The following is a 115343-nucleotide window of genomic DNA, read 5'->3' on the forward strand; positions in this document are numbered from 1 at the left end:
ACCTAAGCGGAGAAGAGCCGAAAAAGTAGGTCAATTAATGACAAGAAAAATTAGTCCTGAGTCATAGGCTAGAACGTTTTGGGGCAGATATGAGCTAGAGCTGCTGTATTAATAACCTGAAGCCATGGTCGTTTGTTGTATGCCTATTTCAAATGCTGGCGAATCCTTTTGGCAAACATCCCTTTGAATTTAAGTAAGTTATCGATATGCCACAATTTAATTTCAGAGAGAGCACTTCCGTCTAAAATTGAACCCTCACGATAAACAGCCACTCTAGTAGCTCTCTTACCATCGATTGGTTCCCATGAAAGTTCACTTCCAAATTCATCCTCAATTTCTGCTTTGCTCTCGATCAAATAGTTCAAGCACGACTCGTTTTGATCAGCATTACCCAAGTCGATATAAAGCTCTGTTCGAACTTTATTGCCTTGGCAAAAATTTGCACCATAGTTTATACCAGTGATTCCTGAAGCAAATGAGTACCAATTCTGAGGTTGACCTGCCTTGGCTGACGTAAATTTATGCTCGCATCGAAGCTCATCAATTAACCCTTGGAAATACTCACGGTACTTTTCGGATTTGACACTCATTTTTTGAACAGACTTGCTGGCAGACTTACTCTTTTGCCATTCGTTTGGAAATACTACAGGTTTTAGATTAAAAGCGGGCTTTGAGTCATCAATTTGAATTACTTCAACAACAACCGCAAAAAATTGAGTCTGACTGTCTGTTCGGTGATTCAACCAATCTAAGGCTTGACGGTGCTCTTCACGAATTGTTTCAGCAACCCAAATGACGAATGAAGCATCGAAGCCAGCCGCATATGTCAGTAGCTTACCTAGGTGATCATGGTCAGTTTGAGAAAACTGGTTTTCTATAATGACGTTTTCAGCTGACCCGAGATCCTTAGCTAAGATATCAAGAGAAAAATTCCCGACACTTGCTTCTTCTTGAACTAGCTCAAGCTCCAAACCAACAGCGTTTCCCAATTCTTCGATGTTTTCCGCTAGCCAAGGAGTAAAATCTTGCGCTTCATGTGCCCAGATATTCCGTAAAGGGACTTTCTTCAACTCACCAAACATACGTAACTTCCTATTTTCTCCGACTGGCATATAACAGTATCTTTAAACTAGACATATTCCATATGAATGCAGATAAAAAACGCCAGATAAAGTCACTTATCATATTGTTTTATTTAATTAAAGATAAAACACAAAATTTAAAATAAAAATGGTTTCAGTATAACTCTTCATACAAAACTGATTGCATTTTTGGTCATTAGAAATAATAGGTTAAATGATGACAAAAGAAATGTGTACAAAATATTTTACTAAGAAACTTTGGGGCATTTCTGTGTTTTATGCCCCATCAGCAAGCCTCTGGACAAAAGCACGTTAGAACATGGATTCTAACGTGCTAATTTTAAATTATTAAGCAGACTCTATTTAAGCCGCAGTAGTGTAGATAGCAATTCTTTGGTATCAATAACGCCAGCAATATCATTTAATGCCCCTAGCCGTAACTCATATGCTCCTTGAATTTGTGGCACTTCATAAACCAACCTAAACTCTTTTTGCCATTTATAGTTAGAAAATTTGTGAAATGGAGTCAACTTAAAATGACTCTCCCCACGTTCAACATACTGAATTAAACCTGCACTTTTTAAGGAGCTATCAATAGCATAGATGGTCTCATCGTTTGCGACTCTGGCTATCAACCGCTCAAAAAAGTGCGCTAGATGTCGACCTTCGATTATCACAGCTTTATCTCCGAAATTTTTAAAACTTTGATCTAAAAAGAACGGAAATGCTAAGTCGTCAAAAGTTATAGCTGTCATGCAGTAAAGCTTAAATTCATCAACGTGGATTTCTCTACTATCAACTTTGCCAATAATTCCATCTAGCTTACGTCCATCTTTGATAATATCAACATCTCCTGCCCGAAGACTTGCTGATAACCCTTCATGTTCATCAGCCCTAAGAGCTAAGTTTTCATCTTCGTAAGTACGGAAATAGCCGAGAGTGTTCATGTAGAGTAACCCTTCATCGACAAAGCTAGACACATATTTGGAATCAATAAACTTTATTAAGCAAGCTACATTTGATAATTCAAGGCTCATTTATACTCCATACTTAGCTCTACTAAGGCGTGAAGCTCGCTACCATAAGATTTGATTAGATCACCATAAAAACGGAACTAGACTCAAACCATAGATGCCATGCGTGCAGAATCACTCTTAAATATTTGTTATACAACGTTTACGTGTTTGTCTATGATATTTCTAACTTCTTCAAGGCGATAATAACTCTTTTGCGAAAAATAGGCAGAAATGTCATTAGCCATAGGCCTAGCCAGCTCAAGAAGTTTTGCCTTTTTCATATCTTTTTCTATGCGCTGAAGTATACCCTCAGTTGATTTAGCTGCTGTAAGCCTCGAAAGAAATAGCTCGTAAGCGTAATCAGTTATTGGATTGCCATTAGGTGTGTGACCATGAACCTCTTCATCATCGTCTTCAAGAACCAGTTTTAAAGTTTGAAACTTAAAGTTGACTATAAATCAAAGTGACAATCCCAATAAGAAGCAAACAACTAGTGAATATTCTTAGATAACTTCTTCGCTTACTACTTGTAACTGTTTGTTCAAGAATGTCTATTCGTGTTTCTAGCCTATTTAGTGACGACACAACGTCAGACATATCATTCGATGACAAAGAGGCATACACGAGGTTTGTACCCACACCACCAAACAAAAAAGTAACCGATACACTCAAAAATGCAATTATTACCACAACATCTTGAATCTGATCTCTTAGATTATTGGTTGTCATATCTTCATTTGCTACGTCAATCAACATTGTTGAAGCGTAGCCTATCCCAGCGACAAGTAATGAGGCATATATAATGAGACAAATGCCGCCACAAAACTTTGCAAATTTAGTTATAAAATCGCGTGTGATAAAAAGGATAAAAAAGCCCGCGACACAATATAAAGCAAACATAAGCAATATCTTTTTCAAACTTAAATCCATAGTACTCCCTCTATATAAATCATAAGCAACAGAGCGTGCATCATACTATGGTGTTTGTGAATGGCTAGGCTATATCGCAGATGCGCTTCATAGTTTATGAAAGGAACATGTGTTGTTTTTATGGAACAACCCCCATTGTTTTACTATTTCTTCAGCAGGGCAGCGATGAGTTTATTGTAATGGGACAGGTCTTGCTTCTTGTCACCCATTAGTTTTTCTGTATCAAATATAACCGATGACCTTTATTCAAACTCCGGCTCGTAACCCCAAAAGGGGCATTAGTTAGTCATGGATGTGGGCTAAACCTTATGCTCCCTTACCTCAATTTGTTTGAGCATTGCTTCGAGTTCGACTGGTGAGGATAAGCCAACGCCGGTTTGTGATACGGCGAGTGCGCCCATGGCGGTTGCGTTGGCGAGTTGTTTCTTGGGCTGGCTAAACTGGCTGGCCCAGCAAAATGCGGCGACCACGGAATCGCCCGCGCCTACTGTGCTAACAGGCTTTAGGACTGGAGAGGTTGATAGGAGCACCTGCTTCCGGTTTACCCAAATTAGGCCTTTCTCGCCCATCGAAAGTAACACATTATCGACTCCTCGGTTTACCAGTTCCATGGCAGCCTCAGCGCCCTCGGAGATGGTAACAATAGGTTTGCCAAGTAACTCAGATATTTCTGCTTCGTTGGGTTTGATCAACCATGGCTTTGCGGCAGTCCCTTGGCGTAACATCTCCTTGCTGCTGTCCAAAACAATTTTTTTGCCAAGACGTTTTAGCTCTTTAATCCAGCTGACGACAATATGCGGGTCGAGATTACTCGGTAAACTACCGGAGAAAATAAAACCTTGATGAGTATTGGCAAGTTTAAGTAACCGCTTATGCAAGAGGTCAATATCAACTTGAGTGACGGCAAAACCATTAAAGTTGATATCGGTGGTATCGCCAGACCTATCATGGATTTTGATATTGGTTCGATTGGTTCCAGCAACCATAACAAAGTTGTTGTTTAAACCACGTTGCTTAAACATAGCTTCAAACAATTCGCTATTATTTTGCCCCAAAAAGCCGGTTAATGTGACTTGTGCGCCCAGATCAGATAACACTCGACCTACATTAATGCCTTTACCGGCAGCGTCACGCTGCTCCTCTTTCACTGTATTGACTTGGTTAACCGCAAATCCGTTAGCCGTCGCAGACAGGTCAATTGCAGGGTTGAGCGTAACTGTGACCCATTTAGTTTGTTTCACAATATTTCCTTTAGTTCATGCATAGCGTTTGTGAGAAACAGCGCTTAATCAAAAAGTCCATCCCTGACTGGCAAGATATTGAGTTAGGGTATCCACCACTAGTTGATGATCCTCATATTGAGGCAAGCCAGACACTGAAATAGCCCCAACCACACCGGTGCCTTTAACTATGAGTGGAAAGCTTCCGCCGTAAGGAGCAAACTGCTTCTCATCAACAAAAGAAGCTTGCCCTATCGTCTTTCCTTTGGTTTTGTAATATTGCCCCATATACCAAGAGCTATGCTGGAAGCGCTCAACCACATTGCGTTTTCGCTCAATCCAAGCTTGATTGTCTGGGGTTGTATTTTGCATAGCAAAGCTAAAAAGACAGTGGCAGTTTTTCACTATTTCTATCGCGACGGCAACTGAACGCTGCTCTGCATTTTCTCTTAATAAGCACCCTAACTCCCAAGCCGTTTGATGGCCAAAGGATTGAAATTGCAACTTAGCTTCTTGGGCAAGTAGTTGATTTAAGTCAGTGATCATAAACGCTCCTTCACACGAATAATACGCGGCTTATACTAGCTCAAGATCTTGTTTTAAAAGCGCTTCAATTTGTTCAGCTGTACTTGCCGTCATTAGCCTATCTCTAAAATCAGCGTGCATGATTTTACGAGCCAACTTAGAGAAAATTTTCATGTGTTGATCGCCTGCGGCATGTTTGTTTAGGGTTAACATAATAATGAATTGAGCTTGCTCATCGCCCCATTCAATTGGCTTAGCCAAACGGCACACACTAATGGCGGATTGTTCAATATGCTCACTCTTGGTATGAGGGATGGCAAAACCAAACCCTAAACCGGTTGAGAAAACATCTTCACGCGCCCAGAGATCATCTGCCAATTTATTGGGATAACGGCAGCGGCCAGTCACAAACAAGTTATCCGCCAAGGTTTTTATCACTTCTTCTTTGCTGCGAAGGTCGCGATCTAGGCTAATGCAGTCTTTCGATACCATAGGCGCCTGGGTTTGGTTCATTCGAAACTGCGCCAAAATGTGTTCTACTTCATGTATGGTGCGACAATCCATCGCTCGATTAAGCAGTTGGCGACATTCACGGCTATCGAGCTTTGCAATGCGCTCTTTGGTCGCGGCAATACTCGGAGCACTCATACTGATCTCATCAAGGCCTAAGCCAACCAATAGTGGTAATACGGAACCTTTAGCGCCTAGCTCGCCGCATAAGCCAATCCATTTACCATGCCTATGTACCTCGCGCACAACATGGTCTAAGGTACGTAAAAATGCAGGGTTCAAACTGTTGTAGTGTTTCGCCACTTTGTCATTGTCACGGTCGACCGCCATTAGATATTGAGTTAAGTCGTTGGAGCCAATTGAGAAAAAATCAATTTCTTCACAGCACTGATCGATGATAAACGCCACCGAGGGGACTTCAAGCATAATGCCAAGCGGTACTCGCTCTGCAAAAGGGGCTTCTTCTTTACGCAGTGCTTGACGCACTTCCGACAAGACATCTTTCACCCATAAAATCTCTTCCATGGAAGAAATCATCGGGATCATAATTTTTAAATTGCCGTGGGCCGACGCTCGCAAGATAGCGCGCAGCTGGGTTTTGAATAGGTCAATAAACTCAGAGTAGATGCGCACCGCGCGATAGCCCAAAAAGGGGTTATTTTCTACGGGGATGTTTAAGTAGCCAACCGGTTTATCACCACCGATATCTATGGTTCTGACGATAATGGGTTTGCCGTCAGCCGATTCAATCGCCTGACAAAAAATATTATAAAGTTCGTTTTCATCCGGCGCACATGAGCGATCCATATAAAGCATTTCAGTGCGAAACAAACCCACGGATTCAGCGCCATGTTCGAACGCTTGGGGCGCTTCCACTGAATGGGCAATATTGGCTGCAACTTCAATCGCTTTACCATCATGAGTCTTCGCTGCTAAGTCTCGATATTTCGCCTGCCGAGTGGCTACGATATCTGTTACTTTTTGCTCTTGAGAGTAATAACGCTCCACCGAGTCCGTAATTTCGGTCACAACCGCGCCCAGATGACCATCAACTATGACGGGCCGACCGATGCTTTCGTTAAGTTGTCCGGCGTCCAACCCAATAATGGTTGGGATCGCAAAAGAGCGAGCAAGAATTACAGTGTGAGATGTGCTGCCGCCACTAGTAAGAATCAGCCCTTTGAGTAAGGATTTATCGAGTTCTAAAAACTGACTGGGCGTCAAATCTTCCGCTAAGCACACCGTTGGCTCTGAAAGTTGAGTTTGGCTGGCAAAACGTTCATCACCATAAATACTCTGGAGCAATTGATAGCAAACATCTCGAATATCAAGCTCACGTTCATTCATGTAATGGCTTGTGGATTTTTTGACCATATTGGCAAAGTGCTGTGCTGTCATAATGATGGCATCAGCGCAACTTTGACCTTCAATCAGATGGCTTGTTAACGTCTGTTGAAACTCAACATCATTAGCAATCGATACATGCGCTTTCAACACTTCACTTTCCGTGCATTGCGCAGATTCCAACTGGATTGAAATTGACTTGATCACCGATTCCAAACCATTTTTCATTTGCAACTCTTCATCGCTTAGGGCGAGCATGGGTGGCAAATCATTGAGGTTGTCAAAGCTTACTGCCCCCATCATGCATAGTGTTCCACGGCCTATTCCATGACTGACTGAACGGCCTTGATGGTGTTTAACTTCAAGATTGGCAAAATTTCGTGGTAAAGGGAGCAGGTCGATCTGATGTCCATCTTCGGCGCTTTGTAACGGTGCATCACAATGAGAAAATTCATTGCTTAAAAATCGCTGTAGCTGCTCCATCGCCATATCTTCATCTTGGCCTTTGATGGTAATTAAGCACTCATCGCCAAGTAATGTGTCTGTTCCAATAAGAGACAATACACTTTTCGCATTGCCGCTCATTCCTGTGCGCTGATTTTGCCAAGTAATATCTGAGGAAAATTGGTTACATAGCGCTTCAACATGGCTAGCTGGGCGAGCATGGACCCCATTGGATAATTCACAAGAAAAAGAGAGGGTTTTCATTTCGTACTGTCCTTTTACTTCAACGCCACACATGGAGAGGATTTCAAAACAATACCAAATCACCCCATTTCAGCAATTGGACAAAAACACTAATTACTGGATTTTTGTTATATAGGGGCCTAAGTGTGAAGGAAATCAAATTTACTATCTGTGTTAATTCGTCTAGGTGTGAAATGGCAATGCGACAGTGAAAATTACAACTATTCACTTGATTTAAAAGCATATTTCTAAATATAACAGTTAAAGATGATTCTGGACAAGAATGTAGATAGAGATCAAACTTTTCCTAAACCCTAACAAATATCCAGTAAATAGCACAAAAATCCTCTAACGAGACAGCACAAATACTCACAATATTAGGTTCAAAGCTCAACTCGCCGATCCCGTTAAAACCGATCCAATAATGACACTTTGGCCACAAGGACAGGTCTATGAATGATTTAATCACCATTGTAAAGGACACCAGAAGGCACCTAATGACAGGCGTCTCCCATATGATCCCATTCGTTGTAGCAGGTGGAATTCTGCTCGCAACCTCTGTGATGCTCTACGGTGAAGGTGCTGTGCCGAAGGAAGGGACAGGGTTACACGACCTCTTTTCCATAGGAGTCGCTGGCTTTCAACTTATGATACCTATCCTAGCCGCTTACATCGGTTATTCCATTGCAGATCGCTCAGCACTGGCACCATCTGCAATCGCCGCATTTATCGGCGCTGATATGTATAACACAGGCTTCTTTGGTGCAATTTTTGCAGGTCTGCTTGGTGGCATTGTCGTGTTTTATTTGAAAAAAATAAAAGTCCCGACTTTTGCACGCTCTATCATGCCCATTTTTGTGATACCCATTGTAGGAACCTTTATTACTGCTGGAGCCATTGTATGGGGGATCGGCGAACCGATTGGTAATGCAACCGCTGCATTAACCGACTTCTTAAAGAGTATGCAAAACGAAAGCATCATTCTGCTGGCAATCATTATGGGCGGTATGATCGCATTTGATATGGGTGGCCCAGTAAATAAAGTTGCTTTTGCATTCGTCATTTTGTGTGTTGGTGAAGGTATTTACAATGTTGCAGGTATATCATCTGTGGCGATCGCCATTCCTCCAATTGGTATGGGTCTTGCGACGTTTTTAAACAAAAAGCTTTATGATGCTAGCGAACAAGAAGCTGGTCGTGCGTCTATCCTCATGGGAACTATGGGTATCACAGAAGGTGCCATTCCTTTCGCAGCAGGTGACCCTATTCGCGTTATTCCTTCCATTATGATTGGTACTGCTACTGGTGCAGTAACCGCGGCTCTCATTGGTGTAGAAAGCTATGCCGCATGGGGCGGTCTGATTGTTTTGCCTGTCGTCGATGGTCGCATAGGATTCATCCTATCTTTGGCTGTAGGCTCATTTGTAACCGCATTGATGGTCAACTTCTTAAAAGCTCGTCGACCAGTCATTAAAGAGGCTGAAGAGGAGTCCGACGATATCGACCTAGACATCGAAATAGGCTGATCTTATTCAATGGAAACTGGCCTGTAGCGCCATTAACTTCTGGCTATAAAAATAAAAGATAAGGAACAAGATTATGACTCATATTGTGGCAGTAACAGCGTGCCCGTCAGGCGTTGCACATACCTACATGGCAGCAGAAGCTATTGAAGCTGCAGCTAAAGTAAAAGGTTGGAAATGTAGAGTGGAGACCCAAGGCTCAATTGGTATAGAAAATCAACTCACGGAAGAGGACATTAAGGCAGCAAATATCGTCATTCTAACCAAAGACATTGATATTAAAAACAGTCAACGATTTGAAGGTAAAACCATTGTGCGTATTGGTGTAAGCGATGCAGTAAAACGCGCCGACACAGTCTTGAATAAAATAGAAGCTCATTTATCCAAATCGACCGCTTAAAGGGTATTAAGACTGCATTATTAATCTGGTTGGGGCTAGGCACTTTTCGCTATCACGTAGGCCCCTATTGAATTTACATTCGTCTACATAGCTTGAATCTTATCATCCAAGCTATCAAGTCACTGCAGGAGAATCATTGTGACTAAAAAAATACTCATTACAGGCGCAAGGGGCTTTTTCGGCACTCGTTTTATCAATCGATATAAGACGGAATTCAATATACTCGGTTTAGGCTCTGACCAACTTAATATCACAGATAATGACTCTGTAGCCAAAGCATTGGCTAAATTTAAGCCTGACTATGTGATTCACGCTGCGGCTATTGCCACTACTGATTTTTGTAATCAACACCCTGACCTTGCCTACAAGGTAAATGTACAAGGTGCAGTCAACGTTGCAAATGCATGTAAGGCACATGACTCTAAACTTGTTTTTATTTCTACAGAGCAAGTATTTAATGGTAACCCTGAAGCGGGTCCATACAGCGAAACGGATCAGCCAATTCCAGATACAGTCTACGGGCATAACAAACTCGAGGCAGAACAAAAGCTGCTCGCTATTCATGAGGAAACATGGGTTCTTCGTTTCACATGGTTATTTGGCTTACCAGAGCGTCATACCAGCATTAATCCCAACGTTATATGGAATGCTCTACAAGCGCTCCTCAATGGCCAAGTGATGAAAGAGCGCAGCAACGAGTTTCGTGGACTCACTTATATTCATGAACTTATTGAGCAATTCCCAAGGATATTTAATATCCCGTATGGTATCTATCACACTGGAGCTCATAACTCAGCCAGCAGGTATGAAATAGCACAACACATCCTCACTGAGCTTGGTCAAAAAGCACGTTTACCAGACATACTAGAAGTTAATGATGCGCCAAAAACACGTGATGTACGCTTGAATACGACCAAGCTCGCCCACCACGGTCTGCAATTTACTGAAAGCAAAAATGCCATCAGTCAGTGCTTAAAAGAATTCCAGTTTAGATAAATATATGCAATAGGGAGGGTGATGTTTTCGTTTTCGCAGCTTCATATAGTAAGTTCGGTCTCCCTAATTTGATCAGCGTAAAATCTACAATTAAGCGATCTTTGTTCCATTTATATAAACATTAATTAACAACCTGAACACAAACCATGCCGGGTCAGGTCAAATAGCAGTGCAATCATTGGGCATCACCACACAACCAAAACAAGGAACGCCAATTTGAAAATCGTGGGAGTTACCGCATGTATTAGTGGCGTAGCACATACCTATATGGCCGCCGAAGTACTTGAAAAAACATGCAAGAAAGCGGGCTACAACATCTCGGTTGAAACCCAAGGCGCACTTGGCAGTGAAAATCACCTTGAAGAAAACGTGATAAGTGACGCAGATGTGGCCGTTATTATCGCAGATATCAATATCGAGGGGGTTGAACGATTTAGTCATACACGCATAGTCCGTTGCTCCATCGCGCATTTTTTAAAAAACAGTAGTCATGTGTTACAGGCTATTGAAAAAATACGTAATGCTCCACCCAATGCCGAATTGATCCTTTAACTCCCTACTTTGATGCTAGAGCTTAGATACTGCGTGCGATACTCAGATGGAGATCGTGCGGTTTGATTTCTAAAGACTCGACAAAAATAATTACTGTCCTTAAATCCACAGCGATGCGCCACTTCCTTAACCTTCATATCGTACGCAATGAGTAAGTACTTTGCCCGTTCAAGTCGAACATGATTCAGGTATTCGTTAAATTTAAGTTGGCCTTCTTTTTGAAACAATTGCGATAAGTAATTAGGAGAGACATAGAAGTGCTGGGCTACAGATTCGCGTGTCAGTGGTTCATGATAATGCTGCTCTAAATGCTCCCTCACCGCTTCAAAAAGTGCGTGACTTTTCGAGATGTTTTCAACTGGCCTTTCAATAAGATCAAGGATATGGCTAAGCAAGCTGCTGATCAACAAACGTTTCGTCTCTTGACTTTCAGGCTGCTTAATAGCTTCTTCTATCGCATTGAGAATGCAAGCCCCAATTCTTGGGCCGCGACGAAAAACACTTTCTTTAATCGCCGAGTCAAACTGAACACCATCCCAGCTTAGTAAACTCATACCAAAGCTTTGTTTACCCGCCATAACTGTCAGGGTTACAACAGGCTTGTCCCACAGAGGTTTATTCCAGCTTTCTGCGGGCAAATACAACACGCCCCCTTGCTTTAAGGTACAGCGAGTGTCGACCCCTTGACTGTTACCTACCTCCATATCTAACTCACCTATCAATACCATTTCTACACGTGGAAAATGAACCTGATAGGCTAACTGAGGTGGTTTAGGTAAGCTGCCTGCAAAATAAACATTACTAATATTTTCGGTATGCTTCGCATAGTGATTTAGAGCTTCATGTAAATATTTTTTATCTAGCATAATCGATAATTATGTCTTGTGTATGAGGTAGCAACCTTCTCTATTTTAACGCTTGAAGCGTTGCTCTGTTTGCCTTTGAATACGATAATCGAACCGATAAAAATAGCATACGTTTTAAATCACACTTTCCATTAAAGCCAACAAAAATCCAGCTTTTCGAACAATTACCCTGCTTAAATACTTTGCTCAGTCTATTAACTTGGTTATCGAAGTCAGAACCCAATAACTTGAGAAGGTACCCATTATGACACAAACCGCTCAACAATATTTAAGCGCACTAGGTGCTGACCTAGAACTTCCTGAAAAGTTGAAACAAGAACTCGACACTCTTGGGTTCACTATCATCGAGAATGTAGTGGATGCAGACTGGCTCGAAGAAATGCGTCGCACCATTGACATGTTAGTTGATCGCGAAGGTGAAAACCTCGCCATTGAGCATCATCAAGAAGAAGGGGTGACCAGAGTTGCCAACCTTATCAATAAAGGAACGGTGTGGGAAAAAGTCTGGGCGCACCCACTAGCACTTGCAGCATGTAAGCACATTTTTGCCGGTGGCTTCAAAATCTCAAGTCTTAATGCTCGAGAGGCACATCCAGACTGCGGCCATCAACCACTCCATGCCGATTGGAAAAAACCACGACCGGACTTTCCCAAAGTCCACCTAGTCAATTCAATTTGGGCAATAGACGACTTAACACGTGAAAATGGTGCACCACGAATTATACCTAGTACCCACCTACGTAAAGAGTTGCCGGAAGATGTGCTAGACAACGTTGACGGCGAGCACCCAGATCAAGTCTATCTAGAGTGTCCAGCTGGCAGTGTAATGATATTTAACGCACACACGTGGCATAGCGGAACAATCAACTATTCAGGGGCGCGCCGTCGAGTATTACATGGTTTGTATATTGACCGTGATGATGTGCCTCAGCAAGACCAAAAAAAATGGCTCTCTGAATACACGGCAAGCCGATTAACCCCCGCACAGAAGTGGCTTTTAGATGTCGATTAATAGTCGCTTTTATTCATTCGTAGTTGGTAAGAATTGAGGAATAACTTCCATGTCTGTCTATAAGCTCAATAATGTCATTCAAACCTATTCGTGGGGAAGTATAAGGTCGTTGCATGAGATGTTTAATATCGAAAACCCTGACCATATGCCGCAAGCCGAAATGTGGATGGGAGCTCACCCGCTTGGGTGCTCTCGTATTTCGGAACAAGGCATTAGTCTCACCGATTTGCTGACTAAAAACTCAACCACTATGCTCGGAAGCTATACCGCAATGCGCTACGGAGAACTTCCCTATTTGCTTAAGGTTATCGCGGCAGATTCACCGCTATCTATCCAAGTGCACCCAAATAAACAACAAGCCGAGACAGGTTTCCAACGGGAAAATGAGCTTAGCATCCCCATTAACGCCAATCATCGCAACTACAAAGACGCCAACCATAAACCTGAGCTCGTCTATGCTTTAACGTTTTTTTCTGCTTTAAATGGTTTTAGGCCTATTGATGAAATCATTCACCTGTTTGAAGAAGCAAATATTGATACTTTAAGGCCATTTCTTCAAATGCTAATAAACCACCCTAATGAAACTAGCCTTCGTTCTTTTTTTAAAGAGATAATGACCCTAACAAATCACGAGAAACAAAACGCGCTGTCTGAAATTAAACGTGCGATTGAAACACCTCCCAAAAGTCGTTTGGCAAGAGAAGCATGGCAGACGACAAAAATAGTAATGACTCACTATCAGAACGATATGGGACTATTTGCACCTTTATTGCTAAACATTGTTGAATTAGCGCCCGGAGAAGCCATGTTTCTTCATGCTCAAACACCTCATGCCTATCTATCAGGAACCGCTTTAGAAATCATGGCCAACTCAGACAACGTACTAAGAGCAGGCCTTACTACAAAACACATTGATATCAAAGAGCTTATCAATAACCTGTCTGTAAAGCCGACTCAAGCTTCGCGCTTAATTATGTCGCCAATAGAAAAACCTTTTCGGCTCACTTATCCTATCCCTGTTGATGATTTTTGTTTTGATATTGTGTTATCAACAACCGAGCAGCAAGTCTTCTATATAAGAAGCGCAGAAGTACTGTTCTGCATCGAAGGGCAAATACTGATTGAGGCAGAACAGCATTCATTGAGGTTAGAAAAGGGAGAGTCTGCATTTGTCACCTGTGATTGTCACTCATATTACATCAGTGGTGTTGGTAAACTTGCACGGGCATACAACTAGAACATTTAAAAAGATCTAGCAATTGCACTATTTGAGAGAAATAATATTTTCTACAAATACAACAAACCCCAGCATTTCTACTGGGGTTTAAAATGTGGCGGTGAGTGAGAGATTCGAACTCTCGATACGTTGCCGTATACACACTTTCCAGGCGTGCTCCTTCAGCCACTCGGACAACTCACCAAATCGAATTTTGGTTGGTTTCGCTTACCAACGAGGCGCTAATTTAATGATTCTATTGGAGTAGGTCAAGCCTATTAGTTAAAAAAAGTCTTACTCAATGATTGTTTGATTATTTAATAACTGATTAGAGCGGATTTTATCCGCTCTAATGTATAAGGTATATGATTAAAAGCTAATCTTGGTGAGTATTAAGTGAGACGGTAAGTACGTCCAAATCTGATTGGGTAGGTACTTCTCCGTGGGACAATTTTTCCTGTACAGCATTAAGCGTTTGCACAAGTAAAACATCTTTTAGGTCAGCCAGTTCAGTTCTTAACCTCTGAAAATACTCTTCAGCAAGGGGAATATCTTTGTCTTCTAATGCCATGAATAGGTTAACTAGCAAAGGTTCCATCTGCTGTGGTTTCGCGTCTTTTCTTGCCAGTAGACCAGGCTTATATTGATAAAGCCTGTCAGAGAAACGATATAACGCATCATCGAGCTCAGTTTCATCAATAGGTTTTGAAATGACGTAATCTACCCCAGAACCAACCATGCGTTCACGCGTCTCTTTAAATACATCAGCGGTACAACCAAGTATAACGATTTTGGTTTTAGAGCTAGTGAGCGCTCGAATGGCAATCGTTGCTTCAACACCATCCATAATCGGCATGTGGTTATCCATAAGGATAAGATCGTAATTATGGTTCACTATTTTTTCGACGCAAATCTCCCCATTCTCAGCGACCTCACACTCAAACCCTTTGCTGGTCATAAAGGTATTCATAATTATCGCATTGGTTCGATTGTCTTCGACAATCAGTGCTTTAAGACCTTGGTAATTGAGGTTTTCATGTTCTTTGATATCCAGTAAACGAGGCTCACACTGCTCCATCTCAAGTGTCACTCTAAAACTGGTACCAATACCCACTTCACTAGTGACCGTTATCTCCCCATTCATGAGTTCACATATTTGTTTTACTATCGCGAGACCAAGACCAGTTCCACCAAAGCGTCTTGTCGTCGACGATTCAGCTTGTTCAAAAGGGTTGAAAATTTTGTTATGAGCATCTTTAGCTATACCTATTCCGGTGTCTCGGACTTTAATTTCTAGGAAATTACGTCCCTCTTGCTTAATTTCCCGAAAATAGACTTCTACGTAGCCACGTGAAGTAAATTTCACCGCATTATTGAGCAGGTTAAACAGCACTTGGCGCAAACGTGCTTTGTCAGATAAATACCACCGCCCTTTAAAGACCTCGGAGTACACTTTAAACTGCAGACCTTTTTCAGAACACAATGTAAAGTATACGCTGTTCACACTGCCTAAAATAGATTCAAGCGGAAATGGATGTTTTTCAAGCTCTAAATACCCTTGCTCGATTTTTGAAAAGTCCAAAATCTCATTCAGTAACGTCATCATATGATCGCCCGAGTCATACAGGGTTTTCATATGTTTAAGCTGTTCTTGGCTCAAGTCTGTTTTCATCAGTATTTGCGCCGTGCCAAGTACACCATTCATAGGAGTTCGTATTTCATGCGATAGCGTCGCTAAAAAAGCACTCTTTGCCTTGGTCGATATTTGAGCTTTTTGTTTTTCTTGCTCTAGGAATTTTGTCTTTTGATTGAAAGTGTCTATTAGTTGGCGTATTTCATCTTGGCTATTATAGCGAATATGGATTGAGCCTCCGGCACGAGAGTTATTTACTTTTTCAGCAATGAGTACAATCGGAGAGATCAAAAAGCGGTTAATAAGCACATAGCCCATCATGACGCATGCCAGCATAATAGGAATAATACCTGCTTCAACCTTGGTTACCACATTGAAGGCTTCTTCATCAACGAATCGATTGGAGTTGACGACATCAATATACCATTGAAAATCACCAAACTCCGTACTGCCCATATAGATATCTTTGACAACTTGGAAGTTGTAGTCTGTTATCACATCACCGTATGAATCTTTAAGTACAACTCCTAATTCATATTCTTGAGCATGTTTATTAATGAACTCGATAAGGCTTTCCAACGAGATATCAATGGTCGCCACTCCTCCCGGAGCACCATCGATAAAATATGACGACGACGCCGTAATCATTTGAACATGAGTAAACGGATCAATATAAACTTGTGACCAAATCACCGTCCCCGCAGGCTGATCAACCACAGAGGTATACCAAGATTCTTTATCGTAGCCACCAGACTCAGGATTATCCCAAGAGAAAACCTGATCCACCTGACCATCTCGAGCTCGGTTAAAGAATAAGCTCTTGTAAGCTTTATTTGGGTTAATGGAATACGGAATTGGCCATAGCCCACCACTCACAACGACGCCATCAAGCACTGAAAATAACTCAAATAACATTTCTGCTTGATGCTCCTGAGAGTCAGCGGTATTTCCAATGCCGACAACGCTCTGCAATATGCCAACAGAGCTATTAAGCGGCTCTTCAATCTCAGCTGCTATCAGTTCTGTTCGTAAGTCGAGATTCTTTTCCAACTGATCTCGAATTGGAGGCTCAACAACTAGATAACTCACTGATCCTATGATGGCAATCACTATGACTAAATAGACTGTGAGAGCTAAAAAACTTTTTCTTTTTAGCGAAGAACGTATTTCCATAAGCCTTTGAATTTTTACTGTTTCGATTAAATTATAGCGAATATACGCAAGCTGTGGCCTTTTTATGTCTAGTTTGGGCTGTTATTATTACCCCAAATTGATATGACCGTTTGGTATTTATTTTGACTTTAAACGAAATACTCGCCCAACCAGAGCTAAAAGATAAGCTAATCAACGAACCTAAAACCCAAGGTTTTGTTACTGCGATGGCCGCCGCACCTAACATTCTTCCTCCTCAAGAATGGATTCCACTTTTATGGGGAGGTGACGAAGTTGCCCCGTTCACCGATGGTGAACAACTCGAAAGTTACATTGAATTAATTATCGCAATGTGGAATCAATGTCGCCCAGATTTGCTTGAAGATCAATGGGTATGGCCACAAGAATGTAAACTGGATGACGCTGATATTGTTAATCAAGAAGCGCGTGATTTTTGTGAAGGCTTGCTGCAAGGCTGGCAACTAACCAAAGATGACTGGCAATCGATAATGCCTGAAGACAGTGAGGATAACGCATTACTTGGTGGCGTGCTGTTATCTATTAGTATGTTGTATGATCCTGAGACCTGTTTAGCCACGCTCGCTGAACAAGGGGTTGAAGGGCTAGAGCAATTTGAAGAAATCTTCAATGCTATTCCAGCCATGCTATGTGGGCTCACAGGTCGCGGTGCCCTTCTCATTGAACGATGATATATAATCAATAAAGCTGGCGCTTTGAATGCGCCAGCTTTTTATTTTCATCCATGAACAACAGCTAAAAACTTAAGATTATGCCTTGTCGCGCTTTCTAGCCCTAAGAGCGAAGCCAAACATTGCTAATAGCATCATACCAAGAGTGGTTGAACCACCTCCTTTACCACCATTATTTAACGTTTGAGCATTTCTATCTTCATAGGAATATACGATTGAAATTGGTAATTCACTCGAAATTTGGTGATCGGTCATTATTCTAACTATTGCTTTATCTGAGTTAGTATAAACGGTTGACGCATCTATTTTGATGTCTATCGTACAAACGTCACCCTTCTCCAGGAACGCAGTACAATTATTAGCCATCAAAGTAACACCTGATGGAACTTGGACCGATGTAACACTAAAAGTAGGATCATTAGGGTCATTAGGGTCAATCAAGTTTTTAACTTCCAGTGTGCGAGAATGCTCACCACTTTTAGCCTTCAATAAAATGTCAGGCGAATGACTCACGCCTGAAGTGTTTTTCTCAATCCAGCCATTGGTATTGAAGTAACCAACATTGGAATATACGCCGTAGGCATTAGCCTGCGCGCAGCCCTTTCCCCAACTAACAATTCCGACCTGTTTGACTCCTGCACCATCTTCTATTATTAACGGTCCACCACTATCTCCTTGACAAGTGTCTTTTCCTCCATGTTCTTGACCTGCACAAATCGCATCAGAACCAATATTAGCATAATCATCATCAATAATTTGGCAGGTTCCTCTGTCTACATAGGATAAATTCACTTGCCGAAGAATGTCTGAAGGGTATCCACCAAATGAAGTATCCCCCCAGCCCGCCGCCGTCAATATGCTTTTTGTATCTAAGGCACTAACTTCTACTTCAGTAGCAAGTACGACTTGGGGTGTGGTAACTGTATTTTCTAATTCAATAATCGCAATGTCATTAGCAAAGGTGGTAGCATTGTAGTCACTGTGGATATAATAGGAACGAACAGACTCAGGTGTAGCAAAAAGCCTCTCCAATGTGGTCTTAGGCCCCACATATACTTTCAAATCAGTAGGGCTCTTTTCCCTAACGCAATGTGCTGCGGTTAAAACATACCTATCACCGATAAGGCTACCGCCACAAAATTTATTACCAATGTCGACATAAGTTATAAAAGGCCACTCCGACGTAGTTGCTGGTTTACCACCAACAATTCTTGCACTAGCCATTCTTTCTGTATTTGCATGATCTTGAGCTAATGCGGTCAAAGAAGTGACTAAGCCTACCACCGCCGTCAGTACTATTTTTTGCATATAGTTATTATTCCATTCATTCATAATTAGAAAAAAGAACGAAGAATAATAAATCAAATAAATAAAGCAATATTAAAAATGTTAATTGCATAGTTTTTGCAATATAGGTCCCACTCCTGAGGCATGGAAAAGCTATGTGAATACACCTCTTCAAAAATGGTTTACTCATACAAAATAACGAGATAGATCAATAAAAAGAGGCGCTCATAAAGCGCCTCTTCATTTATTTGGTGATAGCTTCACCAATAGGATTGTTGATCGTAATGTTTTTGTTAGCCATACCACGCTCTAATGGAAGCTCGAAGCTTTGATAGGCGAACATTTTCTGCAATGATCTGCTTTTAACCGAATGATAGAAATTTTGGCGGTTTTTTCTGTCTTACTATCAACTCTAATCGCAAAGTCTTGGTTATGACTGCATCCGCTGGCAAGTGCTTCAAACACAATTGAGTCAGCGTTAATATTGTAACTAAACAGAGGAACTGCAACAGTTTCATCTAATTGCATTTCGCTCTTTGTATGGCATGCAGAGATAACCAAACCACATATTGCAACAAATAAGCTAAACCAAAGCTTACGCATTACGCTGCTCTCTTGCTCTTAGACCGAAGCCAAATAATGCTAGAAACGCCATAGCCAAAGAAATAGAACCACCTTTACCACCACCGGAACCTTGTGATTGAGATTTTGGTTCTGCAAATACAATATTCATCGACAAATCACCAGCAATCCGATGATCTGTGCTCACTTCTATTGTGGTACGATCGGAGTTTCCAAGCGCGACGGAAGCATCAACCTTAACATCAATGGAGCAATCATCACTAGTATTTAAAGTTGCTGTACAATTATTAGTGACCAAAGTAACACCAGCAGGTACGGTAATATTTGTCACATTAAAGGCTTCAGTACTAAAGTTTCTAATTGGCAAATTAATATCATACTCACCACTTCGAGTTTCAAATATCGTATTTTGCGTATAACTCACGCCAATAGTATTTCTTTCAATCCAGCCATTGGTTTTAAAGTAACCTACATTAGCATAAACACCTGGCGAATTAGGCTCTCCACAGCCTTCGCCCCAACTCACGACACCCACTTGCTTATAACTAGTGCCATCTTTAACTACTAGAGGGCCACCACTGTCTCCTTGACAAGAGTCTTTGCCTCCCGCTAGGTCACCTGCGCAGATAGCATCATCACCAATAGAGGAATAACTTCCCCCTAAATTTTGACATGTACCTCTGTCAACATAAGGCAGATCAACTTTATAAAGAGTATTAGGGAAAGACCCGAAAAAACTTGAAGTATCTTGGTTACCCCAGCCGGTAACGGTAAGCGTATCACCTGAATTCAGGTTATTCACCTCAGTTTCTGATGCTAAACCAACTCGAGGTGCTACGATTTCGCGCTCCAACTCAACGATCGCAATATCATTATCATCATTAAAGTCTTGATGCATATAATAGGAGCGAACTCCAACGCGTTGTCCTTCAGTGGAAATATGGGTGAGATCATGTGTACCCACAGCTACATCAAAATCACTCGATTTTTCACCCTCAACACAGTGAGCTGCCGTTAGAACATATCTTCCACCAATAAAGCTTGCCCCACAAAACTGTCCACTGTGTGAATCAGTGGTTGACTTAGTCACCAAAGCAGCCATAAAAGGCCAGTCGTTTTTTCCAGTAGTCGTCCCTCCGATAATTCTTGAGGTAGGACCATTTTCAGGTTTTTTCAACTCATCAGCCGCAGATATAAGCGGTAAGCATGAACTTACAGCTAGGACCATTAGCTTTTTGTGCATTTTACTTCCTATTCATTCAGTAGTTTAAAGAATTAACTATTAAATTCTCGGAAGGATTTTGCTGTGGATAGGGTTTCTGTGGTATCAGGTCAACACCTGATTTAGAGTTAAAATTCTAATATATTTGATGAATAAATGATTATTTAAAAGCTATGTATTGGAGATCAAATGTCGTTTTTTTCATCAAAAAATTGAATGGTTAAAGGCTATAAAGGGCTACAATTAGCCCTTTATAGTAATAATATGGGTATATAATTTACTATTATTTGCTTAATAACGTCCAATTAAAAGCTTCAATACGCTCGTCAGCAATATAAAATAAACGACTTCCCGCGGATACTGGGGAACTCAACTTAGGGTTAAGCTTTATACCTGAGCCAGTATCAACCGCAATTAGTGTCGCTTGGTACTCTTTTTTAATAAACGTAAACAAAGATTCTACCTTAGTGTCATTAGCATCTTGTGGGTACAATGTTGAATATTGAGTCATACCCCGAGTAGAGGCTAGTAGCTCTTGATGAAGTGCACTTGAACCCGGATCAACGGCAGCTTTGGCAAGCATTTCAGCACCCACAGCTGGAATACATTCTGCTTTAGGACAGTGCTGACTGAGAAGATGGCCTAATGCTTCATCTTTGAAGTATGCCAAAAGGTGGGCATTGGGGTTAACGCTAGAACAATAAAGCGCGGCTGAAAGGGTAATATCATCTTCTAGATTGTCAACGATGATACAACTTGCTTGTGTGACATTCGATAGCGCCATCTCCTGTGTATCGGTGTAACTGGTTACTTTTACAAAACCAATTTCCCCCGGCAATGGGTTTTCGATTTCTGAACGACAGCACAAGACGATTGGCCTCTTTCCTTCTTCTTCATGTTGCAGCATACGAATCAGATGTATTGTCCGTTGGCCGTTCCAACCTAAAAGTAATATATGATTTTCCATCCTAACTCTCCGCTTGCCCAATATTCCCGCTCGCCAATACTCAATTGCCCCCGATGCAGCTCTACCCAAAACAGCAGCAAATAAACTTAAACCACCAGGAATAACAAATAATGCGACTACCCATTTTCCCATATCTGATGCTGGTGATAGATCGCCATAACCAACCGTTGAGGCTGTCACCATCAAGTAATAAATAAACTGTGCTCGGTTTTCTATCAGTTCCTCCTCACCAGCAAACAAGAGTAACCACCAAGAAAGCACAACATATAAAACACTTAATATAAGGATGTTTTTATTACTGATATGAAAGACATGTGACTTAAACCATTTTTTAACAACTAACCATATGCCCATGAGCGCACCATAGATTCAATAAGGTGAACGAATATAAAGCACACTATGATTAATCAAAGCTAAACGACAGCACCAAAGCTATAAATGTGACTTATATCTAGATATTAGGATTGTTAACCAAGGTTCCCACTACATACACATCACCACGCACAAATGAGGCAAGGAAACCTAGTTATTGATGGCCAATTTATGATGTTATAGATTTTCAAAAGTACCAATACAAAGTTACACATTATGCCAATTATTCGAAGAGAAACCAATGAAGCTTAGAACATTCAATACCAATGATTACAACCTGCTTATTCGCTGGATTGATTCAGAGAAACTCAATTATCAATGGGGAGGCCCTAGTTTTGACTTTCCTCTCGATATCATTCAAATAGATAAGCACTGCGCTCAAGCCGCTGTTATCCCATTTATATTTGTTGTAGAGGATAGCGAAGCCGGTTACGTTGAATTAGTTAAGGTTTCAGATGAAAGCTTTCGTATATGCCGTGTGTTTTTATCAAACCATGTTCGTGGTCAAGGTATCGCTAAGATAATGTTAAAACAACTAATGGCACTCGCAAAGGAACAACTTCAAGCTAAAGTTCTATCTTTGGCAGTATTCAAAACAAATACCGTTGCCAAATGCTGTTATGAATCATTGGGCTTTGTCGTGACGTCTCACGAAATCGTAACGCCATCATGGGATGGTGAAAAGTGGGACCTGCTCATTATGGAAAAGTCGATATAAAATGAAGCTGAGTGTGTCATCGATAGAACTTAGAACATCAAATATTTTATCGTCCATTTAATAACACTATTATTTTATAAATAGCCGTTATTTTCAACAAAAACTTGTTGTAAATTAGTTAAATAGTATAAGGTCTTCACATACCACCACCTCAAATCTTTGGTTAGAAATACAAAGTGGCAGTTTTGCTGTACATCAAGAAAGCATATCACCCCATATACATTTGGGTACGATGTCGCACAAAATCGGCAGAGTGCACTAGAATGAAACTTGTTGCATTAACCTCTTTGTCAATTTGCCTTGTTGAAGGCTAAAGAAAAATTTAAGGAATAAGGCCATGCCACTACCGACAAACGTCAACTACCCAATGCCAAGTAAGACCTCTTTTTTAAATAAAACTGACTGGCAACTTGATCCCGATAGAACTGTCCTGCTGATCCATGACATGCAGCGCTATTTTGTCGATATTTATAGCTCAGACTCAGTTTTACTGCCCACACTCTTAGGAAATATAGCCAAGATTAAAGAGTGGGCAAAGCAAAAAAACATACCCATTATTTATACTCAAATAACGTTCAATGCAATCAGTAATACGCATGCTTTAATTGAGGACTTTTGGGGGTTTGAAGAAATACCACCCTGCTCAAAAATGATTGCTCCCTTTGTCGCCCCTGAAGAGGGAGATATAGTCATTAACAAATCTCATTACAGCGCTATGCAATCTGATGATCTTGCTCAACACTTACATCAGTTAGGGCGAGATCAACTTCTAATCACGGGCCTATATGCCAATTTAGGTTGCAGAATTACCGTTACAGATGCACTTAAGAAAAACATCCAAGCTTTTCTAGTCAGCGATGCGATCGCAGATCTATCTTACCAAGATCACCTTAATGCGCTCAGTTATGTAGCAAACTACACAGGGTATGTAATTAATACACAAACTGTGTTGGAGCCTAAGTCGGTAGTAAGCTATCAATGGCTGTATGAAAAGGTAGAAGCGCTGCTTGAAGAACCAACGGGGTTAGACCCAGAAAAAAACCTTCTGATGTATGGTTTAGACTCACAGCGTATGATGCGTATTGCTTCAGAACTTAATCAACTTGGAATAAATATCAATTTTGAAGAACTAAGCCATGAACCAAGTATTATTAACTGGTGGTCTCTATTAGAAGAAAAGAAAAAAACCATATTAATCGGATAATATTAAATAGCATAAAATAATTTCCGCGCACGCAACATTTGCGTGCGCTTTAAGTCCATTTCGACCACGAATCACAGGCAACGTAATGAAACTATCTAATGAAAATCTCAATAGACTTAATGAGTTTTTGTCGATATTGTTAAGAAAACCAACGTGGTGCTGATTCTCAAATTTCAGCCAGTAAAGGCATTTATCAAACGCTAGGGCATAAATGATCACAGTTACTTAGTGGAGACAAGCAAACAGTAGCGATTGCCCGAGGCCAATACATATAGCCTATGTTTTGCGCTACCGAGTAAAAGTAGACACGGCCAAACACCAAATTGTTGGCAACAAATTTTTAGTAAGGGTTTCTTATGATGTCATTAATACTTCTCATGCTCTTTATTGCAATGCTTTGTGCATTCACTGGTAAGAAGTCTTTGGGCTATGGGGTATTTACCGTCTCATTAGTATTAAGTTTATTCTGGTTTCACCATCATGCAAATGATGCGCTTTCGATATTATTATGAGGATAGGTGCAATGAATCGTAATCACATAAGCTTATTCAATACCTTAGGTCTATTTGGTATGACCTTAGTACTCCTGATTGGGTTTATTCTCCAGTTTGCACTTCACGAGTTGCCATGTCCACTATGCCTGCTCCAACGGATCGGATTTATCATGGTGATGTTCGGTTTTCTGCTCAACGTAAAATATGGTCCTGAGCAGAGACATTATGGTGTAGTGCTGATCGGTGCGTTATTTGGCGCAGCAACTTCACTGCGCCAAATATCCCTACATGTGATACCTGGAACTCCAGGTTACGGTAGTCCTGTATTAGGTATGCACTACTATACTTGGGCGTTTATTTTGTTTGCTGCAACCATTTTAGCTGTTGCAATACTTTTGATGATGTGGAATCAAGAATGGAACTCAGAATCATATACTATCAGTATGCTTGGACGCTGGGTTTGTCTCATTGCTTTGGCTGTTGTGGCACTCAACATACTGTCCACCTTTGCTGAGTGTGGACCGTACCAATGCCCTGATAATCCCATAAACTATTGGATGTTTAGTTAACCTTAACTTAATTCGGAAACTTAAGAAGCCAGCTATATTAGAGCTGGCTTTTAATGACACTATTATGCATTACCTTTTACTTTAATATTAAGTTGCTCAGCAAAATCGAGCATGCGATTAAGTGGGATCAACGATTTGACACGTATTGCCTCATCAACAAATATTTCGTGTTTCTCCCCACCATAACTCAAAGCCTCCTCTATTGCCTGTAATCCATTCATCGCCATCCAAGGACAATGTGCACAGCTACGACAGGTCGCTCCTGCACCCGCTGTTGGCGCTTCGACTAATTCTTTTTCAGGTACCAACTGTTGCATCTTAAAGAAGATACCTTTATCAGTTGCAACAATCAACTTTTGGTTTGGCAACTCTTTTGCCGCTTTTATTAGCTGACTTGTCGAACCGACGGAATCAGCTAAAGCAACTACACTTGCAGGTGATTCAGGGTGCACTAAAACAGCAGCATCAGGGAAAACACCTTTCATTTTACGCAAGGCGTCGGCAGAGAACTCATCATGAACAACACACTCACCATTCCATAGCAACATGTCCGCACCAGTCTTATTGGCAATATAGGATCCTAAATGGCGGTCTGGTCCCCAAATAATTTGCTTTCCTTCAGAATCAAGGTGCTCAACGATGTCCAATGCAATACTTGATGTCACTACCCAATCAGCACGAGCTTTAACCGCCGCCGAAGTATTGGCATAAACAACCACAGTATGATCTGGATGGTCATCACAAAACGCTGAGAACTGATCCGCTGGGCAGCCTAAGTCAAGGGAACATTCTGCTTCAAGTGTTGGCATAAGAATATTTTTTTCTGGTGTTAGAATCTTTGCAGATTCACCCATAAAGCGTACACCACCAATGACTAAAGTACTCGCAGGGTGACGATTACCAAACTTAGCCATCTCTAATGAATCGCCAACAAAACCACCCGTTTCTTCAGCTAATGCTTGGATTTCCGGGTCAGTATAATAGTGAGCAATCAGTACTGCGTCTCTTTCTTTCAGCAGCAATTTGATATTTTTTATATGTGTCTGTTTTTTTTCATCAGACAATTGGATTGGCTTCGGAGGAAATGGATATACAGTTTCAATAGTTTCTAAAACGTGACTCATTGCTCTTGCTCTGGGCAACTTTTAATAATCCGCGTATTTTAACCTTAAGCGAGTTCGAAATACCAGTATCGAACTTAATTACTTGTCAGATTCATAGTAAAAAGGAGCGACTCACGCTCCTTTATTATTATTTGATTCTTTCTTCGGCAAGCTTAGCTGAAGCGCTATTTTTGTATTCATCAATAACTTGCTGGTAGTATTTAGTCGCTTGCAGACTATTATCATTGCGTTTGGATATATCCCCGAGTTTGACTAATGCATCAGCACGTTTATTGGACTTAGGGTAAGCAACCACAGCGGCAAAGCTTTTAACTGCCTCTTTATCTTGCTTCTTGGCAAAATAGAGCTGTCCAAGCCAGTAATGCGCATTGGGAGCAAAAGTAGAATTGGGGTAGTCTTGTTGGAACTGTTGAAACGCCTTAATAGCACCGGCATAATCACGCTTCTTTAAGATAAGATCGACCGCGTTCTGGTACGCTGTTTGCTCATCTATATTGGAGCTGAACTTACCTTTAGCTGTGGACGTTTCTTTAGTTACTTCAGCAACAGGTTTAGCTGCTACTTGGCCACGAAGTTTATCAAGTTCAACAAAAAGTTCACGCTGGCGTTCAAGCATCTGCTGCATATCGTAGCTATTTTTTTCAAGCTGACCACGAAGTTCGTTAATCTCCAGTGACATATCATCAAGCTGCTGCTGCATTTGTAGCTGCACGCGATTACGATTTTCGAGAAGTCGCTCAAGGCGTTGAACCTCTGTTTCATTTTCGAAACTGGCAGAGGACGATACTGAACTGCTATTGCCACTAACATCTGATACTGGAGCTGGTACAGCGAACACTGAGTTCGCTGCACTTGCCAGTAACATAAGCATAATGACGTGCTTAAGGTTACTGAACATAAGACCTACCTTTGATTAGTATACTAAAACCGCACGACGATTCTTTGCATACACATCTTCAGACTGACCCATAAGAAGAGGTTTCTCTTCACCGTAGCTTACAATTGAAATTTGATCGGCTTGAACACCAAGTGCTTGTAGGTATTTAGCAACAGCATTTGCACGGCGCTCTCCAAGAGCGATGTTATATTCTGGCGTGCCGCGCTCATCAGCGTGACCTTCAACCGTTACCTTAAGTGATGGGTTTTTACTTAGGTAAGAAGCGTGAGCCGCTAATATTTCTTCGTAGTCGCTAGCAATAGTAGAGTTATCAAATGCAAAATAGATAGTTTGAGACTCACGAAGCGCCTGTTCCTTTAGCTCTTCTTCAGAAAGCTGACCATTTTCACCAATTGGTGAAACGACTGTGGTATCAACTCCATTTGCTGAGCCAGAAGTTGATTGGTTCGTTTCAGAGCCAGTGGAGTTTGCTGCGTCATCGCTTGAACTACATGCTGTAACAGCAAGAACCGGCAGCGCAATTAATAGCCCTTTAAGAACTTTGTTTAGTTGCATTTTTATATTTTCCTTAGTTTTGATACATATTACTGGCTACAAATAGGGTGACCATGCCGGAGCACGGACACGGCCATTTGTCGCGGGTAATCGAGCTTTAAAGCGACCATCTATCGAGACCATCGAGAGTACGTTAGTCTGATTAAAGATAGAGCTGTAAATTACCATACCACCGTTTGGTGAAATACTCGGTGACTCATCTAGCAAAGTTTTGGTCAAAATCTGTACAGACCCTGTCTCTAGATCTTGTTTTGCTAAATGGAAACCTGAGTTAGTACGATTGACCATGACCAAGAACCGCCCATCAGGCGTAATCTGCCCACCTAGATTCTGACGCCCTTGCCAAGTTAAGCGATTCGTTGAATCACTTGCCAAATCTACTTTATATATTTGTGGTTTACCACCCCGATCCGATGTAAAGATCAATGATTTACCATCAGGATGCCAAAACGGTTCTGTATTATTTGATCTACCACTTGTAATTGGTGTTAACTTCCGAGTGTTTAAATCCAATGTATACACATGCAAACTGCCCGTTTTAGAAAGAACCAGCGCAAGTTTATTCCCATCTGGCGAGAAACGAGGAGCACCATTATGACGTGGATATGATGTTATCTTCTCGCGCTTGCCAGTATAGATATTCATTATGAAAATTTCAGCCTGACCATTTTGAAAACTGACATAAGCCAGTTTTTTACCATCAGGTGACCAGGCTGGTGACATAAGCGGCTGCTTAGAACGTAATACCAACTTCTCGTTGTAGCCATCATAGTCGGCAACTCTAAGTTGGTATGCATAGGTGTCTTTGTCATTAACAACCACATAAGCAATACGCGTCAAAAAAGCGCCTCGCTCACCTGTTAGTTCTTCGTACACTAAATCAGAAATACGGTGCGCATATTCACGTAGCCTCTCACCCGGTACAGTTGCGCGCTTACTAAAAAGAACATGATCGTTAGAAAGCACTAATTGTCCATCAGAGCTCAGTGCTTTACTTTGTCCTTGAGTCAACTGCCCTCGAACGACATCAATCAACTGATATTGAATCACATAATCCCCTTCCGCATTGAGCGAAATGGTTCCAGTGAGTAAGGAGTCGACGCCAAGCCCCGTCCACTTTTCAAAATTAACTTCGCTTTCAGTATATGGCGTTTGAGGCATTTTGCTGGTTGGCACTGGGCTAAACTTACCACTGCGTTGCAAGTCTGAGGCAATAATAGCCGATACATCATGTGGTAGTGGGGTTGGCCCTTGCCATTTAAAAGGCACAATAGCAATTGGTCGAGCTGAATCGATACCATCGGTAATCACCAGCTCTAACGCAGCATTAGCTACCTGAAATACGCTCATTACAATGAGCAACCACCCTAATACTAGTCGCTTAAACACAAGCTCTTCCTTATGACTCAGGTTCTACAGTTAAATTAATATCTTTTAATTTATTGATAACATCCTGCTCTTTGGGTAATGGAAAACTACCCACTTGAGCAATCGCACGTTTGGTCGCCGAGCATAATCGGCTATCTCCATCGAGTATACTTAGATTACCAACTATAGCGCCAGTACCCGTTGGGATAAGGCGCAAATTAACCTTGCAGGACTTTCCCCTATAACTGTCCTCCAAGAGTAGGTTCTGCTCTATCAGCGACTCAATCATTGATCCATACCGCTGCGCCTCACTATCCACATAGTGCTGCCGAGCAGCACTATTATGCTCCACTTCAGTCTCTAAGCCTGAAAAGATATTATCCAGTGCCGCTTCTTGCTCTTTACGCTCTCGCTCAATTTGTTGTAGGCGTTGTTTTTCCTTGCGTGCTTTTTCAGCGGCTTCTTTAGCTGCTTTTTCCTTAGCAACACGTTCTTGTTCTGCTTTTTGGGCAGCTTTCTCTCGAATGATTCGTTCTTTTTCCGCTTTTGCAATTGCAGCCTCTTTGGCTTTGCGCTCAACTTCTAACTTTGCCGCTCGTTCCTTTTCTTGACGAACTCTCAGTTCTTCTGCCTTACGCTCTTTTTCTTTTTGCTGTCTAACTTTTTCAGCTTCACGCGTTGCTTTAGCTTCTCGTGTTTGTTGCTCTTTTAATTTACGAATACGCTCTTCTTCCGCTTTGCGATTTTTTTCTAATTGCTCACTTTCCCTGCGCAATTTGTCTAAACGATCTTGCTCTTTTTTAGCCGCAGCCTCTCGCTGGCTTCGGATTTGTTGAGCTTGCTGACGAACTAAAGTGGGGTCAATAACCACAGCCTGGACCATTTTACCTGAGGGCTCAGGTTTAGACATAGTAAAGTCTGCACCCCATATTAGAGCAATGAACAATAGTGCATGCAGCGCGATAGAGATAGCCAGAGGCTTAACGTAATCACTCTTTTTCTTCGGTTTACTATCTTTCATAACCAGAGAGCGCTTATTCCTTTATCTCGGTGAGAAGCCCAACTTTAGGGATTCCAGCTCGACTTAATTCATCCAAAACCATAACGACTTCTGCATATGGCGTCGCGGCATCCCCACCAACGGCAACCGGCGAGTCAGGTTTAAGTGATAGCTCTGCTTTTATTCGAACAATCACATCCTGCAACGAAAGACCTCGAGAGACTTCTTCATCGTTGACACTCACTCCGAGATTACCATCTCGATCAATTTCAACGATGATAAAACTCGCATCGCTGTCGCCTGCAAGTTCAGACGACGTTTTGGCTGTAGCCGTTTTAGGCAGCTCAACATCAACACCCTGAGTAACAAAAGGAGAAGTCACCATAAAAATAATCAGCAAAACTAGCATAACGTCAATATATGGAACAACGTTAATCTCTGCGGTCAATTTTCTTTTTTTAGGTTGATAACCAGCCATGACGTTAGCCCCTGCTGGCAGAATCACGACCAGCCATCGCCTGGCGGTGCAAAATACTGTGGAATTCTTCAGAGAAAGTGGCATAGCTATGTTCTAGCTTACCGACTTTGTTGCTTAGTCTGTTATAAGCCATCACGGCTGGAATCGCGGCAAATAGACCCATTGCAGTTGCAATAAGAGCTTCGGCGATACCAGGAGCAACCATGGCTAAGGTTGCTTGCTTCACTTCACCCAAAGCAATAAATGCATGCATAATCCCCCAGACCGTACCAAACAAGCCAATATATGGACTAATGGAACCCACTGTAGCGAGAAAAGGTAAGTGCATCTCTAGCTCATCAACTTCACGAGCGACAGCGACACGCATTGCTCTTCCTGTCCCTTCCATAATAAAGTCAGGCGACTCGGCATTCGATTTCCTTAAACGTGCAAATTCAGTAAATCCTGAGTAAAAAATTTCCTCTGTACCGCTGAGTTCCTCTTTACGCTTTTTGGCACTTTGATAAAGCGCTGAAAGATCGGCACCTGACCAAAATGTATCTTCAAAAGTTTCGGCACCTTTTGTAGCTTGGGATAGGACTTTGCTGCGTTTAATGATCATTGACCAAGACACAATCGACATACCCAGTAAAGTTAACATTACTATTTTTACTAACAGGCTTGCTTGAAGAAACAAATCAAACATTGAAATATCAGCGGTCACTTTGAGTAAACTCCATAATAATTTTCTGCGGGAACGCTCTAGGCTTCATTTTTTCACTATCGATGCATGCTACCTTAACCATTGCTTTACACAATATATCTCCAGCAGGATTGACGATCTCTTGACAGAAAGTAAGTGAAGCTTTCTTCACTATTGCAATAGAGGCTCTAACAATTAGACAGTCTTCTATGTAGGCACCTTGTAGAAAATCCATATCCACATGTCGGACTACAAAACTAATGTTTTGTTCCCTCAAGCTTGAATGTGTCATCCCAATTTGAATTAACCATTCAGATCGGCAACGCTCAAAATACTTAAGGTAATTGGCATGATAAACCATGCCACCTACATCAGTATCTTCATAATAGACAGTAATAGGAAACTCGAATACAGTTTCGCTTATATCCACGCTCTTCTCTATATTTGCATGAGTTAACTTACTATACCTCACTTCAATACCATTTAGGCAAGGAATAATGGCGCATTTTTATCGACTGAAACAAAAAAAGCATCGCTTACTAGGTAGCGATGCTATTGATTGAATAAAGGATGTACCCTAGGCAAATAAACTCAGACGAATTTTATAGCAGTCAAGTAGAATAGAATCGTGATCGAGACGTATGGGCTAAACAATACTTGCCAATACCATTTTCTCGGCTTGAAGCCCAAACCAAATACCATACTAGAACACATCGCCCAGATTAGCAGTGGTGAAATAACCACATTAAAGCCACCGATAGCTTCACCGTATGACTTAGGATCCCACATAACCAATGCTACATGATAAAAGCCCATAATGAGAGATAAGACTTTAAAAACAGCCTTATCTATTGGCGCATGCAACCTTTCTACCTGCTCAGTGATACTAGTCACTGTCTTTATCCATCATTTCACTGTGCTCTAGCCAAAGTGCATTAATGATGCCGAATGCGCAAGCCAGTAGAACACCTAAAATCCACGCGAAATACCACATAGTCTTTGCTCCTTAGTACAATGAATCTTTGTTGTCTTCAATGAACTTATTATCTAGACGACCAAACATCTTGTAATATGTCCAAGTGGTATAGCAGAGGATCACTGGTACCATAATGAAAGCAACACCTGTCATTAAGTTCAGTGTTAACTCCGATGATGTAGCATCCCACATAGTCAAACTATGATTTGGCATCAAATCCGATGGCATGATAAATGGAAACATAGCTAAACCCGCAGTGAAAATAATACCAGCATTACCCACACTTGATGCAAAAAAGGCAATACCACCTCGGTCGAAACGCGAAGCAACCACAGCAGCTAAAGACATCACTACTCCTAAAACTGGTGCTATCCACATTAATGGGTATTGCTCAAAATTATTCATCCACGCACCAACTTCTCGAACCACTTCTTTTGTTAATGGGTTAGAAGCTGCACTATGATCCATGGCACTCGTGATTACATAACCTTCAATAGTTTGAATCCAGAAGCCTGCCCCTACGAATGCTGCAACCGTAAGTAAACCCATAATCTGCGCAACATTTCGTGAACGTGTATGTACATCATCAGTCGTTTTCAATTGAAGCCATGTGGCCCCTTGCATGATGATCATAAACAAGCTCACCAAACCACACAAAAGAGCAAATGGATTGAGTAACTCAAAAAATGAGCCATGGTACGTCGGCATCAAGAATTCAGTCAGCTGAAAAGGTACTCCTTGGAGCAAGTTACCAAACGCAACGCCGAAGATCACAGGAGGCACAAAGCCACTGATACAAATGCAAACGTCCCATGTCGAGCGCCATTTCTCATCTTCAATTTTTGAACGATAAGCCAACCCAAGTGGGCGTAGCCACAAGGCTGCTAACGTGAGGATCATAGCTAGATAGAATCCTGAAAATGAGGTGGCATAGACCAAAGGCCATGCTGCGAATAAACCTCCACCTGCAGTCACTAGCCAAACTTGATTGCCTTCCCAATGAGGACCTATTGAGTTAATCATCACTCGACGTTCACTGTCATTTTTTCCAATGATCGGAATAAGAGCACCTACACCCATATCAAACCCATCTGTTACTGCAAAGCCGACTAGAAGGACACCAATCAAAACCCACCAGATAAGTCGTAAGATTTCATAATCAAACATATGTTTTTCTCCGTGCTTTATGCGTCTACTTGGCGGCTAACTTTATCTTCAGCAGAAACGGCTTCCTGCTCAAAGTGATAGCGTCCTGTTTTCAAACTACTTGGGCCTTTACGGGCGAATTTAAGCATGAGGTAGACTTCTGCAATAAGGAAGACCGTATACAATGCCAAAATAGCAAATAATGAAGTCAATATTTCTCCAGCGGTCAACGCAGAAGCCGCCACATTGACAGGGAGAATCTCACCCACAGCCCATGGTTGGCGACCAAACTCAGCAACAAACCACCCCGCTTCAATAGCAATCCAAGGCAAGGGAATGCTTAGTAGCGCAGCTTTAAGAACCCATGGTTTCTGTTCAATTTTTTGACGACAAGTCTGTACAAAAGAAACACCAAACACAAACAGCATAATGAAACCACACGCCACCATGATCCGAAATGACCAGAAAAGTGGCCATACTGTTGGAATAGAGTCGTCCGCTGCAGCTTGAATCTGCTCTTCGGAAGCATCAACCACATCTTCGGTATAACGCTTAAGTAAAAGCCCGTAACCTAAATCGCCTTTTACTTCATCAAAGGCCGCCTTGTTTGCTTCTGACTTGTCACCTTCACGCAGTTTTTCCAGTAAACCATAGGCATACATACCGTTACGAATTCGATCAACATGTTCATCTCGAAGATCGCGGAGTCCGGTTACTTGTTCATCGATTGAACGAGTGGCAATAATACCCATTAAATACGGAATTTTAATCGCGTAATCAGTATGCATTGTCTCTTGGTTCGGTACTCCGAACAAAGTGAATGAGGCTGGCGCAGGCTCAGTGTGCCACTCAGCTTCTACAGCAGCCAATTTTACTTTCTGGACTTCACCTAACTCGTAACCTGATTCGTCTCCCAATACAATAACCGACAAAATCGAGGCCATACCGAATGAAGCTGCAATAGCAAAAGAGCGACGAGCAAACGCAATATCACGCCCTTTTAGTAAATAGTAAGCACTAATACCGAGTACGAACATGGCACCGGTTGTATAACCAGAAGCTACAGTATGAACAAACTTAACCTGAGCGACAGGATTGAGAACAACCTCAGCGAAACTCACCATTTCCATGCGCATGGTTTCGAAATTAAATTCTGCTCCAACAGGGTTTTGCATCCAGCCGTTTGCTACCAAAATCCATAGTGCTGAAAAGTTTGAACCAAGAGCAACCAGCCAGGTTACTGCAAGGTGCTGTCGCTTAGTCAGTCGGTCCCAACCAAAAAAGAACAAACCAACAAAAGTAGACTCAAGAAAGAAAGCAACCAGTGCTTCAATAGCGAGCGGAGCTCCGAAGATGTCACCAACGTAATGAGAATAGTAGGACCAGTTTGTTCCGAACTGAAATTCCATAGTCAACCCAGTGGCGACACCAAGGACAAAGTTAATACCAAAAAGCTTGCCCCAAAACTTAGTCATGTCCTTATAGATTTGCTTGTCCGTCATTACGTACAGAGATTCCATAATGGCAAGCAGAAAGGCCATACCTAGAGTCAATGGTACGAAGAGGAAGTGATACATCGCAGTAAGTGCAAACTGCAACCGTGACAGTTCGACTACATCAAACATGTTTACTCCTATGTGCCAGCTCATGACACTTTTTACATTTATGCTCAGCTGTGCACATTGTAACGAATGAGACAATGTTGCTAAAAACAGCATATTGTTGCAAAAATGCACCCTAATGGTTAGTTAATTGTTAAGCTTTGGCTAATATAGCTTGCGCTAATACTACTGCTAATAATTGCCGCTTTCAAAAGGTTTATATTTGGACTTCGCTTTGATTTACATCAAATTTCGCTTGACCTTTCCGTTCAAAAAACAATCAATTTGATCTACATCAATAGTTTATACAAGCTTTTGTTAATTTGCGGTTATTTTGTGGGAGATTAAGGTAATCATGTAAAACAAGTAGTTAACATCTCATGTATTTAAATTACTTTATTACTAATATCAATATTTCATTATTGTGACATCTATCACTATAGATTAAGGCCAGACTACCAATTTCTGGCCATGAAAACTTATTTTTCAATACCGAAATGCAGATATGCTCTATCGGTGGCAATACGACCTCTTGGTGTTCTCTGTAAATATCCTTGCTGTATAAGGTAAGGCTCTAAAACATCCTCAATCGTATCTTTTTCTTCGCCAATAGCCGCTGCCATATTATCTAAACCCACAGGCCCACCAGAGAATTTTTCCATAATGGCTAGCAGTAATTTTCGATCCATGTAGTCAAAACCTTGTACATCAACATCAAGCATATTTAGTGCTTTATCAGCAACGTCTGAACAAATGTGGCCATTACCCTTAACTTCAGCATAATCTCGAACGCGGCGAAGTAATCGATTAGCAATACGAGGCGTTCCTCTTGCTCGTCTTGCGATTTCAAGTGCTCCTTCTTTTTCCATAGAAAGACCGAGACAGTCAGCGCTTCTCTGAACAATATGCTGTAAGTCAGCGATCTTATAGTACTCAAGCCGCTGTGTAATACCGAAACGATCGCGTAGTGGTGAAGTAAGAGATCCAGCACGTGTCGTCGCCCCAATTAGGGTAAAAGGTGGTAAATCAATCTTAATTGATCGAGCTGCTGGCCCTTCACCAATCATGATATCAAGTTGGTAGTCTTCCATGGCTGGGTACAACACTTCTTCTACCATTGGACTTAACCGGTGGATTTCATCGATAAAGAGGACGTCATTTTCCTCTAAATTGGTCAACAATGCGGCTAAGTCTCCCGCCTTTTCTAGTACAGGCCCAGAGGTAGTACGTATGCTAACGCCCATTTCATTGGCAACAATGTTTGCCAAAGTGGTTTTCCCCAAGCCTGGCGGACCAAAGATCAATAAATGGTCTAGAGCCTCTTGTCTTAAATTTGCAGCTTGTATAAATATTTCCATTTGATCACGAACGTGATCTTGACCTCGGTAATCTGACAGTCTTTTGGGACGAATAGCCCGATCAATCACATCTTCGTCTTTATAAACTTTGTTATCGGGGGCAATTAAACGATCAGCTTCAATCATTAACGGTTCCTAATCATGACCTAAACCATGGATTTCAGTGCTTCACGTATAAGTTCTTCACTGCTCATATCCTGAGATTTAACTTGAGAAATCACCTTAGAAGCTTGAGTCGGTTTATATCCAAGTGCAAGTAACGCACTGACGGCTTCTTCTTCGGCATTGTTGATACCTGTATACCCTGTAGTATCTTTAGGAGCAGCATCGGTATGGGGAGTAAACAAGTCGCCGGCTCCCCATCCTTTAAGCCTGTCTTTCATCTCAACCACCAAGCGTTCCGCAGTTTTCTTACCAACACCGGGCAGCTTAACAAGAGTAGAAATATCTTCACGTTCAACACTAGAAACAAATTGGCTTGCGGTCATGCCTGACAAAATGCCTAGACCTAATTTGGGCCCTACACCATTTGCTTTAATCACTTCTCTAAATAACGCCCTTTCATTAACAGTATTAAACCCATACAACAATTGCGCATCTTCGCGCACAACAAAATGTGTATAAATGATTGCTTCTTCACCTACATTAGCCAATTCATAAAAACAGCTCATCGGCATTTGGACTTCATAACCAATACCATTGACTTCAATTAATAGCTCTGGGGGCTGCTTTTCAAGTAAAATCCCGCGTAAACGTCCAATCACACTCAATACTCTTTACCGATGAATTTATGACAGAATAATAAAGAACTGGATAAACATCCAGTTCTTTATATGGTGAATACTACAGAGTTAACGGTACCGCCCTTTGCGCGCACCCACAGCCTGACCTGCAAGAGCAACCATCGTTTTGTTTGTATTGGCATGACATATGGCAACGCCTAATGCATCTGCTGCATCGGCTTGGGGTTTTGCCGATAACTTTAGGATAGATTGTACCATATGTTGTACTTGCTCTTTATCCGCTCCACCAGTTCCAACTACAGCTTGCTTTATAAGACGAGCTGCGTACTCATAGACGGGTAAATCTGCGTTCACAGCTGCCACAATCGCACTTCCTCTTGCCTGACCAAGCTTCAAAGCAGAATCAGCATTCCTAGCCATAAAAACCTGCTCAATAGCAAAAACATCCGGTTGAAATTGAGTGATAATTTCTGTTACACCGGCGTATATTTGTTTAAGACGCCCAGGCAATTCACTTTCCGAGGTACGGATACACCCACTACCAAGATAATGTAAATGGCGTCCCACCTGCCTAATCACGCCATAGCCGGTGACCCTAGAGCCTGGATCAATACCCAAGATAATTGACATAATATTAGCAAAACCTAATTGTTATAACAGTGGGTATATTAGCGCAGGGTAAAAACATTTGCGAGACTCACTAAAACCTATCGTTTGGTTATAAATGCTCTGCTAGTCATTGATTCCAGACTCACTTTCAGTACATCTGTACGCCCATCTGTCATTTTTTCACCACTCCAGTAATCATACCAGTTTACTGGCACATCAGATGTCAAATAAACCGTATTCGCTTGCTGTTGAAAATTGAATAGACAATGTAAATCATTTTTTTTATTCATTCTCAAATAGGCGTGTTCAAGAGATAAAGAAGAAAAGCGAGCTGCATTTTGGTTATGTTTATGACGGACAAAAAGTCGCGACAGGGTGCTTTTTGCAAGAGGTGTCATTTGTGATAGGGGGTCCCCTGACATTAAAAAACCACCGCAAGCGAGTAAAACATTACGATGAAAGTCCAAATTAGACTGTTCTATTGTCTGATTTTCTAAGGGCAATAAAGTGGCGCAGTCAGGGTCAATTTGCCAAAGCTTTCTATGTTGCCAACTACGGAAAAATGCTTCTCGAGCAACCTGTATGCATCTTGTTTTATCACGCTCCACAGCATTTGACACTCGCATACCATCGACCAAACCCAGAGAAGGCCACATAGGCGCATTACAACCTAAAATTAACGCCTTACCTACACCCTCATTAATCGCTTCCATGCCCAAGCGATAAGCTTCTACCCCTGTAATGCCACTTTGTGCACGGCAGCCTTTCAAAGCCCCCCAAAATAGAGCGTCTAGCTTGAATAGTTCAATTCCCCACTCCTTGCGCATAGTACAAATAATGGTAGTGAAATATTCTTGAACATTCGGATTTGAGGCATCCAGAAGATACCAAGGTGTACAACGCCAGCCACCATACGTAATATCTTCAGCTTTTAATAAAGAACCATCTTGATGAGTGACCAACCAATCTTTGTGATTGCAAAAAATGTCAGACTCAGCCTGAACAATAAAGGGAGCTAACCAAATTGCAGGTTTTTTTCCACAGCGTTTAATCTCTTGTGCCAGTGATTTTATTCCTGAAGGAAATTGGCTAGAAGGGGCTAACCAATCTCCCATAAACGCCTGGTGGCCATCATCAATCATCACATATTCAATAGCTTCAAGGCTTCCTTCCATATGATTGAGATTGTCGCTTACGAGTTGTTCTGAAACATTAGAATAATAGGCATACCAAGAACACCAACCAATTGGTGCATTTCTTTTTACACCTTGTCTTGGGGAGTGATTACATGAAATAAGGTGTGTATATTCGTGATAAAGTTGAGATAATGAGTCCCCCTTAAGGATAACTATTGATTCTAGCTGACTTGATGACCAGTCGCGCGGACATGTTTCTTCTCCGTCAAGACAAATTTTAACCCAATGATGATTTTCCAGTTCTACCAATTCAAAATAGCCCGCAAAACGGTGACAAGAGGTAAATCCGAACAGGGTATAAGCGGCATCTTCTTCCACTAACAAATAGTTGTAATATCGTTTGGAAGCTGACGGCGAGTAAATACGATAATATTGAGACTGTTCTGAGTGACGTCCAACATCTTCTGGGTTTTGGACAGTTCCGGTTGTTTGTGCACACATCTGAAAGCCATCAGCCAAAAGAACAGCATTATAAGCAAATGTGAACTCAGTGATCGCTAAAACATAGCCACTACTTATAGGGTCATTACTTAACCCCTGATAACTAAACCGTACCTCATTACTATTAAGCTCAGCCTGCAAGTTAATATCTCGTACTCTTAAGCTGTGACCATTCTTTAATTCTACGGAAAACGACATACAATCAGCTCTCCATAATCTTTGATGTCATCCTATTCAACTTAGGTTAAACGAATTTTAATGTCTATTTTGGTACCTAACAATGAGGCTTCTCATCACGAACATAGTTAGATTAAGCTAAACTATGGTAGAACAAAAACAAATCATACTGGGCTAGACGAGTGAAAAAATTTCAAACTACTGGATGGCGTATCCTAATAGCAATATTTATTGTATGGAGTGGTTTGAGCCAATCGGTACCTCTGAGGTTATCTCAAGATTTGTGGCCTCCTTACATTATGAATTCAGCCTACGGCAGTGGTATAGCATATGATTTAGTCACAAGCGCGCTCGACTCTGCAGGATATGAATTTGAATATACTGTAAAGCCATGGTCACGCGTCCTTAAGGAAACTTTAGGTGGACAAAATGATGTCATTATATCTCTTTGGAAATCTGAACAGAGAGAAAGAGACTATTTGATGACTGATATGTACATGTATAACAACATGGTTTTTATTTCTCGGTCTGATACTAACTTTGAATATGAATCATTGGAGAATTTAAAGGGCATGCGAGTGGCACTTATTAATAATTATGCCTATGGCGGTAATTTGCGCGAATATCCAGAAATGATCTCAATTAGATCAATTGATTTGCCTAATAGCATTCGCCAAGTATTAACTCAACGAGCCGACATCATTGTCGCAGATGAAGCGGTTGGAAAGTGGACAGTAAAAGAGATGAGAGTAGAAAAAAATAAACTCTACTTTAGTCATAGCTATCTCGATTCAACACCACTGCACGCTGCTGTAAGACGGGACCACCCACAGGCTCAAAAGATTGTTTCGGCTCTTAATCAATATTTTAAAAACCATGCACCAGAAAAATTAAAAGAACTAAAAACAAAATACGGTCTCAGTGAATAACATAGAAGCAAGACCAAGCTAAAACTTAACACTGCCCTGATGAGTCGCTAAGTTACTCCTTGGACACTCACATTAAGTCACTATTTAAGATAATAAAAATAGGCGGAACTTAGCCGTAAATTATTAACATCATTCGGTTATAAAGTGGTAAATTATAGAAAAGTATCTTCTGCTGAAAATCATTTAATTGAGAGTGTGTCATGAACGATGGAGTTATAGATATATCATGGCCACTACTAGCGCTATTTTGTTTCACGCTAGCAATTCCTCTCTCGATTAGCCGTTATTTCAAACTCAATATCGAACGAGAAGCCATAACTAGCATAGTAAGGATGTGCATTCAGCTTTTACTAGTAGGTATCTACCTTGAGTATCTATTTGATATAAATAACCCATTCGTCAATTCTATCTGGCTATTAATCATGATCTTGGTTGGGGCCAGCTCTATCATAAATAAAGCCAAACTTCCCTATAAACGGTTGATATACCCTGTAACAGCAAGCTTACTCCTAAGTTCAATGCCAGTATTGGTCATTTTATGCACTGTCATTATAAAACCGATACCATTACTCAACGCTCAGTACGTGATACCTTTGGCTGGAATGTTACTCGGTAATTCACTGAGTGGGAATATAGTGGCGCTACAAAACTTATTTACGGCCATCGACACCCGTCGCGGTGAGTATGAGGCAGCAATTGCACTGGGAGCCTCTGCACAATTTGCAACCCAAATTTTTGTCAGCGACTCTATGAGAAAATCAATGGCCCCTACTCTTGCTTCAATGGCCACAACAGGCCTAGTTACATTACCGGGAATGATGACGGGACAAATACTGGGAGGCGCAAGCCCTATAGTCGCGATCAAATATCAAATGTTGATTATGATTGCTATCTTCGTTGTCTTGTCGATATCTTTGAGCCTAACTCTATCTTTGACCATCCGAAACTGTATAACTAAGGAAGGCAAGGTATTGGTCGTTTTCACACAACAATAACAAGTTTGGATTTTATCCACAGAATCTGTGGATAACCGTGTCATCGTCTTCAGGATAAGTCGAGTTTCTATACAATAATAAATCTATATAAGAAACGACTTAACCCCTTCTTCGCATTGATAAACCATGTACAGCACAATAATCTGCCTTAACTGGGCTTTTAATATTATGTGATAGATAACATTTCTTTCTTCATGCCGTTGCCCGCTACCTAGACAAAGATTAAGGTTGTTCTGTAACACTTTTATGGAGCGAACAATAATGAAATACACTACAGAAAAAATAGCCGAACTTAACCTACTACTTCAGTTTGATATCAACAGTGCCGCAACAGGTATTAAAGTGCACAATGATGCATCAGATGATATTCAATCTGCTATAGGACGACTATTTGATAAGGGGTTGTGTACTCTTCCAGATGGTGGTTATTTAACAGACGAAGGTATTGAAGTCGCTGAACATGCAGATAAAGTACTTCGGGTACTCTCCAGCGAAATCATCTAACTCACTGATCCATGTTACCCTCATCATCGGTTGGCTTGCTCAACCGATGGATAATCGACTCGATATCAATCTTTTCCAAGCCTTGATTGAAAATCATCTTCAGATCAATTCCTTTCGGTTCGTTACGAAAAGCAACATGGATTTGTTTGTTGTCTAATAGCTTAGTGTTCATTTGCAAATGCTGTCTCAAGAAAGCTTCCTGAGTGTCCTCGCTTATCAAATGTTCTAGCACATTCGAATCTATTACCGCAGCATCTAGCCGCCTTTTCGCTACCTTGTGAATATTCATAGTATCATTACTAGATGCCTCTATATTAATATCTCCATCAGCAACCATGTCATCGAACTCTTTAGTATTGACGTACCCTTGAACTACACCAATACGAAGCGTTTTTAGATCAACTAATTTAGTCCACTTTACTGGAGAGTTTGAATTTTCAACTAGGCCCAGTGGGCCGCTACCAATCGAATCAGAAAAAACAAAGTCTTGTGTGTCAAAGATATATTCGGGGAAATAGCCGATATACTTTTCTGATTTCGTGGCCAATGAAACCGCCCTCACCCAAGGTTCGAAATCAACGATTAAGTCATAGCCCATAACGGAGAAAGCCTCACGTGCAATAGCAATGGAATAGCCATTTTCACGTAAATTCTCTCCCGAGTAAGGAGGCCAGTCTAAAGACGTCATATATACTTTGTTGCTCGCCAAGACAAGAGAAGGGATGACCCCGAGCCAACACAACAAAAGCCACTTCATCCAATTCCAACTATTTATACCTAGTTACACATCTATTAATAATAGAGTTAATGGTATGGAGACGCAGAAAAGCCATGTCTCACTAGTGAGACATTAATCCTAAAAAACTATGGTTGATTATTTATTGGATCTCTTAGATAGTAACCAATCTAGGCCAAAGCTATAACGAGATAAGTATGAAAGACATACTAATTATTGGTGGTGGGTGGCTCGGAAAACCGCTAGCTCATTACCTAGAATCAATAGGCAATAATGTCATAGTTACCCGAACTAGTAATGACGGTGTCTCTTTGCTAAAAGCAGAGTCCCTTCAAGCAAAATGTTTGGACCTATGTGGTGACTTGTCACATATAGCACAAACAGTCAAAAGTACTAAAGCCAATATAGTCATTGGCTGTTTCCCGCCTGAGTTTCGTTCTGCTTTGGGTGATCAATATATTCGTTGTTGGGAGACACTGACTAAAGCATGCCTTTTAGCTCAAGTTAAAAGAATAGTCATGGTTAGCTCAACTAGTGTTTATCCCAACCTAGCCAAGCCTATGCTAGAAGACGATGCATCTTGGTCTAAAACAGCTCAGGATAATAATTTTAGCCAGAAGGCTACAGCGATGCTGCAAGCTGAACAACATGTGATCGATTCAGGAATCAATTACGCCATTGTTCGCTGCAGCGGTCTTGTGGGCCCCGAACGACATCCAAGTCGATTTGTAAGTAAAATGAAACAAATCAGTACAAAGGCTCCGGCAAATATGTTGCATCTTAAAGATGCTATTGGCGTCATCAGTTTTATCACTGCATTCAAACAAAACGTTATCATCAACGCGACGACTCCAAATACAGTGAGTAAAGCTGAATTTTATCAAGCCGCTCTCGATAGTATCGGATCTGAAGAAATATTGCCGCCGTTTGTGCAACAAGAAGATAAACGAATTCTGTCTGACCACTTAGAGGAATTGGGGTATCGATTTCACTACAGGCATACACTGGAACTGGTTTGAATAATAAAAAACCAGAGTAAAGCGATACTCTGGTTTTTTATCTGTGGTGTGAAGCTTGTGAAAGCTAACACTAGCCTTTATAAAAGCGGTTAATGTACTGCAACGGCTTTCTGGTTCAAGTACTTAAATTTAAGCTCATCCTTCCTCAAATCAACTTTTACTGTACCACCATCGACTAGCGAGCCAAACAATAATTCATTGGCAAGTGGCTTTTTAAGCTGTTCTTGAATAACGCGCCCCATTGGTCGTGCACCCATTGCTTTATCATAACCCTTCAATGCTAACCAATGGCGGGCTTTATCTGACACTTCAAGTGAAACACCTCTCACATCCAATTGTGCTTGAAGTTCAACGATGAACTTATCGACCACTTGATGGATGACATTTTCATCTAAGCTATTGAACCAAATTATATTATCTAGACGATTACGGAACTCAGGTGTAAATACTTTCTTAATTTCTGACATCGCATCATGGCTATGATCTTGCTGAATTAAGCCAATTGAATTCTTAACGGTTTCCTGAACACCCGCATTGGTTGTCATAACAAGAATCACATTTCGAAAATCAGCTTTACGGCCATTATTATCCGTCAGAGTACCATTATCCATCACCTGAAGGAGAAGATTGAAAATATCTGTGTGCGCTTTTTCAATTTCATCAAGCAGTACGACAGAGTGTGGATGTTTAATCACGGCATCCGTTAATAAGCCACCCTGATCGTAACCAACATAGCCCGGAGGAGCGCCGATCAAACGGCTGACTGAATGTCTTTCTCCATATTCAGACATATCAAAGCGAAGTAACTCTATACCCATTAGTTTAGATAGTTGTACTGTCACTTCTGTTTTACCGACACCTGTGGGACCCGCAAAAAGAAAAGATCCCACTGGTTTGTTATCGGCGCCAAGACCCGCACGAGTCAATTTAATGGCCTCACTCAACACATCAATCGCATCATTTTGACCAAAGACCAACATCTTCATCTTTTCATCTAGGTTCTGAAGAACCTCTTTATCTGAAGAAGAAACCGATTTTTCTGGAATACGAGCCATTTTAGCGACCATGGATTCTATATCTGCAACACCAACTGTTTTTTTGCGACGGCTAGCTGGGGCAAGACGTTGACGAGCTCCAGCTTCATCTATCACATCAATTGCTTTGTCAGGTAAATGACGTTCATTGATGTATTTAGCAGAAAGCTCAACCGCTGCACGAAGTGCCTTATTGGTGTAACGAACTTCATGATGTGCTTCATATTTAGGTTTGAGGCCCATTAGAATTTTTGTCGTATCGTCAAGCGAAGGCTCAACAATATCTATTTTTTGGAATCGACGAGAGAGTGCACGCTCTTTGTCAAAAATATTGCTGTACTCCTGATAAGTCGTCGAACCTATACAACGCAGTTTACCACTACTAAGCAGAGGTTTTATTAGATTAGCAGCATCAACCTGGCCTCCAGAAGCCGCTCCTGCGCCTATAATAGTGTGAATTTCATCAATGAATAAAATTGCGTCTTCTTCTTTCTCTAATTGCTTGAGAATCGCTTTAAAACGCTTCTCAAAGTCACCTCGGTACTTGGTACCAGCCAGTAGAGAACCAATATCCAGAGAATAAATGACACTGTGTTTAATGATGTCAGGAACCTGACCTTCAACTATTCTCCAAGCTAACCCTTCAGCAATTGCCGTTTTCCCAACTCCTGCCTCACCAACCAGCAAAGGATTGTTTTTACGACGGCGGCAGAGTACTTGAACAGTACGTTCAAGCTCTTTATCTCGACCAATCAAGGGATCAATTTGTCCTTGTTTAGCCAATAAGTTAAGGTTAGATGCAAAACTTTCTAAACGCTCTTCAGAGCCAGACTCATCAGGACTATCACTGCTGCTAAACGAGTCTGAAGAAGCTGAATCATCACTTGAACTAGACGCCTTAGTAATTCCGTGAGAGATGAAGTTAACGATATCTAAACGACTAATATCATTCTTCTTCATCAAATAAGCGGCATGAGACTCCTGTTCACTAAAGATGGCAACGAGTACATTCGCCCCAGTGACTTCACTGCGCCCAGATGACTGGACATGAAACACTGCTCGCTGTAGTACGCGCTGAAAACTTAAAGTAGGTTGAGTCTCACGCGTTTCATCATTCTCTGGGATTAGTGGGGTTGTTTGATCAATAAAGATATCTAACTCATTTCTTAGCGAGTCAATATCGGCTTGACAGGCAAGCAAGGCCTCCCTCGCGGCATCATTTTCCAATAACGCTAGCAGGAGGTGCTCGACAGTCATGAATTCATGTCGTTTGTCTCTGGCACGAGAGAATGCGCCGTTCAGACTCGACTCTAACTCTTTATTCAACATAGGTACCTCCTTAGCAGCAACTTAGATTGCTTGGTTAAGCTTTACACTTGCTCCATTGTACACAGCAAGGGATGCTCATTTTCCTGAGAATACATTGTAACTTGCGCTACTTTCGTTTCAGCAACTTCTGCAGTATATGTGCCACAAATCGCTTTACCTTCGTAATGCACCTTAAGCATTACTTGTGTTGCCTGTTCAATATCCATCGAGAAAAACCGCTCTAGGATTTCGATTACAAAGTCCATCGGTGTGTAATCGTCATTATTCAAAACAACGTTATACTTTGATGGCAGCATCACCTTAGTTTTTTCTAACTCCAGTAACCCTTGGTCTGGAGACACCCATTCAATTTGCTTGCTCATGACTCTTCGTGTTGAAAACAACGTCCTTAATATAATTTTAACACTTCACTGTGTGGAAGTTATAGATCTAGATCCAGTTAGTAAGGCCAAATTGAGCCAAGCGAATTTTCGCCCATACTTAGAGACTAATGCAGCAATTGTATCGCTGCAAATAAAAGATTTCTATCTAGCGATATTATCTATCTAATTGATTAAAAAGAAACCAAAAACCAATTTTACCACTATAAAATAACAAAGCCGGAGTGAAAACAGTTGCAAAAAGGCAAACGATAAAGGTGACTTGTTTACAAATATGCACAGCCTAACCAATTTTCACTATTGACTGCGCCCTAGCATTGACTACATTGGTCAAATAGTGACTTAAAATTTAGCAGCGGCTGAATGAACATTCACTGTAATGTTTACACATGGATTGATTGTGTAATCACACAACTTCAGTAACAATATGCATGAGGGATGTATAGCATGGCTACAGGTACAGTAAAATGGTTTAACAATGCCAAAGGATTTGGTTTTATCTGTCCAGAAGGAGAAGATGGTGATGTGTTCGCCCATTACTCAACAATAGAAATGGATGGTTATCGTACACTGAAAGCGGGCCAACAAGTAACATTTGAAGTGGAGGAAGGCCCTAAAGGATACCACGCTAGATCGGTAGTTCCTGTTGAAGCCCAAGCCATAAAATAATTCGCTGCTAGATGTCATCCATATAAACAAAACACCATATGTAATAATTAAAAACCGCCGAGAAATTCGGCGGTTTTATTTACACTCACTCAGACAAATTATTAACGTAAGTTACCCATTAATAATGCTGTTGAGCGTATCACTAGGACGCATCAGCTTTGACGCTTTTTCAAAATCTAGCGCGTAATAACCGCCAAGTTCACCAGCAACACCTTGAGCCCCATTTAGTTCTGCAATAATCTCGCTTTCTTTCGCAGATAAAGCTTGTGCTATTGGGGTAAATTCTTTAGCCAAAGATGCATCAGACGTTTGAGTAGCAAGTGCTTGTGCCCAATATGTAGCAAGATAGTAATGACTACCACGGTTATCCAACTCTCCTACTTTACGGGAAGGAGATTTATTCTTGTCTAGGAATTCACCTGTCGCTTTATCTAAGGTATCCGCAAGAACCTGGGCTTTGGTATTACCAGTCACTGTACTTAAATGCTCCAAAGATGCCGCCAATGCGAGGAACTCGCCTAACGAATCCCACCTGAGGTGGTTTTCTTTTTCGACTTGCTGAACATGCTTAGGGGCTGAGCCACCTGCGCCAGTTTCAAACAAACCGCCGCCATTCATCAACGGTACAATTGACAACATCTTCGCAGAGGTACCTAACTCCAAAATAGGGAACAGATCCGTTAGATAGTCGCGCAGCACATTCCCTGTTACAGATATGGTATCTAAGCCCTGCTTAATTCGCTCTAGGGAGAAATTACACGCGTCAAGTGGTGCTAATATTTTGATTTCCAAACCAGATGTATCATATTGCGGCAAATATGCATTCACCTTTTTAATAAGCTGAGCATCATGAGCACGTTTGTCATCTAGCCAAAATACTGCTGGTACGCCTGTCGCGCGTGCGCGCGTAACGGCTAATTTAACCCAGTCCTGAATTGGTGCGTCTTTAACTTGGCACATACGGAAGATATCACCTTCCTCAACCTCTTGTTCAAGTAAGACAGAGCCAGATGCGTCCACAACACGTATCTTACCTGCTTGGTCAAGAATAAATGTTTTATCATGTGAGCCATACTCTTCTGCCTTTTGGGCCATCAAGCCTACATTTGGTACACTGCCCATAATCGTTGGGTTAAAGGCACCATTTTCTTTACAGAAATCAATGACTGCTTGATAAATACTCGCATAGCTGCGATCTGGGATCATCGCTTTAGTATCGCTTTGCTTACCATCTGGTCCCCACATCTGCCCAGATGAACGCAACATAGCGGGCATAGATGCATCAACAATAATATCACTAGGAACATGCAAGTTAGTGATACCGCGATCAGAATTTACCATAGCTAACGGTGGCTGAGTACGATATACATCTTGAATTGCGGCTTCAATCTCTGCCTTTTGGTCTGCAGGAAGGGAAGAAATTTTCGCGTAGACATCCCCAAGACCGTTATTTACATCAACACCTAATTGCTCAAACACATCGCCATATTTCGCAAAAACATCTTTGTAATACACCTTAACCGCATGGCCAAAAATCACCGGGTCAGAAACTTTCATCATCGTCGCTTTCATGTGTAGAGAAAGCAGTACACCTTGCTGTTTTGCTGCATCAATTTCTTTTTCAAAAAATTCAACTAAGGCGCGCTTATTCATAACGGAACAATCGATAATTTCTTTATCTTGCAACGCAAACGAAGCTTTCAGCTCTTTTACCGCGCCATCCGCTGCCATAAATTCGATTTTAACTTGAGTTGCACCTGCTACGGTATGTGACTTTTCACTGCCAAAGAAATCATTACCGGACATGCTTGATACATGAGATTTGGAGTCTTTTGACCACGATCCCATGGAATGAGGGTTTTTCTTGGCGTAATTCTTCACTGACAGAGGAGCACGACGATCTGAGTTACCTTCGCGAAGTACTGGGTTTACCGCGCTACCCTTAATTTTGTCATAGGTTGCTTTAACATTTTCTTCTTCTTGCGTACTGGGCTCCTCAGGATAGTTAGGCAAGTTGTAACCTTTCGCTTGTAGCTCTTTAATGACAGCTTGTAACTGAGGGATAGATGCAGAGATATTGGGCAGCTTAATGATATTTGCCTCTGGCGTTTTAGCCAGCTCACCAAGTTCAGACAGAGCATCATTTATGCGCTGTTGTTCAGTCAAATACCCAGGAAAGTTTGCAAGAATACGCCCAGCGAGAGAGATATCACGAGTCTCGAATTCAATACCTGAGGAAGCGGTAAATGATTGAATAATAGGCAATAGAGAATAAGTCGCTAATGCAGGTGCTTCATCTGTGATAGTGTAAATAATTGTAGGTTTTTCTGTAGGCATGAAATTTCCCTATCTGTTCTTGCAAAGCTCGTCGATAGACGGCTTTGATTGATGTATCCGTAATCAAGTTTGTATCGTATCTACTTACCTATTTACGGCTTTGTTGTTTCTTTTGTCTTTTCTTTACGTCTCTTTTTAGAGTAAGATCCGTGAGAATGGTTCTCTTATAATTAAACAAGATTGGTACAATAGTCTATTAATTTGCTGCTCCAATCCTGTTTTCGGCCGCGCACATGATAGCCTAAAACCACTGAATTTAGAATTTTCAACCACACTTCATTTACAATTTTGCAAGGTAGTTAACATGTCATCTCGCTCGCAACGTGAGCCGTCCAAACTCTCATCCCGTTCGCGTAAATCAGATTTTAAGTACTCTAAAAACGGCTCTCAATCAAAAAAAAATTCGATATCCTCAGACCAAAAAAATAGAAATATCAAACGCCAAAAAGAACCTGGAAATTACACTGTTATTATTTTTAATAAACCTTTTGATACTCTAAGCCAGTTCACCGATGGGGAGGGCAGGAAAACACTCGCCGACTTTATCTCAATTAAAGATGTTTATGCTGCAGGTAGACTTGATAGAGATAGTGAAGGGCTTATGGTGCTCACAAATGATGGTATGCTACAAGCCAAATTGACCCAGCCTAGATCTAAATCTCCCAAAACCTATTGGGTCCAAGTCGATGGACAACCTGAAGAAAAAGACTTAGACAAACTGCGTAAAGGTGTAGAGCTCAAAGACGGAATGACACTTCCAGCACAAATAGAAATCATCCCGCAACCCGATGTTTGGCCTCGTAATCCTCCGGTTCGTTTTCGGGCCAATATCCCGACTACATGGCTAGCGATTACCATAATTGAAGGTCGTAACCGCCAAGTCAGAAGAATGACTGCACATATTGGTTACCCTACTTTACGTCTTATTCGCTACTCACTTGGCCAATTCACACTTGGAAAGTTACAACCAGGGGAGTGGAAAGAAGTTAAGCTCTAGCGGCAAAATCGTTGACTCTGTCACATACACACATGCTGTCCATAAGACCCAAAGGGCGCTTCATTTGAAGCGCCCTTTTTGATTAAAAAAAGTCAATACTTAGGGTATTTCTGCCTAGTTTTCGTTCTTCTCTTTTGCAGCAGTAACCGCAATAGCTAATTCACCAAGTGCGGCAGGGTTAGCAACGCTTGGGGCGTCTGTGAGTAAACAAGCTGCCGCCGTTGTTTTTGGAAATGCAATAACATCACGGATGTTATCTGTACCACATAACAACATTACAAGACGGTCCAAACCGAATGCCAAGCCTGCATGTGGTGGTGTACCAAACTTTAGTGCATTAAGTAGGAAACCAAACTTTTGTTGTTGTTCCTCGGCATCAATTCCTAGGATATCAAATACAGCAGCTTGCATTTCGGCACTATGGATACGGACTGAACCACCACCCACTTCATAACCGTTAATGACCATATCATAAGCGTTTGAATTGGCTGATGCAGGGTTAGCTTTTAGCTCCTGAGCATTAACACCTAACGGCGATGTAAATGGGTGATGCATTGCATGTAGGTTGCCCTCATTGTCTTCTTCAAACATAGGGAAATCCACCACCCACAATGGAGCCCAAGCAGACTCATCTGTTAGTTCAAGATCTTTACCAATTTTAAGTCGAAGAGCACCCATAGCTTCTGCCACTGTATTGGCATTATCTGCACCGAACAATATGATATCGCCAGACTGAGCTTGGGTACGATCGAGGATACCATTAATCACATCTTCATTTAAAAACTTAGCCACAGGAGACTGTATACCTTCAATACCCGCCTCACGGTCATTGACTTTCATCCAGGCTAGGCCTTTGGCCCCATAAATTCCAACAAACTCACCATAACCATCAATTTGTTTACGAGTTAGCGTTGCACCACCTGGGACACGAATAACGGCTACGCGGCCTTTTTTATCATTCGCAGGACCAGAGAATACTTTAAATTCAACATCCTTAACCAGATCAGCAACATCAACTAATTCTAAAGGGTTGCGTAGGTCAGGTTTATCTGAGCCAAAACGACGTATAGCTTCAGCAAAAGGCATCGTGGGAAATACACCTAGATCAATATCTAATAGCTCTTGCCACATATTACGAACCATTTTTTCTGTCGTAGCTCTAACTTCCTCGGCCGTCATGAACGAAGTTTCAATATCAATCTGAGTGAATTCTGGCTGACGGTCAGCACGTAAGTCTTCATCACGAAAACATTTTACGATTTGGTAGTAACGATCAAAGCCCGACATCATTAGCAGCTGCTTAAATAGCTGTGGAGACTGGGGTAAGGCGTAAAAGCTACCTTTATGTACACGGCTTGGAACTAAATAATCCCGGGCACCCTCTGGTGTTGCTTTAGTCAAAACTGGCGTTTCGATATCAAGAAAGCCATTTTCATCGAGGAATCGACGCACAAAACTGGACGCCCTTGCGCGTAGTTTAATCCGATCACTCATTTCAGGACGACGTAAATCGAGATAGCGATACTTAAGTCGCTGTTCTTCTGTATTTTTCTGGTTGAAGTCTAGAGGAAGGATGTCTGCTCGGTTAATGATTTCTAGACTTTTGGCAATAATTTCAACTTCTCCAGTTGCCATATCTTTATTGATCTGACTGTCTGGACGAACGCGAACTTCACCCGAGAGTTTAATACAGAATTCATTACGGAGTGTATTCGCCACTTCATACGCATCTGCCATATCTGGATCGACCACTACCTGAACAATGCCTTCACGATCTCTCATATCAATGAAAATAAGTCCACCTAAATCGCGGCGGCGATTAACCCAACCGCAAAGTTCTACAGTTTGTCCTGCAAGGGACTTGTTCAAGTGACCACAGTAATGGGTACGCATAATGAATTTCCCAATCTCTTTTTGTATGTTAATTACTGTCCATCGGTGATAAGTTTACCGATAGAGCAAAGCTTCATTTATACGCTGAAAGTGTTTCAAGATCGACCACTCAACGCACAACTTATTGCGATTTATCATCTATTGATGCTTTTTAAACCAACAAAGGCCTAAAACAGCAGCAATACAAAATTTGGCGCTGATTATAGCCTTAATCAGGGTGATTCGGCAAAACTCTCATCCACTAGTACTTAAAATGGTAAATATGAAAGCTCTTCCAATCAGACTCGGACTCACTATGTGGTCTCACAGTAATTGGCAGCAAACTTTTTACGGTAGCGGCACAAAACCCAATGAAAGATTAGAAAAATATGCCAGTGTTTTTCACACCGTTGAGGGAAACACAACCTTTTATGCAACACCAAGTGCCGCTACAGTTAACAATTGGCGCATTTCGACACATGATGAGTTTCGCTTTACGTTTAAACTACCCAAAAGTATCACGCATCAGCATATGTTGCGTGGTTGCCAAACTGAGTTGAACAGCTTTATGTCAATCATGGCGCCTTTACACGGACGTATCGGTCAATGGACAATTCAGTTACCAGCAACTTTCGGCCCTGAACACATAGAACAGCTTAAAAGGTTTTGCGCTCTTTTCCCTGCGGATTTTCCAATCGGAATAGAAGTCCGCCACCCCGCTTTTTTCTCCAAAGGTGCCCCAGAACGTGAACTTAATGCTTGGCTTATGGACCAACAATACAATCGAATCATAATGGATAGTCGACCTATCTTTTCAGCCAAACCCGATAATGATGCAATTATTGATGCCCAGCAAAAAAAACCTAAATTACCAGTTCATGCCATTGCAACCGCCAATAATCCAATGATCCGATTCATCGGTCACCCACAACAGGAGAAAAACTATGACTTTTTCACTCCTTGGATAACTAAGGTGGCTGAATGGGTTAAGCAGGGTAAACAGCCTTATTTAATGATTCACACTGCCGACAACAACATAGCGCCGGAACTTGCATCAAATCTATATCAACAATTGAAATCGCGAATAACTTTACCTGACCTAAATCCCTTTCCAATTTCAAAAGGTAATACACAGATACCGATGTTTTAAGTCGGCAGTTACCCCCTCAAACAATATGGCTGAGTTAATAAATGCATTTTTTTCCATTTAGAGTGGTTGAATACTCGAGCCAATTTAGCCCATGTGTTCAATACATGACAGATGCGTAAAATTCACATAAAATATGCTGTTTTTTGATTCTGCAGGACTAGAAGGCGTAACTGCCTTGCGTTGAGAGAACCCGATATGAACCCAAAGAGTAACCCTGATACTATTTTTTCGGCCCCCATCGATAAAATTGGTGACTTCACGTTCGATGAACGTGTAGCAGAAGTCTTCCCTGATATGATTCAGCGTTCTGTGCCAGGTTATAGCAATATTATCTCAGCAATCGGTATGCTGGCTAAACGGTTTGTACAACCTCACTCAAAAATCTATGATTTGGGCTGCTCTCTTGGTGCCGCCACACTTTCAATGCGTCGGCATATCAATCAAGAAGGGTGTCAAATTATTGCTGTGGATAATTCTTCCGCTATGGTGGAACGCTGCAAACTCCATATTAACGCCTACCGCAGTAATACTCCTGTTGAGATTGTCGAAGCCGACATTCGTGATATTGATATTGACGATGCTTCCATTGTTGTTCTTAATTTCACACTTCAATTTCTTTCGTCACAAGATCGCTATTCACTTTTGGAAAAAATCTATCACGGTTTACGTCCTGGCGGAATACTGATAATTTCAGAGAAATTTATCTTTGAAGATACCGTAGCCAATGAACTGCTTGTAGACTTACATCATGATTTCAAACGTGCAAACGGTTACAGTGAACTCGAAATTAGCCAAAAACGCAACGCGATTGAAAATGTGATGTGTCCAGATTCAAAGAAAACACATAAAGAACGTTTTGCCCAAATTGGTTTTAGCAGTTTCGATGTTTGGTTCCAGTGCTTCAACTTTGGTTCTATGTTTGCAATCAAGTAACCCAAACGCCTTGTACATTTTATGTCCAAAACTAATACTCAACTCCAAAATCAGTGAAAATATGTTTAATTTCGCCAACTTTTATAAACTCATTGCAGCCGATACACGCCTTCAGCCTTGGCTTAATGTTTTACCTCAGCAACTCACCGATTGGCAAAATGCAGAACATGGAGACTTTGGCCGCTGGCTTAAAGCACTCAATAAAATTTTGCCAGGAACTCCTGATAACATTGACCTCAAAAATTCAGTATCCCTATCTAACGATAACCCAATGGCTCTTGGTGAACTCAAAAAATTAGAAAACCTTTTACGTACTTTCCACCCATGGCGTAAAGGTCCATATCACTTGCATGGCATCCATATTGATACAGAATGGAGAAGTGACTGGAAATGGGACCGTGTTCTACCCCATATTTCGCCCCTGAAAAATCGTAGTGTGCTCGATGTAGGCTGTGGTAATGGCTATCATATGTGGCGAATGCTAGGCGAAGGTGCTCGTCTTTGTGTCGGCATCGACCCATCTCATCTATTTCTCATCCAATTTGAAGCAGTACGTAAGCTCATGGGGGATCCTCAAAGAGCACACCTTTTGCCGCTTGGAATTGAGCAACTGCCTAAATTAGAAGCATTCGATACTGTATTCAGTATGGGAGTCTTATACCATCGTTGTTCACCGATTGATCACCTAATCCAATTGAGGGATCAGTTAGTTCCTGGCGGCGAATTAGTGCTAGAAACGCTTGTTATTGAAGGTGATGAAACCTCAGTACTTGTTCCAGTAGATCGCTATGCTCAAATGCGAAATGTGTACTTCTTCCCCTCAGCGAAAGCACTTAAAGTCTGGCTCGAACAAGTGGGCTTTGAGAATGTAATTATTGCTGAAGAAAATACCACAACAACAGACGAACAACGCACCACTGAATGGATGACACACAATTCATTGCAAGATTATCTCGATCCAACAGACTCAACAAAGACAATAGAAGGTCACCCCGCTCCTCGTCGTGCTACTCTTGTTGCAAAAAAACCGTATTAAGACAATTTTTGACAGACTCCTAACCTTTTGAGTCTGTCTTACCCTTAATCTGAACACCAAAAAGATTTATAATTCTCGAATGAATATTTGACTTTTTATATAAGAAGATAGAACAACTGGCAGCAGTGCAACTAGTCCCGTTCATTTATACCAATGAACGACAGCTGTTCTAGCTTCTATTAGCACACTTTAATCTATTATTGGGATTTTCAATGTTTACCAAACTGGCTCCGGTCATTGCAATAACCCTAGTTTCCGGCTGTACTCTCACTAACAGCGAGCAATATCACAAAGAAACACTTGCTGCTATCCAAACTTCTGAAACCAACTCAGCGCAAAGGTTCGACCGAATAGAAGTGCAGATGGCAGATAAAGATGTCCAAATTACCAATCTAAATACCAAAATCGACTCACTAAATGCTGAGTTACGTAGATTGAGACAACAGGCCATAAGTCAAATGGGCAAGCCACGTCAAGAAGTGAATAAATCTATTTCCATTAAAACTTCTTCCTCACTTTCAGAGGCACTAAAACTCGGTGAAATTGAAAAAATCACCATCAACTCGGTAGAGCAGAAATTTGATGCGCGCATAGATACAGGTGAAGAAACCTCATCACTTAACGCTGTTGATATTGAAGAGTTTGAACGAAATGGTAAAAACTGGATACGCTTTCATCTATCCGATGGTACGGCCTCATCAGACAAAACGAATTGGATTGAGGCTCCTATTGTTCGCTTTAAGAAAATACGCCAATCTACAAATAGCCAGATTGAACGGCGTCCGGTAGTGGAATTATGGGTTAGATTGGGCAAGATTCACGAAAAGACACAGTTTACTTTGGCAGATCGCTCCCAAATGATCCATCCTGTGTTACTAGGTCGGGATTTCATCCGTGACATTGCAGTGGTGGATGTAAGTAAAAAATACATTCAAACGGAAATTGAACAAAAATAATAAGGTAGTTTATGACGTCTAAAGTCCCCTTTTACATATCTGTCGCACTACTCATAATTGCAGGTCTTGCTCTAAGCATGTTCCGTCACCAGACATACGGTGTTCCTTGGACCCCTGGTGAAACTCGGCAAATATGGGATATAGAAGCTCGTATTGAATTTAACGCTCAAGCTAAACCCGCTAAGGCTTCTTTCGCAGTTCCTCACACACAAAATGGCTTTACACTAATTAATGAATCATCTTCATCATCAGGTTATGGAGTATCGTATATTAATTCTGAATCAGGCCGCAGAGCAGAATGGTCTATTCGACAAGCTGAAGGTGCCCAGACTATATACTATAAGGCTCAATTTCTTGTTGATCCCCAAGCAAAAGTGAAGCCACAACCACCAACCAAGAAAATTATCGCTCCAACCTTTGATGGCCCAACAGAAGCAGCGGCTATATCTATCATTGAACGAGCCAACAAAAGCTCAGCAGACGATGTGACTTTCACTCGAGAGCTTATCAAAATACTCAACGATTCTGACAGCCAAAATGCAGGTCTTCTACTAAACAAAATGTCCAAGGTATCGGCTGTTGACAAAGTCCTTGCCTATTCAAAAATCCCTAGTAAAGTCGTAGGCGTCATCGAATTAGAAGATGGTAGACGACGTCAAACAATCGATTTGATGAACCAAGTTTGGGATGGAAAACACTGGGTACTGTTTAACCCTAAGAATGCCGCCCAATCCATAGATAAGAACATCTTAATTTGGGATGAATCAAACGTATCGCTCCTCGATATCGTCGGCGGACAAAATAGCCAAGTACATTTTTCCATGATTGCTCAAGATGTCTCACCTAAACAGGCTACTATAGATAAAGTCGAAGCAGATGGATTACTCAATTTTTCCATTCATAGCCTTCCTCTGGAAGAGCAAGCTATGTTTAAGACCATTATGCTTATTCCAATTGGAGCACTCATTGTCGTATTCTTAAGAGTAATCATTGGTCTTAAAACTTCCGGTACCTTTATGCCAATCTTGATTGCAGTTGCCTTTGTACAAACTCAATTACTCACGGGGATAGTGGGTTTTCTGCTAATCGTAGGAACAGGATTAATTATCCGAAGTTACTTGTCTAGGCTCAACTTACTACTCGTCGCCAGAATATCTGCTGTTATTATCACTGTTATTATGATTATTTCCTTGTTTACGGTGGTTGCATTTAAGATTGGTTTAACAGAAGGTCTTTCTATTACTTTCTTCCCTATGATCATTTTGTCATGGACGATTGAGCGTATGTCGATTTTATGGGAAGAAGAAGGGGCTAAAGAAGTCGTTCTTCAAGGCGGTGGCTCCCTAGCGACAGCAACACTTGTGTATCTCGTCATGACAAACTCCTATATTCAGCATCTAACTTTTAATTTTATTGGTCTGCAGCTGATAGTGTTAGCTTGTATTTTATTACTTGGTACATACACAGGTTATCGCTTAACCGAGTTAAGACGTTTCAAACCATTAGCAGAGGACTAAGCTATGTTTTCACGTTTAACCTCACAGTTTACGTCGCCAAATAAGCTTCGTCATAACGGCATTATGGGCATGAACCAGCGTAACCACAGCTACATTGGTCGCTATAATGATCGATCTAAATATCCTTTAGTGGACGATAAACTTAAAACGAAGATCATCGCACAGCAACATGGTGCAACAACACCAGAGCTAATCGGTGTCATTAGCCATCAAGCAGAAGTTAAGAACATCCATAATATGGTTAAGGACTGGCCTGGCTTTGTTATCAAGCCAGCTCAAGGAAGTGGAGGTAAAGGTATATTGGTTGTTACCTCACACCAAAATGGCGTTTACACAAAGCCTTCGGGCGCAACGACCAGTAAGGAAGATGTAGAAAGACACATCAGTAATGCACTAGCAGGCCTATTTTCACTAGGTGGTAAAAATGATGTTGCTGTTGTCGAAAACTTAATTAAATTCGATGACTGCTTCAGTGGTTTTAGCTATGAAGGTGTGCCAGATGTTCGGATTATCGTCTTTAAAGGCTACCCTGTCATGGCTATGATGCGATGCTCTACAGCTGCATCAGACGGCAAAGCAAACCTTCACCAAGGGGCTGTTGGTGTGGGTATTGATATTGCGACAGGCCAAGCTATTAGAGCGGTTCAGTTTGATCAACCTATCACCCATCATCCAGATACCAACAAAGAGTTATCAACCCTACAAGTTCCACATTGGGAACGCTTGTTGACATTGGCATCTAGTGCTTGGGAGATGACTGGGCTTGGCTACATGGGTACAGATATGGTGCTTGATAAAGAAGAAGGGCCGATGGTACTCGAACTAAATGCTAGGCCAGGACTTGCCATTCAAATCGCAAATGGGGCGGGGTTATTACCACGCTTACATCACATTGAAAATCTGGGTACTCCAAGAGTCTACCCAGATGCCCAAGAACGAGTAGCTTATGCTGCCAAACAATTTGGCTCAGCAGCACAGTTCTAAATTCCCTAGCAACAATAAACTATCAAAAAAGCTGCTTCGAGAGCAGCTTTTTTATTGGACAATACTCGTTACTCACTAAGTTCCTCTACTTCCTTGCCTACGAGCTCTGGCTGACCAAAACCGCGTAAACCAACAACATGTACATGTTCGTGATCCTTAAATACTTTACGAACAAGTTTATATGTCGTCCCTTTCTCAGGGCTAATATTCTCTGGCGCAGCAATTAGTAATTGCATATCTAAGCGGTCACATAACTCAAACAAAGTTGAAATTGACTTAGCATCCAAGCGTGCTGCCTCGTCCAAGAATAAAAGGCGACATGGAACAATATCTTTACTTCGTAAGCGTCTTGATTCTTCTTCCCAACTCTGAACAACCATTAGCAATATAGATTGACCTGTACCTATTGCTTCACCTGTAGACAAGGCGCCCGATTCAGCCTGTAGCCACCCATCAGAACCGCGGCAAACCTCAACACTTAATTCTAGATAGTTACGGTAATCCAGTAATTCCTCACCCAATACTTGAGGGCTTCGTTGCCCCATATCAATATGTGGATTGACCCGCTGGAACAGTTTCGCCATCGCTTCAGAAAACGTATGACGTGTCGTTTCAAATAGGTCTTTGTGCTGATCTTGTTGTGACGCTAACCCCTTGAGTAAAACCTCATGACTTTCACGGATCTTTACATTCAGGCGGACACCTTTAACTTGACCGAAAGCGATATTTGATAACCCTTGATTAAGCATCCGAATTCGGTTTTGTTCGCGCTGAATCGTTTTCTTAATTATGCTCGCTACCGATTCCGAGCTGATAGCCAGACGGTTTTCTCGCTGGGTCAATTCTTCAGTTAATCTAGCTAACTCGACTTCCATTTCTTCAATGGCTTCAACAGGATCATCGGTACGGATGATATCTTGGCGAATTCGCTCTCTCAGGTGTTGGTATACCGCTATATAGAAGAGGACTTTTCGCTCGGGACGTGCGTTATCTTCGGACAAACGAAGCGCATCCCGAAGAGCATCATTATCCGAAACAGCAAGGCGTAAAGCACCGAGTGATTTATCTGACATCGAACGTAATTCATCCGCTGACAAATAGGCTAATTCACGTTTATGCAATCGACGTTCAACATCATTTTGCCGTGCTAAACGTAATACTGAGCACCAACCCGACTTAGCCGCAACAACAAAGGTACGAAACTCAATATAGTCCTTCTGGACCTTCTTGAGGCGTTTCACCACACCTTTCATTTCCAGTTCAGTCGACGTTATAGTACGTTCATATTCACTCTTGCGACCGCGAGATGTATGCAGACGCTCTTGCAGTTCTTGTCGACGACGTATTGCGCGTTCCTGAGCCCCCTCATCAGCGTTAACGCCAAACTCTTGAAGTTCTTGCTTAAACTCCTGAACTGTTTCCTGTTTAGCTTGATGAGCACTTTTTAGCGAAGCCAATACTTGATTGTACTGATTCATCTGGCCCTGAGATTGCTTTAATTCATTACGAGATCGCGAGCGTAGCCTCTCTGCCTCAACAAGCTTAGCTTTAAGTTGATCATTTAATTCGCTGCTTCTATCGAGTAATTCAATCGAATCTGAATACGCAAAATAGTGCCTGCGCTCAACAAGATCGGATAACGCAAATATGTGTTTTTTCAATTCTTGCAGTTGAGAATCAGCAGCGAGGTAGTCCGCTTCAAGAGCATCAAATTGTTCAGGGTCAACTTCAAGAGCAGATACCATTTTTTCCAAGTCAGCAATTGGCTTTGCGTGACTGCTTAAGAAAGCTTTTGCCTCTGATAATTGAGATATTTTGTTCTCTAATTCTTCAAAACGCGAAGTCAGAGATTCATCTTCAATTAACATCATGACTGGCGACAGTTTATCAAGTAAGGTCAATGATTGTTTACTGGATATTAACTGCGATCTGTATTGCTGTTCTTTAGAATTTAAGTCTGCTAAATCACGCGTGATTTGGTTACGTTTATCGCGGGCTAACATTAGGGTTTGTTCTGGATCAGCCTCAAAGGCAACCTGAATATGCTTTGCCACAAAGTTATTGAACGCTTGATAGAGACGCTGAAGTTTTTGCGAATCAAACGCAGCTTTTGCATGTTGTTCAACGACGTTTTCACGCTCATCACGCAGTGACTCCAGACGCTGTTCACGAGCGGCTCGACCGAATAGAGGTATCTCTGGAAAGCGCGAGTAACGCATCTGGCGAGCATTCATGCGAACACAAACAGCTCCTTGTAACTCTTCCACATCAAAAGAACTATCATCAAAGGCATCAATATCGCCCTCAATAATGTAAAGATCTTCGGGGCAGTCGTCCAACTCGACAAGTTTTTCTTCAATACCCGAGAGATCAGACACAACTATTGCTTGTCGAGATGGACCATACATAGCACTAAAATAGGGGGCGTCATTAATCGTGATATCATCATAAATTTCAGATAGCAAAACACCACCTAACGTGTCAGCTAAACCTTTGAGACGAGGATCATTTGAGCCGCCGGGTGATACTAGTCGCTCTATTTCATTTTCTAGTTGAGAACGACGATCAGCTAGCTTTTCTTTTGCTAGTGACTGTTGCTTTTCCTGCTCAAGAACCACTTGCATATGAGACATGACAGCTTGACTATTATACAACTCAACAGCACTTTGCTCTGCCAAAATTTCTAATGCGTCATGCGCAGCAATCCATGATGGGGCAATACTCTCAAGTTTTTTAATCTCAACAGAAATATCCTGCTCAGCTCGGCGTTGCTCACTGCGCAACTCACGTACCGCATCCTGATCAACTTCAAGTGACTCTACTTGCGTCTGGTGTCTTTCTCGTTCCTGTTCGAGTGTAAGTTCATCAGTTAAATGAACATGATGCTCTTTCTGATAGCTATCAACCCATTCTTGTGCTTGTTTCTGTTGGCTTAGGCGACGTTCCAAATCTCGATGCTGCGAATACCATTGATTCTCATTATTGACAACTTGTTCAGAATTTCGAGCCTGAGTAACCAATTTTTTGGCAATTTCAGCAGCTTCACTGCGCTTTATATTAGAGCCTGTAATATTGCTAACAAGCTGCAGCGCTAGTTCAAATTGTTCTGCAGCGGCGGAGGACATGTCTAACTGATGCTTAACAGCCAACAAAGACACAGTACTCTCTGACTCTTTAGCTTTTAGTTGGTGTACCAAAACATGAGCACTTTCAGCCGTCAAGCTATCATCACCCAGTAACGTTTTAGCTTTATTTAATGCTTGAACCGCTTGCTGGTATTGGAGTGCCCTTGTTTGTTGAACATCCAATGCTTGCTGGTAGTCAGCCAGTTGACTCTGGAGGCTATCAACTTCTGCTTCTGCAACCAATGCTTGCTCTTCGAGACCCAGAACGTGTTCTTGCAGTTCTTCAACAACCATCACTTGCTCTTCAAGACGTTCATTAAGCTCTGCCAGATCTGCTTGGTATCGCTCAATTTTTTCTTGCTGGCGAAGAGCATTTTGTACAAGTTGAAGATGATCGCAAGCGGCTTGGTGATCTTGCTCTAAATCAGATTCCGTTTCCACTAGAAGTTCAAGCTCTTGCTGAACTCTATTTAGTAAATCATTTTGTTCGACTATGGTTTGACGAGAACTAAAGAGTTCTGCTCTCAAGGATAGGGTCTGCTCTAGTTTACTTCGACGATCATTTGCATGGCGCATATAATCCGCCGCTACATAATTAGTTGATTCTGTAATCAAATGCTTAAATAAATCACGATCAGTTTGAGTCGTTTTGATCGCCTCCAGCGTCATTCGGTTCTCACGTAATGCAGATTCCATATCTTGGAATGCTTTTTTAACACCACCGTTTTGAGGCAATAAATAGTCACGTAGTGAACGTGTAATGGCACTGGAAATTCCGCCATATAACGACGCTTCAATCAAACGATAAAACTTAGAACGATCTCCGGAGTTACGCAATTTTTTTGGAATAACGCCAAACTCAAACATATGTGCATGGTAGTCAACAATCGAGTTGAATACTTTGAACTGAACACCTTCGTACTCAGCCACATATTGTTTTATCTCATTAATCTGACGAACACGAGCTTGAGTATCGGAAACACTTTCAATCAAGATATCCGTTGGTTTGACGCTAGCAGGCAGCCCTTGAATAACAAAGGGTTTTATATCAACTTTTTTATCTCTACCAGCTACCTGCTGCAACTTAACCGCAAACAACAGGCGCTGGTTGCGTGAGTTAACAACATCTAACACAGCATAACATGCCCCTGGCTGTAATTTACCGTAGAGCCCTTTATCACGCGAGGACTGGCTACTGCCTGCTTCGGTAGTATTTCGAAAGTGAAGTAAAGTTTGATCTGGAATCAAAGCTGTAATGAAAGCAGCCATTGTGGTTGATTTACCGGCACCATTGCCACCGGACAAAGTAGTAACTAAACCATCAATATCAAAGGTTCGGGCAAAAAAACCGTTCCAATTGATCATGGTCAATGATTGATATTTGCCTCTTTCAATCATGCATCACCTTCTTCTAAATTTTCTGATTGAAACACATCTTGATCTTGCTCGGCTACTAATAGACTGACTTGACTCGGTTCTTTAGTATGCACTACCGCTTCTCCGTCACGAATAAGACGTAGCTGAGCTTCACGTATATCATCCCCAATTCGAACATCTGCACCGAAGCGAAAAACAGATTCACTGATACTAAATTTACCAGTTTCACCAATATTAATTATCATACCAAGGCGTCTTAAACGACGTAGAGAGGTGCGTACTTTATCAAACAACTTCTCTTTATCTAAATCGGAGCCTGAAGCTCGATTAGTGACCAACTTCATGAGCTTTTTTTCATCAGATAGTGCCAGTAACTCTTCGTATAACTCTTGATTGGTAAAAATTCCCTCATGCGCTAAACGCTCAGGACTCAAATATAAGAAACACAATACTTTACCGACTAGCATATCGAGTTCAGACAAAACACTTCGATTAATTAGAGATGTAGAACGAGGGCGAAGATAGAAAAAACCTTCAGGTGCTTTAACCAATTCAGTATTGTAACGCTGATAAAACGAAGATAACTCAACTTCAAAATCTGACAATAAAGCATGGTTGTCGAGATCCTCAGTCGAAATATGTCTTCCAGATCGAAGCATACTATCTAGCATTGGAAATAATGGATTTGAAATCGCTTTAGCCAGCTTCTCTGGCAAATAATCATTAGTATCGGTCGATAACATTTGCTTGTACCTTTGCTCCATATTGATTGATAGCATGCCAATCAGGTTGAACCGCCTGATAATCGGATTCTGAGTACCCAAGGCGTACAGCTTGGTCAATAACAATACGAGCTAAATCAAAATGATGGGCTCGTGGGTGCTGGGCTAAGTAATCACGTAACACAACACCAAGATGAATTGGAGTCCCCTGCTCTTTGTGTATTTTAAGCATATTTCTAATACGTTCAGATAAGTCATCGTTTACTTTCTGATACTCCTCATACTCTACCTCCAGAGGTACCTGCCCAGTGACTTCGTCATCACGAAGGACCAAAGCTTCATCCCTTAGATCTATGAGTCTCTCTGTATCGGCATAAGTTAAGTACCAAGGTGATTCATAATAATCTTTAATTGATTGGCGAAGGCGTGTGCTAAACGCTCGATTTTTATCCATATCGATCGCAGTTCGAATAAATTTATGGACATGCCTGTCGTAACCAATCCACAAGTCGATTGCCTGCTGGCCCCAACTTGTAATACGATCTAACTTCATCTGCAAACTAAACAAAGCTTCTTCAATAAAATCCAACGACTCCTGCCCGTATACGATATGTTGAATGTCTAAGATCTGTGTTTGCAACTGGTCACTGGCTGCTTGAAGGGTATCTTGCAGCTCGCGCAAGGTACTAGAAGTCTCAGAAAGTAACGCTTCACAGTTATTAATCGCTTCCCGCCAATCTTTATTCAGTAGTTCAGCGATTTGAGTTTTTACAGATTGCTGCTGCTCATCCATCACTCGCTGGTTAAGATCAATTTGATCAAATATTTCACCGACAGAGTATTTCAATACTCCAAAGACATTTTTCTTCCAGTGGGCTGGAGTACCTCCTTGCTGCGCAGATTCAATGGTTTTCGACATTTCATCTGCCGCCATAGATAACTGGATTGAAAGGCGTAATTTAGAAAACTCTCGATGGCGGATATAATAGTCAGTAATACCCACAGCAAGTGGTGATAGTCTGTAAATACTGGCACCATCGTTAATTTCACTGGTAAAACGACTGATTAGCCTCTGCTTTACCATATCATTAATGGCATTATTGGCTCGAAAATTCGTCGTTTCACTAGTCGCTTCAAAGAGTTGAGTCACAATAGCAAACGCATCATGCAACTCACCTTCACCCAGCTCCCCATCAAATCTTTCATTGCTCAATACTGCTATTGCTATCAAAAAAGATAAGCGCTCAGTAGTTAAGTTTAATGAAAAGTCGTGTTGTTTTACCCACCCAACCAGTTCATCAATTGGCTGCTCAGCAGCGTTGGCAAGTATCTCACCCATTGTTGTTCCTGTTCTTTTTTGCCCATACATGTATGTAGCGACCTAATGAGAGATAGGGTTCCTGACGGCACAACTCTTTTTCAAGAGCCACTACATGTTCTGTTTGATAGTCTCCAATATATTCCCTGTTCCCAATATAATCATTGAAACAGCGAATACCGGCTTTACCACAAATCTCAAAGCCAGACTCCTCTATCCACTGATAAACCTCTTCAGGTTTGAGCCCTTTTTGCGGCTGTAACTTAAATCTCTTCCGGTGAGGCATTCCGGCTAATATGTGAGGAATATTGCCACACACAACGTTCTTATAAACTAGCCCATAGTGGTTATAGAACATGATAGAAGCAGCCCCACCAAGTTTAATTTCATCCAATAAGGCTTGCAATACAAGTTTTGGTTCTGCTAACCATTCCATCACAGCATGGAACATCAAAACATCAACAGGTTCACTAAGGTGCTCTGCAATACTTTGAGCAGGTGAATGAACCAAGCGATACTGCTTAAGCAATCCGTTATTTTCAATATCCTGACGTGCTAGTTGCAACATTTCCGAAGATAGATCACATAAAGTAATTCTATGTCCGAGCTTAGCTAGCTTTTGGGACATTTGTGCTAACCCTCCACCAGCATCAAGCACATGGAGACTTTTCCTGCTACCATTAATGGCAAAGAGTAATTGTTCAAGTTCTTCCCAAACAATCACTTGGCGTATGCCACCTTTATCAGAGTCGTAGATGTTTTTTGCGAATTTGTGGGCGATATCGTCGAAATTGCGATCTTCAGTCACAGTAAGTTGAGTTATCATGTCGAGTCATACTGCTATTCTGTCACATAGAAAGCAGATATAAAGAAAGATTCTCTTAAATTAAAACCAATTGGTGTTTTTTCGGACTATTTAAGTATGTTTGAGCTGAAAAAAATAGTGTCATCACTTTTAATGCCCTTGCCAGCCATGCTGATCATTGGTGTTGTGGGTTTGATGTTTATTATGTTCACAAGAAAACAAAAAACAGGCTGTTTTGTTGTTTTATTCTCCTTTGTAGGCATTTTTCTTATTGCTTTCCAGCCAGTAACCTCGCGCCTTCTACTTCCTCTTGAGCGTCAATATTCCGCCTTCTTTCCTGTAGATGAAACCATAGATTACGTCATGGTTTTAGGCAGTGGCCATGTTGTCGATGATAAAATCCCACCAACATCGGAGCTCAGCCGTACTGGTTTAATGAGACTGTCTGAAGGAATAAGAATCATGAGAATGTATCCAGGTTCTAAATTGATACTATCTGGGTACGCTGGAGGTTCAGATGTGAGTAATGCTCGCATGATGGCAAAAGTGGCGCTAGCTTTAGGGGTCACTAAATCAGATATTATTTTACTAGAAACTGCCAGAGATACCTGGGAAGAAGCTCGACAAGCCGCCGCATTTGTTAAATTGAAAAAACTTGTCGTCGTGACCTCTGCTAGTCACATGAAACGTGCTCTCAACGAGTTCTATTCAGCAGGGCTTAAACCTTATCCAGCACCAACAAATTATTTAGCGCAACATAACGTTGATCAAGCTTGGGCTAAATACTCTCCTAAAGCAGTTTATCTTGAACAGACAGAACGATACTGGCATGAAACACTTGGATTGATTTGGCAATCTCTACGTAATTGGGCTTCAAATAATGATCATAAAGCAGGTACCGCGTCAGAAAATAAAGTGTCGGAAGGTGACGTTTGATATCATTTTAAATTATTAACAATTCTAGTGTTGAGAGAATTTTAAGATAGAAACAGCATTTTTTTGATTTAAAAAATCTCTTTATTAGGTGTAGTTTTTCACTATCTTACTTTCATTACCCACTATCTATCACCACAAGAAAATCAATACATATATGTCGATTTTTCTTTTCATTGAACTAGACTACTCATGCCTTGTGGTAAGTAATTAAGTCTAATTATGTGATAGCGAACTAACTGCAAGTTGGGTTTTTGTTTGCTCTCATATCTTTTGCGATATAAAATCGAGAGCGAAAACGATAAAAACTGACAGAACTAGAGATAAACCGCTGCATAGAGCGGTTTTTGCGTTTCTGATACTTACTGCCAACCTTATACGGCTTTTAAATGACGTTTTGGGCAGTCATCGACAGGACAGAACCATATGGCAACGATTAAAGATGTTGCACGCCTAGCTGGCGTGTCAACAACCACAGTTTCTCACGTGATCAATAAAACTCGCTTTGTCGCAGAAGCGACACAAGAAAAAGTGAAGGAAGCGGTCACTGAGCTAAATTATGCTCCTAGTGCAGTAGCAAGAAGCCTCAAATGCAATAGTACTCGTACTATTGGTATGCTCGTAACTCAATCTACTAACCTTTTCTTTTCCGAAGTAATCGATGGCGTCGAGAGCTACTGTTACCGCCAAGGCTATACGCTCATTTTGTGTAACACAGGTGGCATCTATGAGAAACAACGTGACTATATCCGCATGCTCGCGGAAAAGCGAGTGGATGGTATTTTAGTAATGTGTTCTGACCTAACGGAAGAACTCAGTGAAATGCTAGAACGCCATAAAGATATTCCAAAAGTTATCATGGATTGGGGACCTGAAAGTTCACAAGCAGACAAGATCATTGATAATTCAGAAGAAGGAGGATACTTAGCAACTAAGTATCTTATTGAGCATGGGCATAAAGATATTGCTTGCCTTAGTGGACACTTTGAAAAAGCAGCATGTCAAGAACGCATACAAGGCTACCGACGTGCAATGAAAGAAGCTCATCTTAATATTAACGAAGACTGGATTCTAGAAGGTAACTTTGAGTGCGATACCGCTGTTTTAGCTGCCGATAAGATTGTAGTAATGGACAACAAGCCCACTGCAGTATTTTGCTTCAATGATACTATGGCATTAGGTCTAATGAGCCGACTACAACAAAAAGGTATAAAAATACCTCAAGATATTTCAGTCATCGGTTACGACAACATAGAACTTGCTGAATACTTCTCCCCACCATTGACTACTGTCCACCAACCTAAACGTCGTGTTGGTAAAAACGCGTTTGAAATTCTTTTAGAACGCATTAAAGATAAAGAGCATGAAAAACGGGTTTTCGAAATGCACCCTGAGATTGTCGTTCGAAATACAGTACGCCATTTATAAGAATAACAACAAAACGAGTCCGGCTGATAAGTTAAACTATTAGCCAGACCTATCATTTTAGAACGAAACATTTGAACGAACATCACACTTTTTCAATCATGATGTGATACTTACCTCAAATCTTATTTATTCTTTATATTGTTCGACTAATGCCACGAACAGGGCAAACCATCTCGAAAGAGTGGGACGCAAAGCTTCCGGCCTGAATCAGGAAACTGAAAGGTAGCGGAGTTGCCGATGGGCAAAAATGCAAACAACCATACTGTTTAAAACAAAACATGAGCTGGTGATTTAAAGTATATATAGCCAAACCTATTTGTTCTAACTTAAGTATGACATCTTGTTTAACACTTTATCTGCATTATTTTGCTAATCTCTCGGACCTGATTTTGGTGGCGTATTATTATATATACACCGAGATAATACAGCATGGATAAACCAATACTTAAACAATCGATGCGGCTTTTCGATCAACTTGGTCACATAAAATCGCGCTCGATGTTCGGCGGATTCGGTATCTTCGCAGACGACACTATGTTCGCATTAGTCGTTAACGATAAGCTACACATCCGAGCCGATGATAAACTAGCCAGCCAGTTCCAATATGAAGGTTTAACTCCCTACGTTTATAAAAAACGTGGTTTCCCAGTCGTGACCAAATATTTTGCTTTGACCAAAGATGTGTCTTCTTGTCAAGATCGCGCTCTTTCTCTCGCACAAAGTGCCTTAGAAGTAGCTAAAAAGGAGAAAACATCTCAGGAGAAAGCACGACCAACTCGACTTAAAGACCTACCAAACCTTCGACTCGCCACAGAACGAATGCTAAAGAAAGCCGGGATTGATAGTGTCGATAATTTAGAGCAAACCGGGTCTGTTGAAGCTTTTAAGGCTATTCAAGCGACTCACTCGACAGAAGTATCTATCGAACTACTTTGGGCTCTAGAAGGGGCTATTAAAGGAAAACACTGGTCTGTTATATCCTCAGCTCGCCGCACAGAACTGCAAAGTCAACTTAGTAGTTAAATGTTCCTTCAAACTGTAAAAGCCAACCAATAGGTTGGCTTTTTGTTTATTTTTGAAATTTTACCTTTATTAAGCTGTTCTTATCTTCTAACCCCCTTACTTCACATCCAGGAAATCAGTATGAATAAGAAACTTGTGTTAGGTATCCTTTTAGTTGGATTGATCGTATTTCTTGGCATCAACTTTGGCCAATACCTGACTCTAGAAAATGCTAAAGCTCAGCAAGCATCACTATCAGAAGTTATAAATAACAACTTTGTATTTGCGGCAATCACTTATTTTGTCGCATATATCACCATAACAGCATTTTCGATTCCTGGTGCTGCAGTTGTCACATTGCTCGGTGCAGCCTTATTCGGCTTTTGGACCAGTCTGCTACTTGTTTCCTTTGCTAGTACAATAGGAGCTACTCTCGCTTTTCTTAGCAGCCGTTTTTTACTCCGAGACTGGGTACAAAGCAAATTCGGTGAAAAACTAAAAGCGATCAACGAAGGTGTTGCAAAAGATGGCGCATTTTATTTGTTCTCCCTACGCCTTATTCCGGTCTTTCCATTTTTCCTAATTAACCTTTTAATGGGATTAACACCCATCTCAACCGCTCGATTTTATTTAGTAAGTCAATTAGGTATGTTACCGGGAACAGCAGTATATCTTAACGCTGGTACACAGCTTGCGAAAATTGAAAGCTTATCTGGTATTGTTTCAGCCCCTGTGTTGCTCTCATTTGCATTACTTGGGTTATTTCCTGTGGTAACCAAGTGGATAATGAGTAAAATCAAAAATACCACCCATGAACAAAATGGAAGTACGTCTTGAGGATATTTACGGCCCCAACAGCCCCAGAAGTTCATATTGTTTGTGAGCTTCTCAAATCACACTGCATAGATTGCCAAGTTATAGGGGAAGGGATTGCAGGGCTTCAAGGCGAATTACCCTTTGACGATAGCACATGCCCATCTATTTGGTTATTAGATATCAGTCAGCTTGGACAAGCACATAAAATTATTCAACAGCTTGAACAGCAAGATCAATCCACTTCAAAGTGGCAATGTCAGCAATGTGATGAATTAATTGAGATGCAATTTAGGTTATGTTGGAAATGTAATACCACTACTGACTAGTTGTTTTTGATAATAAGAGTTTTAAATAACTTACATAGAGTTTGTTTGAGATAACTGTACAGCCAAAGCCTCTATCTATATGAGGCTGGCACCAGTGCTTTTCTCTATTGTCGATCTATATTCAGCCTGACAGTTACAGAGCGATGATCACTCCCAAATGAAGATCCAATACTAGATTTTCCTTCTGGCAATATCATTGTTGAATAGTTGTTAGTGTCTGCTTTGTTTTTTGGAGTCAGTATAACGACTCCGTCTAGATAACCGCTCTGCATTTCATCATTTTCCTGCCTTTTAGAGCCTTTCTTAGCCCTAGCATTAACATCTGCTTCCCATTTATATGTATTTTCATATTGGGAAATAATGGGTAATTTAATTTCGTATTGATCTGGCACTCCTAACTCAGATCTGAAGCTTTTTACATCTTGTAAGGCTCTCACCAAGTGACCTTTCAATTTTCTATTTCGAGTATTAAAGTCACCAGAAAGAACAATATGATCCACATCAGGGTGTTTGGTTATAATTTTGCATAATAAATCATTTATTTCTTTTTTCCTTTCATCTTTATCTCGAGAATCGAGATGGATGTTTACCATGGCAACTTTCATATCCCCGATTTTTTGTATAGTAATGGTCCCACCTTTATTAGGGTTATTCAATACATCTCTATAATTAAAATAATCCATAACAATGGGTGCAGTTATACCTTTTTTAACCAAGGTTATTTGAGCTGTTGAAGAAGGGTTACAAATCAAGAATAGCAATTCCTTTGGCTTGGTTACTGTTACCATTTTTTGTGCACTATTGAAAACAATTACATATTGTGATCGCTCAATATATTCTTTGATCGCGCCTGATAGGTTTTTCATCTCTTCTGTAGATATAAATACAATATCAGAAGTACTATCTTTCACGATAGAATCGCACATAGACTTACTCATTTCCCTATTAGCATTATTATGAGTAAATACTTGGATAGTTTTCGCCGGCTTTGTCCTATCTAAAGAAATATCATTTGCATTATTATAATATTCACTGGGGTTGGAGGCTTGATTAGCTACACAACAATTAAAGACTTTAACTACACTTTTTGATAATTGAACTGACTGCCTAGTATTATCTTCTATTCTATCGTTAATAAGGTTACATGTTTGTATATTAGCTTTCATTATAATACCTATAATTGATTATTAATTAAAAATAATATAGGAATTTCATTTATAAAACTGTGCGCTCTAGCTTCTATCAAGTCAATTTATTTAATTTGACTTATAAAATTAAAACCTGGCGAATTATATAAATAAAAATAAATTTGTAATTTACAATATATGTTTTATCTAGGGCTCTAAATTACCAAATGCTCAAGTAAATATTGATTTTAAAATACTATACCCAATTATGACATACATACTTGCCTTATATGAGCAGACATATCAGATGAAGCTAGATTAGTTATACAATCATCGCTACTCAATACATACATATTGATTAATTGTGATAAAGGAATTTTTATGCACTCATTACTAGTTACGGACCATTCTGGACAGATAACGATTGTCCCCGGTACATCAAGTTCGCTGTTCATGAGTGTCGAAGAACTAGTCGTATGCCAATAAATAATATCGTGTAGCGGTATTTGATGTTCAATAAGAACACTTCGTACATAAGACTTTGTCAATGAACTTGAAAATATAACTCTAGTTGGAGTTACTGCATTAATACAGGAGCGAAAAATACTATAGCTTACGGTATCGATATGGTGAGAGACTCCCCTTCCTCTAGGCAACCTTTCAGTAGTGAATATTAAATCATACTCATCTACAGTTGGACAATGTTCAAGACTAAAGCTTGTAAAAGATAGCTCAGAATAATCGATTGTTTTGAATTCTTTCAAAATACACTCAATGACTCTCGGGCAAAATACATCTTCTACAGCAATATTTAGTCGGCGGCCTAAATTAACATTTTTCAATTTCTCAAATAAGCTTTCATTCATGCTTAACATCTTATTTGCGTGTTCAAAGAGTATTCGCCCATGCTGAGTCAACTCAAACCCACCTCTTCTATCAAATATTTTTACACCTACGATGCTTTCAATTTTTTTAATGTGCTGGGATACTGCTGGCTGAGTCATAAATAATGACTCAGCCGCAGCGGTTACACTACGATATTTAGCCACTTTAATTAGTGTAAATAGGTACTTTGAATCAATAAAACACTTTGATTTTTTCATAAAATCAGTCAACCTAATTATAAATTACAAACAAATAATATACATTTTAAAAACAATAAGTTAACAACAAGTCGAGTAGTGGACAATACTATGGACAAATCTAACTTAAGAGAAACCACACTAAAATATCAATCATATATAACAATAACTTAGAGTATGATCACCAGCCTAAAAATCATATAAACAAATGTTAAAAATCGATAAATTTTTACTTAATATATTGATAATATTAAGAAAATAAATTGAATGATTCTTTTAAAACATGACATTACTGATCATTACATAAGCTTAAATAATATAAACATATGAAAATATATATAAAAATCTTGAATTAGCATAGGGAGAGGAGATAAGAACTTTGAGAAATGGTACTCTGATAAATTTAAAGTATAGTGGATCCTTATTATAGTGCTTTGACTTCGAACTATAGAAATATGTTCCAGTCAATACCTTATTAGATTAGATTGATAATACTACTTTGGTGGGGTCTGTCCCTGAATAAACTCAATCGAATGCTGGTTAAATGTATCTGAACACTCAATATTACAGACGTGGCCACAATTAGGAATTTCTAACAAAGTACTACTGTAATGTGCCGCAACCATCTCTTTTACGGGCGGTAAAAACATGTAATCGCGCTCCCCCATAAGATATAAAGTAGGGATCGGCAACTCTTGCTCTTTAAAGTAACGCATTAGTGGGTTGACTTCTGTAGTAAGGATAAACCAACGCTTAAATTCTTTCTGGCAAAGTTTTTTCGCCTCTCTGATAAATAAATGACGTGACTCTTTCTGAGCTTTTTGAGGCATTACAATATAAGCGAATAGACTGTATAACCACATATATGGAACAATGTGCTTACATAAATTACCTATTTTCGCTAAAACCTGTGAACGAGTATTGAGCCTTGTAACTGCCCCACCCAACACCATAGACTTGACTCTATCAGCAGACATTTCTGCTAGGTTTCTTACAATAATGGTCCCCAGAGACATACCAACAAAATGCGCAGATCTAATCTTTAGGTGGTCCAGTACTTTGAGGATATCAGCAGTCACCTCCTTAAATGTGTACCGGTTTGAGATAAGCTGTTTAATAAACTGTCGAGACTGGCCATGTCCACGTAAATCAACCAGCAATAGATTGAAGTGCTGGCGATAGGCTTTGATTTGCTTAAACCAGATTGAGGAACTTCCGCCAGCACCATGAACAAAAACAACCCATTCATCACTTGTCGGGTGTAAATACGTTTTATGAAAAAGTAGCTCTTGATTCATCGTTGAGAGTAAAGCTCGCTTAGAGAGTTAATTTCGTGCAATATATCACAGATAAATCCATCCATAACTCCCAAATAGTCAACTATTTTATAAAAAAAATCCCACTCTCTACTAGAGTGCAACAATATGCCTTAGGCTAATTAAATTACCATACTATGATATAAGCTCAAATATTCATCAGCAGCAATATTCCAACTAAAATTTTGTTTCATAGCATTGAGTCGAATTCGCGTAAATTCAGCAGGTTGTTGTTCATATAGCAGTAAAGAGTGCTGTAATGTGAGCAATAGTTCATTAGATTTAGGCTGATTAAACACAAAACCTGTCGCTATCTCTGGATCAGTCGTATGATCTATAACAGTATCTTTAAGCCCACCTACACCTCGAACTACTGGCAAGGTGCCATAAGCCATACTGTATATTTGATTTAATCCACAAGGCTCAAACTCTGATGGCATCACAAAAAAATCTGCACCAGCTTCAACTAAATGTGCAAGTTCATTACTGTAAGCCTCTATAAATTTGAGCTTTGTACCATAATTAATTTCAATATTTTTCAGTTTAGATGCCAAGTGAGGATCACCTGTTCCTACAATAATAAATTGTACTTGATGACCCAAAAATCGCTCAAGTATTGGCAGTAAATACTGAATACCTTTTTGGTTTGTCAAACGACATACCATACCATAGATAGCAACATCTTTTTGCTCCAGCCCTAGCTTGTCTTGCAAATTACGTTTACATGCCCTCTTCCCTTTATCCAAGCTTTGTCGAGTAGCTTGATAATTTGCTACAAGATAGGGATCCGTTTTAGGGTTCCATGTTGAATAGTCACAACCATTTAAAATGCCAACGAAATCATTTTGACGTGCTTTAAATTCTTCTGCCATACCATGACTACCAAGCTCGGTTTTAAGCTCCTCGGCATATGTCGGGCTGACTGCATTGATTTTGTCGGCAGTCATAACTCCTGCCTTTAGCATGGTGACATGGGTAGGACTTACTGCTGCATCAGGAGCATACCTAGTTTGCATCTCTGGTAAACAAAGAAGATCGTCATAGCTAAAGACTCCCTTAAATACTGCATTATGCACTGTGATAATACTTTTTATTCCTGTATAAAATTCGGTTTGTCTATAGCGATGCTTTAAAAGGTATGGGACCAATCCAGTGTGCCAGTCGTTTGCATGGAGAATATCTGGTTGGAAACCTAATTTTGGTAACATATCCAGACAGGCAACACTAAAAAATGCAAAACGTTCACCATTATCATTGTATGCTTGATTATTAACTGCATACATTTCTGAACGATTAAAATATTTTGGGCAATCAATAGCATAGACAGTAACATTCGACACACTTAGCTGTAACACTTTATATTTGGTACGAGGCCAGTGCTCAAGCTGAGTGTCCAATATTACGGTCGCTTCATCAATTTGAGCTATTTTTTGATAGGCTGGCAAGGCAATCCGAACATCTTGCTTAAGAGCCACAAGTGCTTCTGGAAGAGCCCTAGCCACATCAGCCAAACCACCACTTTTGACTAAACCTTCAACTTCTGATGCCACAAATAAAACAGAAATGCTCTTAGTAACCAACACGTGCTCCTTTGGGAATAACTACAATGCCGTCATCTGAAACATGGAAAAGCTTTTTATCATTGTCTATATCTACTCCAATTTTTGTTCTGGGTGCAATATCAGCATTTTTGTCTATGATTACACGTCGTAACACACAACCCTCACCAACCTTTACATCACCAAGCAAAATACTCTCACTGATATCACAAGCTGAAGCAATATTACTCCTGAAACCCAGTACAGATTTTTCAATTCTTGAACAGCGAACATAGCTCCCATTGCACACTAAGCTATCGATGATCTGTACTCTTCTATTATCGGAATCACTAAATGTAGCTGGTGGTAAAGCAGGGTAGAACGTATGTAACGGCCAACTGCGGTTATATAGAGAAAAAGGGGCATCTTTCTCGAGGAGATCCATGTGGGCTTGCCAATATGAATCAATGGTACCTACATCTCGCCAGTAGACGACCTCTTTTTCACCAGGGATTCGATTTTTGCTAAAGTCATATACAAAGACATCGCCGCGAGGAAACATTTTTGGGATGATATCCTTGCCAAAATCGTGGTCAGAATCAGGGTTATCAGCATCTTCGATAAGTTCAGCAAAAAGAGGCTGTGCTTCAAATATGTAGTTCCCCATCGAAACGAGTGCATGTTCTGGATCGCCTGGAATGCATCTAGGTTCCTCTGGTTTTTCTTCAAAACCAACCATACGACCCTCTTTATCAACTTCAATAACTCCAAATTTCGATGCCTCAGAAAGGGGCATACGCAATGCGGAAACCGTTAATGAAGCTTCTTTTTGCTTATGGAAGTCTAGTACCTGCTTAATATCCATTTTATATATGTGGTCTGAACCGAAAATACACACTTGTTCAGGCTCCGCCAATTCCATAAAACGCAGATTTTGGTATATCGCGTCAGCAGTACCTTCATACCAACGTTTGCCTGTTCTCATTTGAGCTGGGATAGGATCAATAAATCTGTCTGTAATACCACTAATATTCCAGCCTTTTTTGAGGTGATGAAAAAGCGATTGAGATTTGAATTGTGTCAAAACGTAGATACGCATTAGATCAGCATTAACAAAATTATTTAACGCAAAGTCAATCAGACGGTAGCTTCCACCGAATGGAACTGCAGGCTTACTCCGGGATTCGGTTAAAGGGCGAAGACGTGAGCCTTCTCCACCAGCGAGGATCATTCCTAAAACACCAGCCATTCTATACTCTCCATACTCATTTATTGTGGAAAATTACCAATTCCAATAGTTGCCGCTACCTTCCAAGTTGCGAACTTGCCATCACACAAACATCATAAAATGTATGGTGAACGTTGATCATGCAAACCTACTGAGTATTATTAAAGCGCCATCAGAATATGCACATGATTTACTATAAGTTACCCTATTTTAGTAAATTTACAATTCAAAAGATGCATTCCAGTACGGAGTATGACCCACCTCAAGCTCCAATTAAGTGGTCATCAAATTTGTGGTAATAAAAAAGCAGCTACATAGAGTAGCTGCTTTTTTCATAATCTATTTGGCATCAGGCAAAACCTGCTTAACGGTCTAGAACTACTTAGTTGTTTTTTTGCGCTTATCGGTAATTTCCCAACGGCCATCAATATAAAGAGCTGTATACCCAGATGGCTTACCATCAATCTCTGAACGCACATAATTCTCTTTAGATTTACGACTAAAACGAATAACCATTGGACGTCCGTCAGGATCTTTTTCAGGAGCTACTGCCAAATAGTGGAACTTTGCAGAAATACGATCTTTAAATTTAGCTAACTCTTCCACAAGTGGGGCCCGAGTTTCACGAGATTTAGGAAAAGTATTCGCAGCAAGAAATAAGCCGGAAGCACCATCTCTTAACACAAAATAGGCATCTGAGTTTTCGCATGGCAGCTCAGGAAAATGGACAGGATCTTCTTTGGGAGGTGCAACCTCACCATTTTTCAGGATCTTGCGGGTATTTTTACAAGTCTCACTGGTACAATCCATATACTTACCAAATCGGCCGTTTTTCAACACCATATCAGTGCCACACTTGTCGCACTCAACAACAGGCCCGTCATAACCCTTGACCATAAACTCACCGTGTTCGACCACATACCCCTCACAGTTGGGGTTGTTACCACAAACATGCAGCTTCCGTTTATCATCAATTAAGTAAGCATCCATGGCGGTTTCACAGATAGAACAACGCTTTTTAGCACGAAGAGCCGCTGTCTCAACATCTTCTTCAAGTACGTTGATGATACCTTCTTCATCACCAAGATTAATGGTTGTTTTACAACGCTCTTTGGGAGGAAGTGCATAACCTGAGCAGCCTAAGAACACGCCTGTAGACGCTGTTCGAATTCCCATGACTCGATCACATGTTGGGCATTGGATATCGGTATAAACAATATGATTAGGCTTCATACCGCCATCTTCTTCATCCAGCTCCGCTTTTTCCAAATCGCTAGTAAAATCACCAAAGAAATTGTCTAGGACATTTTTCCAATTTGCCTCACCATCAGCAATCTGATCAAGCTTTTCTTCCATACGGGAGGTAAACTCATAATTCATCAGCTCATGGAAACTGTCATCTAAACGATCAGTAACTATTTCACCCATTTTTTCAGCGTAAAATCGACGCTGGTCAACCTTCACATACCCACGGTCTTGAATGGTAGAAATAATAGACGCATAAGTTGATGGACGACCAATGCCACACTTCTCAAGCTCTTTGACTAATGCAGCTTCAGTAAAACGCGCAGGCGGTTTGGTAAAATGTTGCTTTGGCTCTAAATTTACCAAGTCAATTTTTTCGCCCACCTTTACAGCTGGTAATATCTGGTCTTCGTTTTTGCCCAATGGACGCTGAACACGTGTCCACCCGTCAAACTTTAGAATCCTACCTTTCGCCTTAAGAGTAAACTCAGCCGCCTTAACACTGACTGTTGTAGAATCATATTTCGCTTGAGTCATTTGACAAGCAACAAACTGATTCCAAACTAGTGCGTATAGTTTATGCGCATCTGCTTCCATTCCAGCTAAGTCATCCGCTTTGACTAATACATCAGAAGGTCTTATCGCTTCATGCGCTTCTTGAGCCCCCTGTTTACTTCCGTAAACATTAGGTTTAGCTGGCAGATAAGGTTCACCAAATTCATCACAAATGAACTGACGAGCCGCATCTACGGCTTCAGAGCTTAAATTTGTCGAGTCAGTACGCATATAAGTAATATAACCTGCCTCATATAAGCGCTGGGCCAACATCATGGTTTTTTTAACACCATATCCAAGGCGAGTGCTAGCCGCCTGTTGTAACGTTGAAGTAATGAAAGGTGCAGACGGTTTACTCGATGTAGGTCTATCCTCTCGTTTACAGACTTCATAGGATGCTTTTTCGAGTACTTTAATAGCAGATAATGTTTGTGCTTCGTTGTCTGGCTTAAAAATCACACCATCTTTTTGCGCAACTTGGAGGCGAAAATCTATTTTATCTTCTGTTTTGGTATTGGCATGAACGTCCCAGAATTCTTCTGGAATAAAAGCATTAATTTCCCGTTCACGCTCGACAAGTAGCTTTACTGCGACAGATTGTACTCGACCAGCAGAGAGTCCTCGCGCAACTTTTTTCCACAGTAATGGAGAGACCATAAAGCCAACAACTCGGTCCATAAACCTACGAGCTTGCTGTGCATTAACACCGTCCATATTAAGTTCACCAGGTGTTTCAAAAGCCTGCTGAATCGCATTTTTAGTGATCTCGTTAAAGACAACTCGTTTATATCGCCCTTCATCACCACCAATAATCTCTCGAAGGTGCCAAGCGATGGCTTCTCCTTCGCGATCTAAATCGGTTGCAAGATAGACACTATCTGCATCTTTAGCTAACTTTTGTAACTCGGCAACGACTTTTTCTTTTCCAGGCAAAACCTGGTAATTGGGCTCCCAGCTATTAAAAGGGTCAATGCCCATTTTCTTTATTAGTGCTTTGCGATCTTTTTCCTTCTTGATTCGAGTTTTTTCTTCTGTACTCAAACCTTTGGTGGAGATCGCCGCAGCTTTTTGGCCGGTACTTTGTCCGGCTGTTGGTAGGTCGCGTACATGACCTACGCTGGACTTTACAATAAAGTCCTTACCTAAATACTTATTGATGGTTTTAGCCTTAGCCGGCGACTCCACAATAACGAGTGACTTACCCATATTGACTCAAGTGTCCTTTATATGACCCGGCGATATAACGCACGGCATACTTAAAATGTTACTTCTTTTTACTATCGAGCGAGAAAGCCAGAAGATCAATATCTTTTTTTAAATCCACCACTAACTGGTCGACATTTCAACGGATCGCGGTTCGCCTCTTTAAAAGGCTCCACATACTAGCCGTGACAGGGTTATTTCTGCTAATACAAGAAGAAAAATTTTGCCACCGCTCACAAAATAATAGCCAGTACGCTAACAAGCCTTGTAGTCAGTCAATTGATCTACCTCAAAGGCTAGAAATGCTATCCACTTTACAATTCCATCTACCTGCATCAAAGCATGAGTGATAATAGATGAAACACAAGAAAATCATTTCAAAATTCGAACTTTTGTTGATTGCCAATCATATGCTCCATGAACACCACGATAACCTTATTAGTATGCGAGTAGAGCATGTCGAGGAAAAAGACGACGTTCTGATTTTTAAAGGTAACCACTTTCTCGACATCAACGGATTACCAACAGAGAAAACGCCAAAGGCCTTTAATATGTTGAAATACCTATCACTCCACTTATCCAATGAGTTCACTTTAAAGCAGAGCTAGATCTTTGTTTTATAAAGAATTTCAATATATATTAAATATAGTCTCTCTATTCCCCCTGGTATCAAGGGGTATATCTTTTAACAACCCAGAGATGACAGCTTGTCAAAATAATCCGGAAAAGTCTTGGATGTACATTTTGGATCATTAATCGTAACAGGAGTATCACTCAATGCGATGAGCGAAAAACACATCGCCATTCGATGATCATCATACGTATCGATTTTTGCATGAATAAGCTTTTTAGGCGGTGTCACGACTATATAGTCTTTGCCTTCCTCAACTGCTGCACCCACTTTACGTAGTTCTGTTGCCATTGCGGCTAAACGATCGGTTTCCTTAACACGCCAATTGTAAACATTACGAATGGCCGTTGTCCCCTCTGCAAACAGGGCAGTTGTCGCAATAGTCATCGCCGCATCTGGAATGTGATTAAAATCCATATCAACCGCCTTAAGCTCTCCTACTCGTGAGATGACATAATCGTTACCCCATTCGATGTCTGCTCCCATTTTTTCTAACGCATCAGCAAATTGAATATCACCTTGAATACTGTTACGACCGATACCTGTCACTTTTATTTCACCGCCTTTAATCGCGGCAGCGGCTAAAAAATATGAAGCGGATGAAGCGTCACCCTCGACTAAAAACTCACCAGGTGAAGAATATGATTGCCCGTGTCGAATGACAAACTCTTGATAACCATTATTTTCTACCTGAACACCAAACTGTGACATAATGTGAAGGGTAATATCGATATATGGTTTTGACACCAGCTCCCCAATGATCTTGATTGTTACATCTTCTTGAGCCATTGGTGCTGACATTAAAAATGCTGTCAGAAATTGACTTGAAATAGAGCCATCAATTTCTATTACTCCACCTTTTAGACCTGTTCCTTTAATCTTAAGTGGAGGGTAGTTTGTATTCTCTAAATACTCGATCTTCGCCCCAGCTTGGCGAAGCGCCTCAACTAAATGGCCAATAGGTCTTTCCTTCATTCGAGGCTCGCCAGTTAAAACATATTCACCCTCTCCCAGGCATAAAGCAGCAGCAAGTGGACGCATCGCTGTTCCAGCATTCCCAAGGAATAACTCCAACAATTCTTGAGAATCGAATGGCTTGCCTCTACCCTCAATCTCACAGATAGTATTATCTGGGGAGAGAGTATAATTCACTCCAAGTTTAGTCAGCGCATTCAACATATGTCGGATATCATCGCTATCCAAAAGATTAGTCAAACGAGTCGTGCCTTGAGCTAAAGCTGCAAGCAATAGCGCCCGATTTGACACACTTTTTGAGCCTGGCAAGTTCACCTCGCCGTGGACTTTACTGATGGGTTGTAACGTAAGGCTTTCCATTAAATTCTAATGTCCCTTAATTAAGCAAACGCTGAAAAATTCTTAGTAACGGCAGCGTAACTAAAATTTACATCTAAAACCAGACAAAAGTCACAATTTATGGCGATCTTTTTTTGAGAGAATAGGATAGCCATTTGTAACGTTTCAATACTCTTTATCGACTCTTACACCGTTATCAAAGTACAGTATGCGGACTTTATCACCACGCTCAAAGAGCATACTATTATCCACATCTTGAATCACATCGATAAGTTTCCCTTTGTCTGTTTTAATCAGCAGTTCAACCAACTTGTATTCCACTTTATATTCTTGATTTGCAAGATTATGTGCGACCCCAGCTCCAGCAACTGCCCCTACTGCTGTCGCAACTTGTTTTCCCGTACCCCCACCGAATTGGTTGCCAACAACACCTCCTACAACAGCCCCAAGTATGGTTTCCCAGCCAGTTGATTCAGCCTTAATAACATCCTGCTGAGTTAAATACCGTACAGAGTCTATACTTCCAAATATGACCTCATTAACAGGTTTAGCCTTATTTCTCTCATAAGCGGCATTGGCAAAGAGTGGTAAAATGAATAGAATCCATAGCCATTTTTTCATCGTAATTCTCCTATATTATGGCGATTTATCTAACTGAACTCGATAACGATAAGCACTGGTTCCCCTCTCCATATGAAGCGTTAAACAACCCTAATGGTTTACTCGCCTATGGAGGTGATTTATCACCCGAACGTTTATTGCTGGCTTATCAAAATGGGATCTTTCCATGGTATGGTCTAGATGACCCTATATTATGGTGGAGCCCATCGCCACGAGCTGTCTTTAATCCTAAGACATTCAAACCCTCTAAAAGTCTTAAAAAATTTCAGAGAAAGCATCAATACCAAGTCAGCATCAATATGGCAACTAAAACTGTCATCGAGCATTGCGCTTCTACTCGAGATGCTGAAGAAACATGGCTTACCAGTGAGATGCGCAATGCATATAAAACACTCGCAGACATCGGTCATTGCCATTCTGTAGAAGTATGGCAGAACAACGAAATAGTAGGCGGGCTGTACGGTATCTCAGTCGGACAAGTATTTTGTGGGGAATCCATGTTCAGCCTTAAGACTAACGCCTCAAAAATCGCATTATGGTATTTTTGCGATCATTTTAAGTCTATGAGAGGAAAGCTAATTGATTGCCAAGTTATGAACAGGCACTTGAATTCTTTAGGTGCTGAAGAATTGGAACGAAAGGAATTTATACAAACACTGCTATCATTAAAACAGGAAAAACTTGTTGCGGGTAGTTTTAAACCGCAGTGGATTAAGCTGTCTTCAGAGGAGAATCCATGAGTTCTGACCTGCAACAAATTCGTATAGGATTAACAGATAGCCACCAGTGCAGCTATCTTGCTGATAAACAGGAACGCGTCGCGGTTGCTCTAGAACCAGCCATGCATTCCGCTTCTGGCTATGAAGTCCTTTTAGCCAATGGTTTTCGTCGCAGTGGTGACACCATTTATAAACCTCACTGTGACCAATGTAATGCGTGTCAACCCATTCGTTTGTCAGTCCCAGAAATCGAACTATCAAAAAGCCAAAAGCGTCTACTCGCAAAAGCCAAGCACCTCCGTTGGGAATTTCGAGATGAAATGATACCCGGGTGGTTCGAGTTATATTCTCAATATATTGAAACTCGTCATAAAAATGGAACCATGTACCCGCCCAAACAAGATGAATTTATCCACTTTTCTTACTGTAAATGGCTCAACACACAATATTTACATATCTACGATCAAGACAAGTTAATTGCTATTGCCGTAACCGATACCTTATCCAACTCGGTGAGCGCATTTTATACCTTTTTCGACCCTCACTTCCCATTATCCCTGGGAACATTAGCCGTTTTATTTCAAATCAAAGACTGCCAACAACAAGGGAAACAATGGCTTTATCTTGGCTATCAAATCGATGAATGCCCTGCGATGAATTATAAAGTCCGTTTTCAACGTAATCAAAGGCTAGTAAATCAGCGTTGGCAAGGGTAGAATACGTCCTAAATTTAATGATTTCATTTTAGTCAGCACTTTGCTGGCAGAAATTATCCATTTCTAAAAGAGGATTAAATGGCTAAAGAAGACGTAATTGAGATGCAAGGCACCGTCCTTGATACTCTTCCAAACACAATGTTCCGTGTTGAGCTAGAAAACGGCCACGTAGTTACTGCTCACATCTCTGGTAAAATGCGTAAAAACTACATCCGTATCCTTACTGGTGATAAAGTTACTGTTGAGATGACTCCTTACGACCTATCCAAGGGTCGTATCGTCTTCCGTGCTCGTTAATCTCAGATTATCGAATACAACAAAAAACGGAGCCTCGTGCTCCGTTTTTTGTTGTCATATTAACTTGTTATTTTCCTAACGCATCTTTGTAATGCTGGCGGCAAACAGAAACATATCGCTCATTCCCCCCAATCGCTACCTGTTCGCCCTGGGCAATTGCATTCCCAAACTCATCAGTTCGAATAACCATATTCGCTTTACGCCCACAATGGCAAATAGTTTTGAGTTCAATCAGCTTGTCTGCCCAAGATAACAGGTATCTACTGCCTTCAAATAACTCTCCCAAAAAATCGGTTCTTAACCCATAACAAAGTACTGGAATATGCAATTTATCAACAACCTCTGTTAGCTGATAAACCTGTTGCTTAGATAAAAATTGGCATTCATCAACTAAAATACAATGGCGCTTTTCCACTTCGTTCAAAGCCGTAATTTCTTGATAGAGATTGGTTTCATTTCTGAATAATTGTGCATCAGATTGTAAACCGATACGAGAACTCACTTTACCAACGTCATACCTATCATCTAAAGCCGCTGTATAGATTAATGGCGTCATTCCTCGTTCTTGATAGTTAAAAGATGACTGAAGAAGTGTGGTGGATTTACCCGCATTCATTGCTGAGTAGTAGAAATACATCTGAGCCACTGGTTGCTTACCCATTTAAAACTGTAAGTAGAAAGAAAAAAGGGCTGAATCAACAGCCCTAAATAAATTTGAATATCAGCTATTTCCGACGCCAGATGGTCCCTTCAGGGCTATCTTCAAGTACAATACCCATTGCAGTCAGCTTGTCACGCGCAACATCAGCATTCGTCCAATCCTTCGCTGCACGAGAATCATTACGTAGCTTAATAAGCGCCTCAATCTCAGGAACTTCACTGTCGTCTTCAGCTTGTCCCTTTAAGAAATCTTCTGGATCTTGATACAAAATACCAATCACATCGGCAAGTTCACGCATTAATGACCCTAGTGCACTGGCCTGCATAAGGCTATCGGCCTTAAGTCGGTTGATATCACGCGCCATGTCAAACAAAACTGAATACGCTTCCGGCGTATTGAAATCATCATTCATCGCACCAGTGTAACGCTTAACATACTCCTCACCGCCAGCAGCAGGTACTGTTAGATCTAGCCCACGTAAAGAAGTGTACAAACGCTCTAAAGATGATCTTGCCTGATTGAGATTGTCTTCACTGTAGTTAAGTTGGCTACGATAATGCCCTGACATCAAAAAGTAACGCACCGTTTCGGCGTCATAATGGTTCAGTACATCACGAATAGTGAAAAAGTTACCAAGCGATTTCGACATTTTCTCTCTATCAACCATCACCATGCCACTATGCATCCACGTATTCACATATTGAGTATCATGAGCGCAGCATGACTGAGCGATCTCATTTTCATGGTGTGGAAACTGAAGATCTGAACCTCCGCCGTGAATATCAAAATGGTTTCCTAGGACAGCAGAGTTCATTGCAGAACACTCAATATGCCATCCTGGTCGACCTGCACCCCATGGGGACTCCCAAGTCGGCTCACCTGGTTTGGACATTTTCCAAACCACAAAATCAAGTGGACTACGCTTAGCCCTATCGACATCGACCCTTGCGCCAGCTTGAAGCTGTTCAAGGTCTTGCTTAGACAGTTTTCCGTAATCATTAAATTGAGCGACTTCAAACATAACATCACCGTTATCAGCCACATAAGCAAAGCCGCGATGAATCAGCTTTTCAACCAACTCTATAATTTCATTAATATATTCTGTTGCACGTGGCTCAATATCCGGACGTTTCATATTCAGCGCATCAAAATCAGCGTGCATTTCACCAATAAGACGCTCTGTTAGCGACTGACAAGTTTCACCATTTTCATTCGCGCGCTTGATGATCTTATCATCAATATCAGTAATATTACGGACAAAGGTCAGGTCATAGCCCAGGTAACGTAAATAGCGAGAAACAACATCAAAAGAAACAAACGTTCGCCCATGGCCGATATGACAGAGATCGTAGATGGTGACTCCACAGACATACATACCAATTTTATTGGCATTGATTGGTTTAAATTCCTCTTTTTGTCTTGTGAGTGTGTTATATATCTTTAACATGATCTCTATCTAATTATTTGTCAGTACAAAATAGTGGTTCAGTATAACAAGATGCGAGGCTAGAGGTCATCCCTCAAATGTTGAAAAAAACACGATTAAATCCACTAATCCTTTAATACCTTCATTATTCACATACAAAATTGGCAAAAGTTAATATAGAATTCAGACTTTAAGTCAAAAAAGAAAACTAAGGACATCATCATGATCACCCTTCACACCAATTTTGGTGACATCAAAATTGAACTAAACGAAGCTAAAGCTCCGGAAACATGCGCTAACTTTTTGCAATATTGCCGTGACGGTTTCTATGATAATACGCTGTTTCACCGTGTTATTGATGGTTTTATGATCCAAGGTGGTGGCATGGAGTCCGGCCTACGTGAAAAAGAAACCCGTGATCCAATTAAGAATGAAGCGAACAATGGCTTAAGCAACAAAGTAGGAACTTTGGCTATGGCTCGTACCATGGAACCACACTCTGCTAGCTCTCAATTTTTTATCAATGTAAACCCTAACACCTTCTTAGACTTCCGCAGTGAAAGTATGGACGGCTGGGGCTACTGTGTTTTTGCTGAAGTTACAGAAGGCATGGACATCGTCAACCAGATTAAAGAAGTTAGTACAGGCTCACATGGTATGCATCAAGATGTACCGCTGGAAGACGTACTAATTACTAGTACCACTATCGAAGAATAATGATGGCAAGGGAGAGAAGCATCTCTCCCTTATCAAGCCTTCAGGTTAACAAATAATTATGACCACACTATTTATCTCTGATCTCCACCTCTCACCTGCTCTACCTGAAATTACCGATTGTTTTGTTCGCTTTATGCGTGAAGAGGCCATCCATGCTGATGCGCTGTATGTACTAGGTGACTTATTCGACTTTTGGATAGGTGATGACGACCGTTCAGATTTTGCTACTCAAATTCGTAGTGAATTCAAACTCCTGACATCTCATGGAGTGTCATGTTACTTCACTCAAGGCAACCGAGACTTTCTTGTTGGCAAACGTTTTGCCAAAGAAACAGGAGTCACACTATTAGGTGATGAAACTGTCATTGACCTTTATGATAAAAAGGCGCTGGTATTACATGGGGACACCCTTTGTACTGACGACCTAGAATATCTAAAGTTTCGCCAAACAGTCCATCAACCTTGGCTACAAAAACTATTCAATCGCATACCACTTTTTATCAAGAAAAAAATAATCAACAAAGTGCAGACAGATATACGATCAGACAAGCAACACAAGCCTCTAGACATCATGGATGTGAACCAATTAGAAGTAGAAAGGGTCATGGAAAAACATCAAATCGACCTCATGATTCATGGCCATACTCATAGGCCAAACATCCACAGATTCCAACCTAGCGAAAGACCAAAAATGCGCATCGTGCTCGGTGACTGGTACACTCAGGGCTCAGTTCTTGTCTTTACCAAAGAAAGATTCACGCTAGAAGTTAGGCAATTTAACCACTTTCCGTAATAAATGCCTGTCAGTTATGGCCACATGCTGATCAGTACTAGAATTGAATGACATCATGTTTAAACCACAAGGCTTATCTATTGAGTTCACGATAGTGAATTAGGATAGGCCTTGATCTTTATCCAAAAAATTCCACGTAAAACCGGAGTGAAAATGCAACCTTGTCCTTGTGGCACAAATAAATCATACAGTGATTGCTGTAAACCCATTCATATCGATCACTCCAAGGCACAAACTCCTGAGCAGTTAATGCGGTCTCGTTATAGCGCTCACGTTAAAGCCTTGCTGAACTACATTATTAAAACCTACCACCCCAGCTGCAACGCACAAATACAAAAAGAAGCTATCCAACAGTCGATTGAGAGTGACTGGAATAAGCTCGAAGTGATTAATTCTGAAGATGGTGCATATGATCAAGAAGGCTTTGTGACCTTCAAAGCTTATTACATAGAACAAGGAATACAATATTGTCTTGAAGAGCGCTCCCGCTTTATTAAAGAGGACGGCCTTTGGTACTATATTGATGGATCTTACCCTGACAACGGGTCTGATTCCAATCCGAAAAATACTAAATTGGGACGTAACGACCCATGTACCTGTGGCAGTGGTAAAAAATATAAAAAATGCTGCGGGTAGTTGGCTGAGTTGATAGATTAAAGAAAAAACACTTAAGATAGAAGGTATAAGCCCTTCTATCTTATTGGTTCAACACAGTTAAGATTGATTGGGATTAATCCTCATAATATCATCCTGATCATTTGAAAATTGCTTTTTCAACTCAGATTTTGACTTAAAACTCACCTCTCCGCCTTTGGCGACTGTCATATGTTGGGCTTCTGAGTTGTACTTTGATTGATATAACATCACAGCTTGCATACATGAATCTCGTTGCTGTTGCGAAAGTGGTGTACCCTCAGGCCACTTCCCTGTCTCAACAGCGTATAACAGACGCTCATACGCCTCGGGTGTAATGGCATTGATTAACTGCTCTGCGTCCATGGTCTATCCTTAAGTTGTAACTGATATGAGAAAAACATAACTAGCAAGCGATCTGAGTCATGATTGCATGCTGAAATAAGTGTAACGAATCATAAGCAATTATAAATATGAAGACACTAAAATTATTGGTAATAACCTTTCTAGCTGCCACAATAACTGGATGTTTCGAAAATAGAAGAAATACCGAACAGCTATGTAAAGACAACCCAAAACTACAATGTGAGAGAATGAATCAAAATGATGGCCAGTGTAAGCTACCACGCACTAAACTGATTTGGCATCGATACGATTCATTTAGAAAGCCTTCTGACATCATGCTTATCAAGGAGTATCATCTAGTCGCTGAATACAAAAAGTGTATAGAGCTAGCCTCACAAATTCAAACCATAGATCAGGCAGAGCTAAGAAGAAAAAGATTCAATGCGCTTGTCAACGCAGGTGAGGATCTCGAAATACTAGTTGAAAGGATCAGAGAATCAACATCACCAGACGCCTTATACTTTTTGTGGAGTCAGACTGGCGATGAAAGCGCACGAAGAAGCTTTTTGCAGCAAGAAGGCAAACCTGCTTTAGAAACAGCTGAAATGCAATACGCACTCGCCACTTTCTATACTAGTCGTGACCTTGATAAAACGATCAATTTACTCAACAAGTCTTTAGAACTTAGTGATGGTGAGAACCTCAATACCGATATTTTCAAATCCCTTGCAAGTATTAACTACCAACTAAATCATAAAGAACAAGCTTATATATGGGCTATGGTCGCGAGTGCATTTGAAGTTCCCGTCATAGCCTCAAAGCACGAAATGAAACTCCTTTACGGATTTAGCGAAAACAAGTACGAGCAGCTTGACGAGATCGCAGATGACATTCAGAGCGCTCTAGGGGACGGTGAATATAAGCGTAGTATGATGCCAAAATTCAATTAGTCTGAAAGTATGAAACAACGAGCGGTGATTTAATCACCGCTTTCGTCTGATTTGTTGAAAATTAACGACACTGAGTTAACACAAAATCGTTCACCTGTAGTCTGCGGGCCATCAGGAAAAACATGCCCTAGGTGACTACCACAAGCAGCACATCTAATTTCCGTTCTTACCATTCCGTGACTGAGATCTTCCAAGTAGCATATTGCTTGGTCATTGATCGGCGCATCGAAACTTGGCCACCCACATCCAGAATCATACTTATTGTCGGACTGAAATAAAGCACTATTACAACAGGTACATTCGTAAATACCCGTACTCTTATTATGCAGCAACTTACCTGAGAATGGAGCTTCAGTACCTTGCAACCTACAGACTCGATATTCTTCATCAGACAGCTTGTCACGCCAGTGTTCATCTGGTTTGTTAATTTTTATATTTGTCTGTTCCAATTCCAATATCTCCCCTAAAAAGAATTCATTTATTTGACTTTTCGGTGGCAAAACTTGCACTAGTCAGTATTTGTAGCACATACTTTAATTCCATGAAAGGATGGTTAAATATTCACTAGTTAGTGAGCACATCCGAGCTATCTTATGTCAACTGGCTAAGAAAAAAACCTACAATCCGTTCAAAAGATAGTCAAATAAGACTTGTTCTGAAAAAAAGCGACGCTTTTTTTTGACTTTAAACAAGTTAAGTCCGATTATCTGTTGCAGATTTTGACTGGATTCTGTAATTTTACTACCAGTTATCTTTAATCAGAAATTAAGTTGTGGAGCAACTATAATGACTATCAAAGTAGGTATTAACGGTTTTGGCCGTATCGGTCGTTTCGTATTTCGTGCAGCACAAGAACGTAACGACATCGAAGTTGTGGGTATCAACGACCTAATCGATGTAGAATACATGGCTTACATGCTTAAGTACGATTCAACCCATGGCCGTTTCAACGGTACTGTTGAAGTTGAAGGCGGAAACCTTATTGTTAACGGTAAAACAGTACGTGTAACAGCAGAACGCAACCCAGAAGATCTTAAGTGGGATGCAATCGACGTTGACGTAGTAGCTGAAGCAACAGGGCTTTTCCTAACTGACGAGACGGCACGTAAACACATCACTGCTGGCGCTAAGAAAGTTGTCCTTACTGGTCCTTCAAAAGACGCAACTCCTATGTTTGTTATGGGCGTAAACGACGCTACTTATGCTGGTCAAGACATCGTTTCTAACGCTTCTTGTACGACTAACTGTCTCGCACCTGTAGCGAAAGTTCTTAACGACAAGTTCGGTATCGAATCTGGTCTTATGACGACAGTTCATGCAACTACAGCAACTCAAAAAACGGTTGATGGCCCTTCTGCTAAAGACTGGCGCGGTGGCCGTGGTGCTTCTCAAAACATCATCCCATCTTCAACTGGTGCAGCTAAAGCGGTAGGCGTTGTTCTTCCAGAACTAAACGGTCTTCTTACTGGTATGGCTTTCCGAGTACCGACGGCAAACGTTTCTGTCGTTGACCTAACTGTAAACCTCAAGAATGCTGCGTCTTACGAAGCTATCTGTGCAGCGATGAAAGAAGCCTCTGAAGGCGAGCTTAAAGGCGTGCTAGGTTACACTGAAGACCAAGTAGTATCACAAGATTTCATCGGTGAAGTTCAAACTTCAGTATTCGATGCTAAAGCAGGCGTGGCACTAACTGATAAGTTCGTTAAAGTTGTTTCTTGGTACGATAACGAAATCGGTTACTCAAACAAGGTTCTTGACCTTGTCGCTCACATCTCTAAGTAATCACGACTGAGTATATCAAAATCATTTTCAATTGATTTAGTTAAAAGGCGGCCTCGAGCTGCCTTTTTTGTATCTAGAGTTAGAATATATCATCGAACAATGTTGAATCTCTGCCTTTCCATACGATAGAGGAAAACAATCTATGGATTTACAAACGCTTCCTGCCTTAACTGTATTATCGAAGAACATCACTATCGTCGAAGTAGACCAAATAAAAATCATCCGTATTACCCATGACAAAGCAACGGCAGGTATTTCGTTACACGGCGGACACCTTGTTTCCTACAAACCTGCAGGGAAAAAAGATCTCATCTGGATCAGTGAAAAAGCCGTTTTTGATGGTAAAGCGGCCCTTCGTGGGGGTATTCCTGTGTGCTGGCCATGGTTTGGTCGCATTGCTTCACCTGCTCATGGTTTTGCACGAACAACCGAGTGGTCATTAACACAGCATAGAGAAGATGCCCATGGAGTAATTATCGAACTTGGGTTAAGCCCCTCGCAAAAAAGTCTGGAGATCTGGCCATTTCAATTTGACGCACGACTTATTATCGAAATTGGTGACGAGCTAAAACTCACTTTGGACATCACAAATACAGATGTGAAGCCATGGAGATTTTCAGCTGCTCTTCACAGCTATCTCAATGTGAGTGATGTGCGCGATACCATTATCACAGGGGCTGGTTCTGAATATGAGGATAACCTGCAAAATCAATTACGCTGCATAGGACATGATCCATTACAGCTAACCGATACCATTGATAGGGTATATATTCACCCAGACCTACAAATATGCCTTAAAGATATCGGTTATAAAAGACAATTAATTATTGAAAACCAAGGGCATAACTCTGCTGTACTCTGGAACCCTTGGCGGCAAGGTTCAGCAGATTTAAACGATATGGCCGACGATGGTTACCTTACTATGATGTGTATCGAGTCGAGTCTTCATGCATCAAGTCTAGAGGAAGGAAAAGAACTACAACCCGGCGACAATCATCAACTCTCTACAAAGCTATCGATTGGTTAATCTCAAGCCACCTACCTCTACGGTATGTGGCTAGGCTATTGTCATGGTTTGAGCCGTGTCTTCCTGTTAAAATCGATTATAGTTACTCCAATGTGAAATTCTTATGTCTTATTCTTGTCCTCTTTGCGAACACAGCCTAGCTCTCAATGAGCGTTCTTACCGTTGCGATAACAATCATTCATTTGATATTGCCAAAGAAGGCTACGTCAACCTAATGCCGGTCCAAAATAAACGGTCAAAAGATCCCGGTGACAATAAAGAGATGATGCAGGCACGCCGTCATTTTTTAGAGAGAGGCTATTATAAACCAATACAGAGTAAAGTTGCTCAACTCTGCACACAGTATTTAAAAAACTCTCAGCATAAGCTCTTAGATATCGGTTGTGGCGAAGGCTATTACACCAATGAAGTGTCATACCAATTGAAGAATCAGCACCCTAATGCCGTAACTTATGGGCTTGATATATCAAAAGTAGCTATCCGTTACGCTTCAAAACGCTATCCCAGTTGCCAATTCAGCGTAGCATCAAGCGCACGGTTACCTTTTGCAAACAACTGTCTCGATGCAATACTCAGAATTTATGCGCCGTGTAGCCCAAGCGAACTCGAACGTGTTATTCACTCTGGTGGTATCGTGGTTACCGTAACTCCTGGTGCGAGACACTTATACCAACTGAGAGAGAAGCTGTATGAAACCGTTAATCTACACGACGAGAAACCCGAAGAGATAGATGGCTTCGAACTAGAGCAACAAGTGACGCTAAATTATGTTATGACGTTAGAAAATGGCGACGCAGATACATTATTGCAAATGACACCCTTCGCATGGAAGGCTGAATCATCACTCCGTCAATCATTGGCGTCTGCAGAATCATTTGAATGCGAGGCCGACTTTATCATTAGAATCTATCGTAAACGATAGTTGCTATTGGTAGGATTGATAGCTTGCAATTGTTGCCTTCTCAGGAAAAATTTATGTACCAATTTATTACCTCAGCTTTGGTCTCTTTAAGTCTAATGGCCTGTTCAACTTCATCACCAATGCAAGCAGAGACTTTCTACGACTACCAACTTTTTTCCCCTAACGCGACTCCTATTTCTTTGCAGAAGCTTCCTCAAGATATCCTTGAAGCTGATGTTATTCTCGTGGGAGAACTGCATTCACATACTGGTATTCATCATTTTCAAACCGATTTATTTAACATTCTATCCGCTCAAGGCCGGACAACTGCCTTATCCATGGAGCAGTTCTCACGTGATTCGCAACCAGTTATTGATAAATACCTAAGCGGCGAAATAGGCGAGCAAACTCTAATTAAGGATGCAGATGCTTGGCCCAACTATGAAAGTGATTACCGCTCTATAGTTGAATTAGCCAAAGCTCGTCAGCTCGATATTATTGCTGCCAATGCCCCAAAAAACATCGTGCGTTGTATCGGTAAACAAGGCATTTCATATCTGGATAAACTCAAGCCAAAACAACGCGCTACGATCGCCACTAATGTCAATACACAGCCAAGCCCATATAAAGATAAATTTATGGCGTCAATGCATCATGGTGTAAACGAAAAAGCAGAACGATACTATGCTGCACAAATCACTTGGGATGAAACTATGGCAGAAAGCATTACCGACTATGTGCAGTTAAATCCCAAATCACAAATTCTTCATATCGGGGGGAAATTTCATATCGAGCAGGGGCTAGGAATGAAAGCATCCATTTTAGCGCGTCAACCTAACTTGAAAGTCGTGGTGATTACACCAAATGACAACATTCTTTCAAACAGTCAAGATTATCAGCTTGAAGTACTACCTTTTCCTTATCGATATATAAAAGAGGAGAATTGGTTAAAAGAATCTAAAAAACTAAGTAAAAGAAATGATGACTTAACTTGTATGTAATCACAAATTCTTCGAGCGTAGCTCTGTCTGATGGCTATGAAAAATCATCTACACTCTCACACTCTAACTTAGCTCTGTTAGCTATTTTCATCATCTATCACTATTATCGGCACACTTTGTGCTTTGATGCATTTCATACCAATGCTAATTTTTGCACAAGTTTTTGTTACAATGGTCGATACAGTTGTAAGGGTGATGTAAGGAGGTCGCTATGACACCAGTAGGTATGGAGCCAGCAAAGCTTATCCCTGCCCAGCAGGTCAAGCCTCAAGCAAGTCAGAGTGAGGTAGGTAATACCTCGACTCCACTGAAAGTAGAACAAAATAAAGTCACACTTTCTGAAGAAGGTAAGGCACTACTTGCCGCTTTACAAGAGCTAGATAAAGAATCCAAAGTCGCTGAAAACGCGAATAAAACCGTTGGAGATAAGGTTGAGTCTTTTACTCATGGCGCTCTGGGTATTGATAAACCCGATGAGATTGCAAAGGAAGAAGATGGTGCCTATTCAGCGGGGCAATTTCTTTCCGCAGCGGCAACCGTAGGTGGAATATTACTGGCGTTAGTATAATTTCCCAACCTCTGAAGCCCTCTAACCCACTCTGATGATGTTATCTTCGGTGCGGTCACCTTATTTCTACTAAACTATTGCGTCTTAAAACTTAAAGAGCAGTCTATCCAACCTTGTCAGCAGAATCATCATTTATAGAAATGATATACGTCGATATGCACACAAATAGAACATTGAAATCAATATTTAATTAATAATTCATTGCTGACATAAATCTTAAATGTAACAGTGGTTTAATCTAGATACTTTTATTAACAAGGATAGATGATTAGATGAAGCACCTAACAAAACCTTTTCTCACTGCGATAGTCAGTTCTGTACTGTCTTTAGACGCACTTTCTGCACCAATTAAAAACGTTATTTTAATGATTGGCGATGGCATGGGGCCACAGCAAGTCGGTTTACTTGAAACCTATGCAAACAGAGCGCCCAATTCCATATATAAAGGGCAACCAACGTCACTATTCAAACTCGCTCAAGAAGGGGTAATTGGCTCTTCACTGACTCACCCAGAAGATGCTATCGTTGTTGACTCTGCTTGTTCTGCAACTATGCTCTCTACAGGGATCTATTCTGGCTCTGAAGTTATCGGGATCGACTCTCAAGGAAATCACGTCCAAACTGTGTTAGAAAAGGCGAAGGATTTAGGCAAATCAACCGGGTTGGTATCTGATACTCGGTTAACTCATGCCACACCAGCGTCTTTCGCTGCTCATCAAGCTCATCGTTCTTTAGAAAATGAAATTGCCGCAGATATGCTGAAAACAGGCGCTGATGTCATGCTTTCAGGAGGTCTTAGGCACTGGATTCCACAATCGACCAATAACAAAGGTAAAATATACGACCAGCTCAAAAACCTAACCCAAGGTGATATTTATCTCAAATCCAAACGTAAAGATGAACGTAATCTTTTAGTTGAAGCTCAGCAAGATGGTTACCAACTAGTATTCAACCGAGACGCGATGAAAAAAACGCCTAGTGGAAAATTGCTAGGCCTATTTTCATACTCAGGAATGGATGACGGTATCTCTTACAGTGCCAATAAATATGACCCTAAACGTACTCAGCCTAGCTTAAAAGAAATGACTGGCAAAGCTTTAGAAATACTGTCAGAGGATAAAGATGGTTTCTTTCTGATGGTTGAAGGCGGGCAAATAGACTGGGCAGCGCATAGTAATGATGCTGGAAATATGTTGCATGAAATGCTCAAGTTTGATGAAGCCATTGACACTGTTTATCAGTGGGCTAACGGTCGCAATGACACACTTATCATAGTAACAGCCGATCATGAAACTGGCTCTTTTGGCTTCAGTTATTCTTCTAAAAACCTTCCACAACCACAAAAGCGTGAGGGCGAAGCATTCTCAAGTAGGGATTATGCCCCAAACTTTAACTTTGGATCATTTGAACTACTCGACAAGTTGTATCAACAAAAAAAAAGCTATTACGGAATTGTAAGCGAATTTGAACAATTGGATAAAAGCCAGCAAACCGCCGCCATGTTTGCTGAAATTGTCAATACTAATACAGAATTTCCTATAACGTCTGCACAAGCTGAAAAAGTTTTAGCCAATAAGCCTAATCCATACCGTTTAGCGGGTCACTCGTACCTGTCTGCTGACAATATACCAGTAATCAACGACTTTGATGCCTTCTTCCCATACAACGATCGCGGTAATGTCCTTGCCAGGGAGCAAGCTGCCAGCCAAAACATTGTATGGGGAACAGGAACCCATACTCATACACCAGTAAACGTGTTTGCTTGGGGGCCTGCCGAAGCAATTATACCTGTATCAAAAATCATGCATCATTCTGAACTCGGTGAGTACATCAAAACTCAAGTAAAATAAGCTATACAAAACACATTAGGGTAATGCCAGTCAAACTGACTGGCATTACGTTAAATGCGCTTTATTTAATGATCAATGCCCAGGCATTCCGCCAACTTTCATTAGGTTTTCAATGACTGAATCTCGCCTTTGCTGGGGTTCAATGCTATCAGCATTAACACCACCTCCTTTATTAAAAGCGATCATATCATCTGTGGGATGTGCGCGACAGGCAGCAAAATGGACCACTCCCATATTGGGAACTAACAAAGATGAAAGTGTTCGAATGCTATTGAACATTACCCCACCGAGAAAAGCCGGATTATCAATGTGCCCTCCTAGCCCTTGGTGATCAAGTTCCCCAATATAGTGCTCTTTTATAGTTGCCCCTGGTCCTGCAACCTCTCGCACAGTGGGCACCTTATGTCTCCCCCACACTTCTGGACATGCTATCGCTCTAACATCTACATCGCGTAAAAAGGCCTGATCATAAGTATAAAAGTGAACACTCGTACCTTGGGGAATTTGAATATGCGTGTTGAGGGTTGTTTCACCGTGACCCAGAAAAACTATTTGCTTATCTCCGCGCCTTGAAGCTTGTTTCATGTTGGTAACTGTCGTTTTACTGATTGCCGTTGTTTTGCCTAGCATTAATGGCTTAGTCGGCGGGAGAGCTTTTTCATAAACCTTAGAGTTGCCAAGGTCGCTATTAAAATACACGCCGTATTCGTCGACAAGAGACTGCAGCGCTTTTTTGGTATTGGTATCCTTATCAAAAACCCTAAATGTGTATGAAGAGTGGCGATTTACCCAATACTTACAGGCATTATCGGCTGGCTTGAGATCTGTCGGTGCCTCTTCATTGATAGCTTCGACCAAAACATCTTTAATTTTCTTCAAATCGGTGAGTTTCACAATATCACTTTTAAGTTTAGGTAATCCAACCGTTTTCTTTCGACTACTTTTAGTACTAAGAATACAGCTATCAATCTCTCTCAAAACCAACTGTTTCGTAAACATAACTTTACCCCTCTTATCAAAGGCTTATTGACAAGAAAAAGTATAGAATCAATATTGAATATATGTGTATTTATAATCAAGTTAAGTTAACAGTATCAATATGTAACAAAGGTAATGTCTTTATTATTAAAATTATCATCATTAAATATTCACCAATATTAAATCCACAAGTCAACATATAATCAATATTAAACATTGACAAAGATCAAACCAAATATACATTTAGGTAATTCAAATAACACTAATTAATTATTTAAAAATTTTCAAAACAAAAAAATAATATACTGGTACGACCAGAATAAATAATTATATGCAATCGTTTACTTTTATTCTCCCTATGTAATAATCCTAAAAAGCACTTCAATATCAATGCCTTAAGTAACAATTAAGATTATAGATAAATATATTTTTAAAAGATCGGCTTATACAGATAAATAATATATAACGATATTTTCCATATTTAATCATTGAAAAGGTGAAATAACATGAAAGCTTATGTAATGGACGATAAAGGCAATCACTCCCTTCAAGAAAGACCGCAACCAACTTTAATTGATGACAGTGACGTTATAGTTAAAGTTGAGAAAACTACAATTTGCGGCACTGATCTTCATATATTAAGAGGTAACGTGTCTACATTTAAAAACGATACTATTCTTGGCCATGAAGGGGTTGGCATTGTAGAAGAGTGTGGTAGTCGTGTCAGCAAATTTAAGCCTGGGGATCGAGTTATCATTTCTTGTATTACTTCATGCGGTAGTTGCTCGATGTGCCAAAAGTCTCTATTTGGTCAGTGCCTAAATGGAGGCTGGATATTGGGAAATGAAATTGATGGATGCCAAGCTGAATATGTAAGAATTCCTTATGGTGATAATAGTTTATTTCATGCACCAGAAGATATAGATTCAGAATCATTAGTCTTCTTAAGCGATATTTTTCCAACTGGCTATGAAGTAGGGGTATTGGATGGAAAATTAAAACCAGCCGATTCTGTCGCCATCATAGGCTGTGGTCCAGTAGGTTTGGCTGCTTTAATGTCAGCTCAACTCTTTTCACCCAGTAAAATATACGCCATCGATAACAACCCTCACCGTTTAGAGGCAGCAAAACAGTTGGGCGCAACCCATACAATTAACAACTCAGAAAATACCGCTGTTCAACAGATCCTAGATATTACCGATGATATTGGAGTGGATGTTGTTATTGAAGCAATCGGAATTCCTGCGGGTTGGGACATGTCTCAGAAACTCGTCCGCCCAGGGGGCAATATCGCGGTTCTGGGTGTGCACGGAAAACCTGCAACAATTAACCTCGAAGATATGTGGAAGCGAAATTTCACCATGACTGCTGGGCTTGTACATACTTATACCACTCCCGCACTTATTAAACTAATTCGCGCCGGCCACTTACACCCAGAAAAACTATGTACCCACCATTTCGAGCTCAACGAAACCGAAAAGGCATACGATACCTTCATCAATGCAGAAAAGCATAACGCTCTAAAAGTGATGATCACTAACAGCTAGAAGCTTTGTGAACTCGAGAGACTCTTCTGGAGTTCACTTTTCCAACCAGAGATTTCTCTGTACAAGAGAAATAAGGAAAAGAGATGTATCAAATGTCTACTCAGACAGCATTAATTTTGTTGCTCTGTTTTTATGGGTTAACTTTTCTTGTTTCACTCACACTGGCAAGAAAAGAAGAGAATGTTGATGGCTATATGGTCTCCAATAATTCCATAGGGTTTGGTATGGCAGCAGCCAGTATGACAGCCACATGGATATGGGCAGCCTCTTTTTATGCTGCGGCCACTTCCGGGTATAAATACGGCTTATCAGGCGCGCTCCACTATGGCTTTTGGGGGGCTTTGATGATTTTCTTCATCTATCCATTTGGAAAAAGATTCAGACAAATCGCCCCAAAAGCGCATACCCTTGCAGAGATCATGCACGCTCGCCACGGCAGTGCCAGCCAGATGATCATGGCTGGCTCTAACATAGTTGGAAGCCTGATAAGTTTAACGGTAAATTTTACAGCCGCTGGTGCGCTGCTAGAAATACTGTCTCCATTGAGCTTTATCCATGGTGTCATTATTGCTGGAGTCGGCGTGCTCAGCTACACCATATGGTCTGGGTTCCGCTCTTCTGTCACAACTGATTTTGGTCAGGTGGTAGCAATGATCTTTGCAGCAGTAGTTATTATCCCGATTATATTTTTCCAACTTGGTGGAAGCAATTTATTTGAATCTGGAATGCAACTAATTACCAAGGAACAATCCAGCTTTTACTCAAAGACAGCAATACTAGAACAAGGTGCTCCCTACTTTGTCGCCGTCCTTGCCTATGCGATTGGAAACCAAACTATTGCCCAGCGCCTTTTTGCAGTAAGAGAAGATCTCTTAAAACCAACTTTTATTACCGCAACCTTTGGTTATGCCTCTATTGTTATAGGGCTCGGTATGTTGGGATTTCTCGCTCTCCTTGCTGGGATCACTCCTCAGGACGGTAATTACAACAATCTAATACCACAAATGGCGGCAACCTACCTTTCACCATTTTTAGTTGGTTTGTTTTTTATTATGGTTATTGGCTCACTTTCCTCGACAGCAGATTCTGATCTATCGGCGCTGTCAGCGCTCGTGATGACTGATATCTATGGTAAGCACTTGTCAAAAGGTAAAATCAAACCCAAAACCATGCTCTTTATTGGTCGTCTGACTATGGTTACAGCCACTTTTTCAGCCATGCTACTGGCATGTTTAAAGTTTGATATTTTGACCATGCTGGTCTTTGTCGGAGCCCTCTGGGGGGCGATAGTCTTCCCTGTGATAGCGAGCCTATATTGGGACCGAGTGAGTAATCTCGCCTTTACCAGTGCTGCCATTACCGGCTTTGGGATGTTTATCATTACTCGGTTTGAGTTCATCGAGCTGCAAGGATTAGCAGCCTTGTTCTTCGAGTGGATGGCATCTATGGGGGGAGGCGTTGTGATTGGTTTAATGGCATTTGGATTCTTTGGTTTTAGAGCAGCCTGTATCATTGGAGGCATTGCTTTTATTAGCATCGCACCTTTTGCTTTAGATTCACTACGTGATTACCCCGTATTGTTAAGTTCAATGACCGCTTATGGTGCCAGTACCCTAGTGTGCGTAGTGCTAAGCTTGAGATCTAAAGAGCACTTTGATTTCAATAGTATTGGTAATGATGTTGTTTCCTTTAATAAGGCAGACACACGCGGTAAAGAGCTAGAAGGAGTACCACAATGTCAAGTCTAGCATTAACTTTATATGTCCTAATTTGGCCTGTAATGGCGCTGAGCGTTATGGTGCTTTTGTGTGTCAGCCTCTATCGAGATATTCGCAAAGCTAAAAAAGAAGGTAAAGAACTAGTCTAGTGTCAATCTCAGGGCTCTTCGTACGGTGAGCCCTGATAACCAGATGCTTGGATGAAGATATTGCGCCAGCCTTTTATTTATCTCTACAAGTCAATATTTCATTGAACAGGCAGTTGTTAGGATTCAAAAAGCCTGAGCCTGTTCCAAACTCCAAAAAACAACCAATTGCCTAAAAACACAAAAAGATTAAAGCTGCATATAAATAAGTTGCTTATGAAAAAGCCAACATAAAAGTAAACACATTATTTTTTATATGCACCTGACATTCACACACCAAAATCGGAGCAACCAACACCACAAGCTTAACCAAAAAGATTTCAAATCATAAAATAGTGAGCAAGTACTTTTTGCATGTTCATTCCCTATCCATTCCTAACAATATTGATTTTAGAGGCATGTTAATGAAACAACATACACTTTATATCGCCGCACTTTGTCTTACTTCTCCCTTTGTCTCGGCGACCCAAAATACTGAATTACCCGAAAGCGGTGGAAACTCATTCTATCGCTCTATAGGTAAACTCAGTGGCAACATGACTTGTACATTATCTTTTGTACAATTTAGCGACAATATCAATGCACCAGCCACTTTCCTATCGAATGGGCACTGTAGCCAAAATGCTTTTAGCTCTTCAGCAAGCAACGATGTAACTGTCGGAAAAGCTGTAAACTACACGGCTAAATTTAACTACTTCCAAGACTCAATAGAGGCTGGAGAGACAATTTCAGTTGGCATTAATAAAGTCTTGTACTCAACGATGAAAGGGGTAGATATCTCAGTGTTATCGTCAGATCAAACTGTCGCTCAATTAATCGCACAAGGCTTAACACCCTATCGGATTTCCCAAGATTCGCTACCTTCTGAAACAGCCATAACCGTTGCTGGTGTTCCTATCGACGTAGGGGCATTACAGCTATCACATTGTGAATCTGGAGATACATTTAATGTGATTGAAGGCTATTGGCATTGGTATGACTTTAATGAGAATAACTGCCAAGGGATTTCTTCAGGGAGCTCAGGATCACCAGTATTCGATAACAATCAAAACATGGTCGGACTAATTAACACCACCACTAATACTGCTGTCGGAAAAACTTGCTACAGTGGCAATCCTTGCGCGGTTGATGGCGAAGGTGCTCACGTTAAGAAAAACAAGAATTACGTTGTTCCTATTCAAGACCTAAAGCAATGCTTCAATTCAAGCGGAACCTTTGCATTAAATAGTCCAGGCTGTCCATTACCTAAGTCCAGCAACATCAATATCGCTAACTACCCTTACATATTCAGTGGTGAGAACTCTAGGTATAAACAGTGGAAATTCACCGTCAACAGCGAAAGTAAAATACGCTATAAAAACATCTTATTATCTGATAACACTCAAACTTGTCAGGATCTTTCTGGCTACAGCGCTCCAATAGACGCAAGCCAAGTCAACTTCAGCGAAACCAAGATAGATATCAACAAAGAAGGCATTCATCAATACTGCATCATAGGGGAAAATGATAATGCATCTGCACCAAATGTAGTCCAAGTCCAAGTCGATAATACAGCCCCTTCAACCAAGCCGATACTTAACGTGACACCTATTGGCTTTGAACCTATCTTTATGGTTCCTGAGTATTCTGATTACTGGCTAGCTTGGGGTAACCCAGACGAGATTGACTGTGATGATGCTCGTTATATTCAATATAGAAGAAACCCTATCCGTATCCAATCAGTACCACTAAAAGTTTGTGTGTATGGATTTGATGCGGCAGGAAACCAAAGTCCAAACTTTGATTACCTTATCGAGAGTCCATTTTAACTATATTATCGACTAATTAAGTCAACGAATAACCACCCCTCTGTACCATTTTAGGGGTGGTCATTTATAAAGGGCAACGCTGCTCAAGTATAGGATTAGATGACTGCTGCGCTGCACTTATCCGTTTACCAATTTCACATTCAACGTTTGTCATAGGATATTGACTATCCCAAGCATTCATAAGCTTACGTTGGGAGCCACTCATCTGATAAATAGGATAAACAGCTTCCATGTAAAGGTAAGCCCTCGCTATCTTTCCTCGTGCATTCTCAGGTGGTTGTACTTTTTTAGCGTCAATTCTCATATCACAACTACCAAAACTTGATGTACTATTTGCCAACATAACAAAATTATAATTTTGTCTTTGTGCATTAACGCTACCAATTGCTGGATACAAGTTGAACATATCAGCCTGCATTAAACGATAATCCTTGCTCACTTTAGACGCACAATTGCGGCCTTTAAATGCCTTACCTTTACTGTCAACACAATCAGGATGTCCATCACGCCAAGCAGGGAAAGCTCGTCCAAAGTTCTCTGCTGGGACAATATGTTCAGCTTCCCATTTATTTAAACGTCCACGATATTTGTCAGTCGTAAAACCTTCTGGCAAAGTGACGTACTTGTTGATATTAAACGACGCATCACAATACAAAGTACGCTGAATCGCATCACCAACAAAGATCTCCTTCTGCATCAACTGTTTAGCCTTACTGAAAGACTCAATATGGGTATTCCCCAAAGCAAAAACTACGTGAGGAAGCAGCGCAAACCACAACACAACACATCTCGCTACTAACATCTGTTCGATAGCTCCAATTAATAAAAATCAAACATATCAATTACAAATTTACCATATGGAAGAATGAAGAGATATAGTAGGCCAGCCCAATATTATCCGATAAATTATCTGTTTGGAGAGAAATTACTGAAGAATTAAAGGTTGGCTACATAAAATGTTTTTCCAAGCTGAAAGTCTACTATTAAGGGAGATAGAATGGCCGTTTTTATGGCGCTTCATTGCTCTCCCAGTGAGTAGGTTGCTCAGCTTTTCCGTCATCACGAAAAGCCACTAGGAAAGGTAACTCGTCGGGAGAAACAACCATTTGTAGCCACACAGAGCGCTCTTTGATTAAGTCATCAAGCGCTTCACTTCTTGAAGATGGTGCATCATCAAGTATTGCTTGCCAAACACTTAAGTCTGGCGGGTTCATGATACTCCACTTACACTGCTTGAGTGGCTGTGTAGAATAGATTTTTAAAATCGTTTTTTTTGCTTTGTCGCTAAAATCTGGCTCTTGATAATTCCCCGAAACGTAACTCAACATTTTTTGCCAAGTCGTCATCTCTTGCTTTGCTTTCTCTATCTCTTGAGAACGCTCAGGCTCGGTTGCAAGCGAAGCTCCCCAGTCGGGTAACTTACCTTTCACCTTAGCCACATAAAAGCCAGGACCAATTTGTCCAGTTGGTGGTAAGCATTCCCTGCGCACTCCGGTGTTGATGATATTCACTGCTGACTTTTCACTAGTGCCATGATAACCAATAAAATACAGATCTTTTTTTGCATCATCTTCAGGCCGTGATTTTCTCTCTGGTGACTTTTTAGGTTCAGAGGCTCTCCTTTCACGGAGCACTCTCTCGCGATTTTCCGCCCAACGCTTTTCATCACTTGCGGTAAACGTCAATTCAGCTCTTCGTTCTAAACGTTGACGCTCTGCACGTTCTCTGGTGGTTTCTTGTCTTTGTTCGCTGGAATCGCCAGGTGAGGATTGATAACGCATATAAGTACACTGCCACTGTAAATAAAAAACACAGTAACAGTATTTTTGCCCGCTTAATGCTTTCACCATCACTAAGTGATAGATCACCTAATTAAAAGCACACTATCAATAGTAAAAAGCTCACAACGCTTAAGATCTGAACAGAAACTTAGGATTTATGATAAAAACCATAGTAAAAAAAATTATTTATTCGATAGATAAATAAAGAAAAACTATAACGATTTCAATATATAATCTTGCTAAATTGCTACACACATAGGCGTATTGGAAATAGGATCACGGAACACATTGGCTTTTAAGTCAAAAACATCACTAAGTAATGTCTGCGTCATCACCTCATCAGGCGAGCCTTCCTCTACAATTTCACCTTGCTTTAGCACCACTAGGTGATCGCAATAGCGGCACGCTTGATTGAGATCGTGTAACACCACAACCACAGTTTTACCCTTAGCATTCATCTGCTGAATCAGCTTCATTAGCTCAACCTGATGCGACATATCTAGGTACGTCGTTGGCTCATCAAACATCACAACATCTGTATCTTGCGCTACCACCATGGCAATCCATGCTCTTTGCCTTTGCCCTCCTGACAAAGAATCTACCGGCTTATCAGCAAATGCCAGCACGCCAGTATCACGCATGGCTTGTTCAACAATATCTTTATCAACTTGAGCCAGCCTTCCCCAATGAGAAACATAGGGAGAACGACCATATTCAACCAGTTTTCGAACAGTAATACCTTCAGGGTTCACCAGTATTTGTGGTAACAGGGATAAGGAACGAGCTAGAGCCTTATCGCCATAACTAGACAATATTTTGCCTTCAAGAAGTACTTCGCCTGACTTGGCCTTATTGATTCTGACAAGAGTTTTCAACAAGGTCGATTTACCACACCCATTTGGCCCGACTAAAGCGGTGATTTTTCCCTTGGGGATAGCAACAGACAGATTGGCAATAATGGTTTGTTTTCCATACGCGACAGAAAGGTTCTTGGTTTCAAGCATGCTTACCAACCTCGATAACGATAAAGAAGAAAAATAAAATAAGGTGCACCAATCACAGAGGTAAGTACCCCTGCAGGTAGTTCAATCGGCGGTTGTAAACCTCTAGCGAGACCATCGGCACATGTGACTAAAATAGCGCCTAGCAGCGCGGAAGCAGGGATCAACATTTTATGATCGTGTCCAAACAACAGGCGAGCTAAATGCGGCGCAAGTAACCCGACAAAGCTGATGGTTCCAGCCACAGAAACGCTAATGCTGGCCAGTAAAACCGCAGCCAGAAGTGCAAAAGTCTGAACTTTCTTTGGGGTTGTTCCAAGCGTGGTTGCACTTTCTTCGCCAAGTCCCATGACATCTAAACGCCACGCTAGCCAAAAAGCAAACGGCAGCAGTATGGATAAGGCCCCCCAAATAAAAGGCACTTGCTGCCAATTTCTTCCCCAAAGACTACCAGTGAGCCAAACCATTGCTGTATTAATTTCTAGAGGATTGGTGATAAGTAAAAAGTCGATCCCGCTTGCCAGAAACGCACTGACCGCAATACCAATGAGCGCAAGTTTTGCCGGCGTTGGTTGCGACCACCAAGCCAATAATGCAATCAGCCCCGCAGCCAAAATGCCACCCAACATGGCAACCAAAGGCAAGATATTCACTGGCGCACTTGGAAACAGAACTAAGCAAATTGTGGCCGCAAGACCCGCTCCAGCACTAATACCCATCAGGTCAGGAGAAGCCAAGGGGTTGCGTATCACTCCTTGCACCAACACGCCAGAGAGCCCAAGACCAGCGCCGACACTAATCGCCAGAAGAGCGCGTGGCAATCGGTACTGATGAATCACAAAGTCATCGCTCGACAATGCAAGCAAATGTTCAATGACTTGTGACACGCTCAGCGATGCAGCGCCCACAAATAGACCTGTGGATGCTACCAACATAAGTAGGCCAAATAAGAAAAATAGCTTTGTCCTGTGATGCATCAGGCTCTCCTCATCGCAAGCAAAATAAAGCACGGCGTGCCAATTAAAGCAGTGATCACTCCTACAGGGGTTTCGGTCGGAAAAGCAATGGCCCTTGATATCGCATCTGACCATGCCACAAGAGCCGCGCCAGCAAGCGCTGAAATAGGGATCAACAAATGATAGTTGTGGCCAATAATCGGCCGAATTAAATGAGGGACTAACAAGCCAACAAAACCAATTGGGCCAGCAATGGCAACGCTTGAACCAGCTAACAATACAATCGCGGCTCCACTTAACACGCGAGTGAGCCAGATATTACTCCCTAAGCCAATCGCGACTTCATCTCCCAACGCCAACACATTGAGATTACGGGCAAGGACAATTGCTAATATCAACCCAACCAAAACTGGCGGCCAAAGCTGCTGCCATTGATTATTGTCTACGGTCGATAAGGATCCAGTCAGCCAATGTAATACGCTATAAGCCATATCATCGCCAAGGATTAATGCCGCTCGTGTAATGCCAACAAGAAGCGCGCTAATTGCAATGCCAGCTAACACTAGACGTAAAGGATGAGAGCGAGCAGAGAAAAAGCCGCCAAGAAACATCACTGTAATAGTACTTAGCAAAGCGCCACAAACGGCATTAATAATAGGGTTTAGCTCAGAAAGGATGGGCAGACCAACAGACGCAAGCGCCATAAAACATGCGGCGCCTGCGTTAATACCAAGAATTGAAGGAGACGCTAAAGGGTTTCGGGTTAAACCTTGCATCAGAAGGCCTGACACAGCAAGGCCTGCGCCAATTAATAGCCCAGCATAAGCCCTTGGCGCTCTGAGCGTGGCTAATATCTGGTGCGTCATATTAGCTTCATCATACGCAAACCAATAATCAATCAAGTCGGAAGCGGTCAGTGTAAAGCTCGACCAGCCAAGCATAGAGGCAATATAGCCACAAAAGGCCAAACTCGATACCAATCCGACCAACAAAATGACTCGCCAAGCAAAACTCAGCGAGCGTTTATGCTTAACATCAAGCCCGCGGTTTAACAGCACCCCAGTACTCATGAGGGGTCCAAAATCTGCTCAAGGTCTGTAGCCATTTGCTCAGCGGCCAACATGCCCCTATTTAGTGACCAAAGCTCAGGTGACACTTCAACAACGCGTTTATTTTTTGCCGATGTTAGTAGAGTAAACAGTGGGTTTTTCTGCCAATCATTAATCACATTAGGATGAGAATAAGCTCCCAACAGTAGCCAATCTGGATTGGTTTTTAGCAAGAGTTCAAAACTGGTCGGCAGGTACGCTTTGTTGGTTTGCTCTTTGATAGGACTTGAAATCCCTAATGTTGTCAGCACGCCACCGGCATAAGAGGCTGGGCTATGTAGCCACATACCTTTATCTGACACCACGGCAAATTGAATAGTTTGCTTGAGAGAAAAATACCCCTTAAATTCCGCCATAGTTTGCTGGTGACGCTCAATTCTTTGCTCCATGGCAGACTGCTTATCAAGCGCTACGCCAATTTTGCGTGCCGACTCCAAATTCTCTTGGTAGGTTTCGCCACGACTCTTAAGCAGTAGTGTAGGCGCGATTCGTTGCAAATCTTTTAAAACCGTGCGGTGGCGCTCAGCATCGGCAATGATCAAATCCGGCTTTAAAACCGCAATTGCTTCTAAACTTGGTTGAGCGCGCATACCCACGGATTTCCATGGTTTGATGAGCTTGCGCACCGCAGGAATCACCCGAGAAGCGTCGTTATCATCGGCAACGCCGACAGGTGACACGCCCACCGCAGCCAATGCATCGACAAAAGAGAACTCCAACACCACAACTCGCTGCGGCGTGGTATCAATTTCAAACACGCCTTGCTCATCTTGTATGGTTCTAGGGCTAGCTGAAGTTGTAAAAGAAGATAAAGTAACCAGCAACATAGCCATAACAGATCCTAATGGCTTATGTAGCAGCATCCCAGCCAAAGGCCGAAATGAGTTTAGAAACAATCGATGCGGTAACAAACGTCGAGCGTGGTTATTCATAGCTAACTTTCCTTTAACGCTAAAACCATCAAAGTCGCCAAGAGTATTGGCGACTGTATATTTGTCAACAGTTTCAGAATTTTAAATGTTAAAACTGGTAATTAAGATCCAAAATATAGGTTCGACCTGGTGCTGGATAACGCCCTATTGGGCTAGTATCAATGCCTCGGAAATAATAATCTTCATCAAACAGGTTATTGACACCAAGGTTCATCCGCAGTTTGCTGTTTTCATCCTTATACAAGTCAGAACCTATATTCAAGTTCCACACCATATAGGCAGGGATTTTACCCGCTTTGCCGATGGAATCTTCTTGGCTGATGTTTGCGTTTTCCGAATATGCATCACTGAAGTAGTAACCAGACAGGGTCGCCTCTAACTTGCTAAAGGTGTAAGTGGCATCCCAGTTAAGCTGGTGTTTAGAGGTATACTCAAGCTGATTCCCTTTTTTATAGCCTTTAACAATGTTTTCTTCCTCCAACGTCGCATCTAAGTAGGTATAACCACCGCCTAAGCTTAAAGCAGGCAGAGATTCAGGAACATAGCGCCCTGAAAGCTCAATCCCTTGATGAAGCGTCTTACCCACATTGTCGAAGTATTGAGTGGTGGGATTCCATACCAACTGATCTTTAAAATCAATTCGATAAAGCGCAACATTAAAACTGGTGGAATCTTGGGTATAGCGAGCGCCTAACTCATAGTTCCAAGCAAGCTCACTGCCCTCTTCGCCTTTGCCACGAATATAGGCGATTTGCGGCGCACGCAAAGACTTTTGCGCATTGCTATAGGCGACCCACTGCTCGGTAAGGTTGTACGCAAGCGTTAAGCCAGGTAACCACTCAGTGACTTTGTTATCTGTAGTTGTCGCTTCGCCAAAATCATTAAATGTCATATTGACGAACTCATAACGAATGCCTGGCGTAACTTTGAATCTATCGTTAAATAAGCCAATTTCATTACTGACGTAACCCGCATACGCGTCAGTGTCTGAATGCCAATCACGAGGTACCGTTGTTGAACCGTCAGCGATTGAAGTATGGGTCAATTTATAATCAATATCTTCGTTTACGTAACGGGCGCCAAGGATCCAATTTTGCGTTACACTTGGGCCTGCAACGTAAATGGCCAACTTAGGCTCAATGCCATAAACTTCAAACTGACGCGGTGAAGTACGGATATGGGTTGAAGGTTGTGATGGGTCAGCCCAGTCGTCAGCAAGTTCACTAAAACCCCACTGGAAAAAGCGATCCGAATTGTGACCAAAAGTCAGTATCTCTAACTCAGCGCCGTCTGCAATGGCGAGATCATGCAAATACTTAAGGCTCCAACGTGTGGACTCCCCTTGATATTCATCATATGGACGCTTGGATTGGGTGCGATCATCGTCATAATCGGCTGGCGCTAAAGCGCCTGGCATTTGGGTGTCAGCATCATAGCGCTGAACGAAGGCTTGCAATTCTTGAGTATCGCTTAGTAGCCACTGCAACTTGGCTTGGAAGTTAGTTACATCGGTATCTGAGTGCTCTCGAAAGCTTTCACCGGTTAAGAAGTTACCTTCCACTTGAAGCGCAAGCGTATCACTTAGCCAACCTCCTGTGCGCAGATATACATCGTTCAGTGGCTTGTCGCCATCTTCAAAAACAGTCAAACGGTTACTGATTTCCGTTTGCCATTGATGTGGAATGGGTTTGGTCACTAAGTTGATCACGCCGCCGACATTATTGGGACCGAATTGTACCGCCGCGCCGCCGCGCACAATGTCTATTCTATCAAGCGTTGCCATCGTGGCTGGGAAAATAGATTGCCCTGTATGGGCATAGGGAGCCAGAGTCAGGGGTACGCCATCCATAAGAAACTGTGCATGACCACTTCGGCTGGCCTTCAAGCCACGAACCGAGATATTAGGTAGTACACCTGTGCCTGTCTCGTCTTGAACTTTAATTCCTGGAACACTTTGCAGCGCCGAGTCAATCGATAATGCGGACGTTTTCTTAATTTGATCTTGAGTCAAAATGTTGCGAGCACCAGGATATTCTTTCACATCCTCTAGCTCAGAGTGGCCGATCAAACTGCCCGTTACAACAAGGGTTTCCACCTCGCTAGTTTGAGTGTCATTGGCAGCAATGGCACTCATAGAAGTCACTGAAGCGATGGCGGTTGCCAGCACGCTTAGGCGCAGCGTCTGCTGCGCTTGTTTTGGTGCTGATGTCTGAGGTTTACTATCCAAGTTCTGATTAAACATGGAAATCTCCTTTAAAGGCAAAATAGGACCAAGATCTAGACATTGATCCCATGGGCTAAATAGCCTCAAGTTGAGGCAAAAAATTCGCTAATATGCTGAGAAAAAATTAGAATTGATATCCGTAGCTGAGCATAAATTCTGCTGGGGCTCCGTAACCCACTTGGTTTAAGCCACTTGTACCATCTGTCGCGCCGATAATGTATTTCTCATCAAACACGTTATAAGCATTGGCTTGAATCTTATGGCGACCCGTTGTGTACGCTGCCATCAAATCAACTGTGGTATAGTCACCCAATGCAACCGCTTCGTTATCACCAGCATAACGATCGCCAACATATTTCACGCCACCACCCATACGCCAGTTGTCATCAAACTGATAGCTACTCCAAAGTGAGAACAAGTGATCGGACACATCGTTGGGCTTTTTGCCGGTTGCTTTGACTTCGGCATCCAGATAGCTGTAGCCGACAGAGACATCCCACTGCTTTGTGATTTGACCGCGCGCTTCAAGCTCAAAGCCTTGGTGGCGTTGGTCGATTTTGCTTGTCACATCACCGTTTGTATTGGTTTGAGGTCGCTCTTGATCAATTTGGAACACAGCGGCATTAAGCATCAAGGCATTATCGAGTAGATAAGCTTTTGCGCCGACTTCCTTAAGATCGGTTTGAAAGAATTCAGCTAATGTAGGCTTAATAAAAGTTCCCGCATAAGGCAATTGCCACGAACGGGCTAAAGTCGTATACACCGACATATCACTGCTAATGCGATAAACCAAACCACCACGATAACTGAACTTGTTATCTTCAAGATTCTCTTTTGCTGAGCCGACTTTTTGCTGCTCAAGCTTCATCGCGTCGTAGCGCACATTACCGATAACCGACAAGTCACCTAGGGTATACACATCCTGAAGATAAATACCTGACGTGGTGGTGGTATTATCACGTGCCGGAGCGAAACCGGGATCGGGTGTTGGCCCAGACAAAGGGTTATAAATATCTTTATTCGGTATACCTTCATCTTTTCCAAGCGTTAGATCGATATTAATCTGGTTGTAGTCGGCACCTATCATCATTTGGTTTGAGTGCGTTTCCCATACCAGTTCAGATTGCAGTGTTGCTGTGGTTCGAGGATCATAGCCAAAGTTATTGACAGTTTGAGAAACCTCATTCCCTGTTACCACTCCTTGGCGCGTTCCTTTTTGTTTCAGTTCTATATGGTTATAAGCGGCGCGATTTGTCCACGTCCACTCGCTGTTTAGCAGCCATTCATAATTCACTCCAAGACGCAGGCTATCTGACTCTTGGTAATCATTGGTTCCGCCGTAGAAAGTACTCTCAGCGACATCGACAGGTTTACCGTCTTTGGATGGAACGCCGCGATAAGGCACCAATTCTTGATGCGCGTATTCAATATCAAAGTCGATTGTGTGGCCGCCATTGGGCATGACTCGAATGGTCGGGGCAATAAAGAAATCTCTTGAATCAACATGATCGACATACGAATCGGCTTGTCGATGTTCTAAATTAATGCGGCCATTAACCTTATCCGAAAAAGTCATCGAACTATCCAGTTGACCTACAAACTGACTATTGCTGCCTACACTGCCCTTGACGCTTGTGAAGTTATCACCGTTTGCTCGCTTAGTAACCAAGTTGATAATGCCACCCGCAGAGCCGCGCCCATAAAGTGCGCCTGCTGGACCTTTGACCACTTCAACCCGTTCGATATTTGCAAGACTACGGTAGGACTGTAAAGTGCCATCATCACGCATGCCGTCGCGATACATATCATTAAGCGCATCAAAACCACGGATCACAAAATGATCTCGACTGCCTTCTCCCAGGGTATTATTGACCCCTGCGACACCATCCAGCGTATCGACTAAACGTACAGCGCCTCTGTCTTCCATCTCGGTTTGTGTTACCACTGAGACAGCTTGCGGAACATCTAACCAATCCACATCTGTTTTCGTCCCAGATTGAGGCATATTCTCAGCATATCCTTGGTACTGATGACCAATGACTTGCAAGGTTTCGTCTGCCATCTCTTGTTCTTGCGAAAAGGCGGTTGGTGCCACTGTAGCCAAGACTCCTCCAACAGCGAAAGCCAACGGGGACAAGGTCAGTCTTATGTTCATTTTTTATTCCGTTTTTTGTTTATACAACCACTACGATGCGAATGAAAACAAATCTCATTTATATTTGCAATATTTATTTTTTTATCTATAGTGACGAACAGTGCCTAAAAGCACACAAAACAATCAATAAAACAATAAATTATAAAACTCTCTTTCCTTTAGGCTCGAAAGAGACCATTTGAAAGCTAGTCGTGAGCAGACGACAACAACGTTTTAAAATTTAGGAACCCCCCATGAAATCTACGATTATTATCGTGACTCACGTCGTAAATGACGCCGTTACTCATGGCTTCGTACCGACAGCAAAAGCGATGGGTCTTGAGGTCATTTTGATCACAGATCACAAGCTCAAGCACCTAAAGTTTAGTGAAGATGACCAAGTATTTAGCCCTGATGAAATCCTTGAATGTGACGTATTTAATCCGCTAGAGCTTATCGAGACCATCGCGAACCAAGAGCTACAGCCAAATGCTATTTTCAGTAACAGCGATCACTTACAAACCTCTACGGCAATCTGCGCGCAATTTTTTGGCGTACCCGCCAAAGACTGGAAGGTGACGCTAAAAGCGAAGAACAAATATCTAACCCGCCAAGTGCTGAATGAAAAACTGTTACCAAATGTTGCAAGTCAATTGTTATATTCAGGTAGAGCACCTGCGTTAGATTTTCCCTTCCCAGTCGTTGCAAAGCCAAAAGAAGGGGTCGCGAGCATTGACGTTCAGCGTTGTAACTCCCAAAGCGAACTTGAAAGTTATTGTGAGCATTTCTGGCAAAAACACCCGACTAACCCAATCCTAGTAGAGGCTTTTCTTGAGGGTACGGTGATCTCGGTCGAGACTCTGGGCGACGGAAAAAGTATCACGGCTCTTGGTGGGTTTGATGTTGAACTCGCCGAACCGCCATTCTTTATTGAGACAGCAGCAACATGGAATGGCCCTCTTAGTGTTGAATTTAGAAACGAGTGCGTCAGACAGCTGCAGGAGTTTGGTGTAGGTTTGGGGGTTTGTCATAGCGAGTTCATCATCACAGAATCAGGCCCTGTATTGGTTGAAATCAATTATCGAAGTGTTGGCGACGGTAAAGAGTTTTTACTTGATAATCTCACCCAAGGGAATTGGTTCAGCACCATATTAAACCTTCATCTAGGAAAAGAGTTAGACAGTGAATTTCTGATGAATGGTAGTGCAAATGTCCATTACGTGGTAGCAGACCAAAGCGGCATAATTGAAGGCACCTCCACATCTTTTCTTGAGCGCGAAGACGATATTGTCATCCAGCAGCAAGTGCTAAAAAAAGTGGGGGAAAACTTTATACAAAGCTTCTCTAATAAAGATTATTTGGCAAGAATTTCCGTCGTTTCACCGTCTGGCGAAAACCTAGAACCGACACTGCAAAAAACCATTTCTCAATTTGATCTAAAAGCAGCGAGCGAGGTAACCGCATGAACAACAATGCTTCTTACTTAACTCAGCGCCTTATTGATACCTGCCTAAGAGAAGATTTATTTGGCATAGTTTCGCAAAGCAAGTTTATGACGCAGATCCCTAAAGGGGTCAATACCGCAACTCACTCTGTAGACCAGGTATGGGCAATATTCGATAGTTCGGATTTTACTCTCTACTTACCCGTCACAGCCAGCTATTACATGCAGCGCTGGGTATATAGCTCTCCTGCTGGGGAAGATGGCAAAGGATGGATTATCGAAAAAAGTGGTCAAATAGAGCATCAATACCACTATCAAGATTGGATTGCTTTGCTCAAAGCCTGTGCTCACGAAAGCTCCCATTCATTACTCGATAATTACTTACAAGAGCTTGAATGCGCTCAGCAACACAAGACTCTGTGTGATGATGCTTTCACGCAGCACTCTGAGTCTTTGATGCAGCCAATTTCCCAATTAGATAACTGGGGTCAGAAATTACTGCTCGCCGACCAAATTGCCTCTTACCTTGACCATCCCTACTATCCGACCGCTCGGGCTAAATTCGGTCTAAATGATGAAGATCTTGCGCAATACGCACCAGAGTTTGCCCAAACTTTTTCTTTGCGCTGGCTCGCCATTGACAAGTCACTCGTCAGCCTAACAAGTTCTCAGCCAGGATGCTGGCCGACCATGGAGCAAGTTGGCCTTCCAAGCGACTTTGCTTTAAGCCATGAGCTGTTTCCAGCTCACCCTTTAACACTGCAAAGCCTAGAGTCTTTGCCAGAAAGCATCATAGCTGCGCCAAATTCATACCTTGAGGTTACCCCAACGTTATCCGTGCGCACCGTGGTGGTGAATGAAGCGCCACATATTCACATTAAGGTGCCGCTCATCATGCGCTCATTGGGGACAAAAAACATTCGCCTTATCAAGCCATCGACGATTTATG

The 115343-nt window shown here is 41.4% G+C and carries 107 protein-coding genes, 1 tRNA gene and 1 riboswitch (1 of these 109 running past the window's edge); of the genes, 48 read left to right on the forward strand and 60 right to left on the reverse strand.

The annotated features are described in order from the left end of the window. Positions 1-143: 143 nt before the first annotated feature. The 7 genes from KO511_RS01360 to ptsP form a co-directional block, all read right to left on the reverse strand. A complete protein-coding gene (locus tag KO511_RS01360; protein WP_215985709.1) occupies positions 144-1112 on the reverse strand; it encodes a DUF4268 domain-containing protein in 969 nt (322 codons plus the stop codon). Positions 1113-1441: 329 nt separating this feature from the next. Further along, positions 1442-2119: a hypothetical protein gene (locus KO511_RS01365; RefSeq protein ID WP_215985710.1), complete on the reverse strand. Its 678-nt coding sequence runs from the start codon at positions 2117-2119 to the stop codon at positions 1442-1444. A gap of 128 nt (positions 2120-2247) precedes the next feature. Continuing rightward, positions 2248-2379 carry a hypothetical protein gene (locus KO511_RS22385; RefSeq protein ID WP_289847762.1) on the reverse strand — a complete coding sequence of 44 codons (132 nt, stop codon included), beginning with the start codon at positions 2377-2379 and terminating at the stop codon, positions 2248-2250. A 160-nt stretch (positions 2380-2539) separates the two neighbouring features. Continuing rightward, complete coding sequence (locus tag KO511_RS01370; protein ID WP_215985711.1) at positions 2540-3028, reverse strand: hypothetical protein; 489 nt, start codon at positions 3026-3028, stop codon at positions 2540-2542. A 299-nt stretch (positions 3029-3327) separates the two neighbouring features. Continuing rightward, on the reverse strand, positions 3328-4269 hold the full coding sequence (gene pfkB / locus KO511_RS01375) for a 1-phosphofructokinase (protein WP_215985712.1): 942 nt from the start codon (positions 4267-4269) through the stop codon (positions 3328-3330). A gap of 48 nt (positions 4270-4317) precedes the next feature. Further along, a complete protein-coding gene (locus KO511_RS01380) occupies positions 4318-4794 on the reverse strand; it encodes a heme-degrading domain-containing protein (protein ID WP_215985713.1) in 477 nt (158 codons plus the stop codon). 30 nt (positions 4795-4824) lie between these two features. Then, positions 4825-7335, reverse strand: coding sequence for a phosphoenolpyruvate--protein phosphotransferase (gene ptsP / locus KO511_RS01385; protein WP_215985714.1), 2511 nt, complete (start codon positions 7333-7335; stop codon positions 4825-4827). A gap of 431 nt (positions 7336-7766) precedes the next feature. Between ptsP and KO511_RS01390 the strand changes: the two genes are divergently transcribed. The 4 genes from KO511_RS01390 to KO511_RS01405 all read left to right on the forward strand — a co-directional run bounded on the left by KO511_RS01390 (position 7767) and on the right by KO511_RS01405 (position 10785). After that, on the forward strand, positions 7767-8840 hold the full coding sequence (locus KO511_RS01390; RefSeq protein ID WP_215985715.1) for a PTS fructose transporter subunit EIIC: 1074 nt from the start codon (positions 7767-7769) through the stop codon (positions 8838-8840). A gap of 73 nt (positions 8841-8913) precedes the next feature. After that, positions 8914-9237, forward strand: a complete 324-nt coding sequence (locus KO511_RS01395; RefSeq protein WP_215985716.1) for a PTS fructose-like transporter subunit IIB — start codon at positions 8914-8916, stop codon at positions 9235-9237. A 138-nt stretch (positions 9238-9375) separates the two neighbouring features. Next, the gene (locus tag KO511_RS01400; RefSeq protein WP_215985717.1) at positions 9376-10233 is read left to right on the forward strand and encodes an SDR family oxidoreductase; all 858 of its coding nucleotides are present in this window, start codon (positions 9376-9378) and stop codon (positions 10231-10233) included. Positions 10234-10458: 225 nt separating this feature from the next. Further along, positions 10459-10785, forward strand: coding sequence for a fructose PTS transporter subunit IIB (locus KO511_RS01405; protein WP_354668144.1), 327 nt, complete (start codon positions 10459-10461; stop codon positions 10783-10785). Here KO511_RS01405 and KO511_RS01410 read toward each other — a convergent pair. Next, entirely contained in the window at positions 10782-11651 is an 870-nt protein-coding gene (locus tag KO511_RS01410) for a helix-turn-helix transcriptional regulator (protein WP_215985719.1), read from the reverse strand. The two genes, KO511_RS01405 and KO511_RS01410, sit on opposite strands and share 4 nt — an antisense overlap. A gap of 244 nt (positions 11652-11895) precedes the next feature. Here KO511_RS01410 and KO511_RS01415 point away from each other — a divergent pair, with 244 nt between their 5' ends. Together KO511_RS01415 and manA are read left to right on the forward strand one after the other, a co-directional pair. After that, the gene (locus KO511_RS01415; RefSeq protein WP_215985720.1) at positions 11896-12663 is read left to right on the forward strand and encodes a phytanoyl-CoA dioxygenase family protein; all 768 of its coding nucleotides are present in this window, start codon (positions 11896-11898) and stop codon (positions 12661-12663) included. A gap of 49 nt (positions 12664-12712) precedes the next feature. Next, a complete protein-coding gene (gene manA, locus KO511_RS01420) occupies positions 12713-13900 on the forward strand; it encodes a mannose-6-phosphate isomerase, class I (protein WP_215985721.1) in 1188 nt (395 codons plus the stop codon). Positions 13901-13995: 95 nt separating this feature from the next. Here the strand turns inward: manA and KO511_RS01425 are convergent. Continuing rightward, positions 13996-14083: transfer RNA gene (locus KO511_RS01425), tRNA-Ser, on the reverse strand. 172 nt (positions 14084-14255) lie between these two features. Further along, entirely contained in the window at positions 14256-16685 is a 2430-nt protein-coding gene (locus KO511_RS01430; RefSeq protein ID WP_215985722.1) for a hybrid sensor histidine kinase/response regulator, read from the reverse strand. 122 nt (positions 16686-16807) lie between these two features. Here KO511_RS01430 and KO511_RS01435 point away from each other — a divergent pair, with 122 nt between their 5' ends. Next, complete coding sequence (locus tag KO511_RS01435; protein ID WP_215985723.1) at positions 16808-17374, forward strand: UPF0149 family protein; 567 nt, start codon at positions 16808-16810, stop codon at positions 17372-17374. 78 nt (positions 17375-17452) lie between these two features. Here KO511_RS01435 and KO511_RS01440 read toward each other — a convergent pair whose 3' ends face one another. The 4 genes from KO511_RS01440 to KO511_RS01455 form a co-directional block, all read right to left on the reverse strand. Further along, complete coding sequence (locus KO511_RS01440) at positions 17453-18682, reverse strand: serine protease (RefSeq protein WP_215985724.1); 1230 nt, start codon at positions 18680-18682, stop codon at positions 17453-17455. 288 nt (positions 18683-18970) lie between these two features. Further along, a complete protein-coding gene (locus tag KO511_RS01445; protein WP_215985725.1) occupies positions 18971-19264 on the reverse strand; it encodes a hypothetical protein in 294 nt (97 codons plus the stop codon). Then, entirely contained in the window at positions 19257-20486 is a 1230-nt protein-coding gene (locus KO511_RS01450) for a S1 family peptidase (protein ID WP_215985726.1), read from the reverse strand. Before KO511_RS01450 ends, KO511_RS01445 begins: the two co-directional genes overlap by 8 nt. A 262-nt stretch (positions 20487-20748) precedes the next feature. Beyond that, a complete protein-coding gene (locus KO511_RS01455) occupies positions 20749-21786 on the reverse strand; it encodes a potassium channel protein (RefSeq protein WP_215985727.1) in 1038 nt (345 codons plus the stop codon). 259 nt (positions 21787-22045) lie between these two features. On the opposite strand from KO511_RS01455, the gene KO511_RS01460 reads away from it, so the two are divergent. The 4 genes from KO511_RS01460 to KO511_RS01475 all read left to right on the forward strand — a co-directional run bounded on the left by KO511_RS01460 (position 22046) and on the right by KO511_RS01475 (position 24789). Next, positions 22046-22522 carry a GNAT family N-acetyltransferase gene (locus KO511_RS01460; protein WP_215985728.1) on the forward strand — a complete coding sequence of 159 codons (477 nt, stop codon included), beginning with the start codon at positions 22046-22048 and terminating at the stop codon, positions 22520-22522. 337 nt (positions 22523-22859) lie between these two features. Further along, the gene (locus KO511_RS01465) at positions 22860-23726 is read left to right on the forward strand and encodes an isochorismatase family protein (RefSeq protein ID WP_215985729.1); all 867 of its coding nucleotides are present in this window, start codon (positions 22860-22862) and stop codon (positions 23724-23726) included. A gap of 356 nt (positions 23727-24082) precedes the next feature. Next, positions 24083-24238 (forward strand): DUF5993 family protein, encoded by a 156-nt coding sequence (locus tag KO511_RS01470; protein WP_215985730.1) that lies wholly within the window; start codon positions 24083-24085, stop codon positions 24236-24238. A gap of 11 nt (positions 24239-24249) precedes the next feature. Beyond that, the gene (locus tag KO511_RS01475; RefSeq protein ID WP_215985731.1) at positions 24250-24789 is read left to right on the forward strand and encodes a disulfide bond formation protein B; all 540 of its coding nucleotides are present in this window, start codon (positions 24250-24252) and stop codon (positions 24787-24789) included. 62 nt (positions 24790-24851) lie between these two features. On the opposite strand, the gene nadA is transcribed toward KO511_RS01475, so the two are convergent. From nadA to KO511_RS01555, 16 genes are all read right to left on the reverse strand, one after another. After that, positions 24852-25913, reverse strand: coding sequence for a quinolinate synthase NadA (nadA, locus tag KO511_RS01480; RefSeq protein ID WP_215985732.1), 1062 nt, complete (start codon positions 25911-25913; stop codon positions 24852-24854). A 127-nt stretch (positions 25914-26040) separates the two neighbouring features. Further along, positions 26041-26811, reverse strand: a complete 771-nt coding sequence (ybgF, locus tag KO511_RS01485) for a tol-pal system protein YbgF (RefSeq protein WP_215985733.1) — start codon at positions 26809-26811, stop codon at positions 26041-26043. Positions 26812-26826: 15 nt separating this feature from the next. Further along, positions 26827-27366, reverse strand: coding sequence for a peptidoglycan-associated lipoprotein Pal (gene pal / locus KO511_RS01490; RefSeq protein WP_215985734.1), 540 nt, complete (start codon positions 27364-27366; stop codon positions 26827-26829). 36 nt (positions 27367-27402) lie between these two features. Then, a complete protein-coding gene (tolB, locus tag KO511_RS01495; protein ID WP_252724215.1) occupies positions 27403-28716 on the reverse strand; it encodes a Tol-Pal system beta propeller repeat protein TolB in 1314 nt (437 codons plus the stop codon). A 49-nt stretch (positions 28717-28765) separates the two neighbouring features. Continuing rightward, entirely contained in the window at positions 28766-29755 is a 990-nt protein-coding gene (gene tolA / locus KO511_RS01500; protein ID WP_215985736.1) for a cell envelope integrity protein TolA, read from the reverse strand. Between the two features lie 13 nt (positions 29756-29768). Then, positions 29769-30212, reverse strand: a complete 444-nt coding sequence (tolR, locus tag KO511_RS01505; protein WP_215985737.1) for a protein TolR — start codon at positions 30210-30212, stop codon at positions 29769-29771. Positions 30213-30216: 4 nt separating this feature from the next. Further along, positions 30217-30915: a protein TolQ gene (gene tolQ / locus KO511_RS01510; protein WP_215985738.1), complete on the reverse strand. Its 699-nt coding sequence runs from the start codon at positions 30913-30915 to the stop codon at positions 30217-30219. Continuing rightward, positions 30905-31324 carry a tol-pal system-associated acyl-CoA thioesterase gene (gene ybgC, locus KO511_RS01515; protein WP_215985739.1) on the reverse strand — a complete coding sequence of 140 codons (420 nt, stop codon included), beginning with the start codon at positions 31322-31324 and terminating at the stop codon, positions 30905-30907. Before ybgC ends, tolQ begins: the two co-directional genes overlap by 11 nt. 161 nt (positions 31325-31485) lie before the next feature. Continuing rightward, on the reverse strand, positions 31486-31788 hold the full coding sequence (ybgE, locus tag KO511_RS01520) for a cyd operon protein YbgE (protein ID WP_215985740.1): 303 nt from the start codon (positions 31786-31788) through the stop codon (positions 31486-31488). Continuing rightward, positions 31781-31888: a cytochrome bd-I oxidase subunit CydX gene (gene cydX / locus KO511_RS01525; protein ID WP_009842723.1), complete on the reverse strand. Its 108-nt coding sequence runs from the start codon at positions 31886-31888 to the stop codon at positions 31781-31783. The genes ybgE and cydX overlap by 8 nt, the downstream gene beginning before the upstream one ends. A gap of 12 nt (positions 31889-31900) precedes the next feature. After that, positions 31901-33037 (reverse strand): cytochrome d ubiquinol oxidase subunit II, encoded by a 1137-nt coding sequence (gene cydB, locus KO511_RS01530; RefSeq protein WP_215985741.1) that lies wholly within the window; start codon positions 33035-33037, stop codon positions 31901-31903. Positions 33038-33054: 17 nt separating this feature from the next. Next, positions 33055-34641, reverse strand: a complete 1587-nt coding sequence (cydA, locus tag KO511_RS01535) for a cytochrome ubiquinol oxidase subunit I (RefSeq protein WP_215985742.1) — start codon at positions 34639-34641, stop codon at positions 33055-33057. 455 nt (positions 34642-35096) lie between these two features. Beyond that, a complete protein-coding gene (gene ruvB / locus KO511_RS01540) occupies positions 35097-36101 on the reverse strand; it encodes a Holliday junction branch migration DNA helicase RuvB (protein ID WP_215985743.1) in 1005 nt (334 codons plus the stop codon). A 20-nt stretch (positions 36102-36121) separates the two neighbouring features. Beyond that, positions 36122-36739, reverse strand: a complete 618-nt coding sequence (gene ruvA / locus KO511_RS01545) for a Holliday junction branch migration protein RuvA (protein WP_215985744.1) — start codon at positions 36737-36739, stop codon at positions 36122-36124. 87 nt (positions 36740-36826) lie between these two features. Beyond that, entirely contained in the window at positions 36827-37348 is a 522-nt protein-coding gene (gene ruvC / locus KO511_RS01550) for a crossover junction endodeoxyribonuclease RuvC (RefSeq protein WP_215985745.1), read from the reverse strand. 77 nt (positions 37349-37425) lie between these two features. Continuing rightward, positions 37426-39162 (reverse strand): glycoside hydrolase family 36 protein, encoded by a 1737-nt coding sequence (locus KO511_RS01555; protein ID WP_215985746.1) that lies wholly within the window; start codon positions 39160-39162, stop codon positions 37426-37428. Between the two features lie 161 nt (positions 39163-39323). Here KO511_RS01555 and KO511_RS01560 point away from each other — a divergent pair, with 161 nt between their 5' ends. The 3 genes from KO511_RS01560 (at position 39324) to KO511_RS01570 (ending at position 41569) form a co-directional block, all read left to right on the forward strand. After that, on the forward strand, positions 39324-40070 hold the full coding sequence (locus KO511_RS01560; protein WP_354668142.1) for a substrate-binding periplasmic protein: 747 nt from the start codon (positions 39324-39326) through the stop codon (positions 40068-40070). 200 nt (positions 40071-40270) lie between these two features. Continuing rightward, on the forward strand, positions 40271-41065 hold the full coding sequence (locus KO511_RS01565) for an ABC transporter permease (protein WP_215985747.1): 795 nt from the start codon (positions 40271-40273) through the stop codon (positions 41063-41065). 261 nt (positions 41066-41326) lie between these two features. Then, positions 41327-41569: a TIGR02647 family protein gene (locus KO511_RS01570; protein WP_171360479.1), complete on the forward strand. Its 243-nt coding sequence runs from the start codon at positions 41327-41329 to the stop codon at positions 41567-41569. A 1-nt stretch (position 41570) separates the two neighbouring features. On the opposite strand, the gene KO511_RS01575 is transcribed toward KO511_RS01570, so the two are convergent. Beyond that, positions 41571-42326 (reverse strand): substrate-binding periplasmic protein, encoded by a 756-nt coding sequence (locus tag KO511_RS01575; protein WP_215985748.1) that lies wholly within the window; start codon positions 42324-42326, stop codon positions 41571-41573. 176 nt (positions 42327-42502) lie between these two features. Between KO511_RS01575 and KO511_RS01580 the strand changes: the two genes are divergently transcribed. Continuing rightward, complete coding sequence (locus KO511_RS01580) at positions 42503-43324, forward strand: NAD-dependent epimerase/dehydratase family protein (RefSeq protein ID WP_215985749.1); 822 nt, start codon at positions 42503-42505, stop codon at positions 43322-43324. Between the two features lie 89 nt (positions 43325-43413). On the opposite strand, the gene clpA is transcribed toward KO511_RS01580, so the two are convergent. Beyond that, a complete protein-coding gene (clpA, locus tag KO511_RS01585; RefSeq protein WP_215985750.1) occupies positions 43414-45687 on the reverse strand; it encodes an ATP-dependent Clp protease ATP-binding subunit ClpA in 2274 nt (757 codons plus the stop codon). Positions 45688-45728: 41 nt separating this feature from the next. Next, positions 45729-46049: an ATP-dependent Clp protease adapter ClpS gene (gene clpS, locus KO511_RS01590; protein WP_215985751.1), complete on the reverse strand. Its 321-nt coding sequence runs from the start codon at positions 46047-46049 to the stop codon at positions 45729-45731. Positions 46050-46514: 465 nt separating this feature from the next. Between clpS and cspD the strand changes: the two genes are divergently transcribed. Beyond that, entirely contained in the window at positions 46515-46736 is a 222-nt protein-coding gene (cspD, locus tag KO511_RS01595; RefSeq protein ID WP_125321103.1) for a cold shock domain-containing protein CspD, read from the forward strand. Positions 46737-46847: 111 nt separating this feature from the next. Here the strand turns inward: cspD and KO511_RS01600 are convergent, their stop codons facing one another. Further along, the gene (locus KO511_RS01600) at positions 46848-49073 is read right to left on the reverse strand and encodes an NADP-dependent isocitrate dehydrogenase (RefSeq protein WP_215985752.1); all 2226 of its coding nucleotides are present in this window, start codon (positions 49071-49073) and stop codon (positions 46848-46850) included. Positions 49074-49377: 304 nt separating this feature from the next. On the opposite strand from KO511_RS01600, the gene KO511_RS01605 reads away from it, so the two are divergent. Beyond that, entirely contained in the window at positions 49378-50070 is a 693-nt protein-coding gene (locus KO511_RS01605; RefSeq protein WP_215985753.1) for a pseudouridine synthase, read from the forward strand. 114 nt (positions 50071-50184) lie between these two features. Here the strand turns inward: KO511_RS01605 and aspS are convergent, their stop codons facing one another. Further along, positions 50185-51963: an aspartate--tRNA ligase gene (gene aspS / locus KO511_RS01610; protein ID WP_215985754.1), complete on the reverse strand. Its 1779-nt coding sequence runs from the start codon at positions 51961-51963 to the stop codon at positions 50185-50187. A gap of 262 nt (positions 51964-52225) precedes the next feature. Here aspS and KO511_RS01615 point away from each other — a divergent pair, with 262 nt between their 5' ends. From KO511_RS01615 to KO511_RS01640, 6 genes are all read left to right on the forward strand, one after another. Continuing rightward, on the forward strand, positions 52226-53092 hold the full coding sequence (locus KO511_RS01615; RefSeq protein ID WP_215985755.1) for a DUF72 domain-containing protein: 867 nt from the start codon (positions 52226-52228) through the stop codon (positions 53090-53092). A 195-nt stretch (positions 53093-53287) separates the two neighbouring features. Then, on the forward strand, positions 53288-54025 hold the full coding sequence (gene cmoA / locus KO511_RS01620) for a carboxy-S-adenosyl-L-methionine synthase CmoA (protein ID WP_215985756.1): 738 nt from the start codon (positions 53288-53290) through the stop codon (positions 54023-54025). A gap of 61 nt (positions 54026-54086) precedes the next feature. After that, complete coding sequence (gene cmoB, locus KO511_RS01625; protein WP_215985757.1) at positions 54087-55061, forward strand: tRNA 5-methoxyuridine(34)/uridine 5-oxyacetic acid(34) synthase CmoB; 975 nt, start codon at positions 54087-54089, stop codon at positions 55059-55061. Positions 55062-55273: 212 nt separating this feature from the next. After that, a complete protein-coding gene (locus tag KO511_RS01630) occupies positions 55274-56017 on the forward strand; it encodes an ATP-dependent zinc protease family protein (protein WP_215985758.1) in 744 nt (247 codons plus the stop codon). Between the two features lie 11 nt (positions 56018-56028). Continuing rightward, complete coding sequence (locus tag KO511_RS01635) at positions 56029-57534, forward strand: inactive transglutaminase family protein (RefSeq protein WP_215985759.1); 1506 nt, start codon at positions 56029-56031, stop codon at positions 57532-57534. A gap of 3 nt (positions 57535-57537) precedes the next feature. Further along, positions 57538-58518, forward strand: a complete 981-nt coding sequence (locus tag KO511_RS01640; RefSeq protein ID WP_215985760.1) for an alpha-L-glutamate ligase-like protein — start codon at positions 57538-57540, stop codon at positions 58516-58518. Positions 58519-58586: 68 nt separating this feature from the next. On the opposite strand, the gene mukB is transcribed toward KO511_RS01640, so the two are convergent. From mukB to cmoM, 4 genes are read right to left on the reverse strand one after another with little or no spacing between them, the layout of a single operon-like run. After that, entirely contained in the window at positions 58587-63041 is a 4455-nt protein-coding gene (mukB, locus tag KO511_RS01645) for a chromosome partition protein MukB (RefSeq protein WP_215985761.1), read from the reverse strand. After that, positions 63038-63763, reverse strand: coding sequence for a chromosome partition protein MukE (gene mukE / locus KO511_RS01650; RefSeq protein WP_215985762.1), 726 nt, complete (start codon positions 63761-63763; stop codon positions 63038-63040). Before mukE ends, mukB begins: the two co-directional genes overlap by 4 nt. Continuing rightward, positions 63744-65081 (reverse strand): chromosome partition protein MukF, encoded by a 1338-nt coding sequence (mukF, locus tag KO511_RS01655; RefSeq protein ID WP_215985763.1) that lies wholly within the window; start codon positions 65079-65081, stop codon positions 63744-63746. The genes mukE and mukF overlap by 20 nt, the downstream gene beginning before the upstream one ends. Further along, complete coding sequence (gene cmoM, locus KO511_RS01660; RefSeq protein ID WP_354668145.1) at positions 65074-65868, reverse strand: tRNA uridine 5-oxyacetic acid(34) methyltransferase CmoM; 795 nt, start codon at positions 65866-65868, stop codon at positions 65074-65076. The genes mukF and cmoM overlap by 8 nt, the downstream gene beginning before the upstream one ends. Before the next feature lie 114 nt (positions 65869-65982). Here cmoM and elyC point away from each other — a divergent pair, with 114 nt between their 5' ends. The 5 genes from elyC to KO511_RS01685 all read left to right on the forward strand — a co-directional run bounded on the left by elyC (position 65983) and on the right by KO511_RS01685 (position 70370). Then, a complete protein-coding gene (gene elyC / locus KO511_RS01665) occupies positions 65983-66801 on the forward strand; it encodes an envelope biogenesis factor ElyC (RefSeq protein ID WP_215985765.1) in 819 nt (272 codons plus the stop codon). Between the two features lie 423 nt (positions 66802-67224). Next, positions 67225-68226 carry an HTH-type transcriptional repressor PurR gene (gene purR, locus KO511_RS01670; RefSeq protein ID WP_215985766.1) on the forward strand — a complete coding sequence of 334 codons (1002 nt, stop codon included), beginning with the start codon at positions 67225-67227 and terminating at the stop codon, positions 68224-68226. Positions 68227-68378: 152 nt separating this feature from the next. After that, a riboswitch (cyclic di-GMP riboswitch) is annotated at positions 68379-68465 on the forward strand. 190 nt (positions 68466-68655) lie between these two features. Then, on the forward strand, positions 68656-69249 hold the full coding sequence (locus tag KO511_RS01675; RefSeq protein ID WP_215985767.1) for a TfoX/Sxy family DNA transformation protein: 594 nt from the start codon (positions 68656-68658) through the stop codon (positions 69247-69249). Positions 69250-69369: 120 nt separating this feature from the next. Then, entirely contained in the window at positions 69370-70065 is a 696-nt protein-coding gene (locus KO511_RS01680; protein WP_215985768.1) for a TVP38/TMEM64 family protein, read from the forward strand. Then, a complete protein-coding gene (locus KO511_RS01685) occupies positions 70062-70370 on the forward strand; it encodes a DUF2007 domain-containing protein (RefSeq protein ID WP_215985769.1) in 309 nt (102 codons plus the stop codon). Before KO511_RS01680 ends, KO511_RS01685 begins: the two co-directional genes overlap by 4 nt. A gap of 104 nt (positions 70371-70474) precedes the next feature. Here KO511_RS01685 and KO511_RS01690 read toward each other — a convergent pair whose 3' ends face one another. The 6 genes from KO511_RS01690 to topA all read right to left on the reverse strand — a co-directional run bounded on the left by KO511_RS01690 (position 70475) and on the right by topA (position 79667). Beyond that, complete coding sequence (locus KO511_RS01690; RefSeq protein ID WP_215985770.1) at positions 70475-71536, reverse strand: endonuclease/exonuclease/phosphatase family protein; 1062 nt, start codon at positions 71534-71536, stop codon at positions 70475-70477. Positions 71537-71763: 227 nt separating this feature from the next. Further along, a complete protein-coding gene (locus KO511_RS01695; protein ID WP_215985771.1) occupies positions 71764-72600 on the reverse strand; it encodes a LysR family transcriptional regulator in 837 nt (278 codons plus the stop codon). A gap of 473 nt (positions 72601-73073) precedes the next feature. Then, positions 73074-73877 carry an alpha/beta fold hydrolase gene (locus KO511_RS01700; protein WP_215985772.1) on the reverse strand — a complete coding sequence of 268 codons (804 nt, stop codon included), beginning with the start codon at positions 73875-73877 and terminating at the stop codon, positions 73074-73076. Between the two features lie 140 nt (positions 73878-74017). After that, positions 74018-75475, reverse strand: a complete 1458-nt coding sequence (gene glgA, locus KO511_RS01705) for a glycogen synthase GlgA (protein ID WP_215985773.1) — start codon at positions 75473-75475, stop codon at positions 74018-74020. Beyond that, the gene (gene glgC, locus KO511_RS01710) at positions 75465-76682 is read right to left on the reverse strand and encodes a glucose-1-phosphate adenylyltransferase (protein WP_215985774.1); all 1218 of its coding nucleotides are present in this window, start codon (positions 76680-76682) and stop codon (positions 75465-75467) included. Before glgC ends, glgA begins: the two co-directional genes overlap by 11 nt. 357 nt (positions 76683-77039) lie before the next feature. Next, positions 77040-79667 carry a type I DNA topoisomerase gene (gene topA / locus KO511_RS01715; RefSeq protein ID WP_215985775.1) on the reverse strand — a complete coding sequence of 876 codons (2628 nt, stop codon included), beginning with the start codon at positions 79665-79667 and terminating at the stop codon, positions 77040-77042. 353 nt (positions 79668-80020) lie between these two features. Here topA and KO511_RS01720 point away from each other — a divergent pair, with 353 nt between their 5' ends. Next, positions 80021-80272: a DUF2498 family protein gene (locus KO511_RS01720; RefSeq protein ID WP_215985776.1), complete on the forward strand. Its 252-nt coding sequence runs from the start codon at positions 80021-80023 to the stop codon at positions 80270-80272. A gap of 77 nt (positions 80273-80349) precedes the next feature. On the opposite strand, the gene aroA is transcribed toward KO511_RS01720, so the two are convergent. Together aroA and KO511_RS01730 are read right to left on the reverse strand one after the other, a co-directional pair. After that, entirely contained in the window at positions 80350-81630 is a 1281-nt protein-coding gene (gene aroA, locus KO511_RS01725) for a 3-phosphoshikimate 1-carboxyvinyltransferase (RefSeq protein ID WP_215985777.1), read from the reverse strand. Positions 81631-81774: 144 nt separating this feature from the next. Then, a complete protein-coding gene (locus tag KO511_RS01730) occupies positions 81775-82230 on the reverse strand; it encodes a glycine zipper 2TM domain-containing protein (RefSeq protein WP_215985778.1) in 456 nt (151 codons plus the stop codon). A 17-nt stretch (positions 82231-82247) separates the two neighbouring features. On the opposite strand from KO511_RS01730, the gene aat reads away from it, so the two are divergent. The 3 genes from aat to infA all read left to right on the forward strand — a co-directional run bounded on the left by aat (position 82248) and on the right by infA (position 83962). After that, positions 82248-82970 (forward strand): leucyl/phenylalanyl-tRNA--protein transferase, encoded by a 723-nt coding sequence (aat, locus tag KO511_RS01735; RefSeq protein ID WP_215985779.1) that lies wholly within the window; start codon positions 82248-82250, stop codon positions 82968-82970. Further along, a complete protein-coding gene (locus KO511_RS01740; protein WP_215985780.1) occupies positions 82967-83665 on the forward strand; it encodes an arginyltransferase in 699 nt (232 codons plus the stop codon). The genes aat and KO511_RS01740 overlap by 4 nt, the downstream gene beginning before the upstream one ends. A 78-nt stretch (positions 83666-83743) precedes the next feature. Further along, on the forward strand, positions 83744-83962 hold the full coding sequence (gene infA / locus KO511_RS01745; protein WP_001040192.1) for a translation initiation factor IF-1: 219 nt from the start codon (positions 83744-83746) through the stop codon (positions 83960-83962). A gap of 67 nt (positions 83963-84029) precedes the next feature. Here the strand turns inward: infA and KO511_RS01750 are convergent, their stop codons facing one another. Beyond that, entirely contained in the window at positions 84030-84608 is a 579-nt protein-coding gene (locus tag KO511_RS01750) for a thymidine kinase (protein WP_215985925.1), read from the reverse strand. 79 nt (positions 84609-84687) lie between these two features. Beyond that, positions 84688-86070, reverse strand: coding sequence for a cysteine--tRNA ligase (cysS, locus tag KO511_RS01755; protein WP_215985781.1), 1383 nt, complete (start codon positions 86068-86070; stop codon positions 84688-84690). Positions 86071-86271: 201 nt separating this feature from the next. On the opposite strand from cysS, the gene KO511_RS01760 reads away from it, so the two are divergent. The 3 genes from KO511_RS01760 to KO511_RS01770 all read left to right on the forward strand — a co-directional run bounded on the left by KO511_RS01760 (position 86272) and on the right by KO511_RS01770 (position 88195). After that, on the forward strand, positions 86272-86766 hold the full coding sequence (locus KO511_RS01760; protein ID WP_215985782.1) for a peptidylprolyl isomerase: 495 nt from the start codon (positions 86272-86274) through the stop codon (positions 86764-86766). Between the two features lie 58 nt (positions 86767-86824). Then, on the forward strand, positions 86825-87559 hold the full coding sequence (lpxH, locus tag KO511_RS01765) for a UDP-2,3-diacylglucosamine diphosphatase (protein WP_215985783.1): 735 nt from the start codon (positions 86825-86827) through the stop codon (positions 87557-87559). Between the two features lie 153 nt (positions 87560-87712). Continuing rightward, positions 87713-88195, forward strand: a complete 483-nt coding sequence (locus KO511_RS01770) for a YchJ family metal-binding protein (protein ID WP_215985784.1) — start codon at positions 87713-87715, stop codon at positions 88193-88195. 78 nt (positions 88196-88273) lie between these two features. On the opposite strand, the gene KO511_RS01775 is transcribed toward KO511_RS01770, so the two are convergent. Further along, positions 88274-88558: a YeaC family protein gene (locus KO511_RS01775; protein WP_215985785.1), complete on the reverse strand. Its 285-nt coding sequence runs from the start codon at positions 88556-88558 to the stop codon at positions 88274-88276. A gap of 107 nt (positions 88559-88665) precedes the next feature. Here KO511_RS01775 and KO511_RS01780 point away from each other — a divergent pair, with 107 nt between their 5' ends. Beyond that, positions 88666-89487 carry a DUF2989 domain-containing protein gene (locus KO511_RS01780; RefSeq protein WP_215985786.1) on the forward strand — a complete coding sequence of 274 codons (822 nt, stop codon included), beginning with the start codon at positions 88666-88668 and terminating at the stop codon, positions 89485-89487. Positions 89488-89516: 29 nt separating this feature from the next. Here the strand turns inward: KO511_RS01780 and msrB are convergent, their stop codons facing one another. Next, positions 89517-89936, reverse strand: a complete 420-nt coding sequence (gene msrB / locus KO511_RS01785) for a peptide-methionine (R)-S-oxide reductase MsrB (protein WP_215985787.1) — start codon at positions 89934-89936, stop codon at positions 89517-89519. A 337-nt stretch (positions 89937-90273) separates the two neighbouring features. Between msrB and gap the strand changes: the two genes are divergently transcribed. The 6 genes from gap (at position 90274) to KO511_RS01815 (ending at position 96616) form a co-directional block, all read left to right on the forward strand. Further along, positions 90274-91269, forward strand: coding sequence for a type I glyceraldehyde-3-phosphate dehydrogenase (gene gap, locus KO511_RS01790; protein ID WP_215985788.1), 996 nt, complete (start codon positions 90274-90276; stop codon positions 91267-91269). A gap of 142 nt (positions 91270-91411) precedes the next feature. Then, positions 91412-92296, forward strand: a complete 885-nt coding sequence (locus KO511_RS01795; protein ID WP_215985789.1) for a D-hexose-6-phosphate mutarotase — start codon at positions 91412-91414, stop codon at positions 92294-92296. A 103-nt stretch (positions 92297-92399) separates the two neighbouring features. Then, complete coding sequence (gene rlmA / locus KO511_RS01800; RefSeq protein WP_215985790.1) at positions 92400-93218, forward strand: 23S rRNA (guanine(745)-N(1))-methyltransferase; 819 nt, start codon at positions 92400-92402, stop codon at positions 93216-93218. Positions 93219-93271: 53 nt separating this feature from the next. Then, a complete protein-coding gene (locus KO511_RS01805) occupies positions 93272-94198 on the forward strand; it encodes a ChaN family lipoprotein (RefSeq protein ID WP_215985791.1) in 927 nt (308 codons plus the stop codon). Between the two features lie 211 nt (positions 94199-94409). Beyond that, complete coding sequence (locus KO511_RS01810; protein ID WP_215985792.1) at positions 94410-94766, forward strand: hypothetical protein; 357 nt, start codon at positions 94410-94412, stop codon at positions 94764-94766. Between the two features lie 272 nt (positions 94767-95038). Then, a complete protein-coding gene (locus tag KO511_RS01815) occupies positions 95039-96616 on the forward strand; it encodes an alkaline phosphatase (protein WP_215985793.1) in 1578 nt (525 codons plus the stop codon). A gap of 72 nt (positions 96617-96688) precedes the next feature. On the opposite strand, the gene KO511_RS01820 is transcribed toward KO511_RS01815, so the two are convergent. After that, a complete protein-coding gene (locus tag KO511_RS01820; RefSeq protein WP_215985794.1) occupies positions 96689-97615 on the reverse strand; it encodes a putative adhesin in 927 nt (308 codons plus the stop codon). 485 nt (positions 97616-98100) lie between these two features. Here KO511_RS01820 and KO511_RS01825 point away from each other — a divergent pair, with 485 nt between their 5' ends. The 4 genes from KO511_RS01825 to KO511_RS01840 all read left to right on the forward strand — a co-directional run bounded on the left by KO511_RS01825 (position 98101) and on the right by KO511_RS01840 (position 102813). Next, entirely contained in the window at positions 98101-99141 is a 1041-nt protein-coding gene (locus tag KO511_RS01825) for a zinc-dependent alcohol dehydrogenase family protein (protein ID WP_215985795.1), read from the forward strand. A gap of 83 nt (positions 99142-99224) precedes the next feature. Beyond that, the gene (locus tag KO511_RS01830) at positions 99225-100889 is read left to right on the forward strand and encodes a sodium:solute symporter family protein (RefSeq protein WP_215985796.1); all 1665 of its coding nucleotides are present in this window, start codon (positions 99225-99227) and stop codon (positions 100887-100889) included. Continuing rightward, positions 100877-101008, forward strand: a complete 132-nt coding sequence (locus KO511_RS01835) for a putative transporter small subunit (protein ID WP_215985797.1) — start codon at positions 100877-100879, stop codon at positions 101006-101008. Before KO511_RS01830 ends, KO511_RS01835 begins: the two co-directional genes overlap by 13 nt. Before the next feature lie 401 nt (positions 101009-101409). After that, positions 101410-102813 (forward strand): hypothetical protein, encoded by a 1404-nt coding sequence (locus tag KO511_RS01840; protein ID WP_215985798.1) that lies wholly within the window; start codon positions 101410-101412, stop codon positions 102811-102813. A gap of 64 nt (positions 102814-102877) precedes the next feature. On the opposite strand, the gene KO511_RS01845 is transcribed toward KO511_RS01840, so the two are convergent. From KO511_RS01845 to KO511_RS01885, 8 genes are all read right to left on the reverse strand, one after another. Beyond that, positions 102878-103615, reverse strand: a complete 738-nt coding sequence (locus tag KO511_RS01845; protein WP_125322876.1) for an endonuclease — start codon at positions 103613-103615, stop codon at positions 102878-102880. A 205-nt stretch (positions 103616-103820) separates the two neighbouring features. Then, the gene (locus KO511_RS01850; RefSeq protein WP_252724206.1) at positions 103821-104594 is read right to left on the reverse strand and encodes a hypothetical protein; all 774 of its coding nucleotides are present in this window, start codon (positions 104592-104594) and stop codon (positions 103821-103823) included. 239 nt (positions 104595-104833) lie between these two features. Continuing rightward, entirely contained in the window at positions 104834-105598 is a 765-nt protein-coding gene (gene fecE, locus KO511_RS01860) for a Fe(3+) dicitrate ABC transporter ATP-binding protein FecE (protein WP_215985799.1), read from the reverse strand. A 2-nt stretch (positions 105599-105600) separates the two neighbouring features. Next, positions 105601-106572, reverse strand: a complete 972-nt coding sequence (locus KO511_RS01865; RefSeq protein ID WP_215985800.1) for a FecCD family ABC transporter permease — start codon at positions 106570-106572, stop codon at positions 105601-105603. Beyond that, positions 106572-107492, reverse strand: a complete 921-nt coding sequence (locus tag KO511_RS01870) for a FecCD family ABC transporter permease (protein ID WP_252724220.1) — start codon at positions 107490-107492, stop codon at positions 106572-106574. Before KO511_RS01870 ends, KO511_RS01865 begins: the two co-directional genes overlap by 1 nt. Positions 107493-107617: 125 nt before the next feature. Next, complete coding sequence (locus KO511_RS01875) at positions 107618-108523, reverse strand: Fe(3+) dicitrate ABC transporter substrate-binding protein (RefSeq protein ID WP_252724221.1); 906 nt, start codon at positions 108521-108523, stop codon at positions 107618-107620. 157 nt (positions 108524-108680) lie between these two features. Continuing rightward, complete coding sequence (locus KO511_RS01880; RefSeq protein ID WP_215985803.1) at positions 108681-110834, reverse strand: TonB-dependent receptor family protein; 2154 nt, start codon at positions 110832-110834, stop codon at positions 108681-108683. A gap of 106 nt (positions 110835-110940) precedes the next feature. Next, entirely contained in the window at positions 110941-112971 is a 2031-nt protein-coding gene (locus KO511_RS01885) for a TonB-dependent receptor (RefSeq protein ID WP_215985804.1), read from the reverse strand. 233 nt (positions 112972-113204) lie between these two features. On the opposite strand from KO511_RS01885, the gene KO511_RS01890 reads away from it, so the two are divergent. After that, the gene (locus KO511_RS01890) at positions 113205-114416 is read left to right on the forward strand and encodes an ATP-grasp domain-containing protein (protein ID WP_215985805.1); all 1212 of its coding nucleotides are present in this window, start codon (positions 113205-113207) and stop codon (positions 114414-114416) included. Then, a protein-coding gene (locus KO511_RS01895; protein ID WP_215985806.1) for an IucA/IucC family protein crosses the window boundary here: on the forward strand, positions 114413-115343 show its 5' portion. 881 nt of this gene lie beyond the right edge of the window; 931 of the gene's 1812 nt are visible here — the first part of the coding sequence; the start codon lies at positions 114413-114415; the stop codon falls past the right edge of the window. Before KO511_RS01890 ends, KO511_RS01895 begins: the two co-directional genes overlap by 4 nt.

Source organism: Vibrio hepatarius (genome assembly GCF_018860525.1).
Classification (GTDB): domain Bacteria; phylum Pseudomonadota; class Gammaproteobacteria; order Enterobacterales; family Vibrionaceae; genus Vibrio; species Vibrio hepatarius_B.

What these genes read in the sequence shown, in the direction of transcription:
- KO511_RS01360 (WP_215985709.1), bottom strand. Translation starts at nt 1,112, where the DNA reads ATGCCAGTCGGAGAAAATAGGAAGTTACGTATGTTTGGTGAGTTGAAG.
- KO511_RS01365 (WP_215985710.1), bottom strand. Translation starts at nt 2,119, where the DNA reads ATGAGCCTTGAATTATCAAATGTAGCTTGCTTAATAAAGTTTATTGAT.
- KO511_RS22385 (WP_289847762.1), bottom strand. Translation starts at nt 2,379, where the DNA reads ATGAAAAAGGCAAAACTTCTTGAGCTGGCTAGGCCTATGGCTAATGAC.
- KO511_RS01370 (WP_215985711.1), bottom strand. Translation starts at nt 3,028, where the DNA reads ATGGATTTAAGTTTGAAAAAGATATTGCTTATGTTTGCTTTATATTGT.
- KO511_RS01380 (WP_215985713.1), bottom strand. Translation starts at nt 4,794, where the DNA reads ATGATCACTGACTTAAATCAACTACTTGCCCAAGAAGCTAAGTTGCAA.
- ptsP (WP_215985714.1), bottom strand. Translation starts at nt 7,335, where the DNA reads ATGAAAACCCTCTCTTTTTCTTGTGAATTATCCAATGGGGTCCATGCT.
- KO511_RS01390 (WP_215985715.1), top strand. Translation starts at nt 7,767, where the DNA reads ATGAATGATTTAATCACCATTGTAAAGGACACCAGAAGGCACCTAATG.
- KO511_RS01395 (WP_215985716.1), top strand. Translation starts at nt 8,914, where the DNA reads ATGACTCATATTGTGGCAGTAACAGCGTGCCCGTCAGGCGTTGCACAT.
- KO511_RS01410 (WP_215985719.1), bottom strand. Translation starts at nt 11,651, where the DNA reads ATGCTAGATAAAAAATATTTACATGAAGCTCTAAATCACTATGCGAAG.
- KO511_RS01415 (WP_215985720.1), top strand. Translation starts at nt 11,896, where the DNA reads ATGACACAAACCGCTCAACAATATTTAAGCGCACTAGGTGCTGACCTA.
- manA (WP_215985721.1), top strand. Translation starts at nt 12,713, where the DNA reads ATGTCTGTCTATAAGCTCAATAATGTCATTCAAACCTATTCGTGGGGA.
- KO511_RS01430 (WP_215985722.1), bottom strand. Translation starts at nt 16,685, where the DNA reads ATGGAAATACGTTCTTCGCTAAAAAGAAAAAGTTTTTTAGCTCTCACA.
- KO511_RS01440 (WP_215985724.1), bottom strand. Translation starts at nt 18,682, where the DNA reads ATGCAAAAAATAGTACTGACGGCGGTGGTAGGCTTAGTCACTTCTTTG.
- KO511_RS01445 (WP_215985725.1), bottom strand. Translation starts at nt 19,264, where the DNA reads ATGCGTAAGCTTTGGTTTAGCTTATTTGTTGCAATATGTGGTTTGGTT.
- KO511_RS01450 (WP_215985726.1), bottom strand. Translation starts at nt 20,486, where the DNA reads ATGCACAAAAAGCTAATGGTCCTAGCTGTAAGTTCATGCTTACCGCTT.
- KO511_RS01455 (WP_215985727.1), bottom strand. Translation starts at nt 21,786, where the DNA reads ATGGGCATATGGTTAGTTGTTAAAAAATGGTTTAAGTCACATGTCTTT.
- KO511_RS01460 (WP_215985728.1), top strand. Translation starts at nt 22,046, where the DNA reads ATGAAGCTTAGAACATTCAATACCAATGATTACAACCTGCTTATTCGC.
- KO511_RS01465 (WP_215985729.1), top strand. Translation starts at nt 22,860, where the DNA reads ATGCCACTACCGACAAACGTCAACTACCCAATGCCAAGTAAGACCTCT.
- KO511_RS01470 (WP_215985730.1), top strand. Translation starts at nt 24,083, where the DNA reads ATGATGTCATTAATACTTCTCATGCTCTTTATTGCAATGCTTTGTGCA.
- KO511_RS01475 (WP_215985731.1), top strand. Translation starts at nt 24,250, where the DNA reads ATGAATCGTAATCACATAAGCTTATTCAATACCTTAGGTCTATTTGGT.
- nadA (WP_215985732.1), bottom strand. Translation starts at nt 25,913, where the DNA reads ATGAGTCACGTTTTAGAAACTATTGAAACTGTATATCCATTTCCTCCG.
- ybgF (WP_215985733.1), bottom strand. Translation starts at nt 26,811, where the DNA reads ATGTTCAGTAACCTTAAGCACGTCATTATGCTTATGTTACTGGCAAGT.
- pal (WP_215985734.1), bottom strand. Translation starts at nt 27,366, where the DNA reads ATGCAACTAAACAAAGTTCTTAAAGGGCTATTAATTGCGCTGCCGGTT.
- tolB (WP_252724215.1), bottom strand. Translation starts at nt 28,716, where the DNA reads ATGAGCGTATTTCAGGTAGCTAATGCTGCGTTAGAGCTGGTGATTACC.
- tolA (WP_215985736.1), bottom strand. Translation starts at nt 29,755, where the DNA reads ATGAAAGATAGTAAACCGAAGAAAAAGAGTGATTACGTTAAGCCTCTG.
- tolR (WP_215985737.1), bottom strand. Translation starts at nt 30,212, where the DNA reads ATGGCTGGTTATCAACCTAAAAAAAGAAAATTGACCGCAGAGATTAAC.
- cydX (WP_009842723.1), bottom strand. Translation starts at nt 31,888, where the DNA reads ATGTGGTATTTCGCGTGGATTTTAGGTGTTCTACTGGCTTGCGCATTC.
- cydB (WP_215985741.1), bottom strand. Translation starts at nt 33,037, where the DNA reads ATGTTTGATTATGAAATCTTACGACTTATCTGGTGGGTTTTGATTGGT.
- cydA (WP_215985742.1), bottom strand. Translation starts at nt 34,641, where the DNA reads ATGTTTGATGTAGTCGAACTGTCACGGTTGCAGTTTGCACTTACTGCG.
- ruvB (WP_215985743.1), bottom strand. Translation starts at nt 36,101, where the DNA reads ATGATTGAAGCTGATCGTTTAATTGCCCCCGATAACAAAGTTTATAAA.
- ruvC (WP_215985745.1), bottom strand. Translation starts at nt 37,348, where the DNA reads ATGTCAATTATCTTGGGTATTGATCCAGGCTCTAGGGTCACCGGCTAT.
- KO511_RS01555 (WP_215985746.1), bottom strand. Translation starts at nt 39,162, where the DNA reads ATGTCGTTTTCCGTAGAATTAAAGAATGGTCACAGCTTAAGAGTACGA.
- KO511_RS01565 (WP_215985747.1), top strand. Translation starts at nt 40,271, where the DNA reads ATGAACGATGGAGTTATAGATATATCATGGCCACTACTAGCGCTATTT.
- KO511_RS01570 (WP_171360479.1), top strand. Translation starts at nt 41,327, where the DNA reads ATGAAATACACTACAGAAAAAATAGCCGAACTTAACCTACTACTTCAG.
- KO511_RS01575 (WP_215985748.1), bottom strand. Translation starts at nt 42,326, where the DNA reads ATGAAGTGGCTTTTGTTGTGTTGGCTCGGGGTCATCCCTTCTCTTGTC.
- KO511_RS01580 (WP_215985749.1), top strand. Translation starts at nt 42,503, where the DNA reads ATGAAAGACATACTAATTATTGGTGGTGGGTGGCTCGGAAAACCGCTA.
- clpA (WP_215985750.1), bottom strand. Translation starts at nt 45,687, where the DNA reads ATGTTGAATAAAGAGTTAGAGTCGAGTCTGAACGGCGCATTCTCTCGT.
- clpS (WP_215985751.1), bottom strand. Translation starts at nt 46,049, where the DNA reads ATGAGCAAGCAAATTGAATGGGTGTCTCCAGACCAAGGGTTACTGGAG.
- cspD (WP_125321103.1), top strand. Translation starts at nt 46,515, where the DNA reads ATGGCTACAGGTACAGTAAAATGGTTTAACAATGCCAAAGGATTTGGT.
- KO511_RS01600 (WP_215985752.1), bottom strand. Translation starts at nt 49,073, where the DNA reads ATGCCTACAGAAAAACCTACAATTATTTACACTATCACAGATGAAGCA.
- KO511_RS01605 (WP_215985753.1), top strand. Translation starts at nt 49,378, where the DNA reads ATGTCATCTCGCTCGCAACGTGAGCCGTCCAAACTCTCATCCCGTTCG.
- aspS (WP_215985754.1), bottom strand. Translation starts at nt 51,963, where the DNA reads ATGCGTACCCATTACTGTGGTCACTTGAACAAGTCCCTTGCAGGACAA.
- KO511_RS01615 (WP_215985755.1), top strand. Translation starts at nt 52,226, where the DNA reads ATGAAAGCTCTTCCAATCAGACTCGGACTCACTATGTGGTCTCACAGT.
- cmoA (WP_215985756.1), top strand. Translation starts at nt 53,288, where the DNA reads ATGAACCCAAAGAGTAACCCTGATACTATTTTTTCGGCCCCCATCGAT.
- cmoB (WP_215985757.1), top strand. Translation starts at nt 54,087, where the DNA reads ATGTTTAATTTCGCCAACTTTTATAAACTCATTGCAGCCGATACACGC.
- KO511_RS01630 (WP_215985758.1), top strand. Translation starts at nt 55,274, where the DNA reads ATGTTTACCAAACTGGCTCCGGTCATTGCAATAACCCTAGTTTCCGGC.
- KO511_RS01635 (WP_215985759.1), top strand. Translation starts at nt 56,029, where the DNA reads ATGACGTCTAAAGTCCCCTTTTACATATCTGTCGCACTACTCATAATT.
- KO511_RS01640 (WP_215985760.1), top strand. Translation starts at nt 57,538, where the DNA reads ATGTTTTCACGTTTAACCTCACAGTTTACGTCGCCAAATAAGCTTCGT.
- mukB (WP_215985761.1), bottom strand. Translation starts at nt 63,041, where the DNA reads ATGATTGAAAGAGGCAAATATCAATCATTGACCATGATCAATTGGAAC.
- mukE (WP_215985762.1), bottom strand. Translation starts at nt 63,763, where the DNA reads ATGTTATCGACCGATACTAATGATTATTTGCCAGAGAAGCTGGCTAAA.
- mukF (WP_215985763.1), bottom strand. Translation starts at nt 65,081, where the DNA reads ATGGGTGAGATACTTGCCAACGCTGCTGAGCAGCCAATTGATGAACTG.
- elyC (WP_215985765.1), top strand. Translation starts at nt 65,983, where the DNA reads ATGTTTGAGCTGAAAAAAATAGTGTCATCACTTTTAATGCCCTTGCCA.
- purR (WP_215985766.1), top strand. Translation starts at nt 67,225, where the DNA reads ATGGCAACGATTAAAGATGTTGCACGCCTAGCTGGCGTGTCAACAACC.
- KO511_RS01675 (WP_215985767.1), top strand. Translation starts at nt 68,656, where the DNA reads ATGGATAAACCAATACTTAAACAATCGATGCGGCTTTTCGATCAACTT.
- KO511_RS01680 (WP_215985768.1), top strand. Translation starts at nt 69,370, where the DNA reads ATGAATAAGAAACTTGTGTTAGGTATCCTTTTAGTTGGATTGATCGTA.
- KO511_RS01690 (WP_215985770.1), bottom strand. Translation starts at nt 71,536, where the DNA reads ATGAAAGCTAATATACAAACATGTAACCTTATTAACGATAGAATAGAA.
- KO511_RS01695 (WP_215985771.1), bottom strand. Translation starts at nt 72,600, where the DNA reads ATGAAAAAATCAAAGTGTTTTATTGATTCAAAGTACCTATTTACACTA.
- KO511_RS01700 (WP_215985772.1), bottom strand. Translation starts at nt 73,877, where the DNA reads ATGAATCAAGAGCTACTTTTTCATAAAACGTATTTACACCCGACAAGT.
- glgC (WP_215985774.1), bottom strand. Translation starts at nt 76,682, where the DNA reads ATGGCTGGTGTTTTAGGAATGATCCTCGCTGGTGGAGAAGGCTCACGT.
- topA (WP_215985775.1), bottom strand. Translation starts at nt 79,667, where the DNA reads ATGGGTAAGTCACTCGTTATTGTGGAGTCGCCGGCTAAGGCTAAAACC.
- KO511_RS01720 (WP_215985776.1), top strand. Translation starts at nt 80,021, where the DNA reads ATGAAACACAAGAAAATCATTTCAAAATTCGAACTTTTGTTGATTGCC.
- aroA (WP_215985777.1), bottom strand. Translation starts at nt 81,630, where the DNA reads ATGGAAAGCCTTACGTTACAACCCATCAGTAAAGTCCACGGCGAGGTG.
- KO511_RS01730 (WP_215985778.1), bottom strand. Translation starts at nt 82,230, where the DNA reads ATGAAAAAATGGCTATGGATTCTATTCATTTTACCACTCTTTGCCAAT.
- aat (WP_215985779.1), top strand. Translation starts at nt 82,248, where the DNA reads ATGGCGATTTATCTAACTGAACTCGATAACGATAAGCACTGGTTCCCC.
- KO511_RS01740 (WP_215985780.1), top strand. Translation starts at nt 82,967, where the DNA reads ATGAGTTCTGACCTGCAACAAATTCGTATAGGATTAACAGATAGCCAC.
- infA (WP_001040192.1), top strand. Translation starts at nt 83,744, where the DNA reads ATGGCTAAAGAAGACGTAATTGAGATGCAAGGCACCGTCCTTGATACT.
- cysS (WP_215985781.1), bottom strand. Translation starts at nt 86,070, where the DNA reads ATGTTAAAGATATATAACACACTCACAAGACAAAAAGAGGAATTTAAA.
- KO511_RS01760 (WP_215985782.1), top strand. Translation starts at nt 86,272, where the DNA reads ATGATCACCCTTCACACCAATTTTGGTGACATCAAAATTGAACTAAAC.
- lpxH (WP_215985783.1), top strand. Translation starts at nt 86,825, where the DNA reads ATGACCACACTATTTATCTCTGATCTCCACCTCTCACCTGCTCTACCT.
- KO511_RS01770 (WP_215985784.1), top strand. Translation starts at nt 87,713, where the DNA reads ATGCAACCTTGTCCTTGTGGCACAAATAAATCATACAGTGATTGCTGT.
- KO511_RS01775 (WP_215985785.1), bottom strand. Translation starts at nt 88,558, where the DNA reads ATGGACGCAGAGCAGTTAATCAATGCCATTACACCCGAGGCGTATGAG.
- KO511_RS01780 (WP_215985786.1), top strand. Translation starts at nt 88,666, where the DNA reads ATGAAGACACTAAAATTATTGGTAATAACCTTTCTAGCTGCCACAATA.
- gap (WP_215985788.1), top strand. Translation starts at nt 90,274, where the DNA reads ATGACTATCAAAGTAGGTATTAACGGTTTTGGCCGTATCGGTCGTTTC.
- KO511_RS01795 (WP_215985789.1), top strand. Translation starts at nt 91,412, where the DNA reads ATGGATTTACAAACGCTTCCTGCCTTAACTGTATTATCGAAGAACATC.
- rlmA (WP_215985790.1), top strand. Translation starts at nt 92,400, where the DNA reads ATGTCTTATTCTTGTCCTCTTTGCGAACACAGCCTAGCTCTCAATGAG.
- KO511_RS01805 (WP_215985791.1), top strand. Translation starts at nt 93,272, where the DNA reads ATGTACCAATTTATTACCTCAGCTTTGGTCTCTTTAAGTCTAATGGCC.
- KO511_RS01810 (WP_215985792.1), top strand. Translation starts at nt 94,410, where the DNA reads ATGACACCAGTAGGTATGGAGCCAGCAAAGCTTATCCCTGCCCAGCAG.
- KO511_RS01815 (WP_215985793.1), top strand. Translation starts at nt 95,039, where the DNA reads ATGAAGCACCTAACAAAACCTTTTCTCACTGCGATAGTCAGTTCTGTA.
- KO511_RS01820 (WP_215985794.1), bottom strand. Translation starts at nt 97,615, where the DNA reads ATGTTTACGAAACAGTTGGTTTTGAGAGAGATTGATAGCTGTATTCTT.
- KO511_RS01825 (WP_215985795.1), top strand. Translation starts at nt 98,101, where the DNA reads ATGAAAGCTTATGTAATGGACGATAAAGGCAATCACTCCCTTCAAGAA.
- KO511_RS01830 (WP_215985796.1), top strand. Translation starts at nt 99,225, where the DNA reads ATGTATCAAATGTCTACTCAGACAGCATTAATTTTGTTGCTCTGTTTT.
- KO511_RS01835 (WP_215985797.1), top strand. Translation starts at nt 100,877, where the DNA reads ATGTCAAGTCTAGCATTAACTTTATATGTCCTAATTTGGCCTGTAATG.
- KO511_RS01840 (WP_215985798.1), top strand. Translation starts at nt 101,410, where the DNA reads ATGAAACAACATACACTTTATATCGCCGCACTTTGTCTTACTTCTCCC.
- KO511_RS01845 (WP_125322876.1), bottom strand. Translation starts at nt 103,615, where the DNA reads ATGTTAGTAGCGAGATGTGTTGTGTTGTGGTTTGCGCTGCTTCCTCAC.
- KO511_RS01850 (WP_252724206.1), bottom strand. Translation starts at nt 104,594, where the DNA reads ATGCGTTATCAATCCTCACCTGGCGATTCCAGCGAACAAAGACAAGAA.
- fecE (WP_215985799.1), bottom strand. Translation starts at nt 105,598, where the DNA reads ATGCTTGAAACCAAGAACCTTTCTGTCGCGTATGGAAAACAAACCATT.
- KO511_RS01865 (WP_215985800.1), bottom strand. Translation starts at nt 106,572, where the DNA reads ATGCATCACAGGACAAAGCTATTTTTCTTATTTGGCCTACTTATGTTG.
- KO511_RS01870 (WP_252724220.1), bottom strand. Translation starts at nt 107,492, where the DNA reads ATGCTTGGCTGGTCGAGCTTTACACTGACCGCTTCCGACTTGATTGAT.
- KO511_RS01875 (WP_252724221.1), bottom strand. Translation starts at nt 108,523, where the DNA reads ATGCTGCTACATAAGCCATTAGGATCTGTTATGGCTATGTTGCTGGTT.
- KO511_RS01880 (WP_215985803.1), bottom strand. Translation starts at nt 110,834, where the DNA reads ATGTTTAATCAGAACTTGGATAGTAAACCTCAGACATCAGCACCAAAA.
- KO511_RS01885 (WP_215985804.1), bottom strand. Translation starts at nt 112,971, where the DNA reads ATGAACATAAGACTGACCTTGTCCCCGTTGGCTTTCGCTGTTGGAGGA.
- KO511_RS01890 (WP_215985805.1), top strand. Translation starts at nt 113,205, where the DNA reads ATGAAATCTACGATTATTATCGTGACTCACGTCGTAAATGACGCCGTT.